Source organism: Longimonas halophila (assembly GCF_002554705.1).
In the GTDB taxonomy this organism is placed as follows: domain Bacteria; phylum Bacteroidota; class Rhodothermia; order Rhodothermales; family Salinibacteraceae; genus Longimonas; species Longimonas halophila.
In genome coordinates this window covers 57672-165702 of record NZ_PDEP01000010.1, presented here as the reverse complement: position 1 = coordinate 165702, position 108031 = coordinate 57672, and the positions used below count along the sequence as shown (strand labels likewise).

At 60.8% G+C, this 108031-nt stretch carries 91 protein-coding genes (1 of these 91 running past the window's edge); 34 read left to right on the top strand and 57 right to left on the bottom strand.

Annotated features, from left to right (window positions below; genetic code table 11):
* The 8 genes from CRI93_RS11435 to fsa all read right to left on the bottom strand — a co-directional run.
* A partial coding sequence (locus CRI93_RS11435; protein WP_217992532.1) for a LamG-like jellyroll fold domain-containing protein occupies positions 1-2353 on the bottom strand: 2353 nt, incomplete at its 3' end.
* Between the two features lie 262 nt (positions 2354-2615).
* Entirely contained in the window at positions 2616-5564 is a 2949-nt protein-coding gene (locus CRI93_RS11430; protein WP_245850487.1) for an FAD-binding and (Fe-S)-binding domain-containing protein, read from the bottom strand.
* Positions 5565-6104: 540 nt separating this feature from the next.
* Positions 6105-6530, bottom strand: a complete 426-nt coding sequence (locus CRI93_RS11425) for a hypothetical protein (RefSeq protein WP_098062771.1) — start codon at positions 6528-6530, stop codon at positions 6105-6107.
* 88 nt (positions 6531-6618) lie between these two features.
* Complete coding sequence (locus CRI93_RS11420; protein ID WP_098062770.1) at positions 6619-7128, bottom strand: DUF6174 domain-containing protein; 510 nt, start codon at positions 7126-7128, stop codon at positions 6619-6621.
* Positions 7129-7300: 172 nt separating this feature from the next.
* Entirely contained in the window at positions 7301-7972 is a 672-nt protein-coding gene (locus CRI93_RS15170; protein WP_141491683.1) for a DUF4145 domain-containing protein, read from the bottom strand.
* Positions 7973-8191: 219 nt separating this feature from the next.
* Positions 8192-8485 carry a hypothetical protein gene (locus CRI93_RS11415; RefSeq protein WP_098062769.1) on the bottom strand — a complete coding sequence of 98 codons (294 nt, stop codon included), beginning with the start codon at positions 8483-8485 and terminating at the stop codon, positions 8192-8194.
* Positions 8486-8694: 209 nt separating this feature from the next.
* Positions 8695-10095, bottom strand: a complete 1401-nt coding sequence (locus CRI93_RS11410) for an MBL fold metallo-hydrolase (RefSeq protein ID WP_098062768.1) — start codon at positions 10093-10095, stop codon at positions 8695-8697.
* A 107-nt stretch (positions 10096-10202) separates the two neighbouring features.
* Positions 10203-10868 carry a fructose-6-phosphate aldolase gene (gene fsa / locus CRI93_RS11405; RefSeq protein WP_098062767.1) on the bottom strand — a complete coding sequence of 222 codons (666 nt, stop codon included), beginning with the start codon at positions 10866-10868 and terminating at the stop codon, positions 10203-10205.
* A 460-nt stretch (positions 10869-11328) separates the two neighbouring features.
* Between fsa and murB the strand changes: the two genes are divergently transcribed.
* On the top strand, positions 11329-12357 hold the full coding sequence (murB, locus tag CRI93_RS11400) for a UDP-N-acetylmuramate dehydrogenase (protein WP_245850485.1): 1029 nt from the start codon (positions 11329-11331) through the stop codon (positions 12355-12357).
* A gap of 371 nt (positions 12358-12728) precedes the next feature.
* On the opposite strand, the gene rpmA is transcribed toward murB, so the two are convergent.
* Both rpmA and rplU read right to left on the bottom strand, forming a co-directional pair.
* Positions 12729-12989, bottom strand: coding sequence for a 50S ribosomal protein L27 (gene rpmA / locus CRI93_RS11395; protein ID WP_098062765.1), 261 nt, complete (start codon positions 12987-12989; stop codon positions 12729-12731).
* Between the two features lie 81 nt (positions 12990-13070).
* The gene (gene rplU, locus CRI93_RS11390; protein ID WP_098062764.1) at positions 13071-13391 is read right to left on the bottom strand and encodes a 50S ribosomal protein L21; all 321 of its coding nucleotides are present in this window, start codon (positions 13389-13391) and stop codon (positions 13071-13073) included.
* A gap of 127 nt (positions 13392-13518) precedes the next feature.
* Between rplU and CRI93_RS11385 the strand changes: the two genes are divergently transcribed.
* Positions 13519-14181: a fumarylacetoacetate hydrolase family protein gene (locus CRI93_RS11385; protein WP_098062763.1), complete on the top strand. Its 663-nt coding sequence runs from the start codon at positions 13519-13521 to the stop codon at positions 14179-14181.
* Between the two features lie 317 nt (positions 14182-14498).
* Here the strand turns inward: CRI93_RS11385 and uvrA are convergent, their stop codons facing one another.
* From uvrA to CRI93_RS11355, 6 genes are all read right to left on the bottom strand, one after another.
* Positions 14499-17471 (bottom strand): excinuclease ABC subunit UvrA, encoded by a 2973-nt coding sequence (gene uvrA, locus CRI93_RS11380; RefSeq protein ID WP_098062762.1) that lies wholly within the window; start codon positions 17469-17471, stop codon positions 14499-14501.
* A gap of 181 nt (positions 17472-17652) precedes the next feature.
* A complete protein-coding gene (locus tag CRI93_RS11375; RefSeq protein WP_098062761.1) occupies positions 17653-18945 on the bottom strand; it encodes an alkaline phosphatase family protein in 1293 nt (430 codons plus the stop codon).
* Between the two features lie 33 nt (positions 18946-18978).
* Positions 18979-19782 (bottom strand): hypothetical protein, encoded by an 804-nt coding sequence (locus CRI93_RS11370; protein ID WP_141491682.1) that lies wholly within the window; start codon positions 19780-19782, stop codon positions 18979-18981.
* A gap of 54 nt (positions 19783-19836) precedes the next feature.
* Positions 19837-20112, bottom strand: a complete 276-nt coding sequence (locus CRI93_RS11365; RefSeq protein WP_141491681.1) for a PLDc N-terminal domain-containing protein — start codon at positions 20110-20112, stop codon at positions 19837-19839.
* 113 nt (positions 20113-20225) lie between these two features.
* A complete protein-coding gene (gene hisG / locus CRI93_RS11360) occupies positions 20226-21077 on the bottom strand; it encodes an ATP phosphoribosyltransferase (protein WP_098062759.1) in 852 nt (283 codons plus the stop codon).
* A 56-nt stretch (positions 21078-21133) separates the two neighbouring features.
* Positions 21134-21397 carry a phosphoribosyl-ATP diphosphatase gene (locus CRI93_RS11355; protein WP_098062758.1) on the bottom strand — a complete coding sequence of 88 codons (264 nt, stop codon included), beginning with the start codon at positions 21395-21397 and terminating at the stop codon, positions 21134-21136.
* 555 nt (positions 21398-21952) lie between these two features.
* Here CRI93_RS11355 and CRI93_RS11350 point away from each other — a divergent pair.
* Both CRI93_RS11350 and CRI93_RS11345 read left to right on the top strand, forming a co-directional pair.
* Positions 21953-22561, top strand: a complete 609-nt coding sequence (locus CRI93_RS11350; RefSeq protein WP_098062757.1) for a biotin transporter BioY — start codon at positions 21953-21955, stop codon at positions 22559-22561.
* 110 nt (positions 22562-22671) lie between these two features.
* Positions 22672-23874: a tetratricopeptide repeat protein gene (locus tag CRI93_RS11345; protein WP_098062756.1), complete on the top strand. Its 1203-nt coding sequence runs from the start codon at positions 22672-22674 to the stop codon at positions 23872-23874.
* A 30-nt stretch (positions 23875-23904) separates the two neighbouring features.
* On the opposite strand, the gene CRI93_RS11340 is transcribed toward CRI93_RS11345, so the two are convergent.
* Positions 23905-24918 (bottom strand): YVTN family beta-propeller repeat protein, encoded by a 1014-nt coding sequence (locus CRI93_RS11340; RefSeq protein ID WP_098062755.1) that lies wholly within the window; start codon positions 24916-24918, stop codon positions 23905-23907.
* A gap of 150 nt (positions 24919-25068) precedes the next feature.
* Here CRI93_RS11340 and CRI93_RS11335 point away from each other — a divergent pair, with 150 nt between their 5' ends.
* The 5 genes from CRI93_RS11335 to CRI93_RS11315 all read left to right on the top strand — a co-directional run bounded on the left by CRI93_RS11335 (position 25069) and on the right by CRI93_RS11315 (position 27896).
* Entirely contained in the window at positions 25069-25797 is a 729-nt protein-coding gene (locus tag CRI93_RS11335; RefSeq protein ID WP_098062754.1) for a cytochrome c biogenesis protein, read from the top strand.
* A 62-nt stretch (positions 25798-25859) separates the two neighbouring features.
* Positions 25860-26126 carry a CcmD family protein gene (locus CRI93_RS11330; RefSeq protein ID WP_098062753.1) on the top strand — a complete coding sequence of 89 codons (267 nt, stop codon included), beginning with the start codon at positions 25860-25862 and terminating at the stop codon, positions 26124-26126.
* 46 nt (positions 26127-26172) lie between these two features.
* Positions 26173-26592 carry a cytochrome c maturation protein CcmE domain-containing protein gene (locus tag CRI93_RS11325; protein ID WP_098062752.1) on the top strand — a complete coding sequence of 140 codons (420 nt, stop codon included), beginning with the start codon at positions 26173-26175 and terminating at the stop codon, positions 26590-26592.
* A 50-nt stretch (positions 26593-26642) separates the two neighbouring features.
* Entirely contained in the window at positions 26643-26987 is a 345-nt protein-coding gene (locus CRI93_RS11320) for a DUF1499 domain-containing protein (protein WP_176521840.1), read from the top strand.
* 237 nt (positions 26988-27224) lie between these two features.
* Positions 27225-27896 carry a hypothetical protein gene (locus tag CRI93_RS11315; protein WP_098062750.1) on the top strand — a complete coding sequence of 224 codons (672 nt, stop codon included), beginning with the start codon at positions 27225-27227 and terminating at the stop codon, positions 27894-27896.
* Between the two features lie 12 nt (positions 27897-27908).
* Here CRI93_RS11315 and CRI93_RS11310 read toward each other — a convergent pair whose 3' ends face one another.
* Both CRI93_RS11310 and CRI93_RS15690 read right to left on the bottom strand, forming a co-directional pair.
* Complete coding sequence (locus CRI93_RS11310; protein ID WP_098062749.1) at positions 27909-28373, bottom strand: phage integrase N-terminal SAM-like domain-containing protein; 465 nt, start codon at positions 28371-28373, stop codon at positions 27909-27911.
* A gap of 205 nt (positions 28374-28578) precedes the next feature.
* Positions 28579-29835, bottom strand: coding sequence for an alpha/beta hydrolase domain-containing protein (locus CRI93_RS15690; protein WP_425436990.1), 1257 nt, complete (start codon positions 29833-29835; stop codon positions 28579-28581).
* Between the two features lie 1083 nt (positions 29836-30918).
* Here CRI93_RS15690 and CRI93_RS11300 point away from each other — a divergent pair.
* Together CRI93_RS11300 and CRI93_RS11295 are read left to right on the top strand one after the other, a co-directional pair.
* A complete protein-coding gene (locus CRI93_RS11300; protein WP_098062747.1) occupies positions 30919-31845 on the top strand; it encodes a ribonuclease Z in 927 nt (308 codons plus the stop codon).
* A 145-nt stretch (positions 31846-31990) separates the two neighbouring features.
* Entirely contained in the window at positions 31991-33991 is a 2001-nt protein-coding gene (locus CRI93_RS11295) for an ABC transporter ATP-binding protein (RefSeq protein ID WP_245850483.1), read from the top strand.
* 226 nt (positions 33992-34217) lie between these two features.
* Here CRI93_RS11295 and CRI93_RS11290 read toward each other — a convergent pair whose 3' ends face one another.
* The 5 genes from CRI93_RS11290 to CRI93_RS11270 all read right to left on the bottom strand — a co-directional run bounded on the left by CRI93_RS11290 (position 34218) and on the right by CRI93_RS11270 (position 39417).
* Entirely contained in the window at positions 34218-35168 is a 951-nt protein-coding gene (locus CRI93_RS11290; RefSeq protein ID WP_141491679.1) for a 6-bladed beta-propeller, read from the bottom strand.
* Positions 35169-35884: 716 nt separating this feature from the next.
* Complete coding sequence (locus tag CRI93_RS11285) at positions 35885-37024, bottom strand: DNA polymerase Y subunit UmuC family protein (RefSeq protein WP_098062745.1); 1140 nt, start codon at positions 37022-37024, stop codon at positions 35885-35887.
* A gap of 44 nt (positions 37025-37068) precedes the next feature.
* Positions 37069-37701, bottom strand: a complete 633-nt coding sequence (gene lexA, locus CRI93_RS11280) for a transcriptional repressor LexA (RefSeq protein WP_098062744.1) — start codon at positions 37699-37701, stop codon at positions 37069-37071.
* Between the two features lie 235 nt (positions 37702-37936).
* On the bottom strand, positions 37937-38368 hold the full coding sequence (locus CRI93_RS11275) for an acyl-CoA thioesterase (RefSeq protein WP_098062743.1): 432 nt from the start codon (positions 38366-38368) through the stop codon (positions 37937-37939).
* A gap of 245 nt (positions 38369-38613) precedes the next feature.
* Positions 38614-39417, bottom strand: coding sequence for a tetratricopeptide repeat protein (locus CRI93_RS11270; RefSeq protein WP_098062742.1), 804 nt, complete (start codon positions 39415-39417; stop codon positions 38614-38616).
* A gap of 137 nt (positions 39418-39554) precedes the next feature.
* On the opposite strand from CRI93_RS11270, the gene CRI93_RS11265 reads away from it, so the two are divergent.
* The 3 genes from CRI93_RS11265 (at position 39555) to CRI93_RS11255 (ending at position 41552) form a co-directional block, all read left to right on the top strand.
* The gene (locus CRI93_RS11265) at positions 39555-39845 is read left to right on the top strand and encodes a DUF2470 domain-containing protein (RefSeq protein ID WP_176521839.1); all 291 of its coding nucleotides are present in this window, start codon (positions 39555-39557) and stop codon (positions 39843-39845) included.
* A gap of 129 nt (positions 39846-39974) precedes the next feature.
* The gene (locus CRI93_RS11260) at positions 39975-40400 is read left to right on the top strand and encodes a hypothetical protein (protein WP_098062740.1); all 426 of its coding nucleotides are present in this window, start codon (positions 39975-39977) and stop codon (positions 40398-40400) included.
* A 171-nt stretch (positions 40401-40571) separates the two neighbouring features.
* Positions 40572-41552, top strand: a complete 981-nt coding sequence (locus CRI93_RS11255) for a glycoside hydrolase family 113 (RefSeq protein WP_098062739.1) — start codon at positions 40572-40574, stop codon at positions 41550-41552.
* Positions 41553-41562: 10 nt separating this feature from the next.
* Here CRI93_RS11255 and CRI93_RS11250 read toward each other — a convergent pair whose 3' ends face one another.
* Together CRI93_RS11250 and CRI93_RS11245 are read right to left on the bottom strand one after the other, a co-directional pair.
* Positions 41563-44028 carry a heme lyase CcmF/NrfE family subunit gene (locus CRI93_RS11250; RefSeq protein ID WP_098062738.1) on the bottom strand — a complete coding sequence of 822 codons (2466 nt, stop codon included), beginning with the start codon at positions 44026-44028 and terminating at the stop codon, positions 41563-41565.
* Positions 44029-44240: 212 nt separating this feature from the next.
* On the bottom strand, positions 44241-44819 hold the full coding sequence (locus CRI93_RS11245; RefSeq protein WP_098062737.1) for a DUF3177 family protein: 579 nt from the start codon (positions 44817-44819) through the stop codon (positions 44241-44243).
* Between the two features lie 164 nt (positions 44820-44983).
* Between CRI93_RS11245 and CRI93_RS11240 the strand changes: the two genes are divergently transcribed.
* The 6 genes from CRI93_RS11240 (at position 44984) to hpf (ending at position 51237) form a co-directional block, all read left to right on the top strand.
* Positions 44984-45481, top strand: coding sequence for a hypothetical protein (locus CRI93_RS11240; protein WP_098062736.1), 498 nt, complete (start codon positions 44984-44986; stop codon positions 45479-45481).
* 85 nt (positions 45482-45566) lie between these two features.
* The gene (gene rsmI / locus CRI93_RS11235) at positions 45567-46235 is read left to right on the top strand and encodes a 16S rRNA (cytidine(1402)-2'-O)-methyltransferase (RefSeq protein WP_098062735.1); all 669 of its coding nucleotides are present in this window, start codon (positions 45567-45569) and stop codon (positions 46233-46235) included.
* A gap of 180 nt (positions 46236-46415) precedes the next feature.
* Positions 46416-49349, top strand: a complete 2934-nt coding sequence (locus CRI93_RS11230; RefSeq protein ID WP_098062734.1) for a glycosyltransferase family 117 protein — start codon at positions 46416-46418, stop codon at positions 49347-49349.
* A gap of 300 nt (positions 49350-49649) precedes the next feature.
* Positions 49650-50033 carry a cold-shock protein gene (locus CRI93_RS15620; protein WP_342752109.1) on the top strand — a complete coding sequence of 128 codons (384 nt, stop codon included), beginning with the start codon at positions 49650-49652 and terminating at the stop codon, positions 50031-50033.
* Between the two features lie 32 nt (positions 50034-50065).
* Positions 50066-50524: an rRNA maturation RNase YbeY gene (gene ybeY, locus CRI93_RS11220; RefSeq protein ID WP_098062732.1), complete on the top strand. Its 459-nt coding sequence runs from the start codon at positions 50066-50068 to the stop codon at positions 50522-50524.
* Between the two features lie 398 nt (positions 50525-50922).
* Positions 50923-51237 carry a ribosome hibernation-promoting factor, HPF/YfiA family gene (gene hpf, locus CRI93_RS11215; protein WP_098062731.1) on the top strand — a complete coding sequence of 105 codons (315 nt, stop codon included), beginning with the start codon at positions 50923-50925 and terminating at the stop codon, positions 51235-51237.
* 152 nt (positions 51238-51389) lie between these two features.
* On the opposite strand, the gene metF is transcribed toward hpf, so the two are convergent.
* From metF to CRI93_RS11130, 17 genes are all read right to left on the bottom strand, one after another.
* A complete protein-coding gene (metF, locus tag CRI93_RS11210; protein WP_098062730.1) occupies positions 51390-52349 on the bottom strand; it encodes a methylenetetrahydrofolate reductase [NAD(P)H] in 960 nt (319 codons plus the stop codon).
* 179 nt (positions 52350-52528) lie between these two features.
* A complete protein-coding gene (locus CRI93_RS11205) occupies positions 52529-52834 on the bottom strand; it encodes a hypothetical protein (protein ID WP_245850479.1) in 306 nt (101 codons plus the stop codon).
* Between the two features lie 469 nt (positions 52835-53303).
* Positions 53304-53726 (bottom strand): cytochrome C oxidase subunit IV family protein, encoded by a 423-nt coding sequence (locus CRI93_RS11200; RefSeq protein ID WP_098062728.1) that lies wholly within the window; start codon positions 53724-53726, stop codon positions 53304-53306.
* Positions 53727-53820: 94 nt separating this feature from the next.
* The gene (locus CRI93_RS11195) at positions 53821-54522 is read right to left on the bottom strand and encodes a cytochrome c oxidase subunit 3 family protein (protein WP_098062727.1); all 702 of its coding nucleotides are present in this window, start codon (positions 54520-54522) and stop codon (positions 53821-53823) included.
* A 78-nt stretch (positions 54523-54600) separates the two neighbouring features.
* Positions 54601-56340 (bottom strand): cytochrome c oxidase subunit I, encoded by a 1740-nt coding sequence (ctaD, locus tag CRI93_RS11190; RefSeq protein ID WP_098062776.1) that lies wholly within the window; start codon positions 56338-56340, stop codon positions 54601-54603.
* Positions 56341-56437: 97 nt separating this feature from the next.
* Positions 56438-57385: a cytochrome c oxidase subunit II gene (gene coxB, locus CRI93_RS11185; protein ID WP_098062726.1), complete on the bottom strand. Its 948-nt coding sequence runs from the start codon at positions 57383-57385 to the stop codon at positions 56438-56440.
* Between the two features lie 112 nt (positions 57386-57497).
* Complete coding sequence (locus tag CRI93_RS11180) at positions 57498-58355, bottom strand: SCO family protein (RefSeq protein ID WP_176521838.1); 858 nt, start codon at positions 58353-58355, stop codon at positions 57498-57500.
* A 176-nt stretch (positions 58356-58531) separates the two neighbouring features.
* On the bottom strand, positions 58532-59305 hold the full coding sequence (locus CRI93_RS11175; RefSeq protein ID WP_098062725.1) for a hypothetical protein: 774 nt from the start codon (positions 59303-59305) through the stop codon (positions 58532-58534).
* Positions 59306-59359: 54 nt separating this feature from the next.
* Complete coding sequence (locus CRI93_RS11170) at positions 59360-60622, bottom strand: hypothetical protein (RefSeq protein WP_098062724.1); 1263 nt, start codon at positions 60620-60622, stop codon at positions 59360-59362.
* A 63-nt stretch (positions 60623-60685) separates the two neighbouring features.
* On the bottom strand, positions 60686-61324 hold the full coding sequence (locus tag CRI93_RS11165) for a c-type cytochrome (RefSeq protein WP_098062723.1): 639 nt from the start codon (positions 61322-61324) through the stop codon (positions 60686-60688).
* A gap of 46 nt (positions 61325-61370) precedes the next feature.
* Entirely contained in the window at positions 61371-61970 is a 600-nt protein-coding gene (locus tag CRI93_RS11160) for a DUF3341 domain-containing protein (RefSeq protein WP_098062722.1), read from the bottom strand.
* A gap of 48 nt (positions 61971-62018) precedes the next feature.
* A complete protein-coding gene (gene nrfD / locus CRI93_RS11155; protein WP_342752110.1) occupies positions 62019-63479 on the bottom strand; it encodes an NrfD/PsrC family molybdoenzyme membrane anchor subunit in 1461 nt (486 codons plus the stop codon).
* Between the two features lie 115 nt (positions 63480-63594).
* Positions 63595-66747 carry a 4Fe-4S dicluster domain-containing protein gene (locus CRI93_RS11150; RefSeq protein WP_098062720.1) on the bottom strand — a complete coding sequence of 1051 codons (3153 nt, stop codon included), beginning with the start codon at positions 66745-66747 and terminating at the stop codon, positions 63595-63597.
* A gap of 85 nt (positions 66748-66832) precedes the next feature.
* Positions 66833-67480: a cytochrome c3 family protein gene (locus tag CRI93_RS11145; protein ID WP_098062719.1), complete on the bottom strand. Its 648-nt coding sequence runs from the start codon at positions 67478-67480 to the stop codon at positions 66833-66835.
* Between the two features lie 449 nt (positions 67481-67929).
* Positions 67930-69093 carry an FHA domain-containing protein gene (locus CRI93_RS11140; RefSeq protein WP_098062718.1) on the bottom strand — a complete coding sequence of 388 codons (1164 nt, stop codon included), beginning with the start codon at positions 69091-69093 and terminating at the stop codon, positions 67930-67932.
* 132 nt (positions 69094-69225) lie between these two features.
* The gene (locus CRI93_RS11135) at positions 69226-70404 is read right to left on the bottom strand and encodes a T9SS type A sorting domain-containing protein (RefSeq protein WP_098062717.1); all 1179 of its coding nucleotides are present in this window, start codon (positions 70402-70404) and stop codon (positions 69226-69228) included.
* Between the two features lie 179 nt (positions 70405-70583).
* A complete protein-coding gene (locus tag CRI93_RS11130) occupies positions 70584-71978 on the bottom strand; it encodes an MATE family efflux transporter (RefSeq protein WP_098062716.1) in 1395 nt (464 codons plus the stop codon).
* 262 nt (positions 71979-72240) lie between these two features.
* Between CRI93_RS11130 and CRI93_RS11125 the strand changes: the two genes are divergently transcribed.
* Genes CRI93_RS11125 through CRI93_RS11105 form a run of 5 tightly spaced genes read left to right on the top strand, consistent with a single transcriptional unit; the run spans position 72241 to position 76561 of the window.
* Complete coding sequence (locus CRI93_RS11125) at positions 72241-73254, top strand: acetyl-CoA carboxylase carboxyltransferase subunit alpha (RefSeq protein ID WP_098062715.1); 1014 nt, start codon at positions 72241-72243, stop codon at positions 73252-73254.
* Positions 73255-73297: 43 nt separating this feature from the next.
* Positions 73298-73723 carry an acyl-CoA thioesterase gene (locus CRI93_RS11120; RefSeq protein ID WP_098062714.1) on the top strand — a complete coding sequence of 142 codons (426 nt, stop codon included), beginning with the start codon at positions 73298-73300 and terminating at the stop codon, positions 73721-73723.
* Positions 73724-73772: 49 nt separating this feature from the next.
* Positions 73773-74669, top strand: a complete 897-nt coding sequence (gene nadC, locus CRI93_RS11115; RefSeq protein WP_176521837.1) for a carboxylating nicotinate-nucleotide diphosphorylase — start codon at positions 73773-73775, stop codon at positions 74667-74669.
* Between the two features lie 52 nt (positions 74670-74721).
* Positions 74722-75372: a CBS and ACT domain-containing protein gene (locus CRI93_RS11110; protein WP_098062712.1), complete on the top strand. Its 651-nt coding sequence runs from the start codon at positions 74722-74724 to the stop codon at positions 75370-75372.
* A 52-nt stretch (positions 75373-75424) separates the two neighbouring features.
* Positions 75425-76561 (top strand): acetoin utilization protein AcuC, encoded by a 1137-nt coding sequence (locus CRI93_RS11105; protein WP_098062711.1) that lies wholly within the window; start codon positions 75425-75427, stop codon positions 76559-76561.
* A 6-nt stretch (positions 76562-76567) separates the two neighbouring features.
* Here CRI93_RS11105 and CRI93_RS11100 read toward each other — a convergent pair whose 3' ends face one another.
* The 3 genes from CRI93_RS11100 to CRI93_RS11085 all read right to left on the bottom strand — a co-directional run bounded on the left by CRI93_RS11100 (position 76568) and on the right by CRI93_RS11085 (position 82369).
* A complete protein-coding gene (locus CRI93_RS11100; protein ID WP_098062710.1) occupies positions 76568-76978 on the bottom strand; it encodes a hypothetical protein in 411 nt (136 codons plus the stop codon).
* An 814-nt stretch (positions 76979-77792) separates the two neighbouring features.
* The gene (locus tag CRI93_RS11090; RefSeq protein ID WP_141491678.1) at positions 77793-79430 is read right to left on the bottom strand and encodes a hypothetical protein; all 1638 of its coding nucleotides are present in this window, start codon (positions 79428-79430) and stop codon (positions 77793-77795) included.
* A 188-nt stretch (positions 79431-79618) separates the two neighbouring features.
* The gene (locus CRI93_RS11085) at positions 79619-82369 is read right to left on the bottom strand and encodes a TonB-dependent receptor (protein ID WP_098062707.1); all 2751 of its coding nucleotides are present in this window, start codon (positions 82367-82369) and stop codon (positions 79619-79621) included.
* Positions 82370-82706: 337 nt separating this feature from the next.
* On the opposite strand from CRI93_RS11085, the gene CRI93_RS11080 reads away from it, so the two are divergent.
* Positions 82707-83387 carry a hypothetical protein gene (locus tag CRI93_RS11080; RefSeq protein ID WP_141491677.1) on the top strand — a complete coding sequence of 227 codons (681 nt, stop codon included), beginning with the start codon at positions 82707-82709 and terminating at the stop codon, positions 83385-83387.
* 39 nt (positions 83388-83426) lie between these two features.
* On the opposite strand, the gene CRI93_RS11075 is transcribed toward CRI93_RS11080, so the two are convergent.
* Positions 83427-84404, bottom strand: a complete 978-nt coding sequence (locus CRI93_RS11075; protein ID WP_098062774.1) for a YpdA family putative bacillithiol disulfide reductase — start codon at positions 84402-84404, stop codon at positions 83427-83429.
* A gap of 298 nt (positions 84405-84702) precedes the next feature.
* Between CRI93_RS11075 and CRI93_RS11070 the strand changes: the two genes are divergently transcribed.
* Both CRI93_RS11070 and CRI93_RS11065 read left to right on the top strand, forming a co-directional pair.
* Positions 84703-85794 (top strand): alkene reductase, encoded by a 1092-nt coding sequence (locus CRI93_RS11070; RefSeq protein WP_098062705.1) that lies wholly within the window; start codon positions 84703-84705, stop codon positions 85792-85794.
* A gap of 243 nt (positions 85795-86037) precedes the next feature.
* Complete coding sequence (locus tag CRI93_RS11065) at positions 86038-86901, top strand: cyclase family protein (protein WP_098062704.1); 864 nt, start codon at positions 86038-86040, stop codon at positions 86899-86901.
* A gap of 386 nt (positions 86902-87287) precedes the next feature.
* Here CRI93_RS11065 and tadA read toward each other — a convergent pair whose 3' ends face one another.
* Both tadA and CRI93_RS11055 read right to left on the bottom strand, forming a co-directional pair.
* Complete coding sequence (tadA, locus tag CRI93_RS11060; protein ID WP_098062703.1) at positions 87288-87758, bottom strand: tRNA adenosine(34) deaminase TadA; 471 nt, start codon at positions 87756-87758, stop codon at positions 87288-87290.
* A 594-nt stretch (positions 87759-88352) separates the two neighbouring features.
* Entirely contained in the window at positions 88353-89630 is a 1278-nt protein-coding gene (locus tag CRI93_RS11055; protein WP_098062702.1) for an arginine deiminase, read from the bottom strand.
* Between the two features lie 194 nt (positions 89631-89824).
* Here CRI93_RS11055 and CRI93_RS11050 point away from each other — a divergent pair, with 194 nt between their 5' ends.
* Positions 89825-91930 carry a M28 family peptidase gene (locus tag CRI93_RS11050; RefSeq protein ID WP_098062701.1) on the top strand — a complete coding sequence of 702 codons (2106 nt, stop codon included), beginning with the start codon at positions 89825-89827 and terminating at the stop codon, positions 91928-91930.
* 58 nt (positions 91931-91988) lie between these two features.
* On the opposite strand, the gene truA is transcribed toward CRI93_RS11050, so the two are convergent.
* Both truA and CRI93_RS11040 read right to left on the bottom strand, forming a co-directional pair.
* Complete coding sequence (gene truA, locus CRI93_RS11045) at positions 91989-92729, bottom strand: tRNA pseudouridine(38-40) synthase TruA (RefSeq protein ID WP_098062700.1); 741 nt, start codon at positions 92727-92729, stop codon at positions 91989-91991.
* 137 nt (positions 92730-92866) lie between these two features.
* The gene (locus tag CRI93_RS11040; RefSeq protein ID WP_098062699.1) at positions 92867-94327 is read right to left on the bottom strand and encodes a peroxidase family protein; all 1461 of its coding nucleotides are present in this window, start codon (positions 94325-94327) and stop codon (positions 92867-92869) included.
* A gap of 267 nt (positions 94328-94594) precedes the next feature.
* On the opposite strand from CRI93_RS11040, the gene CRI93_RS11035 reads away from it, so the two are divergent.
* The 3 genes from CRI93_RS11035 (at position 94595) to CRI93_RS11025 (ending at position 97640) form a co-directional block, all read left to right on the top strand.
* On the top strand, positions 94595-95128 hold the full coding sequence (locus CRI93_RS11035; RefSeq protein WP_098062698.1) for a shikimate kinase: 534 nt from the start codon (positions 94595-94597) through the stop codon (positions 95126-95128).
* Positions 95129-95378: 250 nt separating this feature from the next.
* Positions 95379-96935, top strand: coding sequence for a sigma 54-interacting transcriptional regulator (locus tag CRI93_RS11030; RefSeq protein WP_098062697.1), 1557 nt, complete (start codon positions 95379-95381; stop codon positions 96933-96935).
* 147 nt (positions 96936-97082) lie between these two features.
* Positions 97083-97640 carry a hypothetical protein gene (locus CRI93_RS11025; RefSeq protein WP_098062696.1) on the top strand — a complete coding sequence of 186 codons (558 nt, stop codon included), beginning with the start codon at positions 97083-97085 and terminating at the stop codon, positions 97638-97640.
* Positions 97641-97806: 166 nt separating this feature from the next.
* Here the strand turns inward: CRI93_RS11025 and CRI93_RS11020 are convergent, their stop codons facing one another.
* The gene (locus CRI93_RS11020; protein ID WP_176521836.1) at positions 97807-99570 is read right to left on the bottom strand and encodes a L,D-transpeptidase family protein; all 1764 of its coding nucleotides are present in this window, start codon (positions 99568-99570) and stop codon (positions 97807-97809) included.
* 246 nt (positions 99571-99816) lie between these two features.
* Between CRI93_RS11020 and CRI93_RS11015 the strand changes: the two genes are divergently transcribed.
* On the top strand, positions 99817-100695 hold the full coding sequence (locus tag CRI93_RS11015; RefSeq protein WP_141491676.1) for a D-Ala-D-Ala carboxypeptidase family metallohydrolase: 879 nt from the start codon (positions 99817-99819) through the stop codon (positions 100693-100695).
* Between the two features lie 196 nt (positions 100696-100891).
* Here the strand turns inward: CRI93_RS11015 and CRI93_RS11010 are convergent, their stop codons facing one another.
* From CRI93_RS11010 to CRI93_RS10990, 5 genes are all read right to left on the bottom strand, one after another.
* Positions 100892-101389 (bottom strand): YiiD C-terminal domain-containing protein, encoded by a 498-nt coding sequence (locus tag CRI93_RS11010; RefSeq protein WP_098062693.1) that lies wholly within the window; start codon positions 101387-101389, stop codon positions 100892-100894.
* 56 nt (positions 101390-101445) lie between these two features.
* Positions 101446-102375: a hypothetical protein gene (locus CRI93_RS11005; protein ID WP_098062692.1), complete on the bottom strand. Its 930-nt coding sequence runs from the start codon at positions 102373-102375 to the stop codon at positions 101446-101448.
* 67 nt (positions 102376-102442) lie between these two features.
* Positions 102443-103021 carry a Uma2 family endonuclease gene (locus tag CRI93_RS11000; protein ID WP_098062691.1) on the bottom strand — a complete coding sequence of 193 codons (579 nt, stop codon included), beginning with the start codon at positions 103019-103021 and terminating at the stop codon, positions 102443-102445.
* 163 nt (positions 103022-103184) lie between these two features.
* Positions 103185-104921 carry an acyl-CoA dehydrogenase family protein gene (locus CRI93_RS10995; protein WP_176521835.1) on the bottom strand — a complete coding sequence of 579 codons (1737 nt, stop codon included), beginning with the start codon at positions 104919-104921 and terminating at the stop codon, positions 103185-103187.
* A gap of 252 nt (positions 104922-105173) precedes the next feature.
* Positions 105174-107633, bottom strand: coding sequence for a S49 family peptidase (locus CRI93_RS10990; protein ID WP_098062689.1), 2460 nt, complete (start codon positions 107631-107633; stop codon positions 105174-105176).
* A gap of 252 nt (positions 107634-107885) precedes the next feature.
* Between CRI93_RS10990 and CRI93_RS10985 the strand changes: the two genes are divergently transcribed.
* Positions 107886-108031, top strand: the 5' end (the start) of a protein-coding gene (locus tag CRI93_RS10985; protein WP_098062688.1) for a DUF6503 family protein. The gene runs 694 nt beyond the window's last position; the window shows 146 of its 840 coding nt (coding positions 1-146); it begins with the start codon at positions 107886-107888; its stop codon lies off the right edge, out of view.

Sequence of the window (108031 nt, the reverse complement as noted above, 5' to 3'; positions counted from 1 at the left end):
GCCGCACCTCGTCGATCTGTCCGGCAAGGAAGTCGCTTGGCGTGCTCGTGTCCCACTCCTGCCCGATCGAGAACCGCCCGCCGCTCACCGGGCGAACGCTCGTGGTAAAGGTGGCCTGCTCGGTGCCGTTTACGTAGAGGGTGCCGCTATCATCGGTCTCGATTACGACGGCCACGTGGTGCCACTGCTCCGGCGCAAATGTGTCGCTGCTGGACTGAAAGGTGATGTCGGGGTCGTAGTACTGAAACTGCCCGCTGTCGTAGAAGAGGATGTTCTTGTTGTCCTCAACGGCCCCGTTAAACGCAAGTACGGCGGGCCGGTCGGTGGTGCTGCCCACCCGTACCCATGCCTCCATGGTGAAGGCCTCGGCATCAGCCATCACCTCCGATGCGGTGTCGGCAGAAACGTAGTCGCCGTCCCCGTCCAGCGTCAGAGCCTGCCCACTGCCGTAGGGGGCCGGCAGCGACACCCACTCGGCAGTGTTGCGCTCCGGGTCGGTCAGGTCGCTTGCGCCCGATGGGACGGTGTATCCGCTCTGCAGGGTGGCCGTGGCGGGGAGCGTCGCTTCGAGTGCGCTCGTGCGCTCGACCTCTACCGTGAGTTGGGCTTCGCCGTCACCGGGGACCGAACCAATAGTCCAGGTGCCGCCGCTGAGCGTGCCCCTCCCGCTGGTCTTTGTGAGCGTTAACCCAACCGGGGGGCCCAGGTCCACCGCAACGCCCGTGGGGGCGGCATTGCCCCGGTTTGCGAGACGAAACGTGAGGCTCGTGGGGTCGTCTCCTGCCACCGCCGTCGGCGTGGCCGTGAGACGCAGGTCGACGGCGTCGATGGCCGCTTCGTAGGCCCCGAGCGTCACGGTCGCGGTCCCATCGCCATCGCCGTCCTGGATGCGGGCGTCGCCCCGGAGATCGGTGGTCACGTCTTCTGCAATCCCACCGGGCTCGAATGGCGTATTCGCGCCAGCGTCGACCACCGGGGATCCCGTACGTACCTGCAGCCCGTCATCGGCGGTGCCGAAGCGGCCATCAGGCCCGGCGGGATCGCCAGCATCCGCAAAGAGCGGGTCGGCGTCAAGGTTATTCCCGCCGTCGTCTGTGCCAGGAGGAAGCCCCCCTTCAATGAGCGTGTATGCGAGCGTCGGTTCCGGTCCGATTCCGATGTCGAAGATCTCCGGTCCGTTGCCTGAAGCAGTATTTCCCCACAGAATCGCGTTTGTAATCTGCGGCCCCCCCGTACTATTGATGCCGCTATCAATGTAGATCGCCCCACCCCGAAAAGCAGAGTTGCCCGTGAAGGTGGAGCCAATGATCTGTGGACTGCTCGTGCCCTCCCCGCGGCTAGTGTTGTAGATCCCCCCACCGTTTTCCCCTGCGGAGTTGCCCGTGAAGATCGCGTTTGTGATCTGTGGACTGCTCGTGCCATTGCTGCCATCGTTGTAGATCGCACCGCCGTCGAAGCCAGCAGAGTTACCCATGAAGGCCGCGTTCGTGATCTGTGGACTACTCGCGCCCCCCTGGCCATCGTTGTAGATCGCCCCGCCAAAGCCTGCGGAGTTGCCGGTGAACGTGGCGTTCGTGATCTGTGGACTGCTCACGCCCCCCCGGCCATCATTGTAGATCGCCCCACCGTCGCGGCCAGCGGAGTTGCCCGTGAAGGTCACCTCGGTAAGCGACGGGCTGCACGCGTTACCGCTGCCCACGCCATCGCAGAAAAGTCCTCCTCCAAGAGGATCGGGAGAACTGGCATTGGCGTTTCCCCCGGTAATGGTCACTCCATCCAGCACCGTGTCGGGCGTGATGTTGTCGTCGCTGTCATCGCCAAATCCTTCGCCCCCATTGAAAACAAGCACGTGGTAGGAGTTGTCGCCGCGCCCGCTGTCGGGAAGGCCGTCGCCGTCGCTGTCCGGTCCGTCATCGCCATCCAGATCACCGGAGAGGATGGTTTCGTTCACGCTCGGGTCGCGATCGCTTCGGCGGGTCTCCGTCCCCTCGAATCCGCCATAGATCTGGAGACCATCCTGGTCGCCGGTAATCTCAAACGTGGCGATGCGGGGGGCTGCATCGACTGGACTGCTGGGGATGTACGTGCCCGCCGCCATCCATATTTCATCGCTACCGGTAGCATTCGCCAGAGCATCTTGCAAGTTGGTGTAGGCGTCGGTCCACGAAGAGCCATCATCGTTGCCTGGGGCGTCGGCATCCACATAGATGATGTTGCCTGACTGCGCCTGCGCCCCAGGCGGACCGATGAGCAGTGCGCAGAGCACCGCTCCCATGAGCACGCAGGTGTGCAGGCGACGGACGGGCCGTCGAAAGAAAGGAAGCACGTTCGGATAGAGCGTGTCGGTTCGCATGACAAAATGGGGGTCACCAAGATAGCCTATTCAGTCGTGTCGCCCTAAACACTCGGACGAATACGTTCCTATGTTATCCAATCCAGCGGTCTTGTCCGTTATCTGAGCGTGTCAATCTGTTGCCTGAGCGTGTCAGATGACGTGCCAGCGCGCCAGTACGCTGCTGCAAGGGGTCACCACGTATCTGCGCAGCAGTAAGCAGCAGCGTGGCAAGGCTACAGGCCCGCTCTCGCTGTCGAACCAAAACCCAAACAGACCGCTCTTACCCACGCAGCGCCTCGTTTAAGAGCACGGCCGGATGCTGCGCGGTGCGCGGCGTTACGTCTTTGATCTGCGAGCGGCACGAAAAGCCCGGCGCGGCCACATGGGTGGATGCGGACGCGTTGCGCACGGTGGGCGCCAGGCGGCGCTCCGCCATCTGTTTCGAGATGTCGAGATGCTCGGCCTCGTAGCCAAACGAGCCCGCCATGCCGCAGCAGCTGGTGTCGAGTGTGTTCACGTTGTATCCCGCTGCCGACAGGATCGCTTCAGTATCTGAGGTGCCCACCAGCGCTTTCTGGTGGCAATGGCCGTGCAGAATCAGATCGTTGTGTTCAGGTGCCTGCCATTCGGATGCATCCAATTTGCCGCTGCGCAGCCGCTCTGCCACGAATCCCTCAAATGGATGCACCTGCTCGGCCAACTCCTTGGCGCGCAACTCACCCGGCAGCAGCGACAGAAACTCGTCGCTTAGCGTGTGGATGCAGCTCGGCTCCAGCCCCACAACCGGAATGTCCTGCTCCACATACGGGTAGAGCGCCTCCAGCGTGTTGAGCGCGGTGTGTTGTGCCTCAGTCACAAGCCCCTTCGACAGGAGCGGACGTCCGCAGCACGCGCCTTCGGGGGCCAGATGCACGCGGTGGCCAGTGCGCTGCAAGAACCGCACGGCAGCACGCACTACCTCGGGCGTGTGGTAGGCGTTGAAGGTATCCGCGAAGAACACGACTTCAGGCCCCTCGGGCGGATTCGCAGCCTCCAGATCCATCTGGAAGGCCGTCTCTCGCGCAAACGACGGCAGCTCGCGCTCGGCGCTGATACCCAGCATCCACTCGCCAACCTTGCGCATCCACTTCTGCTCGCCCGACCAGTTGATGGCCGTGGCCAGCGGCGTGCCTGCCAGCTTGCGCACAAATTCGGGCTGATGCGCAAACAGCCACGTGCGCCACGGCATGCGGTGCTCCTGCCAGTATTGATGCAGCCACTCAGTCTTGATCTTCGCCATATCGACGTTTGAGGGGCACTCGGTTTTGCAGGCCTTGCACTGGATGCACAGATCCATCACCTCGTACATGCGCTCGCTGGTAAGCGCGCCTTCGGGCAGATCGCCCGCCAGGGCCGAGCGCAGCGCGTTGGCGCGTCCGCGGGTGGAGTCTTCTTCCTCGCGCGTGGCCATGAAGCTGGGGCACATGGTGCCGTGGTCGCGTTTGCGGCAGGCGCCGTTGCCGTTGCATTTTTCCAGGAGATGCGAAAAGCCACCTTCGCTCTCAAAGTTCATCGCCGTGCGCAGTGGACGCGTGCTGTAGTCGGGTCCCATGCGGAGGTTCTCAGTCAGCGGCGGGGCATCCACCACCTTCCCCGGATTCAGCAGGCCCTCAGGGTCGAAGATGGATTTGATCTGCTGGTTAACGGCGTAGAGGTCGTCCCCCAGCATTTCGCGATTCAACGCGCCGCGTACGATGCCGTCGCCATGTTCAGAGGAGGTCACGCCGCCGTAGCGCTTCACCAGCTCCAGCGAGCCGTGGGCAATTGTATCCAGCTGCTCCAGTCCTTCGTCGGTCTTCGTGTTCACAAACGGACGCACATGCAGGCAGCCTGCCGAGGCATGGGCGTAGTAGGCCGCGCGCACATCCAACTCGTCAATCAGCGTGCTCAACTCATCAATGTAGGCGGGCAGATGCTCCACCGGCACCGAGGCATCTTCGATGAGCGCCCACGGCTTGTATTCGCCCTCCACGCCCATCACCAAGCCAAGCCCCTCCTTGCGGATGCTCCACACGTTGGCAATGGCGTCGTCGTGCTGGATGCGCTGGGCCGGCCCCCGAGCGTTGGTTTCGGGCAGCACCGCGTCGAGTTCGTCAAGTTTGCGGGCGAGGTCCTCTTTGGAGGCCCCGCCGTATTCCACAATCAGGACGCCGCCGGGCGTGCCGTCGATGAAGGTAAGGCGCTCGGCGTAGCCCGGCGTAGCCCGGATCCGCTCAATGGCCACGCCGTCGAAGAGCTCCACGGCGTCGGGATCGGTGTCGAGAATCGTGGTCACCGCTTCGAGGGCCTGCTGCCGCGTGTCGTACGATGCAATGCCGAGCACCGTCGTGTCGGGCTTCGCGACCAGGTCGATTGTGACTTCGGTCAGCACCGCAAGTGTGCCCTCGCTGCCTGCCATGAGCTGCGCCACGTTGCGCTCGTCCGTATCCAGCAGGTGCTCGATGCGGTAACCGTTGTTGCGGCGCCAGTGGTCGGACGTGTCGCGGCGGATGGTGTCGGCGTGCTGGCTGAGCAGCGCCTCAAGGCTCCGGTAGATGGTGCCCTCGCGGTCGTCCTGTCGCATTTTGCGCTGCCAGCCGCCATGCGAAAGCGGCTCGAACGTGACGGGCGTGCCGTCCGCCAGAAAACCTTTGGCGCGGCGCACATGGTGAATCATGTTGCCGTAGCGAATGGAGTGCGTGCCCGTGGAGTTGTTGGCGACCATCCCGCCGAGGGTAGCGCGACTGCTGCTGGCGGGGTCGGGCCCTACCATGAGGCCGCGCTCCGCTGCAGCCACGTTCAAATGGTCGAGCACCAGGCCCGGCTGCACGGTGGCCTGCTGGGCTGCGGGATCGAGATCGACAATCGCATCCAGGTGCCGCGTGAAGTCGAGCACCACGGCAGTGTTTACGCCCTGCCCGGCCAGCGACGACCCGCCCCCGCGTGGCAGCACGGGAATGCTGAGCGCGTGGGCCTCTTCGAGCGTCGCCTGCACATCCGCTACGGTTTTGGGGATGCAGACGGCCACCGGCTCCATCTGGTACATGCTGGCGTCGGTGGCGTAGAGCGCGCGCGACATCGCATCGGTGCGCAGGTCGCCTTGCAGGCGCGGACGCAGGTTCTCGGCCAGCGTAGCGCGCAGGTGATCGGTCATCGGGCGCGCCGCCGGACGGTCGACAGCGGTGGCATCGGTAGGAGCAGAAACGGCCATACAGGAGGCGGGGAAAGCGGCAAATGGCATCAAAACAGCAACATGAAATTAGACGGCTGCCTGCCCGTATGGATTCGCGTGCAGCTGACGCAGACCTGTGAACGTACCACACCAATTGTACGCGTCCAAGACGGGATGTCCACCAGAGCAGCACTGCTACAGGCTTGTCGGGATGCGTTGGGGCCGATCCATGCCCTACGTATCCTCCAAACTACTTATTCCGTGCATGCTCCATCAAGTGCTTTCATACGCTGCAAGCAGGTCTCCATCTCGACTGGTGCTATGGCAACGGTCATTCTTCACGTCGAACCGAGACGGCGACACGTGCAGTGCGCGCTCCGAACAGTTCCCGCCGAACGCCAAGGAGATGGTTCGGCTCCCGGCTTCGCCGTCCGCTCACCATGACAGGCTTCGTTGGGGAGATTGATTGCAGAGCAACCATCACAATGAGGGTGGGCAGAGCACTAAGCGTGATAAGAGAGTTCGTATTCGCTTATCTGTCTGGGTCCTGATTTAGGGCGCTGTGCCTGTGTTTTGGCATTACCCAAACTGCTGGGCTACCCGCTCGTGGGTGAGCACGTACACGACGCCTCCAGCTACCGCGGTCGTTACGGCGGTTGCCCCTACAACCAGCATGCCTTTGACGACAGGAGAGGGCGTCACCGCACGGCCAAATAGCGTCACGTCGAGGTTGGCGAGGTCTGAGACCATTGCGACTCCTGCGATGGGCATTCCGATGGCCACAACCGCAGCCAGCAGCAGTGCTCCCATGCGCGCCATGGTGTGCTGATTGAGCAGGCCATATCCTATCAGTGCGTACAGCAAAAAGCTGGCGTTCATGATGATGGTGTTTGGCGAGCTGTTCATCCATTCCAGTAGCGTATGAAGGGCGCTCAGTACCCCCAGCACCACAAATCCCCACCCAATTATGCGAATCCAGCGCCGCGCCGCGTCGTCGGTGGTCATAAGATGGTTGTAATCGGTTTCGAATACGTGTGCTGACAGGTTCGTTGTCGCTACACGGGATGCAACGGCGGAGTGCCCACGCGAATGCTCACTCGTCGGCCTCCAACCCCTCGGCTTCGTAGCTAAACGCGTCATCTTCGGCGTTGCGGTAGGGGTCGAACGATGCACGATGCGGATACCCAAGCTCGGCATCGAAAATGACATCGGCCTGGTCGTAGTCCAGCGCCTCGTGCAGTTCGTCAAACAGATCATCGACGGTTGGGAAGAAGTCGTGCTCGGCTTCGTCGAGGGGCTCTCCGGTTTCGCGGTTTACAACGGCGTGCACGGTATCCGCCCGTACCGTAATGGTGACCGGCGGCGGGCCGCCCCACGCGCTCCCGTACCGGTAGTCGTAGGTGTAATTGGAGAGATCGGCTTGATTCCACACAAACTGGTTGCTCCGTAGCGACTGACGGAGGCCCTCGTCTCCATCGTCGCCCAGAAGCGCGCAGGAGGAGGTCAGCACAGCAAGGGCAAGGCCGGCTGCAAGCAGCAGGAGTCCGCGCCGAGCACGGCCCCAGCACTCGAAGCGATTGGAGGTATCGGATGTGACATACATAGTTGGTGCTGTGGCTCTATGAAGTGAAGTGAATGTTTAGTCGCGACGGATTCAAAGTGTATGGATGAGCGATGTAAGTATCAACTTTTCGACGCAGCGCAGGTGGTTTTCGGACGGCGATGGAAAACGCGGAGAAGCGTTCTCGAAGCGATCAGCGTGTCACACCTGTAACTCATGTGGGGTGATCCACAAGCAACCGACTGATAAAGTTGATGGAATCAGTCACATCATCAGGCTCCACTTTATCCCCCTTTCCATGAGCTGCAAGGTTACGGACATCACCAACTGATTGCACCCGGCGCCAGACTGTTTGAGGATAGACATTATCCTTCAGCAGGTCGTTGTATTTTGATAGACTGCCTGATCCTTTGACGTTCAGCCCCTTGGCACTGCAAAGATTCCTGAGATGGTTTTCTAAAACACCACTTGCAAGAACCACAGCCGCCACATGATACCCTGACTTCTCAAGCTCTTTTGCCTGCTCAAGAAAGTCGTCATGCACGCTTGCCCGGAGACGACTTTCAATTGACTGCAGCAGTTCTGAATCAACTGCCTGCTTAAGTGCTGACAAACTGCCTAACATCGCTGGAATCGTGATCCCCTTTGACCATCCAGATGAGATGTTAGAATCCATGTCAGGCTTGGGAGCAGATTCAAAATATTCGCTGTCTCGACCAGCTATTCTTGATATAGCAGCGAGGGAAGCTGTCAGAAAGGAACGATGTTCAGATTCCGGCTTGGAGGACCTGACACCCGTCTTAGCAGAGTAGAAGGAATCATCGAGCTCTTTTCCCTTTTCGATTAGGGAATCAAGTTCTTCTATGACTTGACTTTTAACGTTCATTGATTTGCGGTATATGGGTATCTAAACCAAGTTCTGTCATTCTGAGGAGCATGGCGACGAAGAATCTCTTTCAATATGGGCACTACACCTGAGATAAGGAGATTTTTCGACTCCGCTCCGCTCAAAATGAAAATCCGTAGGTTGTAACTTGGGTTGTCTAATATAGTGGTTAAGCCTGCCATTTATGATCGCATCACTCCTTATCCTTCCCCAAATGCATTAGTCATCTTGTTCCAACTGACGATTGAACTCATAATAGCCCTCGATTGTCATCTCGTTACAGTATCTATCGCGCACCATTTCCAGAAACCTACTTCTAGCCTCTGGCGAGGCAATAATCAAGGCCTCATGTCCTGAACCGGCAGTCACCACAGTCTTATCGTTCGCCCCCTTTCCCGCAAAACGTCCGTAATTGCCGCCCGATTTGACCGCTTGCGCTAATTCCCATATTTCTTGGTAGCCTTGGGGTCCAGCGTCATCAAGCCATTCGTCGAAGTTCGTAGTTGCTGGCATGAAAGAAGATCTTTTGTGGAAAGACTTCGTGAGCAGACGCAGGTTTAATACTGCATGTAAGATAGATAACGTGTCTATTCACCACACAAAACATACCAAACCCATATCCCACACGCAACCCACACGCAAACATCCCCCAACCACAAAAAAGCCCCTGCCCCAAACGGGCAGAGGCCTGTGCAGTGTGCAATGGTGACACGTACCCCGTGCTACGCACCCAACTCAATGGGCACGCCGCCTTTGGGCTGGTGGACGGTAATCGTGTCGTCGATCTCGGCGATGTGCTCGGCCATCCAGGTGCGGGCCTCGGGTTCGCCGTGGACGAGCACGACTTCGCTCGGGTTCAGGCGCCGAACCACCTCCAGCAGCTCGTCGCGGTTGCTGTGTCCGGAGAAGCGGAAGTCGTCGACCAGGCAGCGGACGGGCTGTGGCCCCTGCTCGGGGTTAAGCACGACCTCGGTGCCGTTGCCGCTCTGCGCGGCCTCCAGCAGACGCGCCGAGGGCGAGCCTTCTTTCGAGTAGCCGACCATCAGAATCGCGTTGTCGGGGTCTTCGACCAGGCGACGCCCGATGCGATTCGACAGCGTGGGTTCGAACATCATACCGCTGCTAAGCACGTGGATGGCGGGTCCGTCGAGCGCTTCGGCGGTGCGCTTTTCGCCACGCGGCAAGCGCTTCTGGTCCACGCCAAAGACGCGGAAGTCCGAATCCACGCGGGGCGTGCTGGTGCGCGTCTGGTCGTAGAGATCCGCAATGGCGCGCATCGACCCGGCGGTGTAGATGGGCACCTCCGCATCAATCTTGCCCTCGCGCTTCAGGCGGTCGAGCACGGCCAGGGTTTCCTGGGCGCGGCCCATCACAAAGACGGGGATGAGCGCCGTGCCGCCGCGTTCGAGCGTGGTCTGCAGCGCCTCGGTGAACTTGGCCAGCTCCTTGTCGCGGTTGGTGGCCGCGGCCTCGGGATCGTTCCCAGCGGTCGATTCCAGGATGAGCACATCGGTGCTATCGGGGTAGTTCGCGCCCGGCAGAATCGACTGCGCGGTGAGCTTCGTATCGCTCGTGTAGAAGATGCGCGGGGCGTCGTCCTCTTCGCCCACCGTTAGCTCCACGCCCACGCCGCCCAGGATATGCCCGGCGGTGTAGAACTGAGCGGTAACCTCGGTATCGCCCTTCAGGCCCGTCACCTTAAACGGCTTCTGCAGGGGATGCGTCAGGTACAGATCGCTGAGCGGCTTCACCTCAGCCTCCGTAAAGATGGGATCGGCCTGGGTGCTGCCCTCGCGCACGCGGCGGGCCTGCAATCGGGCCGAGGCCGGGAGCAAAAACTCCAGCAGCCGCTTCGTAGCGTCCGTCATGTGCGTAATGATGTGCGGAAACTCGCGGTAGAGCACCGGCACCCCGCCCATGTGGTCGTGATGGGCGTGGGTCACGAAGGCGTGATCGACGAAGCGGTCGTCGGCGTTGTGGACGAGGTCGAAGCGGGGGAGCGAGGCGGCCCCATCTTTACGCGGATCCACCCCCGCATCCAACAACAGCCCGGTGCCGTCCAGGCCCAAGTAGTGACAACTGGCGGCGATGTCGTCGGTATCGCCAAGAGCAACAAATTCCATAAGCAAGCAGGAAGGTCCGATTCAACAAATAAACAGCACACAGGCTGCGCCGCTGCCCCGGATTGGCCCAGGGCAGCAGAGCACGCGCTCCACAGCACCCCAAGGCGTTACGCGGCCTCAGCGATTTCGTCCTGGTAGGCGTTCCAGTCGTCTAAGAAGCGCTGCAGGCCCCGATCCGTCAGCGGGTGCTCCAGCAGCTTCTGGATGGTGCCAAACGGAATCGTGGCCACATCGGCGCCGGCGAGCGCGGCTTCTTTCACGTGCATCGGGTGACGGATGGAAGCGGCCAGCACCTCCGTCTCGAAGCCGTAGTTGGCATAGATCTGTACGATCTCCTCAATCAGCTGCATGCCGTTGGAGGAGATGTCGTCAATGCGTCCAATGAACGGACTGATGTACGTAGCGCCCGCCTTGGCCGCCAGCAGCGCCTGCATCGGCGAGAAGCAAAGCGTACAGTTCGTGGGGATGCCCTCGTCCGAGAGCGCCCGAATCGCCTTAATGCCTTCGCGGATGAGCGGCACCTTCACGACCACGTTGTCGTGGAGCTGCGCCAACTCGTGCGCCTCCATCATAATGCCGTCGAAGTCCGTCGCCGTCACCTCTGCCGACACGTCGCCGTCCACGATGTTGCAGATCTCCTGCACGCGCTCGTGAAAGTCGATGTTGCCCTCCTTCTTCACGAGCGAAGGATTGGTCGTTACGCCATCGAGCACGCCCAGGTCGTTCGCCTCGCGGACTTCGTCAAGATTGGCCGTGTCAATAAAAAATTTCATAGGGGGTCAGAGTTCGTCAGATAGGTCGTACGAATATAGCAGTTCTATAATGAATAACCCCGTTTAGAGTTCGACTGTGGCTGCAGTCTGCCAAAGGTCAGGCGTCCGGTCTGGATCCTGAATCAAGTTCAGGATGACCAGAGTGGGGGCTCGGTGAAGTTGTGAGACCAATCACAGGACTTGGCACCGACGGTCCCCCGGCGATGCGATGAGGCAAAGGACGCTCCTGCGTCCGACTACTTGAGCCGACAGACGCGCCCATCTCTCCGTTCTATGTTAGAGGGATACGCAGGTCGGTGCCCGCAACCAAGCATCGGCACAACTCCGAGGGGCTGGTCGTATCCAATACGGCTTTGATCTCACAGGCCACTGTCTGCATGCTATCGCCGCAATCCCCCCAGCCCCAATGAGCGCGTTCCCGCCTCCGTATTGCCCCGAAGCCTCCTGTCTCGCCCCCCAAGTGCTCCAGCGAGCGGTCGACGCTCTCGCGCCGCACGCGGGCGATGCCCTGCAGCATAACGTGCCGCTCGCCCCCTATACCACGTTCAAGATCGGCGGCCCCGCCGACCTGTTCTGGGAAGTTACCTCGGCTGATGAGCTTGCCACCGCCCTGCAGGTCGCCCGCGACCTCGACATCCCGCATCATGTGCTGGGCACCGGCGCCAACCTCGTGGTGGGCGACCATGGCGTGCGCGGACTCGTTATTCGCAACGCCGCCCATCACCTTCGCATCAACAGAGAGACGCACCAGCTCTACGTAGAGAGCGGCGCCACCATGTACCCAGATGTTATCCATGCGGCGGTGGATGCGGGGCTGTCGGGTCTGGAGCACTACGTGGGCATCCCGTCGACGGTGGGCGGGGCACTCTGGCAGAACCTGCACTTCCTCTCGCCCGCTCCCGAGCGCGAACGCACCATGTTCATCGAAGAGGTGGTGCACGAAGCCGACATCCTCACCGAAGACGGCACGCGCCAGACCGTAGGCGTCGACTACTTCGACTACGGCTACGACTACTCCATCTTGCACGACCGCGACGACATTGTGCTGGCCACCACGTTCCAGCTCGAACCGGGCGACCCCGAACGCATGCGGCGCATCATGGAAGAGAACCTGGAGTGGCGTTCGCTCCGCCACCCGCCGCTCGACACCGAGCCGAGTGTAGGCTCCATCTTCAAGAAAATTGAGGGCGTAGGCGCGGGTCGCCTCATCGACGGGGCCGGACTCAAAGGCATGCGCATTGGCGGCGCGGAGGTGACGCATCGCCACGCCAACATCTTCGTGAACCGCGGCGGCGCCACCGCAGCCGATGTGTGTGCGCTCATCAGGCGTGTGCAGCAGACCGTTGAGGAGGAGACGGGCTACCATCTCGACACGGAAATCGACTTTGTCGGCGAGTTTGCCCCGCCGTCGAAGGCCGAGCCGCAGTTCATGCCGAAGCCCGAGGGCATCGTCACCGCTGCTGAGCGCGCGAAGATGGCCGCGGAGTGAGGCACAGGCCTACCCAACACCGCTAAGTCTCTTTTCCCGAGGGGAGAGTACGTGTTTAGCGGGGTTCAATCACCGCCCGGGACGTCCGCTTCGCTCCCAGTCCCGGGCTACAAGTCGCCAAGCACGTGCAGAGGAGAAGAACAAGATGAGGGGTAATTCTCGTCACCTGTGGCTCTTCCCTCTCTTCCTGTAATGCGCACTCGGGGCGTCTCGCGCCGGGTGGCGCTTCCCTTCTCCGACTACTGGCACGTTTGCGCCGTACCGTAGCGCGTATGCATATCTGGAAACGCTTTCGCATCCCCAAACACAGAACCGCCGCTCGGCACACGGCCAAGCGGCGGTACATGTCGTCGTCATGCCAAAAGAGCGCGTTACGCTTCTTCCGGCACAATGTGGACGTAGCGGCGGTTGCCACGGCTACGGGCAAACTGCACCGTGCCGGTTTCTTTGGCGAAGAGCGTATCGTCGCCACCGCGGCCTACGTTTTTGCCGGGGTGAAACTTTGTGCCGCGCTGCCGCACGATGATGCTACCGGCTTTCACGAATTCGCCGCCGTACGTTTTAACACCGAGATACTTGGGGTTGGAGTCGCGACCGTTTTTGGTCGAACCCATGCCTTTCTTGTGAGCCATACCTGCCTCTGTTGTCTATGCTACAAGCGAATGTGGAAGCTTGTGGACGCAGGCGCAAGAGAGCCGCCCGGCCCAGCGAGCCTACGCGGTGTGTACCGCTTCAATCTGAATCTTCGTGTATTGCTGACGGTGACCTCTTTTCACGCGGTACCGCTTGCGTCGTTTCTTCTTGAAGACGATCACTTTATCGCCCTTCACGTGCTCAAGCACTTTTGCTTCGACCGTAGCGCCGTCCACCGTGGGCGTACCCACCGTCACATCGCCGTCGGTATCCGACAGCAACAGCACGCGGTCGATGGTGAGGGTGTCGTCCGCCTCCGCATCTGCGTGGTACGGAACGTACACGGTGTCGTTTTCACGCACCTTGAATTGTTTGTCTTTCACGTCAACAATAGCGTACATAGGGATCTCTGCTTTGGAGCGCTGGATTGGGTACCACCGCGAGAGTGAACGATTTTGTGCAGAGGTTGACCACGGTCGTTTCCCCGCAAAGTTTCGCTGTTTTCCTATCATCTGATTCGTGTTTCTTATGAAGCTCTCTCTTCCGAACGGACGCCAACTCACGCCGGGTAAGCTGCTCTGCATTGGGCGCAACTACGCCAAGCATGCCGCTGAGATGAAAAGCGATGTGCCCGATCAGCCCATGGTCTTCCTGAAACCGTCGACGGCACTCATCGGAACGGGCGACGCCGTCCGCATCCCGCAGGCGTCGTCGGAGGTGCACCATGAGGTGGAGCTGGTGGTCGTGATTGGCACCGGCGGCAAGCACATCGCTGCCGAAGATGCGCTCGACCACGTGGCGGGCTACGCGATCGGACTCGACATGACCGCGCGCGACATCCAGGCGGGCGCTAAGGAGCGGCGGCATCCGTGGTCGGTGGCGAAGGGATTCGACACGTTCGCGCCGCTCGGCCCCATCGTGCCCGCTTCCGAGGTTGCCGATCCGCAGCAGCTCACGCTTGGCGTATCCGTTAACGGCGAGCAGCGCCAGCACGGCTCCACCGAGCACATGATCTTTTCGGTGGCGGAACTGATTGCGTACTGCTCATCGGTCTTCACGCTGGAGCCCGGCGATCTGATCTACACCGGCACGCCCGAGGGCGTGGATCCCGTCGAGGCGGGTGATGTGCTGGAGGCGACGTTCTCTGCCGGGCCTGGCCTTTCGGTACGGGTGGAGAAGGAGGAACGGTAAGGTCCGCCCCTCAGTCGCTTCGCGACAGCTCCCCTCTCCAGGGGAGCAAGGAGCTCTGCCTGAATCTGCACGAAACCGGAGAAAAGAGCGGACAACCTCTGTCGCATCGCTTATTCCGCATTGTCCCGCCCCGACTTCCACGCCAAAGTCATCCTGACGATGCCCTGCATCGGAAGGATCTCAATGCCATCCCGCAGCGGTGGTGCTTTCCTCCCAATCGGCTTCCTCGCCCCGCGCGTCTGGAGATCCCTCGGCTGCATGCCGACTCCTGTCGGTATGCGCTCGGGATGACAGGAGCGAGAAGCGAGCTGTGTGCACTACGCTGCCCCCTCCTCCACAAACGCGTTCAGATCCATCACCACGGCATCTTCGCGCTGGGCACGGGCCAGTTCTTCCTCAACATAGCGCGCCGTGTACGTATCCGCCTGGGCCAACTCTTCGGGCGGTCCCTCAAACACGATCTCGCCGCCGCGCTGTCCGCCTTCGGGGCCCAGATCAATGATGTGGTCCGCTTGCTTCACCACGTCCATGTTGTGCTCAATGACGACCACCGTGTTGCCGTTGCTCACCAGGGCACGCAGCACGTTCAAGAGGTGACGGATGTCCTCGAAGTGCATGCCAGTCGTGGGCTCGTCCAGGATGTAGAGCGTGTCGCCCGTGCCCGGACGCGACAGCTCTTTTGAGAGCTTCACGCGCTGTGCCTCGCCGCCACTGAGTGTGGTGGACTGCTGTCCCAGCCGGATGTAGCCCAGTCCCACCGCCTCCAGTGTGCGCAGCTTGCGCTGGATGCGCGGCAGGTTCTCGAACAAATCGAGCGCCTCGGTTACGGTCAGATCCAGCACATCCGCCATGGAGTGCCCTTTGTAGCGCACCTCCAGCGTCTCCTCGTTGTAGCGCTTGCCGTTGCATTCGTCGCAGGTCACCTTTACGTCAGGCAGGAAGTTCATCTCCAGCGTCACCGTGCCCGTGCCGCCGCACTTCTTGCAGCGTCCGCCTTTCGTGTTGAACGAGAAGCGGCTCTTCCCGTAGCCCCGAATCTCCGCCTCGGGCAGCTGCTGAAAGAGGTCGCGCAGGTAGTCCATCAGCTTGGTGTAGGTGGCCGGATTCGAACGCGGCGTGCGCCCAATCGGCTTCTGGTCGATCTCGATCACCTTGTCGATATGGTCGATGCCCTCAACGCTCTCATACGACAGCGGCACTGTCTTCGCGTTGTGATGGTGCCGCGACAGAATGGGATACAGCGTCTGGTTGATGAGCGTGGACTTGCCCGAGCCCGACACGCCGGTGATGCACGTAAATGTATTCAGGGGGATGCGCAGCGGATCGCCTTTCAGGTTGTGACCGGTCGCGCCCCGCAGGGTGAGCACATCGCCGGAGCCCGAGCGGCGCTCGCCGGGCACGCCAATCACCCGCTCACCCCGCAGATACGCCACCGTCACGCTGCCGGTGTACTCACCATTCACGACTACGTCATTGGTGCCAGACGTGCCATTGGTGGCCGTGCCGTTCTCGCTCGTATGCGTGAGCGTCTCGGGCGGACCCTCCGCCACCAGGTGGCCCCCTTTCTCGCCCGCGCCGGGTCCCAGATCGACCACGTAATCGGCAGCCTCGATCATCTCGCGGTCGTGCTCCACCACCAGCACCGAGTTGCCCAGATCGCGCAGCGCCTGCAGCGACCGGATGAGCCGCTCATTGTCGCGCGGATGCAGTCCAATCGAGGGTTCGTCGAGCACGTAGAGCACACCTGTAAGCTGCGTGCCCACCTGCGTAGCCAGGCGGATGCGCTGGCTTTCGCCGCCACTGAGCGAGCGCGCGGTGCGGTCGAGCGTCAGGTAGCCCACACCCACGTTCACCAGGAAGTCGAGCCGCTCGTGCACCTCCTTGATGATGGGGCGCGCAATCGTACGCTGCTGCTCGCTGTCGAACGAAAGCGTGTTCACGACCTCGCGCAGGCGCTCCAGATCCATATTTGCGAGGTCGCCAATCGTGTACTCGCCAATGCAGTACGAGCGCGCAATCTTGTTGAGGCGCGCCCCGCCGCAGGTCGGACACGTCGTCTCGCGCATAAACGACTCGGCCCAGCGCCGCTTCTTCGACGAATCAGTGTTGTCGTAGGCGTGCTGCACATGCTGCATGAGTCCGCCGTAGCGGTGCGTGTAGTTGACCGCGCGCCCCTTGTAGCGGTACTTGATGTCGAACTGCTCCTCGCCTGCGCCATGCAGAATCACATCGCGCTGCTCGTCGGAGAGGTCCTCAATGGGCGTGTCGAAGTCAAAGTCGTACGCCTCGGCCACCGCCTCCAGCTGACTGAAGATCCAGATGTCGCGGGGTTTACCCAGCGGCACGAGTCCGCCCTCGGCAATAGTTTTTGAGGGGTCGGGGATCATCAGGTCGGCGTCGAGGGTGTTCGTCACGCCGAGTCCATCGCAGTTTTGGCAGGCGCCGTAGGGGGTGTTGAACGAGAAGAGATTCGGCGACGGTTCGTCGTAAGACAGGCCCGTTTCGGGATCCACCAGGTGGCGGCTAAAGAGATGATCGCCTGCATCCACATCGGCCTCTGCATCCCCCTGAACATCGACCACATGTCCAATGAGCGTGCCCCCGCCCATATCGAGCGCAGTCTGCACGCTCTGCCCTACGCGCGGACGAATGCCGTCTTTGACGACGAGGCGATCAACCACGACCTCGATGTCGTGCGTTTCGTAGCGCTCCAGCTTCATGCCCTCCTCGTAGGTGCGCATGGTGCCATCCACGCGGAAGCGCTCGAAGCCCTGACTGGCCGTCTGCTCAAAGAGCTCGCGGTAATGGCCCTTCCGTCCTTTTACGACGGGCGCCAGGATCATAAGGCGCGTGCCTTCGGGGAAGCCCAGGATACCGTCGATGATCTCGTCATCGCTCTGCTTGCGCATCCGGTTGCCCGTCTCGTGCGAGTAGGCGGTGGCGGCGCGGGCGTAGAGCAGGCGTAGGAAGTCGTACACCTCGGTGACAGTGCCCACGGTGGAGCGCGGGTTGCCGCCCACGGTTTTCTGCTCGATGGAGATTACGGGAGAGAGCCCGTCGATGTGGTCCACGTCGGGGCGCTCCATCATCTCCAGGAACTGGCGCGCATAGGCGCTGAGGCTCTCCATGTAGCGGCGCTGGCCCTCCGCGTAGATGGTGTCGAAGGCGAGGCTCGACTTCCCCGACCCCGACAGGCCGGTGACGACCACAAGCTGGTTGCGCGGAATATCGACATCGACGCTTTGCAGGTTGTTCTCGCGCGCGCCACGAATCGTAATGTGTTGGGTCATGGGGAGTCAGACAGATGCAGAGCAACAGATGCACAGCCGTATTACACCCAGCACCCAGACGTGCGTTTCTGTTGATGCAGTGCCCCTACCACACGTAACGCGGGTGTTGCGGATGAAGGGATCAGACCGAACACAAAAACCTGACAGGTCTCCGAGACCTGTCAGGTCTATCAGTCGGAAGCTACTCCGCAGCCCGGAGCAGCCCACGTGCCGCCTGCAGCGAACCGTCGTGCGACGCCGGGTCCAAGTCAAGCAGATGCGTCATGAGCGGATACAGGTCCACAAAGTCGAGCGTCTCAACCTGTGTGTCCGCCTCAAAGGCCGGACCGTTCGCAATCAGGAGCGTCTGCATGTCGGGGGTCGACGGTACGTAGCCGTGCGTGGCGCCGCTGAGTCCGTCGGGATTGTCTTCGAGATATGACGTGGTGGTGAGCGACCATCCGGGATCGGCGATGGCAATGATTTCGGGGATGCGCGGATGATCACGAAAGTGCAGGTCCTCGGGCGTCTCGCTGCGGTGATAGGCGCTTACGTGGTCGAGCGCATCAAGCGTGTCGATGATCGGCTGCGGATCCACCCCGGCGCGCGGATTCATCATGCCGACGGGCGTGTAATCGACGATCTGCACGTCATCGAGATTGATGTGCTCGTCGACCACCACAGCGCGCTCCCGTGCCGTCTCCACCATGCCATGATCGCCCGTAATGAACAGGTTCACGTCCATGCCGCGCGCACTCAGTCCGTCGATTAGGCGCTGCACGTAGCCATCCACCGCTTGCATGGCCGTGGCGACCTCGTCGGATTCGGGACCGTGGCGATGCCCTTGCGTATCCACCGTGCTGAAGTAGAGCGTCAGAAACGAGGGGCGCTTGGCCTCGGGCAGGTCGAGCCAATCGAGCACCGTGTCCACGCGCTCGTTGCCGGGTACGCTACCGTCGTAGGCCGTCCAGTACGAAGGGCGCGTGCCATCAATTTCGGCTTCGGAGCCGGGCCAGAAATAAGTTGCCGCGCGCAAGCCCTGCTGCTCGGCTGTTACCCAGATGGGCTCGCCGTCGTCCCACCAGTCGCCGTTCGTCACCGCAGCTTCGTTGCTCATACTAAAAGAGGCATCCATCTCCGGATCGTACATGCTGTTCGCGACAATGCCATGGTTGCCCGGATGCAGACCCGTGACCAGCGTGTAGTGATTCGGGAAGGTCTTCGTCGGAAACGATGGCACAAACCGCTCTACAGAAGCTGATGCATTCCGCAGCGAGTCGAGCGTCGGCGCGTCGTGCAGCTCCAGGTAATCGTGGCGCAGCCCGTCGATGGAGAGCAGCAGCACCGGCACCTCGGCAGGGGCCTGCACCCGGTTGGGCGTAGCATCCGGCAGATCGCCCGGCTTCTCGCATCCCCCCAGCAGACCAACGCCAAGAAGAGAAAGCACGAGCACACTGATCCAGGCAGGCGGTTTGCTTGGTAAGCTGGTGTTCATAGGGTCTTGGGGATACAGGAGATACGTTGATGCTTATGGGGTGGCAGCAGCTTCAGAGGTGCAGTAGGCCGCGGTGGAGGATCGGTCTTTGAGGCGTACGGTTGCGCCGTCGGGCACCACAAATTCGCTGAACCCGACCGGCTGCTCGGGGCGGCCCCAGTCGTAGGTGTAGCCAAGCCCCGTAAACGGATAGCCGCCCGGCTGGTGTGAGGATGCAAACTGCGCCTCCAGCCACTCGGTGTGCTCCGGGGCCACGCGCACACGGCTCACCGGCTGCGGCGGCGTTGTTTGGCACTGGCGGTCGGTGGTTTCGGGATCGGGGCACGGACGAAACAGGTCCGCCTGCCGCACCCAGAGCGTCACGAACCGGGTGTACCCGGCATACGGCGGCAGGCCCAGGCGTTGCTCCAACCGGCGCGTGCGCCACGTGGGGGCCACATCCCGACAGAATTGCTGCACCGCCGGCGTGAGTGTGACCCACACGTCGCCGGTAAGCGTGAGCGTGTCGCCCTCAGGCAAAGACGTGCGGGCGCCCGGTAAGGGTGCGTCATCGGTCCAGGTCGTCACCTGCACCCAGCGCGTGCTGTCGCTATCGACCTGCCAGCGGAGGGTATCGTTGTGGGGTGCTACGGGTGTGAGCGTACGCACCACGGCGTTGGGGCCAAACTGCGCGGCCTCCCGAATGGCCCGCTCGTACGCCATAACCAGCAGACTGGAGTCGGCCCATGCAAGTCCGGGCGCATTTTGCATCGGAGCCTGCTCCGTCGTGCGGCATCCCCCCAGCCCGATACCGATAAGGAGCAGCGCGCTACACACAAGCGCAGTACGTATTGGCACGGAGACGTCGGAATGGGGGGCAGTGCGCAGGCAACTCATCCGAAGAAAAACCGATTAGCGTCCGAACAGAAGGTACAGAATCGCGCCAACGAGCGGCATAAAGATGATGACAACCGCCCAGATGATCTTGTTGACAGGACTGCGTCCGCGGTCGCCCAGTAGGTCAACGAGGGCCACAAGGGCGATCACGAGGACGATAAGGGAAAATATCCCGGTAATCCCCGAGGTGGCCTGTTCAAATAGATTGCGTCCGCATCCGCTGAGCACAAGAAGCAGCGGCATAAGCACGGCAAGCGGCATCCAACGGCGTAGGGCAAGACGAGAAGTCATAGCATCTCCAGATTAATGAGATAGAAGGCGGTGCGTCGTTTCCCATTCTACGAACGAGCGTGGAGAATTGATACAGCACATGTATGCCCCCCCCCGAAAGACGATGCCTCCTATCAAATCCGGCAGGTGCGAATGTCGGTGATAATGATACCTTTGGCCCCGATGTCGGTGAGATCGTCCATAATCTCGTTGACGCGCGACTGCTTCGCCATAGCCTTTACAGCCACCCAGCCGTCTTTGCTAAGCGGCGACACGGTGGGTGACTCAATGCCCGGCGTAATCGTGTGGGCGGCATCGAGCTTAGAAGTTGGCAGGTCGTACTCGACCATGATGTAGGAGCGCGCCATCAGAATGCCCTTGATGCGCTCCTGGAAGTGGCGGGCCGCCTCATGGTCGGCCACAGTGCCGTTTTGGGCAACGAGCATGGCCTGCGACGCGATGATCGGATCGCCAATCACTTTCAGTCCGGCCTCGTCGATGGTGCGTCCGGTCTGCACCACATCAGCAATGGCATCGGCCACGCCCAGTTGAATTGAGATCTCGACCGCACCGTCGAGCGGAACGACCGTCGCATCGATACCGCGCTGCTCCAGGTCGCGCTGCACCACGTTGACGTACGAGGTGGCAATGCGCGTGTCGGCGGTGAAGTCGTCGGGCGTGATGTCTTGCTCTTTGGGTACCGCATAGCAGAAGCGCGCCTTCCCAAACTCCAGCGGCATGACCTGCGTGACGTCGGCCCCACTGTCGTGCAGCAGGTCGAGCCCGGTTACGCCCAGGTCGATGATGCCCTTGCTCACGTAGGTCGCGATGTCGCGCGGACGCAAGAACACGAACTCCACGCCATGGTCGGTATCGCGCACCGAGAGTTCGCGTCCGCGCCGGCTGCAGTGGTATCCGGCCTCGCTCGCCAGGGTAGCAGCGCCTTCGGACAGGGCACCTTTGTTGGGAAGAGCAATCTGAAGCATAAAACAGGGAGAATAACGAAACAGAAATCAGCGAATCAGCGGGAGGAGAGGTGTCGCTACAGGTGACGGTACACGTCGTCGAGGTCCAGATCGCATGCCAGCATCATCACCTGCACATGGTAGAGCAACTGCGCGATCTCTTCGGCGGTGCGCTCGCGGCCTTCGTGCTCGGCGGCCATCCAGACTTCGCCTGCCTCTTCGAGCACTTTTTTGCCGATGGCATGCGGCCCCGCCTCCACGCGGGCCACGGTTCCCGAGTCGGGATCCGCGCGCTCAACTTTGGCAGACAGCTCGGTAAACAGCTCTTCGAAGCGCTTCATAGGCAAGGGGAAAGCAGGGGCATCAGCCAAAAAGTTCGTGCCGTTGTACTTCGCCGGTGGGCAGGCGTTGCATTATGCTACGATCATGATTGCGCTGCGCCTCGAATTTTCTGTTGGATGCAAAGGGGCGCTTCCCTCCGCCACCTTTCACAGCATTGATTTAGATGCGGCAAGCAGCGGCCGGGCAGAGCGTCCCGAAGGAACGGGGCAGCGCCCCTGCGTGGCCTGCGTCGCACGGCGGAGGGGCCCAAAGTGTCATGCCTGTAGTGCTATGCGACGAGGAGTTGATCTTTTGCTCACACAGGACGGTCTCTCTACTTTTCTTCTCGCTCGCTCGTCGCGAGGCTCTGCCTCGTGACGCTTGACCCGGAGGCTCTGCCCCGTAGTCTTACCGCTCTGCCTGATAGCCCTTATGGATTTTACAGGGCTTCTCCCACGCCACCTTTCACAGAATTGATGCAGATGCGGTTGGGCGACTGCTGGAAACTCTCGCGCATGTTTTGTATGCTGCATATCCCCTGTTCACCCTATGTTGCGTGCAACCCCTCGAATCGCATGAAAACGGACGTCCTTTCGCTCCAATCCTCCCGCGCGTCATGGCTCGACCGGCTGCGTGCCGACGACGCCTCGATGGCGCTGCAAGCCGCGGGCATTACGGGCTTTGCGCTGCTCACCGCCTTCGCTGCCGATGCCAATGTGCGCCTCTACCTGTGGGAGGTCCCCATCACGCTGCAGACTCTGATGGTGTACGCCAGCGGGCTCTTCCTGGGCGCACGCAACGGCATGCTCGCACAGCTGCTCTACGTGGCCCTCGGCATGTTCGTCCCCGTTTACGCGGGCGATGGCACCGGCATCGCGTATCTGCTGGGCCTGGCCTCGGGCGGATACATCCTGTCCTACCCAGTTGCGGCGTTTGTAACCGGGGCACTCACCCAGCGGTGGAATAGCCTTGTGGGCAGCACCCTGTCGATGCTGGTGGGCGCCGCGATTATCTTCACCGCGGGCGTAACGTGGCTGCACTACGTCGCCGACCACGCCACCTGGATGGAGTCGATCGACAAGGGCTTCCTGCGCTTCCTCTGGATCGACCTCGCCAAGATCGGTGTGCTCGGCGTGCTGTTTGGCGGCCTCCGCTTCATCACCAGCTCCGATACTGAGGCATAAAACCTGACGCATAAACCGCCCGGCCCGCTGCTCTGGCGCCGGAACTGCACGGTTTGACCTCTGGTTCGACCGTCTGCGTGCATTATGCCATGCAGACGGTCGGTTGTATTATGAGACCTTTTTTTGCTGGATGCGGCCTGCTTGTCCTTGCCACTATCCTTCTGCTCGGACTCCACCCGGTCCCGGCATCCGCCCAGGCACCTGCTGTATCCGAAAACGGCACCTCTATTCTTGATGACCCGTTCGTACGCGAGCAAGGGAAGCGCGGCCTTGATTCGCTCTACAACATGGCATTCGACGATGCCGAAATCATCTTCGACCGCATTGCTGCACGGTATCCGAACCACCCTGTAGGTCCCTTTCTGAACGGACTCAACGTGTGGTGGCGCATCTTGCCCGACCTGGAAAACACCGCCCACGACGACGAATTTTATCGTTACATGCAGGCTACCGTCGACCGTGCCGACGCACTGCTCGAACAGAACCCTGACCACTTCGATGCGCCGTTCTTCAAAGGCATTGCGCTGGCGCTGCAGGCCCGCCTGAAGTCGAATCGGGGCGAGTGGGTGGGCGCCATGCGGCGCGGACGTCGCGCTATTGGCTACGTGCGCGAGGCGCGCGATCAGGCCCCACACATCGAGGACTTCGCGTTTGGGCGCGGTATGTACGATTACTACGCGGCAATCATTCCCGAAGAGTACAGTGCCGCCCGCATGGTCATGTGGATGCTGCCCGAAGGTGACCGCGAAGGCGGCCTACAGATGATTCACCGCGCGGCAGAAGAAGGCTGGTACATCCAGTCCGAGGCCCGCTATTTTCTCGCACAGATCTATGCGCTCTACGAAGACGATTACCGCGAGGCGCAGAAGCACATGGCATGGCTGCGCGAGGCGCATCCGCACAACTCATACTTCCACGCCTATGCGGCGCGGCTCCACAGCCGACGCGGACACCTGCGCCAGGCCCGCGATGTATATGCCGAGGTTGCCGCGCGCCACGAAGCGGGATGGACGGGTTACAACACGCCTATTGCGCAAGAGGCCTACTTTCAGATGGCCCGCGAGCGGCTCATCCGGCGCGATTATGAGGCCGCCCTCCAGCACCTGGCACGCATCGAAGAGCTGAACGCAAACGACACGGTCGAAGATCGTAAATACGTGGCGCTGGGACGGCTCTATCAGGGTATGGTGTACGACGCCACCGACCGGCGCAACCAGGCCGTAAATCGCTATCGCATCGTGCTCAGCATGGACGACCACAGCAACAGCCACGAACGTGCTGAGCGCTATCTCGATGATCCGTATGGCTCGTAGCGCGGCGACCATGCCTTGCGTGGGCCATTGCTACTCCACAAACGCCATCCCGTCGGGCCCTGTGCCCAATGGCAGGGTATCGACCACGGTCTGCTCCTCCAGATCAATAACCGTCACACTTCCGCCGTTCATGTTGCCCACAAAGGCTTCGGTGCCATCGGGCGTAATTTGGATGCCCACGGGTGTATCGCCAGTCGGCAGCCGCGCCATCACCTCGCGTGTGGCCACATCCACGAGCGCCACCTCATTGGCTTGAGCACACGCCAGCAGCGCCGTGTCGCCGTTCGGAGTCATGTAGATGCGCAGCGGAAAGCCCTCGACCGTAAACGAATCGACCACCGCCAGCGTCTCGGAGTCGATAATCGATACGGTATCCTCAGCCCGGTTTGACACCCACACCTCGCGTCCATCGGGCGTCAGAGCGATCCCCTCGGCCCCCTCGCCCGTAGCGATGTGCGCATCCACATTGCCCGCTTCCCGGTTAAGCGCCGTGGCCGTGCCACTGCCGATGTTCGCCGTGTAGATGTGCGCGCCCCCCAGCGCCAGCATGTGCGTACCCTCCTGACCGGTGCTCAGTGTGCGCTTTACCGCACCGGTCTGCGGATCCAGTTCCAGCACCGCCTGCAGGCCCTCCGCCGTCACGTACACGGCGGTTCCGGCCGCATCCACCTGAATGCCGTGCGGACGGCTTCCGGGCTCCAACATGACCCGCTCGCGCTCAGTGTGCGTCTCCAGATCAATGATCGAGATGCTGCCTTCTCCCTCATAGTTAGCCACGTACGCCACTGGCTCAAAGGGATGCACCGCGACTTCATGCGGCCCGCGTCCCACCGCAATGCTGTCTTCTACGCTGCGGGTGGCACGGTCCACAAAGTAGAGCAGGTCGTCAGTCTTGTCGGCTATGAGTACCGTGCCGGTGTCGGCAGACGATGTATCAACGGTGGTGGTACTCGTGCTATCGGAGGGCGTAGACGCGTCGTTGGTGCAGGCGGTCATGCTCACGAGACTTGCGGTGAGCAGAACAAGAAGGAACCGGGGGATCATAGCAACGAGGACAGGTTCAGAAAAATGCAAAACATGGTGGTTACGTGCTTGCCGCCCCCTTTTGTCCTGAATTCACCGGCGCAATGGGAATACGCCCGTAACGGGGGCGTACCAAAACAACGTAGACTGCTCATTGCATTGTATCATCTTATGGCGACGCCTCCTGCTCTTATTGGCCGTCCCCCGCTGTACCGTGCCGTGCAGGGTGCGGTGTTTCTTACCATCAGCGTGGTCATTGTAGCCGGGTTCCTGCGCGATATTCCGCGCCTTAGCATCATTGAGGAGTCGGCGCGCAGCCTCTACTTCCATGTGCCCATGTGGTTTACGCTGATGGGCGCAACGCTCGTATCGGCCTACCACTCAATGCAGTATCTGCGCACAGGTAACGTGGTGCGCGACATTCGGGCCCGCGAGGCGGCGCGCCTGGCTATTGTGTTTGGCGTGCTGGGACTCATTACCGGCATGGTGTGGGCGCGTTTTACCTGGTACGAGGGCACCGGCAAGTGGTGGAACTGGGACCCCAAGCAGAGCATGGCCGCGGTGCTCATGCTCATCTACGCCGCCTACTTTGTGCTGCGCGATAGCATCGAGTCGGATGCCACGCGCGGGCGCCTGGCCGCCGTGTACAACCTGTTTGCGTTCGCCACGGTGCCCTTTCTGCTGTACATCTTACCGCGACAGATGACCAGCCTGCACCCCGGCGCCGAGGGCAGCCCCGCGCTCTCGCAAACTGACCTGGCACCCTCCATGCGGTGGATCTTCTACCCCTCAGTACTCGCGTTCCTCGGACTCTTCTGGATGCTGTACACACAGCGCGTCCGGCTGGCCGTCATCGCATGGCGCGAGCGGGCCTCGGGACTGCTCTCCTCCATTCGCTGAGCAGGCCCCTGCTCGCCGCCCCACACGCGCTCCTGTTCTCTCCTTGACCTGACCGCCCACGCATGACGATTCACGCCTTCGAGCCTCAGACGGATTCGACCGTAGCCGACTCGGCGGCCTACGACTCGGCGTGGGCCCAAACCACCACGCCCACGGCCCAGCCCGATGCGCTGGAGCGTGTCTTTACGGCGGACGGCAAAATCTACGTCGTTGTCGCCGTGCTCGTCATTGTGTGGGTCGGCATCATGACGTACATCTACCGCACCGACCAAAAAATCGATGCACTGGAACGCCGCCTCGATGATTCGCTTTCAGAAGGCGACGCCTAATGGTGGCTTTTCCCCTTGTTTGACTCTCTTTAACGCCCCCCTTGCCATGCGTCCTAAAAAGATTATCGGTTTTGCCCTCATGCTGGGCTTTGGTGCCTTGCTGTTCTTCAACTTTGGCAGCCAAGTCGGTGGCTACATGGGCTTTGCAGAAGCCGAAGCCAGCGGCGCCAAAGCGCACGTCGTAGGCACCTGGGTCGAAGACGCGCCCACGCACTACGACATTGAGCGCAACCAGTTTACCTTTCAGATGCGCGACGAAAACGGCACCGTTCGCACCGTCCACTACAACGACCCCAAACCCGCCAACTTCGAAGAAGCCGAGCAGCTTGTCATCGAAGGCTACCCCGGCGAAGACGGCTTCGTGGCCGACCACATTCTGGTGAAGTGCCCCTCCAAGTACAATGAGCAGCGCGGCCTGGGGGAGGACGCGCCCGCCGCGAACGCCTCGACCCCGCAAACCCCGTAACCCGCGCGTCTACGAAGGCGTCCGCCTCCCCTCAGGTCCCCCAAAACATCGTGCCTGCCGCCCCGCCTGTCCCTCCATGCCCCGACACGCCCAACTGCGAGCGCACCCAGCGCGCGTTCGAGGCATCGCCCAACCGGCTCTATCAAGCCGCCCAAGCGGCCCTGGCTGACTTGAATCCGGTGTCCTGCACTACCGATCCCAACGACCGCAGCGCACAGGCCGTCTATCGGGTGGCCCTTGTCTTTAAAGACGACGTACACATCGCGGTGCGTCCCGGCAAAAATGGCGGTAGCGTGCTTCACATCCGCAGCGCCAGCCGTGTTGGATACAGCGATCTGGGCGTCAACGAACGCCGCGTACGGCGCTTCTTTCGCGCACTGGCTCATCACTTTTAAGACACCTGCTCTCCCTGCTGGCGCACCAATTTCTGTTGAGGACATTCCTTGAGATCTCTCCTGAACCGTCTCCTCAGCGCTCATCGAGAGCCGCTATGTAAATCTGCGCATGTTGCGTTAGGAGGATACGAAGGCCCATACCTCACTGCGCACCTTTCCCAGCGTCATCAGTTGGCATCTCTTTCAACAATTATGTACTCTGCGTGTAGGTTCATATCATCCTAAGTAAAGATACCCATGCGCCGACGTCCACTCGCCATGCGCTTCCTCCTGACAGCTTGCCTCCTTGCGACCGGTCTTGCTCTCCTGCCCGCCTGCGGCCTCACTGGCTCCGAGTGCGGCCCGTTCGACACGCCCACAGCCCCCGTTGTCGACTTCGATTCGCAGGCCCTTGCCGCGACCCAAGATCCATCTGATGCGTGGCCCCGGCTGTCTCCCATCGAGGACGACACCCTCACCGAAGGCCACTTCGCGATCTACATGCAGGCGCTGGACGCCCGCCGTGCTACGCTCGGCCTGGATGCATCGGCGCGCCCCTCAACACCCGCGTCGTGGTCCCTCATTCCCACTGCGCATGCCTGTACGCCCCCGTCCATCGCAGCCATCGGCACCATATCCGACCTTCGCATCTACAGCAGCACGCCGCTCTTCGACGGCTACTCAACAGACGACAACCTGGCTTCCCTTTTTGACATCGCCGTACGCGACCTCGACGGCCCCGCACGCATCGCGCCATTGGAGACGTTCCTCAGCGGCCCCGCGGAGTTTGCCCGCGAGATTGCGCTCGTGCTCACCGAAACGCCCGACACCTCCGCCGAAGCGCAGTTCACCGTGGAGTATCGCCAAGACAGCGGCGAGCTGGAACGCTACACCTTTACCACCAACCCGGTTGTGATGCAGTCTGAGTAGTAGAGTGCATGGCTACGTTGGCCAGAGGGTCTGACGGGCCTCGGTGGCCTGCGGCGGGGCATCATGGGCCGTTTGCACCGTATACGACAGCTCACGCGGCAACGGACGATGCAGCACCCGCTCGTGAAAGAAACGAAGCGCGTCTTCGGCTTCAGCACAGGTATCCTGCGTCCCAACAAACGACAGAAACGCTGCCGCATGATTGGCATCCAGCCGGTACAACGGCTTCGAGTCGTAGAATCGCAGATAGCGGTCGATCCAATACATTGTGGCAGGCTCGCGGTGTAACGGACGCTGACTGACGCGGTGCAGCGCACGGGCCTGCCGCATGAGTGCCGCATGATGCTTGATCGTTGCTGTTACGGTGCGCAGCACCTGAGCCGCGCGCGAGGTACCTTGTGGTAGGGAATCGTCAATGACCATAAGATCGATGGAAAGCGGCGCTACGCCCGCCCGGATCCCTCCATCCAGCGGCATATCGCCCGCCCAAGAGAACACGAACGCAGAACTCCTGCGTTTGGCGTGAGGGATACGCAACATCCAACGTAGCCCAAATGCATCAGAACCTGGGCCACTTTTCGCATCGCTCAGTGTACACTCTTGGCTTCCCCAGCCATGTGCCGTTGGCGCATCGCTCAACGGCTCCATACCCTGCGCACACTGTCCCAAGAGGCCGATGCGTCTACTCGTGCCCTTCGTGCACCCACGTCCACACCTGCGCGGCCCGCTCCACGACCCGCTCACGATCATCGGGGAGCAGAAAGCCCTGCTCAATGAGTGCATCGGCGGCCTGCTGCACCTGGTCCTGGTACGCTGACCGGCTGTCGTAGAGCGTCTCAATGGACGGACGCGGATCGCCGGTAGCCTCTTTCTTGGCTTTTGTCGTGGGAAGCGGAACGTAGGTACCGTAGAAGTCGGTCATTTCGTTTTTGTTGGCGGGCGCATCTACGCGCAGGTTCCACGGCAGGTAAGTGGCCAACGGAGCGCGTACGCCTACGTTACGCACGCCGCCAACCTCATTGCCCAGGCTGTCGACCTGTGGCACGCGGCCCGGAAACGGACTGTCAAGGCGTGGCGGCTGCGCGGTAACGACTCCATCAGTGCGCCAGCGCGGGCCGTAGTCGGCACGATAGGCGGTGTGCATGACTTTCGGAAACGCAAGCCCTGGAATCGCCGGTGCGTCCACGGCCTCCACCGCTGCCAGCGTGCCCGTCTCAATGCGCGGATACTGGCTCTCGGGCGGCGCGGTCTCTTCATCTACCCATTCAACCATCCGCACAAGCAGCGCCCGGTAGTTCACGCTCTGGTCCAGCGGATTGCCACGATATACGGCAGGATCGGTCTCCTGCTGCATCTCTTCGGGCGGCGGAAACTGCCACGGGAAGTGCTGTGCACTCGCCAGATGATAGATGCGCTCGTTGGGATGAAGCGCCATATCGCGCGTGCCGTCGACCGTCGTGTGGATTAGCGATGCCGCCCGGCCCCAGTACTCGTACCCGGTGTTCACCTGAAACATCTTGGGGATGTGGTCGGCGTGGTGCGCGTGCGCCAATAGTCCATCGCTCTGCCACGTCCGCGGATCATGCTGGACCTGACTTGTAAAGGGAAAGATATCAGTCGGATAGAAGAACGCCGAGTAGCGATGGGCATCGCGCGAGGGCTGGGCAAACCGGTGGTTGAAGCTGCCGCGTCCGGCGCCCGCTGTAATCGCATAGATACCATCGTACGCCGGACGGCCCTGCTCATCCGTGTTGAAGCCCTGATAGAGGAAGTGCCGCAGGAAGCGCCCCGTCTGCGACACGCCCACCGCAATGCCGTGCTCCACCGGAAAGCGCGTGTCAGCATCGTACTTCGCGTGCGAAATCACATCGCGAATGGCGGCCAGCCCGAGCCCGACCACCGCCGGATCTTCGGCCCGGTACACCAGCTCATAGATCATCCCGGCTTCAAATCCTCCTTGCAGCGTAATGTGGGTGCTATCGGATACCGTGACGCCGTCGTCGGTGGTGCGAGCAAACTGCCAGCGCGCACGCGGAATGGTCTGGCGCGGCGCGTTGCGTCCGGTGCGCATGGTAAGCAGATTGTCGGGATGGTCGAAGTCCGCGGCGGGGTACGCCACATGGTCGCGGTGCGCCACACTGAGCGTCTGCACTGCCTCGTCAATCACCCAATCGCTCCGCACAAGCCCGCTGATGGCGCTCCCGTCGTGATGGCGGGCGCGGGGCACCTGCAGGCGCAGCCGCTCGTCGCCATCGCGCGGCACGTCCCACTGCCACCCGACCCAGATGACCGTGAGCCCCTGCCGCATCAACAGCGCATCGCCCCACGCCTCGGGATCGCTCGGATCGAGGCTTGACGTGGAGGCCCGGTTGAAGTAGCTGGGCGAGAACATGCCGCCTCGGTTGCTGACCTCCACCACGCCTACGCCGCGCCGCCTGTCGGAATCGACTGGCTGAAGCACCGCGAAGTTGGCCGTGGCTTCTACGAGGCCGTTTTCGTTGCGGGGCGCGCGCTGCAGATCCACAATGCGTGCGTTCATGGGATGCGCCGGGTCAATGCCAAAGGTGATGCATCCCTCTAACAGTTCATACGCGCCGTACGCCCCAAAGGCGCGCCCGTTGAGCACAACGGTCTCGGATTCGACCTCAACGCGAATGACCTCAGCGCGCACCTCGCCGCCTACAACAACGAGAAACGCAATAAACAGCGCGTACAGAAAGCGATGCATAGAGCAGGGGCGGGCAATTCGAAAGGATGAACAGCGTCAATATACGAAAAGACAACTCAAAAATAACGTGGGGACGCGTGCCGTGCCAAACCGCGTCTGCTGAACGCCAGGGAGATGGTTCGTTGGGGATGATTGCATGGGAACCATCAAAATGAGAATTGACAGAGCAGGAGATCTTCCTACAGAACCAAGATCAGACCACACACAGCCCGAACTCGCACTCGCGCACGGCATACCTTTCGCATCCCCCACGCTAATTGGCGTGCTCCTTCTGCTCTCCCTTCGTTTTCTGCCATGCCCACGTTTACTCCGCTCGGTACCGCCTCTGCTGTGCCGGCCCACGGACGCCATCTCTCAGCAGCGCTGCTTACACACCACGGACGCCATATCCTGTTCGACTGCGGCGAGGGCACGCAGTATCGCCTGCACGCTGTGGAGGCTTCGGCGGCACGCATCGATGTGATTGCGATTACGCATCTGCATGGCGACCACTGCTACGGGCTGCCGGGCCTGCTCTCGTCCATGGCATTGCAGCAGCGCACGGACCCGCTCGTGTGCATCGGTCCGCCCGGGCTAAAGGCATGGCTCGCGGCCACGCCCGGCACGGCCCCTGCTGATCTGCCGTTTGCGTGCACCGTCCGCGAGATGATACCGCCCCCGGCCTGCACGACCGTGTGGCGCGGACGCCATGCCTGGCTCGAAGCTCACGCCCTGGACCACCGCGTGCCCGTGATGGGCTATCGGTGGACCACCTACACCCGCACGGGGCCGCTGGATGTGGAGCGGGCCCGCGCGCTGGGCGTCTCGCATCCGCCGGACTTTGGACGCCTGAAGGAAGGCACGCCTGTAACGACCGACGACGGCACCCGCGTGCGGCCTGACGATGTGGTGGGGCCGCCGCAACCCGGCGTGTCGTGCGCATACATTACAGATACGCGTCCCGGCCCCGGCAGCCGTGCGCTGGCGCAGCGCGCGCACCTGGCGTATCATGACGCGACGTTTGGGTCCGAGCATGCGGCCCGTGCCACTGAGACGGGACACAGCACCGCCGCGCAGGCGGCGCAGATCGCCCGCAGATCCGGCACCCATCGCCTGCTCCTGGGGCATCTGAGCGCCCGATACGAAGACTGGTCCCAGCTCGAAGCCGAGGCCCGGCGCATCCACCCAAACACCGAGGGCGCCCGCGAAGGCCATGCGTATCCGATTGAACCTGCCGACTGAAACGCGGCTCCGGCATGCGTAACAGCGCTGTGATTGCCGTGTGGACGCGCAACCCTGTGTTGGAGACATGAGTTAAGGTTACGTTGCACACGCAAATGCTATTTGTGTGTTGCGCTTCATAGATCTGGAATTATTCTGCTGGCTTGTGGCTGCTTCTTCCACCAACAATACCAACGGCGCTGCGCGTAGCGATGCCGACGATGCCTCGCGCGAGGAGGCCAATCTGTCGGATGCCCGCGAAGCGTACAAGGGCGACGATGAAGACGACACCCCGAGCGGATTCGAGCAGATGGAGAGCCGTCTGGTGGGGCGCATTGGGACGTACCTGAAGCCGTACGCGGGCTGGGTGGCGCTGGCGCTGGGCATCACGTTTATCGCGTCGATGCTGGGTCCGCTGCGCCCTTTGCTCATTCAGTTGGCCATTGACCAGTATATTGTGGGAGGCAGTGCGGCGCCGGGCGGCCTGCAGGGCTGGATCGTGGCGCAAGCCGAGGCGCTGGGCACGTGGGGCGTAACCGGCTTGCAGGCGATTGTGCTCTTTCTGGTGGTGGCGCTCATGACCGAGGGCCTGTTTGCGTTCATCAAGAACTACATGACGCAGTGGATTGGCCAGCGCGCCATCTATGACCTGCGCACCACGGTCTTCGACTTTGTGCTGCGCCAGCCGCTGAAGTTCTTCGACCGCACGCCGGTGGGCCGCCTCATCACGCGCACCACCAGCGATGTGGAGGCGCTCAGCGACGTGCTCTCGTCGGGCGTGGTCGTGATTCTGGGCGATCTGTTCCGCCTTGTGTTCATCACGTACTTCATGTTCACGATCAACCCCACGCTGGCCATCGTGACGCTTACGGTGATGCCGCTCATGGTGTGGGTCACGTTCTGGTTTCGGAACCATGTGCGCACGCACTACCGCGAAACCCGCAAGCAGATCTCACGGCTTAACTCCTTCATTCAGGAGCACGTAACGGGCATCACCATCGTGCAGCTCTTTGGTCGCGAGAACGAGGAGATGCGCCGCTTCAAACAGATCAACAATGACCACCGCGACGCACAGATCCAGACCATCTTCTACTTTGCGATCTTCTGGCCGGCGGTGCAGATCATTGCCGATGTGGCTGTGGGCGCGGTGCTCTGGTTTGGCGGTCTGCAAGCGATGACGAGCTCGGCCCTCACGCTGGGTGTGCTCATTGCGTTCATCCAGTACGCGCGCCAGTTCTTCGAGCCGATTCGGGAGCTCTCGAATCAGTACAACACGCTGCAGCGCGCCATGGCGGGGGCTGAGCGCATCTTCGGGCTGCTCGACGACGATTATTCGCTTGAAGAGCCGGATACGCCGGTGAAGCTGGATGCGCTGAAGGGTCGCATTCGCTTCGAGAACGTGTGGTTCACCTATGAAGACCTCGACCGTGTGGACGATCCGGCCGCGCATGATCATGTCGAGTGGATTCTGAAGGATGTCTCGTTCACCATTGAGCCCGGCGAAACCGCCGCCCTCGTGGGCGCTACCGGCGCGGGCAAGTCCACCGTGATGAACGTGCTTCTGCGCTTCTACGACATTCAGCACGGGCGCATTCTGGTGGATGGCGTGGACATCCGCGACCTGCGCCTCCAAGACCTGCGCCGCCACATTGGGCTGGTGCTGCAAGACGTGTTCTTGTTCTCGGGCACCGTGGAGCGCAACCTGACGCTGGGCAACGACGACATCTCGGAGGAGGCCATCCGCGAGGCCGTGCGCATGGTGCAGGCGGATCGGTTCATCGACCAGCTCCCCGAGGGCTTCCAGCAAGACGTGAAGGAGCGCGGGGCCTCCCTCTCGCACGGGCAGCGTCAGCTGCTGGCATTTGTGCGTGCGCTGCTCTACCGCCCCGATGTGCTGGTGCTCGACGAGGCCACCTCCAGCGTAGACACCGAGACCGAGGCGCTCATCCAACGCGCGCTGGAGGCCCTCACCGAAGACCGCACCACGCTGGCAGTAGCGCACCGCCTCTCCACCATCCGCGACGCCGACCAGATTTTGGTGATGCACAAAGGCGAAATCCGCGAACGTGGCACACACGATGAACTGCTCCAGCTCGACGGCCTCTACCGCCGCCTCTACGATATGCAGTACCGCGAGCAGGAGCCTGCTGTGGCTGAGGCGCGATGAGTAGTAGGGCGCTTATGTGTTTAGCGACTTGCTCCAGATAGCCGGGGACGCAAGCGGTCCCCGGCTATGGATTTGACTCACATCGCGCCGCTCCATAGCCCGGGATCAGTATTCCGACGGCTGTCGGAAGAATATCCCGGGCGGCCATTGAACCGCGCTAAACAGATACCACGGCGCGCCGTGTCCCTACCCACGCATCTCTGCTCGCTTGTCGCCCACGACCGCCTCAGTACGTGTCGGGGACATAGTACTCGGTGAGCACGTAGTCGATATCTCCGGCCTCATTCGTTTGCGTCCGCAGTGTAAGGAAACCGCGATCGGTGGGTCCAAGAATGGGATCATCTGTTTCGAATGCTTCTTCAGAAAGCGAGAGCGACTGGCAGGCGTCCTGCTCTCCGTTCGCATCAAGGAGATGAACGTGTAGCCGACGCGTGTTCGTGACAACGTCTCCAACATCGAGCGTACCCCCGCCGGTCTGATCTTCAACAGCTTCCGAAAAAGAGCGCTCGTACTCCAGTACGCCATGCTGCAGCACAGCCAGGGTTACGCCTCCTCCTACAGCATGTATAGAAGAGAAGCGGCTGCTCTTAAATGCCTGCTCAGACGCCCCCAAGATATCGCTGTTGATATCTTCGAGACGCTGGTAATCCTGGACGGCATCGGTGTTAAATGCATTGTCGTTGATGTCTACGGTGGACGTTGCGCCCGTATCTGTGTTGTACACATGCATGATGGGCTCAGCAGGCGAGGCGTAGAGAAGCTGCTGCTGTGTCGCGTCGTATGCGATGGGACTGGATCCGTCGAGCAGACTCAGCGGAAAGTGTGCTCCAGAAGCCTGCCCAAGCTGTATGCTTGCGTTGCCCCGATCTTGTCGAGCATACGCAGCAATGTAATTCTCTCTGAGACCACCTCCGTGATAACCAAACAAGGTGTCTCCCTGAAGGGCAAAGTTCGAGAAGTTACGGCTTATACCGGTCCACTCCTGCAGCGCCTGTCCATCTTGATCAAAGGTTATGAGCTTGCGGTTGCCTCGATCCCAAACGGCCAGTCTCTCGTTGTTGAAGCGGAGAACGAGCGGCCCCTGATATTCGAACGGGCCCTGCCCCACCCGCCCGATGTCCTGGCGAAACTGCCCTTCTGAATTTAACAAAACAATGCCCGGGTCGGCCGTAGCCACGGCAATTCCGTGCGTTGGATGCATTGCAGCGCTCTCTATGTTGCCCAGGAGCTGCGTGTCCTGGTTCAACGTTACACTTCGGGTCTTCAGAAATGTATCCTCACACTGCCCGTATGCAGTGCCTGTGAATATGCACAGCACAAATACTGATAGAAGTAATGATTTCATTTGATTATTTACGCAAACTATTACAAAAAAACGGAGATGTTTTTACACCTCTCCGCTGTGCTAATGGTATGTACCTTGTTAATGCTTAACACCAGGTGAGCAAAGGACAGCCTTCTTCTCCTCCAGAAGCACACGTTACTTTGATCTGCGTCTCCGTTCCTAATGAGCCTTCTAATCCAACATCCCATCCCGCATCGCATAGATCTGCATCGTAGAACTGCGGATTTACAGAGAGTCCTGCAGAACGCATTTCACCAAGTGTAGAATTAATGCTGCACGGAGACTGTACACGAACTGTCTCATCTTGATCGGACGGGACAACTTCACCCACATCTGGGTACGCGAAGCCTACAAACATTAAGGAAGCAAATACTACTAATGCTGGAATTCCAAGCTTTAAGACTTTCATTTTGAAAGGTTTTTGTGACTAACAAAATTAACTTCACACTTATTATCTCTCTCTCTCTCTCTCTTCATTTTCAAATCTAAAACGTAACAATGACGTGACTGGTGTTTCCATTCTCGAAGCAAATGGATGTCCAGTGTCCCTACCCACGCACCTCGGCTCGCTCGTCGCCAACCACTTCGCTATGCTCTGGGAGCACGTCAGGCACGGTGTCGTCTGCAATAGAGGCTCGGGCCATCCGTGACGAAGCGGCCCGGCGCGGACGCAGGGTCTGCCGGAAGAATACGTCGGGATAGACTTCGGGGATGGCCAGCACCCCCAGCGCTACGCGCAGCGTCGCGACCTCCAGTCCGGGCTGCATGAGTGCGCGTAACAGTTCGTGGGCGACCGGCGACAGGGCGCTGCGGGTGCGCATGGGCGCATGCAGCAGGCGGCTGGCGCACAGCACCGCGCCCGAGCAGGCATCGACGACCCGCACGGTGATGCGCTGGCACGTCTTGGCGCCCAGTGCACTCACCGTCTGGCTGAGCAACCGCGCCAGCGCCGGCTGCACCTGCTCCCAGTAGACGGCGGGCGTGTCCCAGTGCAGCGCCCGACGCACCGTGTCGGGGGCGGTGTAGAGCGGCACCGGAGCCCGGTCCACACGCGACGGATGCAGCAGCCGGTGCAGCCGCTTCCCCTGCGTTCCAAACTCGGCCTGCAACCGCCGCCGTGACACGTCTTGCAGCGGCCCCAGCCGGTCGTATCCGGCGTCTTTCAGGTGCTCAATCATCGGCAGCGGATAGTCCAGGCGCAGCAGCTGTTCGATGCGCAGCTCGTGCACCAGTGCGGCGATGTCGCCGTGTGTAAGACGATGCAGCATACCGGGCTGTGCACATAGCGCACCGAGACGCGCTGCCGGACGGTCGGGAGCCCACGCGGCTTGCACGCCTGTTGCTTCCAAGAAATCGCTCAACGCCTCAGCATCCACCAGATCGAAATAGAGGAGCCCTGTATCCACCGGCTCAATACGCGGCGTGTAGGCATTCAGACGCTGCATCACGTCGACCCAAACGGCGGCCTCAGCGCGCGGGTTGCGTTCGCGTATGGAGACAGCGGTATCTTCGACTTCTGTGCGCATCATGCCAGATGTAACGCCTGCCTGCTGCGCGGCTGGGGTAGACGCCAGCACGCGGTCTTCGCTGACTACCGCAAGACCCGCCTCGGACGCTGTGTCGTGCTGCTCATCCAGATACTGGAGCGCCCACGCCGGGTAGTCGGGGATGTACAGGCAACCAATCATGCAAGTAGACCAGTTATGAGGAAAAGAGGAGCGCGCCATATGCCCTACACGCGGCGCATGTCGAGGACTGCCACCACCACGCCCTGAATGCGCACGCGCTCGGCGGGGTACTGTGTGGGCATGTAGGCGCTGTTTTGCGGAACGAGGTGTACGGTGTTATCCTCGAACCGAACGGTCTTGAGCGTGCCGCCGTCGCCATCCACCCACACGGCGCAGATGTCGCCGCTGGTGGCTTCTTGCGTGGAGCGCACCACCACGAGCGCGCCCTCGGCCAGTCCGGCATCGACCATCGAGTCGCCGTCCACGCGCAGGAAGTAGTCGCCCGGTTTCAGGGAAACCGGCACCAGGTCTTCCAGCCCCGCGACGGTGTCGAGGTGCTCGCCTGCCACATCCGACAGCGGCCCGGCGGGGATGCGCCCGAGCACCATCCAGGCATCGTCGACCAGGTGGCGCGCTTTGTCGGTGAGCGACAGATGCAGCGGACCGCGCGCCCCAGAGCGCTCGCGCACCAGGTAGCCTTTCTTTTCGATCCACCGTAATTGCTCGTAGGCGGTCGCGTGCGAGCTCCACCCAAAGTGATCAGCGATTTCGGTGCCCGTGGGCGGACGATCGTACGTTTCCATATGATCGGCAATAAACGTCACGATCTGCTCCTGACGCTTTGTGAGCGCGCTCATACGTTGCGGATGGAAGTCGGGGGAACGACGAACCTGTGCGGGGTGACATGCGCCTGGTGGGGCGCGCTGCAAACCACCGTCATTGGTTACGGTGGTATGATAGGAAGCAGCAGCGACGTATGCAAGTCCCTATTCACCAACGCCGCCTATGCTGCGCCTCCCCCAACAAAAAAAGCCCACCCCGTGGGCAGGCTTTGTTGCACTGCGGTGTACCCGATGGAACGTACAGAGTGGACTATGCGGGCAGCGCCTCGCGCATGGCATCGGGCAAAGCCACAGGACGGCCCGTGGCAAAGTCAATCCAAACGATGGAGGCCGAGCCCCGCGCCACGACGGTATCAGGCGCCGCTTCCGTGGTGATGCGGTAATACGTCTCGATGCTGGAGCGCCCCGGGACGCCGCTCAGCAGTTCCACGCGAACCGTTGCCGGATGCCGAAGCGGCTGCTTGAATGCGCAAGCCGTGTGAGCCACCACGGGTCCGACCTCGCCCTCCATCGAAGCGCCGGGCAACGTGCGCAGCCACTCGACCCGCGTTTGCTCAAAGTAGCGAAAAAACTTCGTGTTGTTGACGTGCCGAAACGCATCCATATCGCCCCAGCGCACGGGAAGGGTGGCGGTGTGCATGACAGCGGCGTCGTCGGGAATGGCGATGCGGGTACGCGGCATGGGCGCGAGGTCTTATGTGAGCAGAGTACGGGGGCGGTCTTTGGAGGCAGCAACTGTAACTACAGCATGCAGACGGGGCAGAGCCCCTGAACAGCCGCGTCACGAGGCGGAGCCTCGCGACGAGATAACCTACCGGTACCCGGAGACTGGGAGCTTCGCGGGCGCGTACGTCTCCAGCGGTAGTGGCAGGACCGAACGGAAGACCGTTCGGCTCAGGCAACGATGCAGGATACGTTCTCGTGCAGCTAATACAGCGACGTGTCGAACGCGCGGCGGTGGGCTTTTGTGGCGGGATGCTCTGGCCCGAGCAAGGTGAAGAGCGCCACGCACGCCTTACGAGCGCCATCGTCGTCGAGGTCGCGGTCGGTGCGTACAACGTCGATGAACTGGCTGAGGGCGTCGTCGAAGCAGGTGTCGCGCAGCGCCGCCAGCGCCTCCTGGTAGGTCGCTGCCGCCTCGGTATCGGGCAGATCGGGCGTGTCGGTGAGCAGGCGGCTGAGCGTCTGCACCGCCTCACGCTGCTGACGCAGATCGGGCGCGGCAATGTCGAGCGACTCGACCAGCGACGCGGCGCGCTCCGGATCCTCAAACACGATCGCCGTGCTCATCAGCAGGTTCGCCTCCGGCTCCGATGCGTCTTCTGCGACAATCGGCTCCAGCAACGCGATGGCATCGTCGCGGCGGCCCTCGTCGAGCGCGGTTCGGGCCTGGCCAATGGCTTTCTTCTCCGGCGTCGGCAGGTGCTCGTCGAGCCACTGATCAACCGCATGGCGCGGCAGCGCACCGGTAAACTCGGCCGCCACGGTGCCATCCACAAAGAGCTTGACCGCCGGAATGCCGCGTACGCCATACTGGCGCGCCACATTGTTGTGCTCGTCGACGTTGAGCTTCACAAGCGTCCAGTCGTCGCGCTCCGCATCCAGCTGTTCGAGCGTGGGCCCGAGCTGGCGGCACGGACCGCACCAGGGCGCCCAGAAGTCGACCAGTACCGGCGTGGTGCGGCTGGCTTCGATCACATCGGTTGCAAAATCGGTCGCCGTCGTCTCCATGTCAGGAATAGATTGATGAATCAGAACGCATACATTGCATGCACTTACGTACGACGCCAGCCGCCCCAATTTGCTTCATGCATCTGCGCGGTTTGGCAATTTCTCATCGTGCCCGCTCCCCATACGCCTGCCGATATATGTCGTTTTCCACCGCCGCACCCCGCATCATCAACCACATGAACGAGGACCACGCCGACGCGCTGCGGCTGTACGTGCGTGCGTTCTCAGATGCCGTGCCCAACGGCCCCGTACGCATGACCGGCATCGATGCCGATACGATGACGCTCCACCTCGCATCGTCCGATACGACCGTGCGCATCCCCTTTGACCCGCCCCTTGAGAGCGCCGATGACGCCCACACGCGCCTCGTGCAGATGGTTCAGGAGGCCCGGGCTACGCTTGACGATCACGACGCGTCTGCGTCATGATTCCCCACATCGTTGAACGCACAACGCGCCCCGGTGCAACTGCATGCTGCGTACGCCGTTACGCACCATGAAGGATGTGCAAACCAAACGCCCATCCCCCGAATCCTGCTTACTTTTTCTGCTGTGCTTATGTGGTCCTGGATTCACTCCCTTACCAGCGCTGGCATCCCCGACGTATCGCCCGCCTCGGCCCGAAAACGTGTTGAACGCGGTGCGGCCTATCTCGATGGCGTCGATCCGCACTGGTACCGCAGCGTCGATCCCGTTACGCTGGAGCTCTCCGACGGGTCGCACTGCGTACTCGGCCAGATGCACGGCGACTACCGCCTGGGGCTGGGCCGTGCGCATCTGCTCAACATGGGCTCCGGGCCCCGCGCCAGCCTCTCGCCCGTCGCCTATGGCTTTCAGGCGGCCGACACCGGCGATGCCGACATGGATGCCCACGACTACGATCTGCTCACGGCCGCCTGGGCCGAGGCCGTCCGCGCACGCCACGCCGCCGACACCGGCTCGCCCTTCGACGACCCCGCGCCTGCTCTCTCTACCCGTGCTTAACCCACCGGTTTGCTCGCTTTATCCGTTTCATGCTGGAGGATACGTGGGGTTGCCGCGCTGATTGGGGGGCTTCTGCTGACTGGAATTGGGGGGAGCGCCTGTACGCCATCGGGGTCGTCGAAGGTTGAGGACGCGCCCGCTCCGTCATCCGTCGCAGAACCATCAGTCGCCGTGCCCGATAGCGCCCGCCTCTGGGCCGTCACGCTCGATGCCCGAGAGCCGCCCACCGACGCCGACCTGGACCGCCTGGCGGCCCTTGGCACCACGCACCTCACGCTCATCCCGTTTGGCTTCCAGCGCACCGCCAATACGCCCCGCATCCGCCTGAATACCGATGCCGGATGGTACAGCGAAAGCGATCAGGGCATCCGCACGCTGGCTCAGATGGCGGACGACCGCGGTATGGGCCTCATCCTCAAACCGCATCTCTGGCTTGGCAGCTACAACACCGACGGCCAAGAACGCAACGCTATCGGGTTTGAGACCGAAGCCGAGTGGACCGAGTGGGAGGCCGCCTACACGCGCTTCCTGATGCATTACGCCCGCCTGGCCCGCGACGTAGCAGCCGATGTGCTGGTGGTAGGCACCGAACTGGCCCGCGCCGCCCACGAGCGCCCCGACTTCTGGCGCGCGCTCATCACAGAGGTGCGTAGCGTCTACCGTGGCGATCTGACCTACGCCGCCAACTGGTACGACGAGTACGAGACCATTCCATTTTGGAATGCGCTCGACTACATCGGCGTACAGGCGTACTTTCCGCTCTCTGATGCCAACGAGCCCTCTACCGAAGCCCTGATTCGCGGGTGGGATGCGCATGTCGACGCGCTCCAAGAAGTGGCCGCGCGCGCCGAGCGTCCGGTGCTGTTCACCGAGGCCGGATACCGAAGCGTACGCACCGCCGCCGCCAAGCCGTGGGTCTGGCCCGACCGCCATGCCGACGATCCCAGCAGCCATGCGCCCGAACTGCAGGCCCGGCTCTACGAGGCGCTGTTTACGCGGTTTAGCGAGGTGCCCTGGTTTGCAGGTATCGTGCTATGGAAGTGGCACCCGGCCCGCAACGCCGACCGTCCGCAGAGCTTTACCCCGCAAGGCAAGCCCGCCGAAGACGTGATCCGGCGGGGCTTTGCGCAGGAGCCCTTGGCGGACTCGTAACCGGCGCGAGCTATGCACGGTGGCGGATGTCTTGCACGCGCCGCACCAGCGCCACCACGAAGCCCATCGACAGCATGATGAAGCCGATCCACACCAGACTGATGAGCGGCTTCACCTGCGCCTGCACCACGACCCAGTCGTCGGGCATCACGTCGACGCCGTCAATGGCAAAGTTGGCGCGGCCCGAGTCCACATCCATCTTGGTAAAGGCCAGCCGGATCCCCCAGTCTTCGATCTGCGCCTCGATGTAGCGCTCAGTGCGCTGGTTGGTAATCATGTACACCGGCGTGAGGCGGCGCGTCTCATTCGTCTCCAGATCCGTCATCTCAATAATGGCTCCCACCGAGAGCTGCACATCATCGGCCACATCGGCGTTGGGCAGCTCCATGTCGAATCCCTTGAAGGCAATGGCATACGCATCGTTGCCAATGACCGTTGAGTCGCCCCGTGCCAGCTGAAACTCGCCGCCCGAGGCTTCCTCTTCGATGCCCGTTGCGGCACGCGGCGTGACGGACACGAACAGATCTTGCTCGAAGAACTTCTTCACCCCAGGATGCATGAACCACTGTCCGTCGTCGGACTCGTAGGCTTCGGGGCGCACCGTATAGCTGCGGTTTTGGCGGTCGGTGACGTCGAGGATGTACTCGTCGCGTCCGTAGTCGTTGGTGGTGCGGTCGCGGTAGGTAATCTCGTATCCATTCACGTCACGCGTCTCCCCGCGCGCCAGCACAAAGTTTTCGCGGGAGGCATCTTCGATGTCAGCGGTCGTCCGGATTTCGCCGAGCATAGGCAGGGCGCGGTCGAACGAGCTGGAGGCGACAATGCCCAGCATCATGATGGCAAATCCGATGTGCGTAACGGCGCCACCTGCCATCCGCGGATTGCCGCGGCCAATGCGCCACAGCACCATGCCGTTGCCAAAGAGCGAGAAGAACGATCCGAAGACCAGCATCAGCAGCAAGAGGGCATAGCCATAGGTATCCCAAAATACCCCGAGCCCCTCGGTGAAGCCCGCACTGGCAAACTCTTGCACCGGGGTGTCGGTGGGCAGAATGACCGTCTGCTGTGCAAACGGCGTAAGCATGAGCACCGCAATCGTCGCCACCGCAGCGGCGCTCAGAGGTTTCAGGATGACGCGGTTCAGATGCTGCACGCCCATCTTATTCCACCACATAAGCTGCCCGACGCCGGCCAAGAACACCAGTCCAAGCGCCAGCGGGAGCGTCCACCGATTGTAGAACTCAAGGGGTACGGTGGAGGGCTGCGACTGGAAGATGCGCCCAATGATGGGCGTGCTGGTTCCCAGAATGACGACGGCACTGATGGCAGCGAGCACCATGGCGCCCGAGAAGATCATGAACTCGCGCGACACGATACGCGGGGCGTTCTCCGGCTCGGGCAGTTCGTTGTATCGCCAGGCAAAGAGTCCCAGGCCCAGCACCGTCATGCCCACGATCCAAATGAGAAGCTGGTTGTAGAGCCCCAGATCCACAAACGAGTGCACCGACACGTCACCTAAGATGCCACTACGTGTTAGAAACGTAGAGTATACCACAAAGACGTAGGCCAGAATGCTAAGGATAAGCGCGGCCTTGTGGCTCGATCCGCTCTTCTTCTGCACGAGCATGGTATGCAGCGCCGCCACGCCGATGAGCCACGGCACCAGCGACGAGTTTTCGACCGGATCCCAGGCCCAGTATCCGCCAAACGAGAGCGTGACGTATGCCCAGTAGCCGCCCATGGCAATGCCAATGCCCAGCATGAGAATGGCAAAGATCGTCCACGGCATCGCCGGGCGCACCCACTGCGTGTACTTGCGTTTCCACAGCGCCGCAATGGCAAAGGCAAACGGTACCACCATTGTGGAAAAGCCCGAGAACAGCACCGGCGGGTGGATGGTCATCCAGGGATTTTGCAGCAGATCGTTGAGTCCCTGCCCGTCGGCCGGGATGAAGCCGGGATTGTCCTGAAAGATGGGCGCGGTCGGAAACTTCTCGCCCAGCGTCATGAACGGCGAAGCGCCGATAGGCAAGTCGCCCAGCTGCAGGCCCACGAGCATAGAGAGAAGCGCGGCCTGACAGAGGGCTACGACAGCCATTACAGGCGCTTCGTACCGGCGCTTCACGTAGCTAATCAGCAGTCCGCCGGTGCCACACATCATGAGCGCCCAGAGCAGGAACGAGCCTTCCTGACCGGCCCAGAACGCCGAGATCAGGTAACGAAGTGGCAGGTCGTTCGAGGTCTGCTGATACACGTAGGCGTACTGGTACTGGTGATTCAGCAGCAGGTACCAGAGGATGCCAGAGGCTACAAGCACCCCTGCCGACATAGCGCCCCACGACCAGCGTCCAGCGCGTGTCCAAAGACGACGTTCGCCTGCAGAAGTAGATTGAGCCGCCCAGAAAAACATGATTCCGGACAATGCACACACTACAAAGGCGCTGATGATAAACAGCTCTCCAACGGTACCAAGCATGAGTAGACGACCATCGAGAAAGGGGGAGGCTCGGCTTGGGTGATCCAAGGTGCAGCACGCCTTTCGGTTCCTGCTACACCACACTGGACCGAAGCTCCCGGTCCTGATTCATGTTAATTTGCGCGCAGGTCACTGCAAGCAGACCGGTACGGTGCACGACAGATGCGTAGGCGCCCCTCGAATTGAGAGGCCCTGCCCGTTTATCTATGGCTTCACGCACGCTCCGATGTCCGCTGGCGCAGCCGATACATCGTAGCCATGAGATACAGGCTGTATGCGCTAAGCGCCACCCAGGCCCAGCGCCCCAGCATCCACCAGTCGGCCCCTTCGTGAAAGAGCGACGCGTAGGCTTGTGGCGGGCCGTACCAGGCCTGGCACGACGCTGGGGCGTCCCCAGTAATAGCACAGCCAACCATCGGAATCATAGACACAGCACCCGCGACGGAATACACCACCACAAAGTACCACCACACACGGTACACGCGCGCCTGCCATGACGTAGGCTCCGGGAGCGGATGCTTCCAGGTGGCGCCAATATCGCCCCGCCACAGCACCAACGGCACAATGACGCGTGCCGCTACACTCGTCATAAACCCCATGGTCATTTCGGCAATCCACAGATATACGGTGATGCCCAACAGCGCGGCAGCCCGCCAGTAGGCCAGCATGCGCATGCGCACCGCCGGTACGCGCACCGAGGCCACCAACAATGCCAGGGGAAAGATAATGAGCGTGACGGTGGCAAACGCAAATTCAACATACGCCACGCGGTGCCAGTCCAACGAAGTCATACCATGTAGGGGTTAATGAGCGTGCACCCTGCATGGCATCCTGACCTGCGCGCTACTGTTCCGAACGCCCTGGACTTATCGAAACGCTCTGCAGTTTCGGTTCATTGTTTTGATTCGTAGGTTACCCCTGTTCGCTTGTTTAGACTGGCCTCCTTCTTTTGTCTATGCGCCTACAATCTGTATTTATTGGCGGCATCGTTGCAGGCGTGCTCAGCACGTCGTACCTTTCGCTGATCAATGTGCTGTGTTGCCTGGGTGTGATGCTCGGTGGAGGCACAGCCGCCTGGCACTACATCACCACAGCCGACCGCTCCATCGACCCGGTCGAGGGCGCGACTCTTGGGGCCGGCGCTGGCCTCGTTGGCTCGCTGCTTAGCACGCTCTTCGACTGGATCTTGCAGCCGTTGAATCTGGATGGCGAATCGGTCCTCCAATCCCTCATGGGGGTCGACATGCAGCAGATGGTGCAGGAACAACAGGGCCAAATGATGCAAGAGCCCAGTACGGGCCTGCTGATCGTGTCGATGATTATGGGGGCGGTCTTGCTTGCCGTGTTCGGGGCCATCGGAGGCGCAGTGGGAGCTTCGCTCTTTGGGGCCGACGATAGCGATGACCTGCCCACGCCCCCCGACCCACCATCGCGCACGGGCTCCGAATGGTAGCTCCGAACAGCAGCCTCAAAGCCGATACTCCAGTTTCCGCTGGACCGCTGGCCTCTTCGCATCCCTTACGCTTTGTCTGTCCTGCATGCTGTACCTTGTGCCTACTCCTATCGGCAACCTCGACGACATGACGTACCGGGCGGTCGATACGTTGAAACAGGTTGACCTTATTGCCTGTGAGGATACGCGCACCTCGGGCGTATTGCTGAATCACTACGCCATCGATACGCCCACCACCAGCTTCCACGCCCATAACGAACACGACAAAACGCCGCATCTGGTAAAGCGAATGCGCGTAGGGCACGACATTGCCCTCATTACCGATGCGGGCACGCCGGGCATCTCCGACCCGGGCTTCTACCTGGCTCGTGCCTGCCACGAAGCAAGCGTGCCCGTGTCGGCGCTTCCGGGAGCAACCGCCTTTGTACCGGCTCTTACCGCAAGCGGACTACCCTCCGATCGCTTTGTGTTTGAAGGGTTTTTGCCCCGTAAAAAGGGCCGCCAGACGCGTTTGGAAACGCTGTCGACCGAGCCGCGCACCCTCGTTCTTTATGAGTCGCCGTACCGGCTGGTGCGCACACTTGGCGACCTGGCCACGGCCCTGGGCACCGACCGCCAGGCCGCTGTGGCGCGCGAGATCACCAAAATGCACGAAGAGCTGCGCCGTGGCTCCCTAACGGAGCTGCGCTCCTACTATGAGAGCGAATCGAAGGTGCGAGGCGAGTGCGTCGTCATCGTCGACGGCGCGGCCTAACGAGATCTGCCGCAATCTTTGCCCGATTTGCATAACCTACGCATCCGATTCTCGCGCATCTGTTCGTTTGTTGGATCCGTGGCCTGTTGGCTGCATTGACGTGCATGTTGCACTTCCGCTCTTGCATCGCTCTGGAGCGGCCTCCGCTTTGTTCTGATTTCGTAGCTGCTGCCCTCCTGCATGAATTGGTCGCACCTCGACCGGTATCTTCCGGCTGCTCTTTTCGCCTTTGCGCTGATCCTGTATGCGCTCACCGTAGCCCCCACGGTCTCGTTCTGGGATCCGGGCGAACGGATCGCTGTGTCGAGCACGCTTCAGATTCCCCACCCGCCCGGGGCGCCCTTCTACATGCTGGTGGGCCGTCTCTTTTCGATGTTCGTGCCCGCCTCATATGTGGCGCTCTCCATGAACATGATCTCGGTGCTTGCCAGTGCCGCTGCGGTGACACTGACGTACCTCATCGTACTGCAGCTCATACGCGAGTGGCGCGGCCCGAAGTCAACATGGACGCCCAGTGTGCGCGTCACCGCCTATGTGGGTGGCCTCGTGGGCGCGCTCACGCTCGCAGTGTCGGACTCGTTCTGGTTTAACGCGGTGGAGGCCGAAACGTATGCGTTGTCGACCTTTTTCACCACGCTCTGCGTCTGGCTTACGCTAAAGTGGAGCGAGTACGCGCAAGCCGAAGACCGTGACCTGGCACGCGGCGTAAAGCACGTCCTGGGCTCCTCGTCGGAGCGGTGGCTGCTGGTGGTTGCCTACCTGTACGGGCTCGCTATTGGCATCCACCTGCTTAGCCTGCTCTCGCTCTTCTTTGTGGCGCTTATCGTGTTTTTCCAGCGCTACGATAATCCCGATTGGAGCGCAGGCACGCGGTTTCAGTATCTGGCGCTGGCTGGAGGCATCGCATCGGGCATCTTCTTTCTGCTGTATCCAGGCATTATTCAGGGCCTGCCGACGGTGCTGGAAGCCACCCAGGCCCCGTTCCTCGTGCTTACAATCATGGCCTCGCTGCTGGTCTATGGGCTCTACATCACCCATACCAAACGGATGCGCGTTGCCAACCTGCTCGTGCTCTATGTAGTACTCGGGCTCATTGGGTACTCCTCCTACTTCCTCATCCCCATTCGCAGCTCGATCAACCCGCCCATTGACCAGAACAACCCCTCATCGCTGGAGAACTTTGTCTCCTACATGTCGCGCGAGCAGTACGGCGACCGCCCGTTGCTCAGCGGGTCGACCTACAACGATGAAACCGGACGCGTGGAGCGCGATGCGGAGGCGCTGTTCCCCCGCCGCTGGTCGCCCAACCCACGCCACACGCAGGTCTACGACCGCTACAACTCCGATCTGGACTTCTTTCTGCGGTACCAGATTGGGCACATGTACACCCGGTACTTCTTGTGGAACTTTGCCGGGCGGGCTGCCGATACGCAAGACGCTCCTGCCGCCACAGGCATTTCCTTCCTCGATCCCGACATTGCTAACGAGGCCACGGTTGAGGAAGCCACACCCAGCGAGCGCGCCGGACGCAGCGTCTACTTTGCGCTTCCGCTCCTCCTGGGGCTCTTTGGTGCCTTTTACCACTTTACGTGGGACTGGCGTCGCGCCACAGCCGTGGCATTCCTGTTCTTCATTACGGGCATTGGGATCATCATCTACCTGAACCAGACGCCCATGCAGCCCCGCGAGCGCGACTACTCGTACGCGGGCAGCTTCTTTGCCTTCAGCATATGGGTCGGACTCGGGGCCACCGGCCTGCTCCATCTGCTCAAAGACAGCCTCTTCAGCACCTGGTCCAAATCGAAGCGATGGCTTGGGCTGGCCGCAGCAGGCGCACTCCTACTGGCTACCGTGCCGGGCTGGATGCTCTACCAAAACTATGACAGTCACGACCGGTCGGGGCGCTACCTGCCCAGCGACTATGCCTACAACATGCTTAACAGCGTAGCCCCCAATGCCATCCTGTTTACCAACGGCGACAACGATACCTTCCCGCTGTGGTACCTGCAAGAGGTCGAAGGCGTGCGCCGCGATGTGCGCGTGGTCAACCTCTCGCTTCTGAACACGCCGTGGTACATCAAGCAGCTCAAAAACCAGCAGGCTCACGAATCGGAGCCGCTTCCGTTTTCGTTTTCGGACGAACAGATCGAAGAGCTTCGCCCTCGCGCCTGGCGGGCCCAGCCGGTTTCGATTCCAGTAGATTCGGAAGCTGTCATCGAAAACGGTACGGTCGCCGACTCCGACTCGGCACGCGTATCCCGTCCGCTACAGTGGCAACTGGAGGGACGCCCCTTCGATGAGCGCAGCAATATGCTGCAGATTGCCGACCTCGCAGTCTTCGACCTCATTCGTAGCAACGCCGAGAACGACTGGTCACGCCCTGTCTACTTTGCCGTGACGGTGGCGCAGAGCGGGCGACTTAACCTGGACGATTACCTGCAACTTGAGGGCCAGGCCTATCGCATCGTTCCTGTGCAACACGACCAGCGCTTTGGGCGCGTGGTGCCCGACATCACCATCGACCGGATGCAGGACTTCCGCTTCCGCGGCCTTGCCGATCCCGATGTGTACTACGACGAAAATGCCCGCCGCATGGCCGATGGCTATCGCCTGTTCGTGACACATGCCGCCGAGCAATGGGCTTCCAGCGGACACGAAGAGGAGGCCCGCGCCTTTCTCGACGACTTTGTAGAGCAGGTTCCCTTTGGTACCATTGCCGGAAACCTGCAGAGCTACGTGCTTACGGCGCAGGCATATGAATCTATGGGTGCCACCGACCGCGTGGCTGAAATCATGACCGATATGGAGCCCATGGTCTTCCAGGAGCTGCAGCAGGCCAGCAGCACGCAAGACTTCCTCTTTGCCCTCCGGTTTGCGGGCTCGGTGCGCATGAGCTACCAGGAAGCCGACCGCCCCGATCGCGTAGAACAGTTCGATACGCGATTTGAGGAGCTGCGCCGCACGCTTCCGTACGACATTCCCGTCGACATCCTGCGCGACTACGGCCTCACCGACTCGGCATCGCCCGATCCCGAGGGGCTGCTTCCGGGCACCGGCGGCGACTCTGCGTCGGCCCCTGCCGTTCCCCCAGCAGGCGGCCCTCCACAGCCCTAACGGCTTATTCACGCCTGGGGGCCCCGCTTACGGCCTTTGCTTCAACATACAGGCCGTTCAAGGGGATGCTGGGGACTCTTGCGCGAGTACAACCTGCATTGAACGAATCGTGTGCCGTATATGTCGGCACACGGGCCATTCATGACACGGCCCCTCCGTCTCATTTCACGCCAGACTTGACAGAATGTATATCTAAGCTCTATATTCGCAGCGTGTGCATATTTGTTGTATTGCTGCGTTCTGCGGAGCCGTGTAAACGCTCTGCAGAAATCTGCAGCATACTTTGGCACACTCCACTATATGTGTCTTACGACGGACCGCTGCGTAATTATGGATAATATGGAGCAAAGCACTGTGAAATGGTTCGACGCCAAAAAGGGATATGGGTTTATTAACCATCCGGATGGCGGCGATGACGTATTTGTTCACTACTCACAAATTCAATCTGACGACGATTTCAAAACGCTACACACCGGACAGTCCGTTCGTTTCGAATTGAACGACGGCCCTAAGGGCTTGCATGCTGTCTCCGTGCACCCTGAGAGCGATGCAGCGGAGCACGACGACGCACCGCCCGTACCTGAGGACTCAGTATCTGGCGATGGCGAAGCGGCCTCCCCGCCTGCCTCAAGCAGCGTCTCGATTCCGCACGACGCCTCAACGCCTGCAGAGTCAGCGCTGTAGCCAAGTACGCTGGCATTTCGCGCTCCTCCTCTATGTCTGTCCCCCACATGATTTCCATCGAGCTTGCCCCAGAACTCGATACGCTCCCAGTCCCCATCGATGCGATAGACCGCCTGCTTACCCAAGTCATTGCAGAGCAGTCGGAGCAATCCGTCGAAGCTCTGAACGTGGTCTTCGGTACGCACACGCTTATTCGGTCCCTAAACGTGCAGTATCTCGACCACGACTACAACACCGATGTGCTCGCGTTCAACCTGAGCGAAACGCCCAAAGCGCTTGAGGGCGAAGTGTATGTAGATGTTGAGACAGCACGCGAGCGTCATGATGAGTTCGATACTTCAGTGAGTGCCGAAATCGCACGATACGCGGTGCACGGCGTCTTGCACCTGCTTGGTCATACCGATAAAACGGAGGACGGCCAAGCGGAAATGCGACGCTTAGAGGACCAGTACGTACAGGTCTTTACCAACGCAGCCGATACGCCTGCCTGATTCTGGAGCAGGGGGCTGCGAGAGAGGCTCCGTGCCTTCCTCAAGGCCCAACTCGCTACGATCTTTTGGCGCGCTCATCCTGCCAGATTGAGACGTGCTCTCCCCCCGCTCGAAGTGACCTGTAGGTCAGAGCCTTACACTCGGCAGATCTCGCACTGCGCTTTGTTTGACTGGTGGATGGCATTCTATGCTGTGCAACACTTTCACGAACTGCGCGTGTCCGATACGCACAGTCTCTGCCTGTTTGGCTCCTCATCTAAGAAGCGATAGGCGCCTAAAATACAGCGTGCTACGTAGAGCGTAATAGCCTTGGCAGAGGCGCCTTGGGGCTTTTCGCTTCTGGGCCCGAGAGGCGTACCTGCATTCGTCTGTTTGATTCCACAGCTGCGTTGTGCCTTATGAATCTCCAACTGACCACCCGCCACGTTACGGTATCGCCCCAGGTGCAGTCTCGCGTCGAGGAGCGCCTGCAAAAGCTTGAACGCTACTACGACGGCATTATCAATGCCGAGGTTATTCTGAGTAAGAACAACAGCCCGGCAGAAGAGAAAACCGTTGAGGCGCGCCTCGATGTCTATCAGAAGCGCTTAACAGCAACCGGCGAAGCCAGCACGCATGAGGATGCCGCCAAGAACTGCGCCGATCAGCTGCGTCGGCAGTTAGAGAAGTATAAAGCGCAACTGCGCCGCAAGGATAAAGATGCCCATCGGTAGGTTTCATCGATAGGTTTGTGCACGTATCCAACCCATGCCGAAGCGCCCGAGCAGCAGTTTCTGCTCGGGCGCTTTCTTCGTTGCAACCATGTTGAGGAGACAAGCAGATCCCTGCTTGTCTCCGAAAGCGTAACGCATGATCGTGTGTAGCGCTATGCCATCTCGCGGAGCGGTTCGACCACCTCTTTCACCGTTGTAGCACTCGACATGATGTAAAAGTGCAGGCAAGGCACATTGGCCGAGAGTAGCTCTTCTGACTGCTGCAACGCCCATTCGATACCCAGGTGCTTCACCTCTTCGTCCGAGTCCGCGGCTGCGATTTCGGCTGCCAGCGCCTCGGGGATGTCGGTGTGAAAGTGAGCGGGAAGGGACTGCAGATGCCGCTTGCGCGTGATGATTTTGATGCCCGGAATAATGGGAACGTCGATACCAACGCTCCGGCACTGCTCCACAAACTCGAAGTAGTACGCGTTGTCAAAAAACATCTGCGTGACCACGTAGTCGGCCCCTGCTTCAATCTTCTGCTTGAGCCGCATAATGTCCCACGCCATGTTCGGCGCCTGAAAGTGTTTTTCCGGGTAGCCCCCAACCCCAATGCAGAAGTTCGTAGGCTGCGCATCCATTAAGTCCTCCAGATACGCCCCCTGGTTCATATCCGTAATCTGGCTGACGAGGTCGACCGCATACTCGTTGCGCGAGCGGTCGGGCGAAAGATCTTTCTCAACGCCCTTGTCATCGCCCCGGATAGCGAGGACGTTATCGATCCCCAGGTAGTTCAGCTCGATGAGCGCATCTTCGGTCTCCTCGCGTGTGAACCCCTTACACAGAATATGCGGCACCGTGTCGATGCCGTATCGCGCTTCGATAGCCGCACACAATCCCAGCGTACCGGGACGCTTGCGCTTTACGCATCGCTTCCATGTGCCGTCGGGCATGGGTTTGTAGGAGACCTCTGCCGAGTGGCTTGTCACGTCAATAAACGGAGGCTCATAGGGCATAAGTTCTTCCACCACCCCGAGCATCTGCTCTGCCGATCCGCCTCGCTTAGGCGGTATAATTTCATAGGAGATAAGTGGATTGGATGCCCGGTCGAGATGTTCAGTGACTTTCATGCAAGCGGTATGGTTTGCAAAAAGGCGGAGGCAAGTCGGTCGTGTGCAGAGCCCATAGAGCACGGACAGCCTGCGGACCTGGTGTACACGGTTGCTGCGTAGTCGAAGTAAAAAGAAAAGCGGAGAGTATCTCGACGCGTTTTAACGCGCCCTCAGTCAGGGATCGCGTAAACATCACATCAGTTACGACGCAGCCACACGTTTTCGCGCCACGTGTCAGGAAACCCATCGGAACTGCCCCATGCATATCGGTAGTCGGGGGAAGACTTGCCAAGGTACTGGCTACGGCGCTGGTCCTCACGTATCTCGCGCACGCCCACGGGCACGCTTTTCTCTTTGCGGAGGCGCTGTTCACGCAGTACAACAGGGTCCCGATCAAACGCAACAGGCTGTTCTGGAAAATATAGGCGGTACGCAGTCGCCACAACCCATGTCAGCAAGAAGAAGAGAACCGGACCGACGAGGGTGATAAAGAGCACATGCATGGCAACGGCGAGATCGGCTGAGCACAACGGTTCGTTTACGAACGCCTACGTTCGTGGGGGCTGGATACATGGTTTGGGAACGCAAGTAGCACAGGCGTGGCCTACAAGCGCGCAGCACCTGCGGACGGAAAGTCAGTTCGCCTGTTAGACCGGGTAAGAGTAAGCAAACCGCCCATTGGGCGATCGCCCATGCTTCACCACAGACTACCCATCTGCTCGTCGGGATTGACCCTCAACTTGGCTTGTCTGCCCTCAGTCTATGCTACTGACTTTGTGCTTTACAAACCACACTACTATAGACGGACATAGGGGCGTGAAGATTCGACGCAAACCGGCAGGGTCTTCCACAATCCAAACGCTACATCAACATCGTTGCGTTTGGCGCAGCACGATGTATGGTGGGAGGTTACCGCTCCGTATCTACCCGTACACATTCCCCATTCCGGCTCTGCATGAAGGGTATGCCTCACTACTGCATATCGCTTGGCGCAACCTGAAGGTCTTCAGCATCTACATCCGACTCTTGTAGCTGCTCGTTCAGCCGTTCGCGCTCTTCAATCGTCAGGCGATCCACATTGTCCATATCACCTCGAAAGGCCGTGTCAAGCAACGTAAAGACCAGGAATATGGCTACGAAGAGCACGCCCACGCTAAAGGTAAGCATGTTGACGGGGTTGTCGTACTTCAAGGCCATAAAGATCATCACAACAAGCGTCGCCTTCGCGCTTGCCAGCCCAAGCGCCACCGGAATTTCGAACATACCCAAGTCGAAGGGCGAAAGTCCTACGGTAATCGCTGTGAGTGCGACCAACGCACCAAAGACCTTTAGCAGTGTGGGGATGGGAATGATGTGGTGGCCGTGAGCGGCGTGGTCGTCGGTGGCGTGGGCCATGGCGTTGTTCGATCTGTGAATCTGCAAGAGTTAACAGGGAGCACACAGGGCCCAATCGACCCAGTGTGCGACGCAAAACGGTGCGCAATTGCGCCTACACAAGGTAGAGCAGCGGAAAGAGGAAAATCCAGATGATGTCAACGATGTGCCAATAGAGCCCTGTAAGCTCCACAGGCGTGTACCACTCGTCGCTGAAGTCGCCCCGGTGGGCGCGCCAGGCCATCCAGCTAATGAGTCCCATCCCAATAACGACGTGTACGCCGTGAATCCCCGTCATCACAAAATAGATGCTGAAGAACTGCGGCACGTACGGTATGGCAGCCAGATACTCATATCCGCTCCCGGTGGGCGCGAAGGCTTCGCCGGGATAGATCCCATGCTCAAACTTGGCCATGTACTCGAAGTACTTGATCACCAAAAAGCCCCCCGCCAGTGCCAGTGTTGCCAGCAGACTGATGACCGTCTTCTTCCTGTCATTTTTCTGGATGAAGTGGATTGACAGCGCCACCGTCAGTGAAGACGTAAGCAGCACAATCGTATTTACCGAGCCCAGGACCCAGTCGAGTGTGCTACTTGCTTCAGCAAACGCTACCGGATTCCAGTTGCGGTACACCGCATACGCCACAAACAGCGCAGAGAACAGCAGAATCTCGGTAATCAGAAACAACCACATCCCCAGCTTTGCCGAGTCAAACTGCTGCTCTGACGAGACAAAGTGGTGCTGCAGATGCGATGGGTGATGGTCGTGTTCGGTTTCGACCGATTCGGTCGTGGCCGGGGCGGTTTCAGTCGACATGAGGACAGCTACGTAAATCGGGAAAACAGGGAAGCCGAGAGCGCACAGACGCTCCCAGCTTGCAGGGGTGCAGAGGCATTACGCGGAGGCATCTTCCTTTGGTGCCGAAGGCGCAGCTTCGGGCGGTGTGAGGCGACTTGCATCACTACCAGCGCCATCGCCACGGGCCTGACCGTCGCCGCTTCCCCCAAACACTTCGTCGGCCTTGTGGAAGTCGTATGGTCCCCGTGTAACGAGGGGCGTGCTCGTGAAGTTATGCGGATCAGGGATCGCAGCCACATTCGTCCACTCCAGCGTAGCAGCCGCCCACGGGTTTTGGGGCGCCTTCTTGCCATAAAAGAGCGAATGCAACGCGTACCCGAGCACCAGGAAGAGTCCGGATGCCAAGATAAAGGAGCCGATGGTTGAGATCATGTGCAGTTCAGCAAAGCGATCTACGTACTCGTAGTAGCGGCGCGGCATTCCCTGACTACCGAGGACCAACTGCGTGAAGAATGTCACATTGAAGCCGACAAAGACCAGGCCTGCGGCAATTTTGCCGAGTGTCTCGTTGTACATGCGGCCTGTAATCTTAGGCCACCAGTAGTGCATCCCCCCGAGCAAAGCAATCACCGAACCACCCATCATCACGTAGTGGAAGTGCCCCACCACGAAGTAGGTATCGTGCAGATGCACATCCACGCCGAGCACCCCCACCATGATACCTGTGAGTCCACCAATAGTGAACAAGAACAGGAAGCTCAAGGCGTAGAGCATCGGTGTTTGAAGCCACACTGAGCCTTTGTACATGGTGGCAATCCAGTTGAAGATCTTGATGCCTGACGGGATGCCAATCAGATACGTAATCAGCGAGAACACGATCGAGGAGATCGCCGACTGGCCGGATACGAACATGTGGTGGCCCCAGACCAGGAAGCCGAGCATCGCAATGGCGACCGATGACAGCGCAATGGCGCGGTACCCAAAGATGCGCTGGCGACTAAACGTAGCAATCAGCTCACTCAAGATGCCAAAAGCCGGCAGAATCATGATGTACACCGCCGGGTGCGAGTAGAACCAGAAGAAGTGTTGGAACAGAATCGGATCGCCCCCAAGCGCCGGGTCAAAGATACCGATCTGCAACGTCTGCTCCAAGATTAGCAGCAGCATCGTAATACCAACAACCGGTGTAGCCAGCACCTGCACGATGCTTGTGGCGTAGAGCCCCCACACAAACAGCGGCAGGCGGTTCCACGTCATGCCGGGTGCCCGCATCTTGTGGATCGTGACGATGAAGTTCAGCCCGGTAAATATGGATGCAAATCCCGAGACAAAAATGGCCCCCGTCATAAAGATCACCGCAGTGCCCTGCTGGGACGAATACGGCGTATAGAACGTCCACCCCGTCGACAACTCGCCGACAAGCAGGGCCGTGACGGTGAGCACGCCCCCCGCCATGTATACATACCAGCTGGCCAGGTTAAGCCGAGGAAAGGCTACATCCTTCGCTCCAATCTGCAGTGGGAGCACGAAGTTACCCAGAATGGCCGGGATCGACGGCACAATGAACAGAAAGACCATCATGATGCCGTGCATCGTGAAGGTCTGGTTGTACTGACTGGCCGACATAATGCTGAAGTCAGGCGACATCAGCTCCAGGCGCACCGCCATAGCCAACAGTCCAGCCACCAGGAAGACGACCGCAAGCGAGATCAGGTACATAATCCCGATCTTCTTGTGGTCTTTGGTCGTGAGCCACTCCCAGAGGCTGGTTTCGTGGTTCAGGTACGTACGCGGTTCGGCGTCGGTTTGTGATGCTGCGTGAGCTGCCGCTTCCATAATTAGGTCATGTTCGTCGATGTAAAGGGGGATCCGGAACGGCGCCGTGTAAAGCACCGGGGATTACGCATCGAAGCACTTGGAATGCCACTATCACCTATTCCTGCTCCTTGATGAACTCAACAAGCGCTGTTACGTCGCGCTCAGAGAGATGAGCAAACGACGGCATGATGCCCGAGCCATAGCCTTCAACAACTTTGGCATCGGGTTCGATGATAGATTCACGGAGGTAGTTGTCATCCGCTTCAACGGAGCCCGCATCGGCAAACGCGCGCTCGCTCTCGTATAGCCCCTGAAACGTGGGACCTGCCATCGCCGATCCGTCGAGGCTGTGGCACCCCTGGCATCCGTTGCGCTGATACTGCAGTTCGCCCAATTCAACAAGTGAGAGATCATCTTCGTTGATGCCTGCTTCAGCGACCCACTCGTCAAACTCGTCTGCAGGGAGCACATTGACTTCTCCTAACATTTGGGAGTGCCCAACACCACAATACTCGGTGCAAAAGAGCTCATATGTGCCCGGCTCGGTAGCCTCAAACCAGACCGAGGTGTAGCGGTTGGGCAGCACGTCTTGCTTTACCCGAAACTGCGGCAGAAAGAAGCTGTGCAGCACATCGCCTTCGCGGCTGCTGAGACGAATTTGCACCGGGCGGTCCGCAGGTAGATAGAGCTCATCGGTCGTCTGCGCCCCTTCTGGATACTCAAAGTTCCATCCATATGAGTAGGCTTGCCCCTGAATCTCATACGCATTCGGCGGGGCCGTCTGTAGCGTCACGAAGGTCTGAAATCCCCACGTAAAGACCAGCAGCACCAGAATGGTTGGCACCACGATCCAGGAAATTTCCAGGAGGCGGCTTTCTTCCACGGGTTCGGGACGGTCGTTGGGATCGCGGCGGCGATACTTGTAAGCCAAGTAGATCATTGCAGCGACCACGCCAACGAAAATAATGGCGCTGGCCCAGTATACGAAGTAGAAAAGGCCATCGACCTCGGCAGCTACCGTCGAGGCAGCTTCGGGAAGCCAGAATGTGCCGGAGTCATTCATGATTGGAAAGACACTGATTGCATAAGAGGGAAGGTATGCCCTGGCTGTCTCGATGCCCGAGACACCAGGACCTTGTAGCATGCGCTTCGTATTCGTTGTGGAAACACACAGGCTACGTCTCAGACGGCATCGAAAACCGCCCTTCTAATTGGTCGTCTACATGCTCATTTTCGCGGCGCCAGAATACATACAACATGCCACCAAGCACAAGCACTGTAAGCACCGAAGCCGCTTTCATCAGGTTGAACGCGTCCGCCGTGTAAGTATTGGCGTCAGGATCAAACTGAAAGCAGTACAACATCACCAAGTCAACGGGCGAGCCTACTTGACCGTCGGACGCCTCAACAAGCGCCTGACGCGTATCGCTCTGGGGCATTTGCATCCCGTGGATATACTGCGACACCATGCCGTCTCCACTCAAGAACACGTAGGTCGTGGGATGCGCAAACTCTTGCTTCGACTCGATCCATCGCAGGTTAAACCCGACGGCATCTGTTAATGCATCAATGTTCTCAGCATCACCTGTCAAAAAATGCCAGCCGTCGGCAGCGTTGGGACGCCCCAACTGGTCCAGGTAGCGCTCGCGCTGGGCCGCTGCTTGCTCAAACGACTCGCGCGGGTTGAAGCTGATCGTAAGCACCGTGTACTCGTCACCGGGCGTCCACTCCAGGCTGCCAATTGTCTTCGTAACGCCGTTCAGCAGCAGCCCACACAGCATGGGACAGTCGTGATACACAAGGTTCAGCAGCACTGGACGCTCGCCGTCAAAGTATTGGCCGAGCGTGACCTCTTGACCGGTGTGGTCGGTGAAGGTAAGGTCGTGCGGTACGGTGTCGCCGTGCTTGCGATCAATTCCCACGCCTTCGTACTCATCGCGATGCTGACCCGTGCGCTGGGCATGCGCTGTGTCTAAGGCACCGCTCACGAATAAAAGGGCTACCAACACGCCGAACAGCACAGAGCGACGCATAGGCATGAGCATGGCAGTTTAGGTGCAGTGCAAATAGACTGTTGGAGGCACACATACGAGCCCGTTACGCCCAGGTTGCACAGCCCAAATCAGCTTCACTACAGTATCATAGCCCGCCTTCGCACTCTCTCGCTCCCGGTGTTCTAACAGCTTATTACTGAACGCAATGCTCCGAGCTACTGCCCGTTTTCTTCGGAGGAATCTCCCGCTTCCTGTGCGTTATATTCTTCAACAACCAGATCTATAGCACGGTCGATGGGGATGCGATAGGTTCCACTTTCTGGATCCACCGCCTCGTATTCCGAAATCTGGCGTTGGCCTTCTGCATTGGTTTCTGCAGCAACGGGTTCTTGCGCACTAACGGCTCTGTCGCGAACCTCTTGCTGCGTTACGTTAGTCCAGGCAAAGAGTACGACCACTGCTACACTGATAACCACAATAATCGAGATTGCAATTCCTGCAATCTGCCCAGTTGCAATTCCTTCTTCGGCAACGCCGACCTCCTTCTCTCGCTCAAAGCGAGCATCGGGCGCCACCATCCGGGCGGGCACATCATCTTTAGCTGCGCGCACCAACTCAAACGCAGGCCCCATGTCTTCTTTCTGTTCAGGGAGCCCTCCATATGCTTCGGCAGCCTCGGCATCGGCCGCAACGAAACTCTCCACGCGCTGGGTTTCGCTTACGCGCTCTCCCGATACCGAGAGCACGCGCCAGAAGAACGTCTGCTCGTCCGTTGGGAAAAAATCCGCAACGCGCACCGAGGTATGCGTATCGACGTCTTCTTCCAGCACGATCGTATCGAAGCGTGCCGACTCGGCCACCTGCAGGATGTAGCGCTCGGCCTCGTCGACCGGCTCCCAGGAGAACTGGACCTCCGTGCCGTCGACAACGTCGGCTTCGCACGGAGCGAGCAACGTAGGTGAACGAAGATCAGACGACGACTCACTCATAGTAAGAAAACGAATCAGCTGGAATAATAGGAAAGTACCCTGTGCGTGGGGTCGCTACACGTTTTCAAAGTGCATCGACTCTTGCAGGTACGGGTGCCGATGGGGGACGAGTGCGTGGCGACTCAACCGGTAGATCGCGGCGCCCATGAACAGACCGAGCAGACCCAGCCACGTTGTAAAGTCAACCCAGTGGAAGCCGCCATCCGTAAAGAGGTTAGGCATTACGTTCCAATGCAGGTCGAACCAGTGCATCCCAAAGAGCCACACGGCAAGGATGCCAAGCACAACAGGGATGCGCTTCGTAATCTGTGGAAGCAGCAGCAAAAACGGTACGGCAAAGTGAAAGAGGATAAGCATAGCACTGTGCCACTCCCACGCATGCTCTAAGCGATGGCGATAGAAAATCGTGACTTCGGGGATCCCTGCGTACCAGATGAGCAGGTACTGGCTGAAAGCAATGTACGCCCAGAAGACCGTGAACCCGAACAGGTATTTGCCCAGGTCGTGGTAATGCTCGGGCGTGATGGTGTCGGTGAGCATTCCGCTACGTTGCAGACTGGTGCCAATGATCACCATCGTTGCAAGGAGCGCAAGCATGGCTCCTGCAAACAGGTAGATGCCAAAGATGGTGGAGTACCAGTGCGCATCGGTCGACATGATGATATCGTAGCTCGCGAACGCCACCGTGATTGCGGTCAGGGGGAGCCCCCAGGCGCTGGTGGAGCGCAGCTTCGACATGATTTCTGGATCGCCGGTCACGTCTTGTGTTACCGAGAGCGTGTAGAGCCGATAGGAGAGCACCGACCAGATCACGAAGTAGAGCCCCATCCGAATCCCCCAGAACGGCGTATTCAGGTAGGGCGCTTTGCCTGCGATGAGCACATCATACTTGGGGCCCCCCTCGATGTAGAGTTCAGGATTCGTCCATTTGTAGAGATCATCCATCCCGAAAAGCACGGGGATAAATAGCACCGCAAGCATCGGGAAGCCCCACAGTAACGACTCGTTGATCCTGTTTACGACAATACTCCACCCCGCCTTTGTTAAATGATTAAAGAACAGGAAGAAGAGCGCCCCGATGCTGATGGTGAGACAGAACGTCCACCCGATGAGGTACGAGACGTAGAAGCGCGACGGGTCTACGAGCCAGCCCAGTGCGCTAATAGCCAAGAGGGCCAGCCCAAGCGCCACAGGAACGAGCCAACTGCGCCGGTCGCCCGTAAACGTAAAGGCGTCAGGCGCCGAATCCGCGGTAGGCCGCAGCGGGTCAATCAGCCACGTAAGTAGAGAAGAGGAGCGCGATTCGGTATCAGACATAGCGTAACAGTCGAAGGTTCAGCGGGAGAAGCCGCGATCTATGCGAAACGGCGAGCCAGGCGCTCACTCAACCGTGATGTTGGCGCTTTGGCCTTGTTCAATCTCGACGAGGGCGCTTTCCGGCAGGTCGCCCTCGCTGGCGTTTTGGCTCCGCTGCAGGGCCCGAATGTACGTCACGATGGCCCAGCGGTCGCGTACGGCAATTTGTGAGGCGTAGCCCGGCATGCTGCGAATGCCATTGGTAATCACATCGTAGAAGTGCCCATCGGGCTCCTCATTGCGCAGACGGTCGGCATGGAAGGTAGGTGCTGGCGTATAACCATAGTCACCGGTCATGATGATGCCCTGCCCGTCGCCTGCAAGTCCATGACAGACCGAACAGTAGATATCGTATCGTTCTTTGCCACGCTGTACAACCGCCTCTGAAACGCTAATGGGAGTGGTTTCAACCAGCACTCCGTCATCGGTGCGGCCGGTGTAGAGCGCGTTGTTCTCACGAAGCAGTCCGCGTGCCACCGTGCCCGAGACCGGCTTACGCATGGCCGCATTGTCGGCAAAGAAGGGATTTTCTTCTTGCGCATCATACCGCTCCTGAAAGTCCATATCTTGATTGAGGTGGACCGGCGGGTCCTCCGACTCCATGCCTCGGCATCCGGTAAGCACCAGGGCCAGGGCGGCGAAGGTAAGTAGTAGGTAACGCATGCTACTGTGCAAATTAGGATCAGCCGTGAGGGTGGGACGCAAGGAGTTACGCATCGACTGCTTCGTCCTCATAGATAAGTTCGACATGCTCAGCGCCCAGGTCACGCAAGAACGCAGCAGTCTCTTCGCGGTCGAACTGCGCATCACCAGCGGCAATGTGGATAAAGAAGCTGTCGTCGGTGGCGCGGCTAAAGCGCTCGGAATAGAACAGCGGGTTGTACGGACGCGGCAGCCCGTTCAGTGCCAGCATAGAGCCTACCGTAGCCAGCGCAGCTACGACAATGGTGAGCTCGAACATGATGGGCACAGACGGCTCAATCGAGAAGAATGGCTTCCCGCTGATGTTGATCGGGTAGTCGACCGCGCCCATCCACCACATCATGAGCGCCCCGCCCAGGCATCCGGTCAGCCCCCCTGCAAAGGTGAAGAAGCCGACCTTGGAATTGCCCAGCCCCATCGCTTCATCCATGCCGTGCACGGGAAACGGGGAGTGGGTGTCGAACTGGCGGTATCCGGCTTCGCGTGTTTCTTCGGCGGCATGGAGGAGCGCACCGGGATGCGGAAACTCGGCGAGCATTCCGTAGGCCCCATCACTGGCCCCTTCGAAGATGCCCATCGACGCCTTAATTTCCTGAATCAGTGTCATGGTCTGCAAGAGTTCGTTGTCAGTAGAGCAGGAGGCCTCTGTGCGCGGTTATGCGGCGCTGCTGTTCTCATCGTCGTCGGAGAGCGGCGTGCTTTGGCTTCCGCCCCGGTAGCTCTGATACCCTTGCGAGGGCTTGATGTAGGGCACATCCCGACCACGCGTGGAAGCAACCTGCCCGTCGCCCTCGTAGTGATGCGGGTCGGACTCGGGGAGTGCGGTCTTCACCTCGGCCATCGCTACGATGGGAATGAAGCGGAGGAACAGGAGGAAGAGCGTAAAGAAGAGCCCGAACGTACCGACGAATGTGAGCACGTCAACCATGGTGGGTGTGTAGTACCCCCAGGAGCTGGGCAGGAAGTCGCGGTGCAGCGACGTGATCGTAATCACGAAGCGCTCAAACCACATTCCGATGTTCACAAAGATGGAGAGCGTGAACATAACCGGAATCGACCGGCGCAGCTTTTTAAACCAGAAGAGCTGGGGAGTCACCAGGTTACAGGTCATCATAATCCAGTAGGCCCATGCATACGGACCAAAGGCACGATTCAGGAAGGCGTACTGCTCGTACTCCAGCCCCGAATACCAGGCCATGAAGAACTCCGTGATGTAGGCAAAGCCCACGATCGTGCCTGTCACCAGAATGATGACATTCATTTTCTCAAGGTGGTCGATCGTGATCAGATTCTCCAGGCTGTAGATCTTACGCGTAATGACGAGCAGCGTGACTACCATCGCAAAGCCTGAGAAGATGGCTCCCGCCACAAAATACGGAGGGAAGATCGTAGTATGCCAGCCGGGCAAGATAGAGACTGCAAAGTCGAACGAGACCACGGAGTGCACGGAGAGGACAAGCGGGGTAGCAAGTCCGGCAAGCAGCAAGTATGCTTTTTCGTAATTACGCCAGTGGCGGTTTGCGCCGGTCCATCCAAGCGAAAGGAAGCCCAGAATCCGCTTACGGAAGAAGCCTTTAGCGCGGTCGCGGAAGGTAGCCAGATCGGGCACCATGCCCACGTACCAGAAGATGAGCGATACGAGGAAATAGCTCGACACCGCGAATACGTCCCACAACAGCGGACTCTTAAACTGCGGCCACATTTCCATCTGGTTTGGGATGGGCAGGGTCCAGTAGATCGCCCATACGCGTCCCACATGGAATGTAGGAAAGATGAGTGCACAGATCACAGCGAAGATGGTCATCGCCTCCGCTGCGCGGTTGATGGAGGTGCGCCACTGCTGCCGGAAGAGGAAGAGAATGGCTGAAATCAGCGTTCCGGCGTGGCCAATCCCCACCCAGAACACAAAGTTTACAATCGGCCAGCCCCAGGCCACGGGTTGGTTATTGCCCCACACACCCACGCCGTTGTACACCTGATACGCCAGCATAGCCAGCAGCAGCACCGCGCCGCTGGATGCGACGGCAAATGCGGCGAACCATGCTTTGGGTGTCTTGCGCTCAGCATGGTACGACACCAGTTCAGTGATGTCGTTGAACGTGAGCCCGCCCTTCACGAGCCGGGGCCGCTCGTGGAAGTTGTCGTGGCCGTTGGGCCCCTCGCTATGTTCGGTACGATTGTCCACGGGGTTTCTACGCTTGATTCAACAGGGTGAGCGTGGAGGCCGGAGGCTACGCCGCGTCGGCGGATGCTTCAGCCGATTCCAGACGCGGATTCGGATTCCGGACGCGCCCAAGGTAGGACAGACGCGGTTTCGTGTTCAGGTAGTCGAGCATCTCGTAGCGACGCGGGTTTTCGCGCTTCGCCACCAGTTCGCTTTCAGGATCGTTCAGATCGCCAAAGGTGATCGCGTTGGTCGGGCAGGCTTGCTGGCAGGCCGTCTGCACTTCGTCGGTTTGCAGCGGACGGTCTTCGTTGCGCGCCTGGCGCTGTGATCCGCGCACACGGTGGATGCAGAACGTGCACTTCTCCATGACGCCGCGCGAGCGTACTGTCACGTTGGGGTTCTGCGCCATCTGCACCTGGTCGGGCAGCGTGCCCACCCAGTTGTAGTAGTTGAAGCGCCGCACTTTGTACGGGCAGTTGTTCGAGCAGTAGCGCGTGCCGATGCAGCGGTTGTAGACCATCTGGTTGGTGCCATCGGGCGAGTGCACGGTTGCGGCAACCGGGCAGACCGATTCGCAGGGTGCATTCTCGCAGTGATGGCACGTAACCGGCTGCGTGACCATGTCTGGACTCTCATCGTCTGGATCCTCACTCACGTAGTAGCGATCCATCCGCATCCAGTACATGTGCCGGCCATTGCCGACCTCTTCTTTACCCACCACCTGCACGTTGTTTTCGCTCGTGCAGGCCACCACACAGGCGTTGCAGCCCATGCACGTGTTTAGGTCGATGACCATGCCCCACTGGTTGTCATAGTACGGGCTGTCTTTCATCGCGGGCTGCTCAGAGGGGTGGTTATCCTCCCACAGCTCGGGGTAATCTTCATACGAGTCTTCGGGCCCCGGAACGGGCTGCCCCATCTCCTTGATTTCGCCGGGCTCTTCGCGAAACTCGTCTAACGTTGACCAGCGGGCCAGTGGACGTCCTTCCATGGAGCCATGCTCCTGAGTAGACACAATCTTGTAGCCGCTTCCTACTCGTGTCACAGACGCCCCAGTGGTAATGCGCCCGTTGTTGGAGCGAAGGGGGGCCACATTGGTGCCTACAGGCTCGTAGGGCGTTCCGTCGTCTTCGATTCCCCCCGCAAGCGGCCCATCGCCGTAGATGTCGGTATAGTCGTCGGTATTCCAGAACGGCGTTTGGCGCCTGGATCGGCGGGTTACGAGCGCCCGTCCGTATCCCATTGTCAGCCCAATAGAGCCATCGGGGAAACCGGGCTGAATCCATGCGGGAAGCGTCACGGAGGTGCCGTTGGCCGCAATCTCTACCTCGTCCGCACGGAAGACGCCTGCGTCATAGGTCACCTCTACGCCGAGCTCCTCGGCTGTTGCCGGGCTCATGAGCGCCACGTTATCCCACACAATCTTGGTGATGGGGTCCGGCAGCTCTTGCATCCAGGCGTTGTTCGAAAAGCGCCCATCAAGCAGGGTTGGGTCCAGGCGCGTCACGACCTCGTACCCATCTTCGCTGTACGTGTCGATGGATTCGGGGAGCGAAACGGATTCGGGGGTGGTCGTAGCATACTGGCTGTCGGCAAGATAGCCGTCGTGCAGCGTGCGGCGCCACGTGTCTTCAAAGTTCTGATCGATCTGCCCCCGCCACACCTCGCGCACCAGGTCGTACCCGGCGGTGTCGGTGCCGGTGGCAAGTGCGTTGACAACCTCAGGGAGTGAATGGGCGTCTTCGTACAGCGGGTCGATGAGCGGCTGGATGATCGACAGCGTGCCATCGTACGTACGTCCGTCGCCCCATGCCTCCAGGTAATGGGCCTCTGGCACGTGCCAATTCGCCGCACGAGCGGTTTCGTCGACATGCTGGCTTACGTGCACCGTGGTGGGCACCTGGCGCATTGCCTCTTCAAAGCCGAGTTCGGCAGGTGCGCTGTACACCGGGTTTACGTCGAGCATAAGGAGCATGTCGACACTGCGGCTGCTCATCGCCTCAACCAAGTCGGACAGCGCTTCGCTCTGGAGCGAGGGGGCCTCGTTTTCGGTATCGAAGAATGTCACCACCTCGCCGAGGCTGCCCAACTGCTCATTGATGGCCATGGCCAGCGCGTGCACAGCCGGTGGCTGCGTTTCGCCTGCCAGCACCACACTCTGCGGACCCGCATTCTGGAGGTCCTCGGCAATTGCATCAACATACGTCTGTTCCTGCTGGGAAAGCGTGCCAGTGGGCGCCACGTCAACGCCAAGAGCCGATGCAAGGGCAGTGGCCAGATGCGAAATGCGGCGCGCCTGCATGCGAAGCCGGTTATCGGCAATGCCACCCGTCGTGGTGTACGAACTCTCAACAGCATACAACCGGCTCATGTCGTCGCTCGGATCGCTTACAGTGCGGTGCTCTGCAAACGTGGCCGTGTTGTGCAAGAAGTTGGGGGCGGTGCCGTCAAGGAAGTCAGCATCCAGGCTCACGATGACATCCGCGGCGCCAAAGTCATAGGCCGGGCGCAGCGCGGTGCCAAAGGCTTGCTGCATGCCTTGCGCGACGGGGTCGTCGCCCTCTGCAGCATAGGAGATCCATTGTACGTCTGCAAAACGGCTTTCGAGGCGCTCGCGCATCGCCTGCATGGTCGGCGACGACGTTGGCGGGGCCATCACAGCAACGGACTGTCCTTCAGCGTCATCGCCAAGCGACTGACAGAAACGCATGAAGTCACCCCACGACGCAGCACTTCCATCTTGGCGCACCCGGCTGGAGCGGTCGGGGTCATACAGGTTCAGCACCGAGGCGGGCTCGTACGGGCTCACCCCGCCTCCGCTGTACGGATGCTCAGAGTTGCCCTCGGCTTTGGTCGGGCGCCCATCGTTGCTTTTCACCAGCAGTGGACGCACCAGCCCCCGGAAGGGCATGGCCGTGGCATATTCGTGCGGTACGCCCGGAATAACCTCTTCGGGATTGCGCGCATAGGGCAAAATCTTTTCGACTGGGCGGCGGCATGCGGTCAGCCCGCCCATGGCCATAGCCGCGCCCATCAACTGCAGGAACTGACGCCGCGAGGCTCCACTGGGCGGCTGGCTGGTGCCATCCTGAAACTCGTCTTCAGTCGACGTGCCTGCAGGCGCCTCCATCTGCGCTGGGCTCCGCCAGAAGTGCGGCCCCGACGCTCCGTCGCCAGACAGGTCTTCAGAATCGTTTATAACGTCAAGCTCGATCATGAAAATCGATGGGTCAAACCATTTGTAAACACAGAGGGTAGCCTGAGTGCGCAGCGCGGTGCACCACAGTGCGCACTGCTGCTCCTTAGTAGTGGCAGGCCGAACAGTTCGTGGGCGGACGAATGCCTTCACGGCGCACCTTCTCAAGGTTGCGATCCACAAAATCGGCAGGCTGCACATAGCCCATGGTGGTCACCTCGTCGGTGGGACGCAGGTACAACTCGGGCTGCCGGTGGCATTCGAGGCACCAGCCCATCGAGAGCGGCTCAGACTGCGCCACGACTTCCATTTGATCGATGCGACCATGACACGTCTCGCAGCCGACTCCTGCATCAACATGCGAGGCGTGGCTGAAGCGGGCATAGTCGGGCAGATGATGCACTTTCACCCACTGGATGGGGACATCGTCGGCCCAGCTCTCGCGCACGGGCGCCAGCTTCGGGGATTCGGTCTTGATCTGATTGTGGCAGTTCATACACGTCTGCGTGGCGGGCACGTTGGAGTGCGACGCCTCTTCCACCCAGTTGTGGCAATAGCGGCAGTCCATGTCCAGTTGCCCGGCATGAAACTCGTGGCTGAACTCAACCGGCTGCTCAGGGCGGTACCCCACGTCCGTAAACTCGGGCGAAAAGTAGTACCACACTAAGAACACTGCAATCACGAACCCAAAAGCTGATGCCCCCAGCGTGAGCAAGGGAAGTAGATTCGCTTTTTTTGGAAATATCTGTGCCATAACTACGGTATAAGCAAAGGACTACCGGAGCGCTACGGTGTGTGCTTTCTCCTTCGTTGTCTCAATCTCACAAAAACACGAGAAGCGAGCACATGCCGATTGTACGTATGCAGTTTGACGATACAACAACGAGGTGCTCTTTGCGGATGGGAAAGAGCCGAGCCGTGTGCGCCAAATGGATCTCCAACATACAGCTTAACTTATCCGCACGCCAACCCCCCTGTTGAACTTTCACCAAACTTAACCCGATTTCGGGTGGGATTCAAAATAAGCTGCATGCAAGTGTTATACGTCGCTTCTATGCTTGATACAGCCATCTCTGCCTAATGATCATTGCGCCACGATTCATTCTGGCCTCGGTTTGGCAGTACGTGGGATACGTCCATAGCCGCTGGAACCATCCGCGCTGAGATGCCCCTTGCCTTTGCACGTCTTTTCGTTGCTGTATGCTACGAGGTTGGCTCTCCTGGTCTCGGTATGGAGTGATCTGCCTGCTCCGCAGCTTCAGGCATAAGGCGTGCTGGGACTGATGCATGCATGTGCTCCTGATACGCCTCCAGCAAGGCGGGGCGGAAGAGTTTGGCCTCGATGTCTTCCCAGTCGCTGTGGTAGAGCTTGCGCCACCGTCGCTCCAACCGCTCCCAGCTAACCCCTGTATCGCCCCCACCAAAGACACGCGTAAATACACCTGTTTTGCTTGGGTCGGGCAAGGATTCATGTGGGCTGATGTGACGCAGCAGGGCCTTTCCGCCCGTTTTGATACTTGACTGATAGCTTTGCAGCATGGCTCTATGATGAGCAACGACATGCTGCAGCGCCGTACAGAGCCGGTCCAGCGATGCGGACTCATCGTTGGCCTGCAGAGCGGCTTCCACCTCCGCAGTAGTGGGCTCCTCGAGCAGGGGGCGCTCGGCAGCGGGAGGCACTTCGTCAAGGTGAACCCACAAGGCCGCAGGTAGCGCCAGTATGTCGCGCAAGGTTGCCGGAAGTGCACCCCACGCCTCCGACCTGCTGGAGACGTTATCTATTTCGGGCATTCCATCTTCCGACAGCCGGGCCAGCGTAACCAGCGCGTCTGTGGCGGACTCGGGGAAAGTTGCTATGCGCTTTTTGATCTCGTCGTGCCTGTCGTGGCTCGTGTCACGATTGCCGCTGTTGCCAGACGAGATGTGCGACGCAAGGCGTACCAGGCTTCGCTCAATCACGTCGAAGAGAGCCTTAGGATCGTCAGGTAGGCGTTCTGTTGCACTGGCATCTTCTGCATCAGAGTGCGGCGCCGCCTCGGTATTGCGGGTGGCAGCGGTGACAGGAATCAGCGGCATGTACGAGAGCATGCTGTCGCCCATGTGCACTGAAGCCCCTGGAGATAGAACGACAGGTGCTTCGGGCCCTACCTGCTCGTCCTCCACAAACGTAGCGTTTTTGCTATCGCGGTCGTGGAGTTGATGGTGACCTGTCGGCATCTGCTCGATTACTGCATGGGCTTTGCTTACTTTCGGGTCGCGCACCACCACATCGTTCGAGGGCGCTCGGCCCACGGTTACGTGGTCTTGATCAAAGAGCATGCGCACTGGCGGCTCGTCTCGAACCGTAAGGGTAAGTCGAAAGGCCATAGGCCGTTGGATTCAGAGGCAAGGGTCACCTGAAACAGACACATGCCAGAGAGGGCACGGTCTGCGCGTCATGTAAGATACGGAAGCGGTGCCAAGAAGCAAACTGCGGCGAATCAAGGGGACGGGAGCCTGCTACCGTACGACGACGACACGACACGTAGCCGTGAACGTATCCCCCTTAACGCGCAAGAAGTACACCCCACTGGGCCGCCGACTGGCATCTACGCGGATGGGCACCGGCGTATTGGAGCGAAGGCGTCCCTCAAACACCTGCTCAAGCCGACGGCCGGTGACGTCGTAGAGCACCACGCGCACCGTTTGCGAGGTGGCAACGGAGAGGCGTGTGGCAAGGAGGCCCTGCGTCGGGTTCGGGGCGGGGGCGTCAAGAGCGTATGCTCCTTCAACGGATACGACCACCTCAACCGGGCTGGAAAGCGTAGCTCCGCCATCGGCATCAATCTGGCGGAGACGGAAGGCGTGGCGCCCGACCCCGAGCGGTTCAGTCTGAAAGCGATAGGATTGCGGTGCGCTGGTTGTGCCAACTCCCGGTACCATATCAATGGCGTGCCAGTTGGGAGGCGGCGGGGTGCCCATCTGAGTAGGCTCGGGCGGCGCATGCTGCACTTCGAATCCACTGTTGTTGGTTTCGGTGGCGGTGGTCCACGCCAGATACACACAGCTGTTCTGCTGCGTCGCGGTAAACGAGGTCATCTCCACCGGTAGCGCCTGTGCGGTGGCCGAAAGGAACGCCGGGGTTGGCAGCGTCGACTGCGCTACGCCGTCAACCTGTGCCAGCGCGGCCCGGGTGAGGCCCAGATCCTCGGCGCGGTCAATGAAAACGGCTACGTCGCCCGCGGCATCGGGGCTAAGCGAGGCGGTTACGAAAAACGTGGTGGGACTGTTAGCAAGAGGCAGATCTAATGCATCAAACAAAATCGAAGGCGCAAATGTGTTGGTGGATGCGACAGCCGTGGCAGTTCCTGCATCAAACACATCGGTGGAGGCCGTCCACAGCGTTACACCGGTGATGCCTTCAGCATCTACCGCATCGAACCCAAGCGTGAGGGCGCTGAGCAGTGCGCCGTTGGCTGAGGAGAGGGTGGAGAGCGAGAAGCGTCCAATCGGATTGTCGACGGTACCAGGTACTGGAACCGGAGGCGTGTAGTCGCTGCCGCCTGAAGCAGCCCCGCGTCCGCTGAGGAGCGCAATCCCCAAGTCGGTGCGCTCAACGTACTGAAACGCATTCGTATCCGCAAAAAAGAGTGAGCGCAGCGTCGTTGGCTGTGGGAAGACGAAACGCAGTGCCTTCATGCTGGGCAAAGGCAGCAGGCGAGGGGGGTGGTATCAGGGAGCGCATAGGCAGAGCCTTGACGGGAGGCAAAAACGGACAATGAATGCCCCAGGGTACGCTTTTTCCAGATGGAACGCAATAACTGATTCGTTTTACTGCGAATCGACGGACTACGTAGAAGCCGTCTCTTTCCCGAAAGCTATGCCGAAGGCGGCGCGGTGGGAGCCGCGATGTCGCGCGTCTTTACAGCGTGCTCTACGTTCTGGTGGAAGCGCAGCGTCAGCCAGATGGAGGCGGCCACCAGGCCCAGCACCAGCCCCCACCACAGCCCATGCGCCCCCGCATCCCCCTGAACGCCAAACACGTAGCCGCTGGTAAGACCAATCCCCCAATACGTCAGAAATGCAATGACCATGGGGATGCGCGTGTCTTTGAGTCCGTGCAGCGCGCTGCCGGCGGCCACCTGCACGCCGTCGAACACCTGAAAGACCGCCGCGATGAGCAGCAACGAGGCCGCAAGCGGGGCTACAGCCTGGTTTTCCGGCAGAGTAGGATCGATAAAGAACGCGACGATGGCATCCGGAAAGAGCCAGAAGAGCGTGGCTGACACCGTCATGGTGGCCGTGGCGCAGCCCATCGCGGTAAATCCTGCCCGGCGCGCCCCCGCCGCATCGTTGCGTCCGGCGGCCTGTCCCACGCGCACCGACCCGGCAATGCCGATGCCCAGCGGCACCATGAACGCAAGCGAGGCACACTGCAGCGCAATCTGATGCGCCGCCAGCACCTCACTCCCCAGCACGCCCGCCATGAGCGCAGTCATGGTAAAGAGCCCCGCCTCCACCCCGCGCGCAATGCCGATGGGTCCACCAATATACAGCAGCTCCTTAAAGTAGGCCTGATCGGGCGTACGCAGCGCAGCAAAGATTGCATACTCCGAAAACGGCGGCACACGGTACACAAAGAGGGCCAGTAGCCCGAAGATCGACCAGAACACCGCTACGCTGGCCCATCCGGTGCCCACAATGCCGAGCGCAGGCAACGGCCCCCAGCCGTACATGAGCAGTCCGTTCGCTACAATGTTCACAACCACACCGCAGAAGGCAATGACGGTGACCGGAAACGGATGCCCGAGCGCTTCCACAAACCCGCGCATCCCCACAAACCAGAGGGCAGGCACGATGCCCCACAGCATGACGTGCAGATACGTCATGGCCGCACGCACGGTAGCGGGCTCTTGCCCGGCCCACAGCAGCGCGGGTTCTACAGTCCACAGCACCACCATCGCCACCGCCCCCAGCACCGTGCCCAGCCAGAGCGCCTGCCGCACGCTGCGCACAATGGGCATGCGCTCCCCGGCACCATGGGCCTGCGCCACCATCGGGTTTACGGCCTGCAACACCCCCGAGGTGACAATGAATAGAAAGAAAAACACCGAGTTGCCCAGCGCCACCGCTGCGAGTTCCTCCGCGCCCAGGCGGCCCACCATCACGGTATCCACAAAGCCCAGCGAGGCAAGTGCCATCTGCGCGGCGACGACCGGACCCGCGAGTTTGAGGGTGGGGCGCACGTCTCGAAAGGTCGTCCAACCGGGCATGGGCAGCGGGCGGTAGCATTAGAGCGTAGGATGCAAATACGGCTTTTTGGTACGACGCCTCGTTCGGCAAGATGCACCAGGACCACCCATGGGACCGGAAGCACAGCCTCGAATCCGCCAAAATACAGCCAAATTACAGCTACATCGCACCAATCCGTGCTACGAACCGCACCGGCCCGTTGCCTTTTACGCATCCAACCCGCATGTTGCAATGCTGCACTGCTACTTCTGCATCCGTTGTTGCTGACAAACTCGCCCCGCCATGGCCGACGACACCTACCTCCTCGATTTTGAGAAGCCGCTGTATGAGCTGGAGCAGAAGCTCGATGAGATGCGGACCCTCAATCAGGATCACGCCGAAGACCTTTCTGCCGAAATCGAGGCGCTGGAGGAGCGCGTCGAGCAGTTGCGCGTCTCGATCTACCGCAACCTTACGCGCTGGCAACGGGTGCAGATTGCCCGCCATCCGCAGCGCCCGTACACACTTGACCACATCGAAGCGCTGACCGAAAACTTCGTGGAGCTGCATGGCGACCGCCGCTTTGGCGACGACCGCGCCATTGTAGGCGGGTTTGCACAGTTTCAGGGCGCGCAGTACGGCCATCGCGACCGCACGGTCATGATTATGGGCCACCAGAAGGGGCGCGACACCAAAGAGCGCAAGTTTCGCCGCTTCGGCATGCCCAACCCCGAGGGCTATCGCAAGGCCGAACGCCTCATGAAGATGGCCGCCAAGTTCAACAAGCCGGTCGTTACCCTGCTCGACACGCCCGGCGCCTACCCCGGCATGGAGGCCGAAGAACGCGGCCAGGCCGAGGCCATTGCCCGCAATCTCTTCGAGATGGCACGCCTGCCCGTGCCCATCATCGTCGTTGTGATTGGCGAAGGCGCCTCCGGCGGCGCACTCGGACTCGGTGTGGGCGACCGCGTGCTCATGCTCGAAAATGCCTGGTACTCGGTCATCGCTCCCGAAAGCTGCTCGCAGATTCTGTGGCGCTCGTGGGACTATAAAGAAGACGCCGCCCGCGCCCTTAAGCTCACCGCCACCGACCTCGTCGATGTAAACGTGATCGACGAAATCGTCCCCGAACCCGTCGGTGGAGCCCATCGCGACCCAAAGGCCACCTTCAACGCCGTCGGCAATGCCATCGGGGCCGCGCTCAACACGCTCAGCGACCGGCCCACCGACACCTTGCTCGATGACCGCTTGGCGCGCTTCGACCGCATCGGCGCATACGACCAGCGCACCGCAGCCGAGTCGCCTGTAGGCTCATAACGGATCTCTCGTACCCGCTGCATTGTCCCCTGCACATCTTGTTATGGAGACTCCGGCCTACACGTATTCCCACGCGCATCGCGTGCGTTACCGCGAGTGCGACCCCATGAGTGTGGTCTACCACACGCACTACCTCGACTACTTCGAGATGGCCCGTACCGAGGCCATGCGCGATCTGGGACTGGCCTACCGCACCCTCGAAGACGACGGCATCATCATGCCCGTCATTAAGGTGTCGGTACAGTATCACGCCCCCGCCTACTACGACAACCTGCTCGCCATTGACGCCCGCTTCGGCCAGATGCCCACCGTACGCATCCCCATTGACTACGTAGTGCGGCGCCCGTCCGATGACACACGCATCGCCACCGGGCACACCACGCTTTGTTTTATGGATGCGAAGGAGCGGCGCCCCATTCGGCTGCCGGAGCGGGTCCGCGAGGCATTTGCCCCGGTGCTGGCTTCTTAACCAGCGGTGCGGCTCTTCGCCCGTTCCTCCAACCTACGCGATGTCCGCCATGTCCACGCTGCCGCCCTACCTCTCCGAGGCCGACCTCGACGCGCTCCTCGCCCGCGCCTGGACCGAAGACATCGGCCGTGGCGACATCACCACCGCCGCCACCGTGCCTGCTCAAACCCAGGGCCAGGCCACCATCACGGCCAAAGCATCTGGCGTGGTGGCCGGACTCTACGTGGCGGCTCACGTCTTTCGGCATGCCGGCGCTCCCACCTCCATCCGCTGGCACGTTTCCGACGGCACCCGCGTAGAGCCCGGCACGACCGTCGGCACCCTGCGAGGCAACGCCGCTGCGCTGCTCACCGCCGAGCGCCTCGCCCTCAACCTGATGCAGCGCATGAGCGGCATTGCCACTGCCACGGCCCGTATGGTCGAGGCCGCACGTCCGCACGCGCCCGACATTCTCGACACCCGCAAAACCGCGCCCGGACTCCGCGCCCTCGACAAGTGGGCCGTACACCTGGGCGGCGGCACGAATCACCGTATCGGACTCTACGACCTGTTTCTGATTAAAGACAATCACATCGCTGCGGCCGGAGGCATTGCCGAAGCGCTCGATGCCGCCCAGCGCTACCGCGACACGCACAACACCGATCTCGGCATCGAACTGGAGGTGCGCACCCTCGACGAACTCGACGCGGCCCTGGCCCACGGTGGCCCCGACATCCTGCTGCTCGACAACATGACCCACGTCATGAGCGACGGCACCGTTGACGTCTCAATGCTCCAGACCGCCGTCGACCGCGTGGACGGACAGTGCCGCACCGAAGCCTCCGGCAACGTCACCCTCCGCACCGTGACCCCCATCGCCGCCACCGGCGTTGATGCGATCTCCTCCGGCGCGCTCACCCACTCAGTTACGGCGCTGGATCTGTCGATGGGGCTGGAGCTGTTGTAGTCTGGGGTCGCTTTCTTCCTTGCTTCTTGCTCACGCATCCCCAACCGCTGCTATGCTCATTCAAGACATCATGCACCACCCGGTGGTTACCATTCAGGCCACGGCGCCGGTTCACGAGGCGTTTGCGCAGATGCACGAGCACACAATCCGGCATCTGCCCGTGGTCGATGCCAAGGATACGCTCGTGGGCATCGTGACCGATCGCGACATTCGGTATGCCACGAGCGCGCTCACCGACAAGCCCGTGGCACGCAACGACGCCGTACACACCGTCATGTCCAAGCCGCCCATCACGGCAGGGCCACGCGATCCGGTAGAAGATGCCGCCCGTACGCTTCGGCAGGAACGCATCGGGGCGCTTCCGGTGGTTGAGGGGGATGCGCTGGTGGGCATCATCACCGGCACCGATCTGCTGGATGCGGTGCTGCGCCTGACCGGATTGGAGAAGCCGGGCAGCCGCCTGGCGGTGGCCTTGCCCGATGAGCCGGGGCAGCTCGCCGCGCTCACCGCCCGCGTGGCCGACGAAGGGCTCGACATCCACTCGGTGCTCAGCTACTACGAACCCTCAGAGGGAGACAAACCGGCATCGCATCTGAACGTCATTCTGCGCATCGACACGATGAACGTGCGTCCGTTGGCTGCGGCCCTGCGCGAGGAGGGCTTTCAGGTGCGGTGGCCGCTCGACAAGCCCACGGGCACGTGACTGTGCCCTGCGTGCCCTGCCGCCATCCCTCCGCATCCCACCCGCGCTGCGCATGTCTACCCCGCCCCTTCTCTTCGACGACGCCTACCTGTCGTACTTCTTTGGCCCGGAGCATCCCTTTAGCCCCGTACGGCAACGCATGCTGTGCAGCCTGCTGGAGGCGCTTCCACTAACAGCCGAGTTCACTGCGCCTCCAGCCGCCACCCGCCAGGATGTGTGCACCGTGCATGACGCGGCGTTTGTGGATGCAGTGGCCCGCTGCTCCACCGGCGACCTGCCCGCAAACGTGCGCGACTTCGGCCTCAACACCGCTGACGTGCCCACCTTCGACGACATGGACGCGGCGGCTCGGGCGCTCTGTGGCGGCACGCTGCACGGCGCGCGCCTGATTGCGCAGGGCACAGCCGACCGCGTGCTGCAACTGGGCGGCGGGCTACACCACGCCCACCGGCGCAAAGCCTCGGGCTTCTGCGTCTACAACGACCTATCGATGGCCATCCGGGCGCTGCGTGATGAAGGGATGCGCGTGGCGTACATCGACATTGACGTGCATCATGGCGATGGCGTGCAGCACATCCACGAAACCGATCCGGGCGTGCTCACGCTGAGTCTGCACGAGTCGGGGCGCTACCTCTTTCCGGGCACGGGACACGTCCACGAAATAGGAAAGGGCGCGGGGGAGGGCAGCACGCTGAACATCCCCCTGGAGCCGTTTACGGAGGACGACAGCTACCTGGAGACGTTTGAGCGCGTGGTGCCGTTTGCTATCGAGCGCTACGCACCGGATGTGCTGGTGGTGCAGTGCGGCGCCGATGCGCATTTTAGCGATCCGCTCGCCGACTTGCTCCTCACCACCCACGCCTACGACGCAATGTTCACGCAGCTTCTGGACCTGGCGGAGGCACACACCGAGGGGCGCGCGCTCTTTACGCTCGGCGGCGGCTACCAGCCCGACGCGACCGTGCGTATCTGGACGCTGCTGGCCCATCATGTGCTGGAGGCGGAGCGTCCGACCGACCTCCCTGCCGACTGGCTCGACCGCTGGTCCGACGAGGGCGAGGCCGCCCTTACGCCCACCCTGCACGACGAACCCCGCACCTTCGACATCGAGCGCCGCGATTCGATTGAGGCGCAGAACCGGCAGGTCAGCAAACGCGCTCTGGAGCGCATTGCGCCGCTGTGGTATTGAGCAGAACTACGTTTCGTCCGATCCGCTCTCGCCAACGGCTTTCCCAGCGTAGTACCCACCGCCCGCATAGACCGCTATGCGGATGAGCTCAAGCGCAATGTCTCGCTCGCCCATCCACACGAGTAGGCCTAAAAATATGAGAACGACCACAGCGAGTCCAGTGCCGTATCGTTGGTTCTGCGTGTGAAGCGCTCGCTGATGGCTTCTTTGGTTTTCGCGATCTTTGATTTGAGCTTGTATGGAAGCGGTTGCCTGCTCCTTATTGAACTCAATTTCTTTCTCTCGAACATCTAACTCTTTACGCTGGACTTCGGTTTGTTCACGTTGAGAGGCAATAATAGCCTGAACGGTTTCTTCATTGAGTGATGTAGACTGTTCATCACTATTCTCATCTGCCGGTGAGGATGCGTCTTCCATGCCTATAATGCGATATGTGGATGCTTAGAACCTGTTTTGATTTCTTATTTTGGGCTCCGAGCGGCTTCGCTGGGCTGGGGCCGAAGGTCATGCCCCTGGTGCAAATTGCCCCTAATCTCGGCCCGTAGCCCCGGCTACGAACCTCGGTTGGAGTCCAATTTTCGCCTCAGCGGCCCTCGCTCTCGCCGTCAAACCAAAACCCAAACAGGTCCTTAGGATATCTGCTTGGGACGGAATTGGGGCCGCTCGTACTCTACTTCGACGTACCCAAAGTGATTATCATCAAGTTGAGGTGGAACAAACGTTGACGAGCGGATAACTTCGGCCTTTTCTTGAGCCAGTGTGATGAACTCTTCTGGGCGGAGGCGTTCACGACGTACGGAAAATGTTTGTATCTCTGCCTGATCTGTGCTGTGCTCTACAGTATCTCTCATAGTGTAATATTTTGCCAGCATGTAGATTGAGTATGCAATTGAGAGGTGAAAGAAATCTTCTGTGGGCTTCTATGTTTCCCTGAACCAACTCCTTCGACATCGAGCGCCGCGATTCGATCGAGGCGCAGAACCGGCAGGTCAGCAAACGCGCCCTGGAGCGCATTGCGCCGCTGTGGTACTGATTCTGGGGCATTGTCCCTGTACCCGGTTCAATATTCGCGAGTGGCTCTGTGTTGGATGTAGGGACACGGCGCGCCGTATCCCTACGGGTGGGTGTGGCTCCCCCAACAACAAAAATGCCCGCTGCGCCGGGTCGTGGCACAGCGGGCAGACTTGTTCAACACCGCAGCGCGTTGTTCACTCGCCGCAGTGTGTGGGCACTACTCCAGTTCGCCAGTGCGGCTCAGGAGCGTCCAGCCGTCGGCCCAGTTGGTGGTGCCAAAGGCGCCGTGGTAATCAACTGACTGGTAGGTCCCGTTTACGCCGGGTCGGTCAAACTCGCTGGGTTCTGCCGGGGCGGTCGTGGCTTCGCCCGCAGCAAGCGGGTTAAACGATTGGATGAGCCCCCCGCTGTCACGGTTGATGCTCGTGATCGGCAGTTCGGTGCCGAACAGGTTGCCTTCCTCGCGTAGGTAATCAGCCAGATTGGTACGGAAGTCTTCGCCACCGTCGCCATCGCCCGTAAGCTGGATGATGTCTTCGAAGGTGGTGGCTTCCGGATCGAAGTCCGGGCCGATATTCCACCACAGATTGCTTTCGTAGCGGAGATCACCGTCTGACCAGCGCTCGCGGCTATCCTCACCTGAGGCTAAGTCTTCAATCTGCAGCCCCGCGTTCAAGCGTCCGTCCATGAATACGGATCCGAAGTACGACGTGGCGTTGTTATCGCGGTGGATGATGAAGGGATCGTTTCCGTCGCCTGCAACGTCTGCATCCGCAAGCTCGGGGCCAATGCCAATATACGTCGCATTGGCCACACGCACATCGGCGAAGGGGGTGCCGGCTTCGGGATCGGTGCCACCGTCTTGCTCGGCAATACGACCGGCTTCGTCGCCCGCTTGTACCGCGAGCCAGAACTGGTTGCTCCCGCGGTAGCCTTCGTCCATGTCGAAGGAGTCATCGGAGGCCCAGGCCGCAATCATGTGACGCTGGTTCACGGTTCCGCCGAACCACTCAAAGCCGTCGTCGTCGCTGGCGTAGGACTCGACATATTCGATGGTTGAGCCGTTACCCACGCCGCCGAGCGTAAGGCCCTGAATCTCGTCGCCGTTGCCAAGCTGCGTGCCGGTGTGGCGAATGGACACGAAGCGGAAGACGCCAATGTCATGGTCGTCGTTGTCTCCGCCATAAAGCGTGCGCTCATCGCCCGGTACGCCCTCAATATTGGTTTCGCCCGGTGTCGAGTTCAGCCCGGCATCGCCCAGCAGAATCACACCGCCCCACTCGCCACGGGTGTCACGCCCAAGGCCGATATCGTCGGCTGGAGCCGTGTTCGGGGTTACAGGGTCAGCTTCGGCAGTGAAGATGATCGGATCGGCCTGGGCCGGATCGTCACTTCCGGGATTGCCATCCGCAAAAATCTGCGCGTCCCGCGTCACAATGAGCGCCGCTGCGTTCTCGCCCGATCCAGCTACGCCTTTGATGATTGTGCCGGGCTCAATGTTAAGCGTCTGGTTTTCGAGCACGAAGACAAAGTTGTCAAGCTTGTAGACGTTGTCATTCGTCCACGTCACTTCGTTGACCTCGTCGCCGTCTTCGTTGACGTATCCAATGCCGAGATCGTCTTCGTCATCTGATACCGTGATTTCGGTAACGCCGTTCGTTTCGGTGGTGTCGTAGGTGGCTACGGTGAACGGCTCAGGATCTTCGCCAGGAGGCGTTACAACCCCGTCGTCATCATCGTCATCGCATCCGGCAAGCACGAGCATGAAGACCAGTGCAGTCACGCTCAAGATTCGGTACCACGCCGTCTGCCCGGTCTGGGACGGCTGTTTCGATGTTGTTGAGAATAAGGTCATAGGTGCAGACTTCGGAATGAATACGCAGAACTATGAGGAGGCGGTCTGTTTTTGTTTTGGTAACATACCGCCTTGAACCACCGAAGGGACGCGCCGCAATGGCTGCGTCCCTTCATTAGGTGGATGCTTATGGCCTGGCGCATGCATCGTAGCGCACCCGCCAGGTACGAGGTACAGGAGAGCGCATGTCAGAGTCCGTATGACACGCCGACCGACACGGTGCGCCCCAGTGGATTGCGGTCGTTGACAAAGGTGGTGCCACGGAAGGATTGCGACGTGACGTACTCAGCATCCAGTACGTTTTTGACAGATGCCTTCAGTGTGATGCCGTGCATGAGCGCCTGCGAGGCCGTCACGTCGAGCGTGCCGCGGGCCTCTTCGAAGATGTCGAGGCCGTTGCGCGTTACCGTATCAAGGCGCTCGCCAAACCGGTTGTAGAGGACATTCAGGCTCGTTCCGCTGTCGGGATTTTCGTAGCTTACGTTCAGGTTGACGAGATACGGCGACTGGCCCTGCAGCTGGCGCGTGGTGCTGGGGTTGTCGTCGAAGGCGCGGATTGCGTCGAGCTCTTCTTCGCTGCGGTCGACCTGTGACTGGATGAGCGACACGTTGGCGCCCACTTGCACGTATCGCAGCCACGAGGCCAGGCGATCGAGCTGGGTGCGCGCTTCTACTTCGAGGCCGTACACCGTGGCGCTCGACTTATTCAGGTACTCCACTACCACATCCGACCCAGCTGCCAGCGGATCGACCGTACGCTCGATGGGATCGGTAAACGACTTGTAGAATCCGCCCACGGAGAGCAGTTCGCCGCCGCGCATGAACCACTCCCACCGCAGATCCAGATTGTGAATGCGCGTGCGAGTGAGATCGGGATTGCCTATTTCGACGTAATCGCCGACAAAGTTGAACGAGTTAAAGGGCGCGAACTCGCGGAACGACGGGCGCGCCAGGGTGCGTCCGTAGGCCGCCCTTAGGTTCATATCGGGCTGCACTTCCCACACGAGATTGGCAGAGGGGAGCAGATCTGTCGTCTGAAACTCGCCCGTTCGGCTGTTGTCCACCGTCGCGATAGACATGTCTGTGTGCTCCACGCGCACCCCGCCGATGAACTCCAGGGTTTCAACACCCGGCACCGGCACCTCGGCCATCGCGAACCCGGCATACACGTCCTGCTCGCCATCGTAATTGCCCGTTGGCTGCGTACGGTTGAGTACGTAGGTTCCAAATTGGTTGCGTCCCCGTTCGTCTCTGCCAATGAGACCGGCCTGTTCGTTGATGTAGGCATTGGGATTGCCTCGAAAGCGTGCTTCGTCACTCAGATGCTCGAACCGTTGTTCACGAAACGTGCGCGAACGAAGCGTGAGTTGGCCGCCCGACTTGATCTGCGCCTCGCCGACAGGAAGCGTAAGCGTGAGCTTGGCCGACTGATTGTCTTCGGTCAGGTCGCGGAAGAAACGTGTGGGAGCGCGGTAGATAGAGCGGGAGATGCCAAAGGTGGTATCAGCCCCGGCAGTCGAGAATTGATTGGAGAAGAAGCGGTAGTCGGGCTCGTCGCGCGTGGTTTCAGCAAGGGACGCCGACCACTCGGCCCGCAGTCCCTCATCGCCAAACTGATGCGTCCCCCGCAGTTGGCCCGACCGCACCGAACGCTCGGTCGTGCGCAGCGCACGCGTCTGAAACACCTGATCGCCGCTCAGGTCGCGGGGCAGTGCCCCAGACTCAATGCGCGCCTCCTCTTCGGTTCCGGTGTTGTACAGCAAGCGTGCCCCGATCTCATGCTGCGGAGTGATCTGAAACGCGGCTGCTACAAATCCGCTCCAGAGCGTCTCTTCTACGCCTTTCTGTGTGGTAAAGTCGGCCGTTGGGTTCAGAGTCTCGGAGGCCACACCCACCTGCTGAAACCGCGCAGTGGTGCCGCCCGAAAAGCCGTCGAACGAGCGATCGTACGAGAATGAGCCAATGACGCCCAGCGCCCGCCCGTTGAGCACCTCGAATTGATTGCCGGCGGCAATTTCGATGCTTTGGTTCCCGACAACAGATTCTTCGGCTGGTACAATGGGAGTGGCAAACGCACGCGTGGCTGCGTTGAGTCGGTCTGCTGCAGCGTCGTCGTTAAACGCTTGGCCCAGGGTCGAGGGCAGATCGCCCTGTGCAGCATCGGGCACCGAGTTGAGCCCTCCGGTCGGACGCATCACATCGCCGCCAAGCCCGACTTCAGTGTTGAAAGAGGACGAGATGGAAGCACTGAAGAAAAACTGGTCGGGCAGCGCTTTCGTCGCAATATCAATCGATCCGCCCGTAAAGTTACCCGCCCGGTCAGGGGTGAAGGTTTTTGTAGCGACGATGTTGTCGATGATGTTCGACGGGAAGAGATCCAGCGCTACGCTGTTTCCATCCGGATCGGAACTGGGCAGGTCCGTGCCATTGAGTTGCGTATCTACGTAGCGCCCTTGCAGCCCGCGCATGTTTACGTACTTGCCTTCGAGCACCGATGCGCCCGTCACCTTGCTCATGGCATCGGCAGCATTGCCCGCGCCCGAGCGGCCAATGGCCTCGGCGCTGATGGCATCGCTCACGCCCGAGGCACGCTGGCGCTGGCGCAGCAGCCCCGCCTCGGAGTCACGCGCCGCCTGGGCGGTCACAGTCACTTCGTTGAGCGTACTGGTTTCGGAGGTGAGATCAATGTCGAGGCGGGTCGTCTCTCGGGCCTCCACCGAAACGCCTTCAACGATTTTTGCCTGATAGCCGGTGTAGGAGAATCGTACGTCGTATTCGCCTGGATCCAGGTTGGCGAGGCGATAGCGGCCTTCCAGATCGGCCGCCGTGCCCTGCGTCGTGCCCACAATAGCGACTGTAGCTCCAATCAGGGGATCGCCCTGCTCAGCATCCACCACCACGCCAGCAATGGTACCGGTTTGGGCGGATGCAATGGGCATCCCTGCGCCTCCAAGAAGTGCAAACGTTACAGCGAGCGTTGTAACCAGATACCGCACAGTACATCGGGACTTACGAGGTAAAGCAAGAATGCATCATGGCTGCGCGTGGCAGCCCTGTTCTGATGCATCGCATAACGTAAGGGCGCAATGTTACCTCAGGATTGCTTCTGCGTAGCGCTTGTGTTACGATCGGCGTGCGCAACACCCAATGTGACGACCCGGGCCGTGCAGGCGGCTATGTGAACCCCTGGGGATGTCCTTCTTGCTCTGCCCGACCGATTTGCAATACGTTGTCCCCGATACGCTCGCACCAACCGCACCAAGTTGCTCTCCCGATATGCGTTCTTCTTGTTTCTGGATGTGCGTTGTGGCCGGGCTGCTGCTTGTTGGATACACGACTGCTGCAGCTTCTCCCGTATCGTCCCGCAGCGCGCCCCCATCCGTAGCCGACACGACGAACTACCCGCCACCGCCGGATGGCAACGACCATGAGTGTGCCGACAGTATAGCGGGCTGTATCGTGGGCGCGGCGCTCTATGCTGTGTTTGCCCCCGCCTTCAACGCGCTCTTTTCGGATGTACGCATCGCGGCCGCCGGCGGATCGGCCGCCGCGCTGAGCCTGCGTGTGGGACGCACCCTGCGCTACGACTCGGGCGCAGGTCCGGCGGTCTTTCCGTATGCAGCGGTGGGCATCCGCTCGCAACAGCTCGCTCAGCCCGACCCTGCGCTCCGCACCGAACGCGTATTTTTGGAAACGACCGTCGGCCTCCGCTCGCCCGTGCACACCTGGACCTCAGGCGGCGCGGACTGGCTTCAGCGCATTCGTCTGGATGCTGAGGCGCAGTGGCTGCACCGCGGTAGCACGCACGACCACCTGTGGCTCGAAGCCGCTCCCGGACTCATGACTTCCACTGGCTCCTCCACCCGACTGGTACTGGCGCCCACGCTCTCCGTCGCCCTCGCCGGACCGCGACAGGGCCTGGTGCGCCCCGGACTGAGTCTGGGTGTGCATTGGTAGGGAAGGCCCTCCGTCGACAGGTCACAACTGGCGTATCCTTCACGCCGCCACCGCCAGCCGCTCAGCGATGTGGTCCATCACCTTCTCGGCGTGGAAGCGTCCGTTTTCGATGAACCAGCGGCTCGTGTCGCAGCCGCCGCAGATGGTGCCCGCCAGGTAGAGCCCCTCGCGATTCGTCTCGAACGTCTCGCCCTCTTCGTCGTGCACCGGCGTGCGGGCCGCGTCGTTGCGGATCGCCACGCCCATCGTCTCCAGGAGCGCGTAGTTCGGCTTGTAGCCAATCAGCGGAAGCACAAAGTCGTTGGCGATGGTCACCGGCCCCTCAGGCGTATCCATCTCGACCGTGTCGTCGGTGATGGCCGTCACCTCACTCTCAAAGTACGCCGTGATCGAGCCTTCTTTGATGCGATTCTCCAGGTCGGGCTTAATCCAGTACTTTACGCCCTCGTCGATGGCATCGTCGCGGATGATCATCGTCACGTTGGCGTCGCTGCGGTGGCAGGCCAGCGCGGCTTTGGCGGCGGAGTTGCCTGCGCCCACAATCGCCACGTCTTGCAGCGCGTACGGGTACGGCTCCTTGAAGTAGTGGCTCACTTTGTCGAGCTCCTCGCCCGGCACGCCCAGCCGGTTGGGGATGTCGTAAAACCCGGTGGCCACCACCACGTTGCGCGTGCGGTGCGTGCCCTGTTCGGTAACGACCGTGTAGTCCTGCGGCGTGCCCTCCAGATCGGTGACGCGCTCGTACAGGCGAATGTCCAGCTCCTCGGCTACCGCTACGCGCCGGTAGTAATCGAGCGCATCCTCGCGGCGAGGCTTGTAGTCGCGCGTGGCAAAGGGGTAGCCGCCAATCTCCAGCGGACGCGGCGTGGAGAAGAACTCCATGCGCGTGGGGTAGCCAATAAACGAGTTGCAGAGCGCCCCTTTGTCAATGATGCGCGCCGAAAGGCCGCGCCGCTTCGCTTCGATTCCGCACGCCAGTCCCACCGGACCCGCGCCAATAATCACTACATCCTGCATATCGGACATGCGTATAAATGAGCACCTTGACAACAACCTGTACCGATGAGGTTAAAGCCCACGGGTGAGCGTGCAGTTTCACGCTTGCAGACTTCGTTGCGATCGGGCACTATGCTGCGTATCCCCCCAAAAGAATATGTTTAAACACAGAGTTTTGTAATTCAACACTGTTTTCAGGGGAATACGACAGGCTGTAAGATTGTTGAAACGGGTACGCAAGCGTGGCACTTCTGCCTATCGGTGCCGGTTCGTGCGGTTGATTTGTAGGTTTATCTTCTCACCAACGCCCATCGCAGCTATGAAGCTTCTTTCCTCGTACGACCTGGGCCCGCTGGCGCTGCCCAACCGCGTGATTATGGCGCCCATGACGCGCAACCGCGCCGCCGGTGATTCGGGCACGGTGCCCACCGATATGATGGCGACCTATTATACGCAGCGCGCCTCGGCGGGGCTTATCATCACCGAAGCCACGCAGGTCACGCCGCTCGGACAGGGCTATCCGAACACGCCGGGCATCCACAGCGAGGAGCAGATTGCAGCCTGGCGGCACATCACCGACGCGGTGCACGAGTCCGACGGACGCATCTTCAGTCAGCTGTGGCATGTGGGCCGCATCTCGCACGGGTCGTACCACGACGGCGCCAAGCCGGTGGCCCCCTCAGCGATTGCAGCAGACGGCGAGGCGATGACGGCCTCGTTCGAGATGGAGCCGTTCCCCACCCCGCGCGCCCTCTCGACCGATGAGGTCCGTGAGGTGGTGCAGCAGTACCGCCACGGCGCGGCCTCGGCCAAAGAAGCCGGCTTCGACGGGGTAGAGATCCACGCCGCCAATGGCTACCTGATTGATCAGTTCATTCAGAGCGGCACCAACAAGCGCACCGACCGCTACGGCGGCACGCTCGCCGACCGCCTGCGCTTTCTGCGCGAGGTGACCGAGGCCGTCTTGCAGGTGTGGGATGCCGACCGCGTGGGCGTGCGCCTTTCGCCTGGCGGCACCTTCAACGACATGCACGACGACGACACGATCCAGACGTTTGGCCGCGCGGGCGAGGTGCTGAGCGAGTACGACCTGGCCTACCTGCACACGGTAGAGACGGAACTGCCTACCGGCGAGACCGCCTCGGCCCTGATGCGCGAAGCCTACGACGGCACGCACATCATCTGCGGCGGCTACGAGCGCGAATCCGGTGAAGAGGCTCTGCAAGCCGACCGCGCCGACCTGATTGCGTATGCGCGCCTCTTCCTGGCGAACCCGGATCTGCCGGAGCGCTTCGCTCAGGATGCCCCGCTCAACGAATGGGACGAAAGCACCTTCTACGGCGGCGATGCCGAAGGCTACATCGACTACCCGACGCTGGACCAAGTCGAGGAACAGAAAGCCGCGGCGTAACACGCTTCGGTTTGGCTCTGCCAGCACACGCTGAACAGCACAACGCGCCTCGATCCATGCAGGGTCGGGGCGTTTTTTTGTTGGGCGGTGTAGGGACACGGCGCGCCGTGTCCCTACGGAGATTGGCAGCATGCCCAAGCGCAGATCGCCATCCTTCCTTCCTTCCTGCTTGCAATCCACCGCCGCGTTGTTCATCTTGGCTTCACTGCCACAGATTTCACTACACACGTGTTGCGCTTTACCATGCCGCGCTTGCTCCCCTCCGTTGTTCTCGCTTCCGTACTGCTGATCACACTCACAGCATGCAAGGCCCCGTCGCCCAACGCCGATGCACCCGAAGCGTCTGATTCCGACACGACCGCTGTTGCCTTCCCCGATGGCGAACTGGTCGACCTCTCGCATTCCTTTAACGCCGAAAGCATCTACTGGCCCACCGCGACCCAGGAGTTTGAGCTGACGGAAGAGTTCGTGGGCGAGACCAACGGCTACTTTTACAGTTCGTACGTCTTTACCGGCGCTGAGCACGGCGGCACGCACATGGACGCGCCGTTTCACTTCGCTGAAAGCGCCGAGGCCGCCGAGGAGCAGTTCACCGTCGAGGAGATCCCCGTAGATCGGCTTATCGGTCCGGCTGTCGTAATCGATGTGCGCGAGCAGGCTACCAACGACCGCCTCTATCAAGTGCAGGTGGCCGATTTCGAGGCATGGGAGGCCGAGCACGGTCGCATTCCCGACGGCGCCATGGTGCTCTTGAATACGGGCTCGGCGCAGTTCTACCCCGACCGCGAGGCGTACATGGGCACCGACGAACGCGGCGAGGAGGCCCTGCCCGACCTGGAGTTTCCGGGCTTGCATCCCAATGCTGCGGAGTGGCTGGTCGCGAACCGATCCATTCAGGCCATTGGGCTGGATACACCCAGCATCGACTACGGGCCGTCGGAGGACTTTGCCGCGCACCGGATTCTCTTTCCGGAGAACATTGCCGTCTTCGAGAACCTCACCAACCTGAACGACCTGCCTGCTACGGGTGCGCACCTCATGGCGCTGCCCATGAAGATTGAAGGCGCGGGCGGCGCGCCGCTTCGGGCCGTGGCGGTGCTGCCGTAGTAGGAGCACAGCGTGTGACTTTTTGAGATGGCAGCGGTTCAATGATAAGTGATTGTCATGTAGGCTACATCATCGTAGTCTGTCCCAACCCCCTCTGTCTGCCGACATCTCCCCCTTGGAAAAGGGGGAGAAACCCGAAGGGAGAGGGGGTTCGAACAAAACGAGAGTTCGGTGTCCCTTAGCTTTATCACTTAGCGTCTACCCACTACCTTTGAGATTAATCCCAGGACCTGTCACCGACGGTCCCCCGTCGGTGCATGGGGCGGAAGACGCTCCTGCGTCCGACCCGCGTAGGGGCACGGGCGCGCCATGTCCCTACGGAATGGCAGCACGCCCAGACGCAGACCGCCATCCCTCCACCCTTCCATCCCTCCATTTCACCACATCTACCCCCGTTTCGCGCGGAAAAACGCCCGTAGCATGCTGGAGGCGCGGTCGGATTCGAGTCCGCCAACAACCTCAATCTGGTGATTCAGGCGCTCATCTTGCCCGATGCGGAAGAGCGTATCCACCGCGCCCGCTTTTTCGTCGTAGGCGCCGAACACCAGACGCTTCAGACGGGCATGCACCAGCGCCCCGGCGCACATCGGGCAGGGTTCGAGGGTGACGTACAGCGTGCAGTCGTGCAGAAATTTGCGTCCGAGCGTGTCGCAGGCCGCCGTCACCGCCATGATCTCAGCGTGCGCCGTGGGGTCGCCCAGTTGCTCGACCAGGTTGTGCCCGCGCCCCACCACGCGCCCGTCGTGGACGATCACCGCGCCCACGGGCACCTCGTCGGCGTCGAAGGCGCGCTCGGCCTCGCGAAAGGCCTTCTGCATCCACGTGCGGTCGGCGTCAAGGAGCGAAGACAGGGCCATGGGGATGCGTGCTTTATTCGATACGGCGTGCCGACAATGCAAACGTCCAACGGGGGACCGTTGGATGCTGCGAAGTTTCTATTCCGAGAGCAATCGCCTGGCATCCGACGACATGGTTCGTCCTCCGCTCAAGACGACAGAATGCTGCGATGATTTCCGTTTGTACACAGAGCCTTTCGCATCCCACAGCTTCAGAGTCTGTTTGGGTTTGGGTTTGCAGGCGAGAGCGAGCAGCAATGTGGCGAAAATTGGACCGCGATGGAGGTTCGTAGCCGGGGCTACGGGTCGAGATCGGGGGCAATTTGCAGCCCATTGAAGCCGCTCGCAGCCCAAAGTAAAAACTAAACCACCACCGACTGAAAGTCGGTGGGTTTGATGGCCGACTGAAAGTCGGCTGAAGCTTATTCTCGAACCAAACTGCCCACCCCGCACTCTTTTGCTCAGGCAATTTGCCAACTCCGTAGTGCCTGGAGAAAGGCGGTCTCTACGCAAGACCGCCTTTCCCGAAAAGCGATGCTGAAAGCGGCTCGTCTGAAAGACGAGGGTTTGGGACCAACTTTTTTGGAAATCAAAACAGGCTCTCAACCTTACCCTCTACATATCATGAATCGACGTGCGGGCCAGGGGCAGCGTCATGCAGCGGGGGCCGCCGCGTCCGCGTGAGAGTTCGGTGCCGGCCAGTTGAATGGCCAGCTTCTCATCCCCCGGTGTGAACGTGCTGTCCTGGTAGTATGACAGGAAGTTCTCGGCGGACACCACGCGGTATCCGTGGTTGCGCAGCTCCTCGAACGTGCGGCGGTTGCGTTCATATCCCACAATAACGCCCGGCGCTACCGCAAACACATTCGCGCCGTCGGTCCACTGCTCGCGCTCCTGGTTGATGCGATCCGGCCCCCCGCACGGAATGAACGTGAGGTCGCGGTCGATTAAGTCGTTCAGCACGTCACACAGGTTCGGACGCATATCGGTGATGAACTGGCCCGGCTCGCTGCCCTCGGTAAGATGCACCGCGTAGCCGTAGCTCGGGTCGTCGACCAGTGGCGGGAAGGCCACGCACTCGTTTGGCGAGGCAAACGTAAACACCGTATCCAGATGCATGGTGGAGCGGCGCTTCGGCAGATCCACCGCCAGCACGTGCTCAATGGGCGTGTGCTCAAACACCTGATGCGCAATCGCCATGATCGCGCCAAACGACGTACGCTCGGAGTGCCCAATGAGCAGCACATCGGGCGCGGCCATGAGCAGGTCGCCGCCCTCGAACGTGACGCCCTCCGGCAATGTGATGACGCGGTCTTTCACATCGTTAAAGAACCGGTGGTGGTGCAGCAGCACCTGCATGATGATACTCTCGCGCGAGCGCGCTGCCGTGGCGGCATGGCTAATCACAATGCGGTCGTGCACCACCGCCGCCAAGTCGCGCGTAAACATAAGGTTCGGCAGCGGTGGCAGCCGCAGCGGCAGTGGCGACTCTCCGGTGAGCGCCAGGCTATGCAGTTCGCTCGGAGCCAGCTGCTTCAGCTCATGCCGCACCGCCTGGATGTTCGTCTCCGGCATCACACGACAGAGCCGGTCGATGAAATCCGCCCGCGCATCCTCCTGCTGAAATACATCCAGCAGCAGCTCGCTCACCTGCAAGACCGCCCCCGGCGCATCCACCACCTTCTCGAAGAGCGTGCACATGAGCAAGTGCTCATCGCGGGCATTGCCCAGAAACAGAATGTCGTCGAAGAGCAGGTCCAGGCGATTGTCCGGCGCCACCAGTTCCATCTCGTGGCCCGGCGTGTGCACCAGTACCTGTTCGAGCGGCATCGATTCGGTATCGACCTGGAAGGTGGCCGACTCAGGACGCGGCGGAGCGACGGTATCGGGCATAAAACATGGTACCTATTAATCGAAAAACGGGCGTGATGGAAGCGCTTTGCATCTATGCGGTTTCGTGCGCAACGCGCCTGCATACACCATACGAACCAGCGCACGCAAAGGTTAGCCGTGCTCTATTTGAGTTTGATGGAAACGAAAGCGATACTGCACATCCGCCACCCGCTCTGTCTCTTGCCCTCTTGCCTATGCGTTCCTGGATTCTCTGTCTCGTTTGTGCCGTGCTCCTGCTCGCTGCCGAGCCCCATCCGGTCTCCGGACAGGCACTGACCGGCTTTACCCCCGACCGTGCCGCCACGCAGCAACAGTGTGAAGCCCAATTCCTCGATGCGCCCTCGTCCGACGGCTTCCGCGCCCACCTCGAAGCCCTCACCGCCGATCCGCACCCCGCCGGTACCGAGGCCAACGACGAGGTCGGCATGTACATCGGTCGGCAGATGGAGGCCGCCGGGTTCCAGGTGGACCGCTACCCGTACGATCTCTACATGCCCAATCCCGAGGAGGCTTCTGCCTCTGTCGCACTCGTTACGCCGCAGCGCATGCCGTTGGGTATTCAGGAAGACATTCTGGAGGATGACCGCTTTTCGGATCACCCCGCCCTTGGCCCCGGATGGAACGCGTACGCGGCCTCGGGCACCGTCACCGCCGAGATCGTCTACGCCAACTACGGGCGGCGTGCGGACTTTCAGCAGCTCGATGAGATGGGCATCGACCTGTCGGGCAAAATCGTGATTGCGCGCTACGGTGGCAACTTTCGCGGCTACAAAGCCAAGTACGCCGAAGAATATGGCGCAGCCGGACTCATCATGTACACCGATCCCGCAGACAGCGGCTACACGCAGGGCCTCACCTATCCCGAGGGACGTTATGTGCACGAGAGCGGCATCCAGCGCGGCTCCATCCTGACTCCGCTGGGCGGCGACCCGCTCACGCCCGATGGCCCCGCCCTCCCGCTCGACGACCCCAACAGTCCCGAGCGCCTTGACCCCGCCGAGGCCGACCTGCCCCGCATCCCCGTAGCGCCGCTCTCGTACCGCTCCGCCCGCGAAATCCTCTCGCGCATGCAGGGCGATGCGGTGCCCGGCGGCTGGCAGGGCGGCTTGCCGTTCACCTACCGCGTGACTGGCGGCGCAGCGCTCACCGTAGAGCTGTCGGTGGAGCAGCCGAAAGACATCACCCGCGCCACCAACGTCGTGGGCGTGCTCGAAGGCACCACGCATCCCGACGAATGGATCATCCTCGGGTCGCACTTCGACGCCTGGGCCTTTGGCGCCACCGATCCGAATAGCGGCACGGCCTCGCTGCTCACCCTGGCCGACGCGCTCGGATCGCTCGATAGCGACTGCGCCCCACGCCGCAGCATCCTGATTGCCCACTGGGATGCCGAGGAGTACGGCATCCTGGGCTCGCTGGAGTGGGTGCGTCAACTCAAGGAGCAGTTGGATGCCGGGGGCGTCACCTACATCAACGCGGATGGTGCCGCGACGGGGCTCCGCTTTAGTGGGGCGGCCTCACCGCTCATGAAGCAGCCGATCCTCAATGCCGCCCGCTCCGTTCCGCATCCCAACGACGATGCCGACACGGTGTACGACCACCTCGCTACGCGTCATGACGCCGCCGACGATGCCCTCGGCAACCTGGGCGGCGGCTCCGACCACGTGGGCTTCGTGACGCACATCGGCGTGCCGTCGGCATCGCTCTCCATGTCGGGCAACACACCCATCTACCACTCCAACTACGACTCCTTCGCCTGGTACGAGCGCTTCGGTGATCCCTCGTTTCAGAGCGGAGCCACCCTCGCCCAGGTCGACGGCCTGCTGGCGCTGCGCTTTGCTAATGCCGACGTGCTGCCCTACGACGTGGAGCGCTACGCGCAGGACACGCACGCCCACCTCGACGCCCTCGAAGAGATTGCCACCGAACGCGACATCGATTTCGACCCGGCCCCGCTCCGCACCCTGGCCGACGAGATGGCGGCTGCAGCCGCGGCCTTCACGGAAGCGCGCGATGCGTACGTAGAGTCCGGACGTTCGGCCTCCCCCGAGCTCAACCAGGCGCTGCTTCAGCTCAGCCGCGCCCTCATGGATGCCGACGGCTTGCAATCGGGCGGACTGCACCGCTCGCTCTACGTCTCGCCCGATCCCTTCAGCGGATACGCGTCGTGGATGCTACCGGGCCTGCGCTACGAACTGGAAACCGACGCCTCCGACCTAAACGCGTGGTTGGATCGCTACGAACAGGCGTTTGCGGATCTGGTCGACCGCATCGACGCAGTCACGACGCAATTGCAGTAGAGACGTCCCACTGGGGCGTCTCTACTGCTGCAACCCAGTGAGACGTCTCTACTACGGTTTATGCCTCGTACTCCACCCGCTCCAGCACCAGCCCCTCGGGCGGCATGGCGGGTCCGGCTTCGCGGCGGTCTTTGGTTGCTAACACGCGCGGCAGATCATCGACCGGACGCCGCCCTTGCCCAATATCGAGCAGCGTGCCTACAATAGCGCGCACCATGCCGTGCAGGAAGCGCGAGCCCTCAATCTCAAAGCGCCAGTCGCCACGGTCACTCTCCGGCACCCACTGCGCGTGCCGGATGGTGCACACGCGGTTCTCCGTCTCCGACTGCACCAGGCAGAACGCACCGAAGTGCTGTTCACCCAGCAGGTCGGGCGTAGCCTGCTGTATGGCGTCGAAGTCGGGCACCGGGCGCACGTGGGTGCGGATGTGTCGCTCCAGCGCGCGCGGCTGCGTGCACAGATAGTAGTGGTAGCGTCGCCAGCGAGCATCGTAGCGGGCATGGAAGTCCGCGTGCGTACGCTCCACCTGTCGCACGGCAATGCCCGGCGGGGTGAGCGCATTCAGGCTGCGGCGCAGGCGATACGGATCGGTGCCGTCGGGCACATCGACATGGGCCACCTGACCGCGCGCGTGGACGCCGGCATCGGTGCGACCGGAGCCGGTCAGGCGCGGCGCAGGATCGAGCACTGTATCGAGCGCCTCCTCCAGTGCGCCCTGCACCGTGGGCACCTCCGGCTGCACCTGCCACCCATGAAAGTTGGTACCGTCGTATTCGATGCAGAGGCGCAGGCGCGGCATAGCGTTGGACACAAGTGCGGAGACCATCACGCAGAATCAATCGGATGCTGCCTGTAGCCCTCATTCCCCCAGGCGTTCCGCACCATGGCGGCCCCTCTTCGTATCCAACGCCTTATCGCCGTGCTTCCCCATCAGCGCTATGCCATGGCCGGATCGGGCTGCGGCACCTCGTACGTCAGCATCTGGCCCAGCGTGGCCACGCCGACCCCGTCGCTGGGATGCCAGCTCCGGTTTTGCGCCAGGTAGGATCGCCCGTCGAGCTCCAAGAGCCCAATCAGCGTCTCGGCGACAATCCGGGCACCAACGGGGCCAAGGCCCTCGCGCTCCTCGAACAGTCCCGGCTCGGTTTCTCGCCCAATGCGCTCTGCTTCCACCAGCAGGTAGAACCACAGCGGGGTACCCGAGCGCAGGTCGATATCTGACCCTGCCATGTTCTGCGCGGCAGTCGATACATTGTCGATCTCGTCGCTGGGGCGCTCCATAGCGCGCGCTATCTGCTCGCCACTGGGCAGCAAGAATGCTTGACCGCGCAACAGATTACGCGTGGCCAGCGACGCCTCAGCCGGCGGCTGGATGAACGGAAGATCCAGCAAGTCGGGCGCGAGTTTGCTATCGAGTTTCTCGGCCATCTGCACATTACGATCAGCCGAGGTCGCTGCCAGCTCGTACCAGTCCACCACGGCAGCGGGGCTGCTGAGCGGACTAAACCCATGCCCCAGTGTGGGCCCAAACACGTGGTGCGTGGGATTTGAGCGCTGAATGTGGATGCGCTGGGGTATCATCGAGTGGCCAAACCGGTACGCCGCTACTGAAAACTCGATGGGAATGAACGGGACGTCGGTGTCGGAGCAGAAGAACCGCCGTCCGTTGCCCAGAATGTCAGCGACCACCGCACGCCCGCACATCGCAGGCAGAAAGTCCTCGACGACCGTCCACTGGTAGTGCCAAGTCGTAAGGCGCCGGGCGGCTTCGTAGAGTTCGTGTCCGGTGAGCGCTTCGCCGTTCTGGGCGCCCCCGTGTAGCGTATCGACGACGTGATTGTGAAACCGCAGCATGGCCAGATGCATCTGCGAGATGATGCGGTTCTCGTCGTTACGCGGGTCGCCAATGAGCGCCGTACCGTGCGCGGTGCGCGACAGATCGGCAGCGGCCAGATCATCGGGCTGCGGTGCGCCGTCGACCTGCGCCGCCGTGCCATCGGCTCCAGTCAGAAGCTTCACGCCGCCAAACTCGCCCGAGCCGTGGTACAGGTGCGGGCTGGCCTCGGGGCCGCCCCCGTACACCGAATCCAAATCGAGCGTGGGCGTGCGCACATTGGGCGTCTCGGCCTCGTCGTTCACCTCGGCGAGGCTCGACGTTACATCGAGCGTGATATCGTGGTCGATGAACTGGCCAAAGAACACCGTTCCTACCGGTACCGAGTTGGTGCGGTCGGATGCGCTCCCGCCATCCATCGGCCCACCGGGCCGCCCGATCTGCTGCAACTGATCGGGACGCATGTACAGCGGGGGCAGGTTAAACAGCCGACCGAAGCGATCGCCCCGTGCGCCCTGGTGTCCGTAGCGGCAAAATGCATGAATGCCTTTCAGGCTTGTCATTCCATGATGATGCGGCATAACAATCTCCTCGTGTTGTGAATTGTATCGGAGTGCGAAAGCGACGCGTCACGCCACTGCAAAGGCGCCCACAATACGGGAGGAGACCGCTCGATATAGACGAACGCAGTCGCTACAGGTATTTCATAGCCACTGCTTTTCAGAAATGCGACACGCCTACAACCCCCTTACGCCAACTGTATCCTAAACTCTGAAGCAAACCCACCGTAAAGAGCGGCGTCACTTCGCTTTATTCTATCTCACCCAGGTATGAGCATCATGCGCATCTACCTTACCGGTTTTATGGGAAGCGGCAAGTCGACCATCGGTAAGCTACTTGCTACCGATCTGGGATGGCCCTTTGTGGATACAGATGCCTGGATCGAGGAGCAGGTTGGGATGCGCATCCCCCAGTATTTTGCGCAGGAGGGCGAAGCGGCGTTTCGGAAGCGAGAGGCCGATGCGCTAATTGCTACAGCAACCCATCGCCACGCTGTAGTCGCCACCGGTGGCGGTATGCTGGTCGACCCCGACCGCATGCAGCATGCACAGCAGTTGGGTACGGTCGTATATCTATGCGTAGATGCAGAGACACTCTACCACCGCCTGGCCCCCGACGCCGCCCACCGCCCGCTCCTATGGAGCAACGATGGCACACCGCTTGAGGGAACTGCACTGCACAACCATATTGCCCGCCTGCTAAACCGCCGCCGAGCCGCTTACGAGCAGGCCCCCTTCCACGTTGATGCCGACTCATCTCCTAAAGCCGTTGTGCAGCGCGTTCGACGTCTGCTTGCCAGCTAACCATGTCTGGTCAAGTGCTCTCTCACCTCCGTCCGTATGCCACCTGTCTTTCTATACCTAAAAGTTACACTTTTACCTATTGCGGTAACTTTTTACACATCTCGCAAATTTTACGGGGTAGATAGATAAGCATCTGATATTTTGATCGCTTATACTTAGTATTGAATAAATTCGACACCGAGGCTAACTGCACCACGTTTGCAGGCCGACGCCGGGTGCCGTGCAGTTCTTCCAAGACTTACTGCTTTCTATGCTTTCCCATGTGCTTCTTGTTGGCACGAACACCACCTATACCACCCTGCTGCGCTACCGGCTGGAAACGACGCTCTCGGTCGAGCTCAAGCAGGTTGATACTGGACGCGAAGCACTCAGCGCCATCAACAAAGCAACTACCCTCGTAGTAGTGGCGCCCACCCTGCCCGACGGTGACGGCCTGCAGCTGATTGCCTCGATGCGTGCAGGCTGGAACGATGTGCCTATCCTACTGATGGTGCATCCAGAGGAAACAGAAGTCGCTCACGAAGCCCTCGCGCACGGGGCAACCGATGTCGTGGTGGCGGGCCGTACCGACCTCGACCGTATGGAATGGTGGATTGGTCAGTCGCGGAGCAATACGACGACGGTAGCGCCTCCGGTAGCGCCCCCGAGCAGCCTTGCCCTTGTCGGTGATAGCCTTGCTATTCGGCGTACGCGTTCCCACCTCCGACATGCCCAGCAAACCGATACCCCAGTGCTGTTTTGGGCCGAGTCGGGACTGGAGCCGGAGGCGTGGGCCCGGCGCCTGCATGAAGGCAGTCCTCGTGCTAATGCCCCCTTTGTTGCATTCGATGGGGCCGTGCTCTCTGATCAGGCCGTTTCTGATTCGCTCTTCGGTACGGCCGACACGCCGGGCGCTTGTACTCGTGCTGAAGCAGGCACGCTGTTTATCGATAACGTAAGCCTGCTGCCTCCTGACGTGCAGCGCACGCTCTGTACCCTGGCCCAAACGGGCATCCTCCCTGCCCATGCGGGACGTACCGAAGCACCGTTTCCTGCTCGCCTCGTGTTTAGCACCTTCCATTCCCCCAAGGAGCTGGCCAATAACGCCTCATTTTCCACGGATCTCTACGATCTGATTGCACAGCATGTCATCTCTTTGCCTGCCCTGCGCACCCGCACCGAGGATCTGCTGCTGATCGCCCAACAGCTTCTGCGCGACAAAACCCGCTCGGCACCGGGCGATCCTATCTCGTTTTCCGTTCCGGCGATGAAGTACCTTATGGAATACGACTGGCCGGGTAACTATCGCGAACTCGAATCGGCCATTGATCGCGGACTACGTACCGCTCACGGATTCGAACTTACCGTAGCCGACCTTTTCCCCCATGAGGACGACGAGAATCTACCGGAGAATGCTCCTGCAATGCCTGTAGGCGCTTCTGATCATACGCCACCTACGACGGACTCCGCCCCGTCAGAGAAACAGCCTCCAATGTCTTCTACAGACAAGGAGCACGAAAGCGACGCGCCCTCCGACGCCCCCTCACGTTCCCTGTTCGATCTGCAGGCGCTCACGGTGTCTGCAGTCGATTCGCCACCGCCTGACACTCCCCCCAAGACGCGGCGCAAAACCCCACTTGAGCGTGTTGCCGTTCGCGCACCTGATGCGATCATACCAATGGGAGAGTTGCAAATTCTTGCAATCGAGCACGCGCTGGATGTGTGTGAGGGTGACATTAAACAGGCGGCTCGGGCACTTGGCATTCCTCCTGCCACCATTTCGCATGTAGCCAGCCATCTGACTTCAGATAGGACCACCCCGCCTTGATTCCTGATGCCTTCTGCTCACATTTTGCTGCATTGATGGCTGTTGATTTTGTGGAATGCGATAACTACTATGGTTTCAAGTCGTATTGATTTGTGCATCATTCCTTCGTTTTCTATGTATTCCTTTCTACAGAGATGGACTCTTAGGTTGCTGCTTCCTGCTCTGCTCATTCCGCTCGCAGGCTGTGCCACAAGCAGCGACATCTCGACCTCATATAATGCTAACGAGAACCAGACACTTTTCGAAACCGACCCCATTCGCATTACGCGCGGCGGCAGCGGACTTGGCTCTTCGGGCGAGCAAATTATCTACATAAAGGGCCAAGCCGAGTGCCAGGGGCAAAACTGTACCCCCAATTCTGTACGTATTTTGCTCTCCAGCGCCACCCGCAACGTAAGCTGGCTCGACTACGATAACGTCACGATTTCCACGGATAGCTGGAGCCGCACGTGGAATAACGTGTCGACACGCGAGGACCCGGAGCTTGTGGGCATCGGCGAGTTTATGCGCCTGACCATGCCGATCGACGAGTTTCGCCAGTTGCTACGAAGCCGTGGAATGTCGATCCAGATCGGCAGTACCGACATCAACCTGTCGTTCAACCAGATGCGTCCCCTTCGCGAGATGATGGTGGCGATGAGCCCCGATCAGTACGATAGTACGGATGATGTAGCGAACAGCGAAAACGAGGATGATGTCGTGTAATGCTCTGTTACACCTGCATATTGTGGTGTGGAGTTACTTCGCACTGAAGTATCTCACCCCCCATTTTCTGTCATGTTGGGCGCCCTGACCGGAGGGAAGAAGTGCTTTCAGAGTGCAAGTGAAGGGCCTACAAGGCCCGAAGCGCGTCGAAACATCTCCTCGTTGTTCAGAGCCTGTTTTGATTTCTTACTCTGGGCTCTGAGCGGCTCACCGAGCTCCAGGACGATGCCCCTTCGTTATCAAGCGCATGCCCAACCGCTTTGTCCCGGTCATACACATCGTTGCGAAAGTGCACCACGCCATCAGCGTCGGCCCAGGCGGTGCTGTAGAGCAAATGTACCGGCACCCGCTCGGGCAGCACAACGGTCGCCTCCTCGGTACGCTGGGCATTGCGGTCAATGCGTGCGCGGTCCCATCCCGGAACGTCACTGAGTAGGTACTCTGCCAGCTCCAACGGATGCTCCAGGCGGATGCATCCCGAGCTAAATCCGCGCTCAGCCTGCGCAAAGGTACTGCGGGTGGGGGTGTCGTGCAGATAGACATTATGTGGGTTTGGAAACATGAACTTGACGCGGCCCAACGCATTGGCTGGGCTGGGATTCTGACGCAGCCGGTACGGAAATGTGCGTTCCGAAAGTTCACCCCAGTTAATAGCAAGCGGATCGAGCGGCTGCGCCTGTGCGCTCCAGCTGTCGAACACCTGAAATCCTTGGCGCGTAACCAGCGACGGATCGCGCTGAAACTCGGGCAGTTTGTCACGGGTGGCGATGCTGTTCGGCACGTGCCAGTATGGACTCAGCACCAGGTATGAAATGGCATCCGAAAAGACGGGCGTTTGGCGATACGGGCGGCCCACCACAACTCGCATGTTGAGCACCGGTTCGTCATCTTCAACCACTTCCAGCTCAAACGCTGCAATGTTTACGCGTACATGCCGCGCGCCCAGGTCGGTGGGCAGCCACCGCCAGCGCTCCAGGTTGACGCGTACTTGCTCGGCGCGCGCCTCCGCTGATACGTTCAGGGCTCGTAAGGTAGCAGGCCCAACCACCCCATCGGGGGTCAGTCCGTGGCGCTCCTGAAACACCACGACGGCCTCATGCAGGTGGTCATCGAAATATGCATCCGTAGTGTCGGGATTCGTAGTGTCGGGAACGGGAGCGTCGGTTATCGCCAAGCGTGAGCGCAACTGAGCTACGCGCTCGCCCTGATCTTCCTGCTTCAGGCTTGGTCCCGCGTCGATAGGCGTCCAGCCGCCCTCCTCCGCATACCCGCGATACGTACGCAGCGCCTCGACCAATGTACTGTATCCCGGATCGTCCGGGCGTAGCGTGTCGAGTGCGCTGTGCACGCGCTGCTGTTTGGTCGCAATGGCGTCCAGCACAGCAACCAGATCGGCGCGGCGCGGCTGGATATTCCAGGAAGGCGCAAGCTCCTCCGGATCCACCCGCCCCGTTAGCAGGTGCATGCCGTACAGCAGAAATGCCTCTGTCGCCTGAATTTCCAGATCCACGAGCAGTGCCTGTCGCCGGTCCGCGTCCTCTTCGGTGCGTAGTTCAGCCAACGTCGATTGCAGCGCTTCAACGTGGTAGTCAGCAGGCGAAAGCCCCTCCCGGTCCGCACGCCGAAGCGCATTCCGCAGGCTGTGCACCCGCATACGCGGCCCGCGCTCGGTGACCCACACGGGTACAAAGTCGTGGTTGGCATAGTACGCGGTTAGCGTAGCCGCTGTGTGGATGGGATCCTCTGCAGCGTCGAGTTGCGCGGCCGAACTGTGCTGAAGCACCTCGGTGCGAGCGCGAAGCGCATCGCGGAAGTTGGAGGGAGCCGCCTCGTCAGACGGCTGGGCATGAAGCCCTCCTATGCCCAGCGGGGCCAATCCCAAAAACCCCCCTACAATTCCGACCGCTATGATGTAACGCGCTGTGTGCATACTGTTTACTTCTCGATTGAGGGATGCAAATGTACTATTGAATATACGAACGAGCATGCTTTCGTGTCCATCGCGTCGCGCACGTAAACGGAACCGAAGGTATGTCTACGGGGTGAAGCAGAAGCCCCCTTCTTTCACTCATCTGTCCGCAATACGGTGCATCAGACGCGTTCCATTTGGATCTTTCTTGTCGGGATTGTCTGGGTCTTTGGAGGCGTATTGCCCCTCCCTGCTTCCCCAACGGTTGTGCAACCAACTGATCCCGCATCCCCCTTCACGGTCCGCTTCGGCGACCACGCCATCAGCGCCTCCATCATGGCCGTGACTGTTATGCCTGGCGACACGGTACCTGTTTCGGTTGAAGGACGCGACGCCTCGTCCTCCTACCGCATTGAGACACCTGCCGACACCACCACATGGAGCCCTGGCGATGCGCCGTGGTCGTTCATCGCGCCCGATGTCCCGGGCCTGTATCCACTTGTCGTGCATGGGGCCAACGATGCCTCCATACAACTTCAGGTGTTTGTGCTGGAGCCGTGGGACCACGACGGTACGCACCTCGATGGCTACCGCATCGGACGCTACGAATCGGAGCCGCGCCGTGGACTGGAGACGTATGAGCGGCCCGAGGGCTTCATTCGGGTCACCGAAGAGACGCGCACAACACAGGTAGCTCCGCACTTCCGCCTGGAGCAATTTCTGTGCAAACAGACTGATGCCCTTCCGCAATTTGTGCTGCTTGACACCCGCCTGTTGCAGCTTCTGGAGGACGTGCTCGCCACCGTGCGCGAACGGGGCCACGACATCCCAACGCTGTACATCATGAGCGGATTTCGCACCCCGCATTACAACCGTGCCATTGGCAACACCAGCACCTACAGCCGCCACCTGTATGGCGATGCAGCCGATATCTTTGTGGATGCCACCGGCAATGCCCGCATGGATGACCTGACCGGCACCGGACGCGTCACCGAGGCCGATGCTGAACTCCTGGCTGATATCGTAGATGCAGTGAAAGCCGAAAACGGCGAGGCGTACGTGGGCGGCATGGGCGTGTATGGATCGGCACCGCACCGGGGTCCATTTGTGCATGTGGATCTGCGGGGCCAGCGCGCTCGCTGGTAACGCGGCTTCCTAAATGACGGCATGTGCAGGTTTCTTTCCTTCTTTGTTAATCGCCTTTCGGTAGAATACGCGGCCCTGACATCCCCCATTCCCTCACGTTGTTCGGGCGTTTCCCCCTTCGCGAAGGGGGAAATGTCGCGCAGCGACAAAGGGGGATGCGCGCCCCGAAAGGAAAATGGAAAACCCGCACACTACGTTAAATGGGCAGATCCAGCCGCTCGGCGGGCAGCCAGGCCCACTGCGCAGTGGCCTGCACCACCGTAGTGTCGTCCATCATAAGATCTATCGGCACATCCACCCGTCCAATGGGGCGATTCTGCAAGCGTGAGCGCGTCTCGGTATCGAGCGTAGCGGTAGCTGTAATGGATGCAGAAGCCGGGCGCTGGAAGTCCACATTTAGCGTGCGCACCACGGGCACACTCTCGTCCGAGATATTCAGCGCCACCACCAGCCCCGACGCCGTCTCCGCAAGCAATGCCAGCGCCGCCGCATGGATGGTGCCGATGTGATTCGCCACGCGCCGCTCAGCCTGCAACTGCACCGTTACCGCCTCTTGCGTGTACGTGTGGATGCGCAGCCCGGCGGTATCTACAAACGGAATCGCATCGCCAATGGCTTGCGTGAGGCCCTCAGGGCGCAGGTCGTCGGGGCACGGCGCAAAGCGGCGGGCAATGGCGGGAAAGGGATTAGCCATAGCAGAAAACAGGAAGGAAACCAAATAGGAAAAGAGAACCGGGTAACGAGCCCGAACTACGCACGCTTTCGGCGATGCGTTCGGGGCTGGGCTGATGACGAAGACGAATCTAACTCGTCTTGTTCGCCCCAGTCGAGCTCAGCAGATGTCTCCGTGAATGAGGCGTCCTCCGGCACCTCCTCATGCACTTCTTCTTCGTCTTGTTCGGATTCCGCATGCAGGTACGCAACACGCTCCATCGCCTTATCGATGCGCTGCTTCGTGGTCTCAATCTCGTTGCGATGCGCATGGTAAGAGTACGCCACAGCGCCTCCGCCTCCCACCAACAACCCAAGGGGCACCAGGAAGAGCGCCAGCGGGAGCCCGTTGACTGCAAACACCACGCTTGTCACAATCGCAGCGAGTAGAAAAGCGCCCCCCACACCGGGCCCCTCCCACAGACGCGACGCGGGCATCTGGTACGTCATGGAAATACGCGTATCATCCCCCTTGGGCTTGACCTCGACATGTACCGGACTGCGCGTTTTATTGTCCGTCAGGTTCAGTCCTTCAAGCATGGTGTACCACGTGTCATCGGCCAGCAACGCCTGGTAGTCGAAGCCAGACGACGTAAACGCCTTCCACTCGCGAATGGGCCCAATCGTCTCGGCCTGTCCGCGTGTGTTGAACACGGAGCGCAGCGTGTCAATGGCATAGCCCCATGTGGTGTCGTCCATACGTCCAGGAAGCACACGCTCGGCATGTACCGTCGCTGGCATGCCATAGAACCGCTCGATCCCTGTCGGCGGCTTCTGGGGCACACGGCCTTGCTCAATATCGCGCGCGGCGGCTTCAATGTGAGACGGTGCAATGCCTGACTCACTGCCAATGGCTTTCAACTCGTCCAGGGTCAACCCGTGGCGTGGGGACGTTGCATCTGTTGCTTCCTGCCGCTCGGTGGCGCGACGAAAGATCGCCTGGATTTCCTGCTCTGAGTAATGCCGCATAAGTGGTTCTGCGTTATTGTTTGCTGGATGCGCGCACGTCTTGCTATGCCGCGAACGGTCCGCCTCCCTAAAAAAGATTCGCCACATCGACCTCGAAGCCGTTGATAACGGTAGAGGCTACTGCCCCCGCCTTCACCACACGCGCATGCTGCGTGAACCCGGCATCGGTGTTTGTGTGCACCTCCACCGCCTGCGACTCCGGGTCGAGCGTCCAGTACTCGCGTACGCCGTATTGCTCATACAGCCGCTTCTTGATCCCCACATCGCGGTGTGCGGTGGATGGTGACAAGATCTCGGCAATGAGATCAGGAGCGCCTTCAATCCGCTGTTCGCCGATAATCTCACGCTGCGCACTGGAAATATACACCAGATCGGGCTGTACGGTGGTATCTTCTGCAAGCATTACATCCATTGGAGCCGCAACGACGGTGCCACTTCCGTGGGCCTCGACATAACGAAACAGTGCGGTGGACAAACGAAGCGATACCTGCTGGTGCTGAAATGTGGGCAAAGGCGCCATGACGAGGGATCCAGCAATCAGTTCGTAGGGCGCACTTTCCGGCAACTCGGCATAGTCGGCATACGTGTAGCGCTCCTTCTCGGGAATGGGTAGCGTCGCAACATCGAGCGTTTGCGAGGACGGCATAGCAGCGTGGGGCCGGGGAATCCAGTTCGACAGGCATTCATACGCGACTGCGCGCTTCGGTGTCCGCAGATTAGCTTATGCGAGTTCAAACACAACAGCCCAAAGGGCGGGAGGCCCCTCCAGGCTGCGTGTGATTTGTTGTATTCAGCATGTCCCGAATGCATCAGAGGGCCGCCTTCTGCGATCCCGTATCGATGGGGGCCTCGCTCTGGAAAAGCGACTGCCGGTTGAAGTCTTTCGCCAGCATGTAGCCGTCGTAGTGCGCGCGGCGGGCAATGTGATTGATGCCTTTTGCTGTAAAGTACTCGGCTACGGCAATGGGGCGGCGCCCCTCGTCTTGAATGGCCCACTGCGCATGGCGAATGAGCAGCGCGGCCTCCAGCGCGTGGGCAATGGTGTACGCAAAGCGCCGGGCCCCGGCCTCCAGCGCCTTCTCGCCCCGATGTTCAAGCGTATCCGCAAGCCACTGCACCGCCGCCTTAAATGCGTCTTGCGCCTGTTTCATGGCGTGCTGAAGCGCGGGCGTATCGACCGCATCGGCACAGCGTTTGATTTCATTGTGCACCGCCTCCAGGCGCCCATCGCGGCGCAGCGTACGCAGGGCAATGAGCGACATCACGTTGGTGGTCCCCTCCCACAGCGGCAATGCAAACGCATCCCGCAAGAGCGCAGGGATGCCGGTTTCCTCCACGTATCCCGAGCCGCCGAAGGCTTCGATGACCTCGGTGCTTACCTCCACGGCCTGGCGCCCGGTGATGAGCTTTGCCAGCGGCGAGAGCGCTCGCAACAAGTGCTGCTCTTCGTTGCTCAGCGCGTCGTTCTCCTCCTTGCCAATGAGCTCCACAAACCGAAACGTGAGGTGGAATGCGCCCTCGAACGTGGCTTGCACATCGGCCAGGGTGTCGTAGTGCAGCGGCTTCTCGATGATGGGCGTGCCGAAGGCTTTGCGCTTGCGGGCATAGTCGCGAGCCAGCGCCAGGCCCCGCCGCATGCTGCTCACAGCAATGAGCGCGTTCCACATGCGAGCGCGGTCCACCATCGGCGTAAGATGCCGCGTGCCGTTTTGAAGCTCAGTGACTGGATACGCCACGGCTCCGTCGAGCGTGACCTCGGACACGGGAAGCTTCTTCGCGCCCATGCTTTCCTTGAGGCGGTTTACGCGGATGCCATCAGCAGGCGACTCGTCATGATTGTCGCGAATCGGCAGGTAGAAGAGCGACAGCCCCGCCCGGCCCTGGTCGTTAGTGGATTCGGGACGTGCCAGCACAATCGCCATGTTGGCAGCGGTCGAGGAGGTGAACCATTTGTGTCCGTACAGGCGCCACTCGCCGTCTTCGTAGCGTGCCTCGGTATCTACCTTGCTCAGGTCGGTGCCGCCGGACTGCTCGGTGCGCCACTGGCCGCTCGTCCAGAATGTGTCGGGGGTGCGGCTTAGCAAGTGCGGCACCACCTCGTCGATGAGCGGCTCATTGCCCGAACGCAGGAGTGTAGCAATGGAGCCGTCGGTGGTAGCCAGCAGGAAGCCCATCATGTCAGAGGCGGGTAGCAGCAAGTACGCCAGCGCGCCCTGATGCACGCGGCTCAGCGCGCCGTTCTCCCGCTCGTAGGCGGTAGAAATGACACCATGCTCAGCGACCATCGGCAGTACGCGCTGCCATACGTCCGTGAGCTCAATCTGGTCAATGCGATCGCCGGTTGGATCCCACTGCACCAGCCGGGGCGTGTTGGGGCGGTCTTGGAGCTGCAGGTCGTACAACTCGCCGCCGGTCTTTTCGCCCAGCGCCTGCAGGTCAGGCTTGATCGCCGCGTACATCTCGGGCGGACACATCCGCTTGAGGTAGCTGCGCAGCACGCGGTCGGTGTCGAATTGGTTGCCAAGATCGGCCAGTTTGCGCGACATAGTGGGTACGTACATCCATGAATAAAATACAGGAGACACGCTGCGGTGTAGGTCATGACCTACATGCAGCGCACCACGGTACAATACGGCAAATCTGATTCCAGCGATGCACGCTCCTGTGGGGGAAACTACCACCCGTCGTGTAAGCGTCTGTCCGTGAACGAACCAGACGCTGCAAAAACCCACACGTCCTTCAAGGTCCGTTCAACAGTTGTTCAATGGACGGAAGCGACACCTCTCCGTATCTCTCCGTTAAGGACGCGGGGCAGGGGCCCAGCCGGGCGGCAATATCACTAACGGATGCGGCTGGTGCGTGGCCATGGTGCGCACAAAGTCGCGGACCGGGTCGTACGTCTCGGGAGCACGGTCGCGGTCGGATACGAGGGCACGAATCGGAGCCGGAATCAAGGTCTCAAATCCGAAGAACCCGCTGATGGCGTTGACCTCCTGCACCTGCACCCAGTCGCGGTCCAGTTCGGCAGCGGTGCGCGCGGCCTCAATAGCGGCCGGCAATCCGCCCATCGTATCAACCAGGCCGCGCTCCTGCGCCGCCGTGCCCGTCCACACCCGGCCTTCAGCCACCGTGCGTACGGAATCGACATCCAGCGAGCGGCCCTCGGCCACACCAGACACGAATTCGTCGTAGAGCGCTTCGATCTGAGCTTCGGTGCGGTCGCGCTCGGCCTTGGTCATGTCGCGGGCGGGCAGCTCTACGCCCAGAAGCGGCACGTTGTATCCGGTGGTCAGATCGGCCCGCTCGCCGCGCTGCACCACATCGTAGTCGAACCCGGCGCGCTCGCTGAAGCCGTCGTCATAGATCCATCCGGCCACAACGCCAATCGAGCCCGTGAGCGTGGTGGGCGCCGCAAAGATTTCGTCGCCGTACATCGACACCCAGTATCCGCCCGAACCCGCCACCTGGCCCTGACTGATGATGACGGGCATGTCTTCCGATGCTTCGCGCAGCGCTTCGGCCACGAGATCGGCTGCGAGCGGGTCGCCGCCCGGCGAATCCACCCGAAAGACGATGGCTTTTACATCGTCGCGGTCGGCGGTGCTGCGGATGGTTTCGGCCAGTTCCTTGGCTTTCATCCCGCTGTCGATGGACGTGCCGCCAATGCCGTACACCAGCGCAATGGTGGGCGGCGCGCTCCACGCATCTGAAGCCGCGTGCAGCTCGTTCAGTGCATCCACCGAGAGCGCCGAGGTAGAGCCGCCCACATGCGTGTCGAGCAGATCGTCGAGATCGCTCCAGCGCCCGGTGCCGTCAATGAGTCCGGCGGACTCGGCGTCGGTGGCCCAGAGCAGGGTTTGATCGTTGACGATGGAATCAAACGTGGCGTTATCAAGACCGCGAGACGCCATCACGTCGGTGCGCACGGTTTCGTAGAAGGCATCGATGTAGGCTTGCCGCTGTTCGCGCTCGGCATCGGAGAAGTCGGTGCGGTCGAGCGCTTCGAGGGCGGACTTGTGCGAGAAGAGGCGCCAGTCATCCACCGCAATGCCAATTTTGTCGAGCGTGCCCGCCAGGAACGTCTGGCTGGAGGCGTAGCCGTCGAGCGTAAGGCGCCCCACCGGATCCATAATGACATGATCGGCCACGCTGGCGATGTGATACGTGTTCATCCCGGCGTAATCGATGTACACGAGCACGGTGGTGCCCGCAGCCTGCGCCTCCTGCAGCGCCTGGCGCAGCTCCCACGCCAGCGCCGGTTGAATGCGCAGCCCCGACAGATTCAGCGCGAGCGTCTGCACGCGCTCTGAAGCTCCGGCTCGCTCGATGGTGCGCAGCGCCTCGTAGAAGCGGCCCACGCCATCTTGTGTCCACGCCTGCACCTGACTCTGCTGGTAGCTTAGCGTACCGCCCAGCTCAAGCACTACATGCTTCCCCCCGCGCTGCACTGCCTCGCTGATGGCACTGGGCTGCGCTCCGCCCAGGCGTATGCCGTAGGCGCTGGAGGCGTACGCTTGCGACGGATTAAACCGCGCCTGACTCTGCACGCCCGCCCGGTCCAGGTTCACGCGGAGTCCCAGGCTGAAGGCTTCGCTTTCAAAGTAGCGGCCTACCGCCTCTACGCCCGGCACCACTTGGATGGCTCCGCCCACGCTCCAGGGCGCATCACGCAGCGCATCTCCCTGAAACACAGCCATGTCGCCAAATACCGTAAGCCGTGAGGTGCCCAAGGGACGAACGCCGACTTCGCCCACCCATTCGCGGTCATCGGTCTCCAGCCCAATGTTGTAGGTCAGCCCCACCGACAGGTAGCGGCTCGGACGGGCAATCGCGCCGGTCGTGAGGCGATTCACGCGTCCGAAGGCCCGTTTGTCGCCTGCAAAGCCCTGGTACGCAATGCCGGTGGCAAAGCGCTTGGTACCGCCCGCCAGCCCCACGTGGTAGCCCGTGCTTCGGAATCCGCCCCGCTCCACACGCGAAACCGCCCCGCTGAGTCCGCCCACCGACGAGAATACCCCGATATCGCTCACATCGCCGTGATCACGGCCATCGGTGGACCATTGCAGCTGGAGAGTGTTGGGCTGCAGCGCCGGGAGCGCCGGGTTCGCAAACCCGCTGAGTCCCTCGCCCACCGCCGAGGGCGGCGACGAAAGCAAATCATATTGCGAGTAATACGACGCCATGCGCTGTGCGTGCACCGACGCGGAGAGAAGCATACAGCACAGGCCCAGGACAATCAGCGAAACGAGTTGACGCATAGCAGTAGAAACGAAAGAGATTAAAGGGAGATACGAAGAGCTCTATCAAAGTGCAGAGGCGATGCCAAGACGAAGGCTCGTGCCCCACCCAGCATGTAGTCTTCGTACGCCTCAGGTTGCACCGGTGTTACAGCATACCGCCAGCGCGCACCGGATACTGCATCCTTGCAGACGCACTTGTGTAACACCTATGCCACGCGCTATACGTACGCCATTGATGATCCATCTGCTCTCCCCAATCCTCAACCGTCTATGATGCGCCTTCTTAGCTGGATCCCGCTCCTGCTCGCTCTGATCGTGCTCCCAGCCTGCACCGCCGACGCCCCCGAATCCAACGAACCAGACGCCGCCCAGACCGAACGCCCCGATGCTCCCGCAGCGCTGCACGACGCCTGGGC

Coding starts and splice junctions, on each gene's coding strand:
- CRI93_RS11430 (WP_245850487.1), bottom strand. CDS start 5,564: ATGGCCGTTTCTGCTCCTACCGATGCCACCGCTGTCGACCGTCCGGCG.
- CRI93_RS11425 (WP_098062771.1), bottom strand. CDS start 6,530: ATGACCACCGACGACGCGGCGCGGCGCTGGATTCGCATAATTGGGTGG.
- CRI93_RS11420 (WP_098062770.1), bottom strand. CDS start 7,128: ATGTATGTCACATCCGATACCTCCAATCGCTTCGAGTGCTGGGGCCGT.
- CRI93_RS15170 (WP_141491683.1), bottom strand. CDS start 7,972: ATGAACGTTAAAAGTCAAGTCATAGAAGAACTTGATTCCCTAATCGAA.
- CRI93_RS11415 (WP_098062769.1), bottom strand. CDS start 8,485: ATGCCAGCAACTACGAACTTCGACGAATGGCTTGATGACGCTGGACCC.
- CRI93_RS11410 (WP_098062768.1), bottom strand. CDS start 10,095: ATGGAATTTGTTGCTCTTGGCGATACCGACGACATCGCCGCCAGTTGT.
- fsa (WP_098062767.1), bottom strand. CDS start 10,868: ATGAAATTTTTTATTGACACGGCCAATCTTGACGAAGTCCGCGAGGCG.
- rpmA (WP_098062765.1), bottom strand. CDS start 12,989: ATGGCTCACAAGAAAGGCATGGGTTCGACCAAAAACGGTCGCGACTCC.
- rplU (WP_098062764.1), bottom strand. CDS start 13,391: ATGTACGCTATTGTTGACGTGAAAGACAAACAATTCAAGGTGCGTGAA.
- CRI93_RS11385 (WP_098062763.1), top strand. CDS start 13,519: ATGAAGCTCTCTCTTCCGAACGGACGCCAACTCACGCCGGGTAAGCTG.
- uvrA (WP_098062762.1), bottom strand. CDS start 17,471: ATGACCCAACACATTACGATTCGTGGCGCGCGCGAGAACAACCTGCAA.
- CRI93_RS11375 (WP_098062761.1), bottom strand. CDS start 18,945: ATGAACACCAGCTTACCAAGCAAACCGCCTGCCTGGATCAGTGTGCTC.
- CRI93_RS11365 (WP_141491681.1), bottom strand. CDS start 20,112: ATGACTTCTCGTCTTGCCCTACGCCGTTGGATGCCGCTTGCCGTGCTT.
- hisG (WP_098062759.1), bottom strand. CDS start 21,077: ATGCTTCAGATTGCTCTTCCCAACAAAGGTGCCCTGTCCGAAGGCGCT.
- CRI93_RS11355 (WP_098062758.1), bottom strand. CDS start 21,397: ATGAAGCGCTTCGAAGAGCTGTTTACCGAGCTGTCTGCCAAAGTTGAG.
- CRI93_RS11350 (WP_098062757.1), top strand. CDS start 21,953: ATGAAAACGGACGTCCTTTCGCTCCAATCCTCCCGCGCGTCATGGCTC.
- CRI93_RS11345 (WP_098062756.1), top strand. CDS start 22,672: ATGAGACCTTTTTTTGCTGGATGCGGCCTGCTTGTCCTTGCCACTATC.
- CRI93_RS11340 (WP_098062755.1), bottom strand. CDS start 24,918: ATGATCCCCCGGTTCCTTCTTGTTCTGCTCACCGCAAGTCTCGTGAGC.
- CRI93_RS11335 (WP_098062754.1), top strand. CDS start 25,069: ATGGCGACGCCTCCTGCTCTTATTGGCCGTCCCCCGCTGTACCGTGCC.
- CRI93_RS11330 (WP_098062753.1), top strand. CDS start 25,860: ATGACGATTCACGCCTTCGAGCCTCAGACGGATTCGACCGTAGCCGAC.
- CRI93_RS11325 (WP_098062752.1), top strand. CDS start 26,173: ATGCGTCCTAAAAAGATTATCGGTTTTGCCCTCATGCTGGGCTTTGGT.
- CRI93_RS11315 (WP_098062750.1), top strand. CDS start 27,225: ATGCGCCGACGTCCACTCGCCATGCGCTTCCTCCTGACAGCTTGCCTC.
- CRI93_RS11310 (WP_098062749.1), bottom strand. CDS start 28,373: ATGCCGCTGGATGGAGGGATCCGGGCGGGCGTAGCGCCGCTTTCCATC.
- CRI93_RS15690 (WP_425436990.1), bottom strand. CDS start 29,835: ATGATCTATGAGCTGGTGTACCGGGCCGAAGATCCGGCGGTGGTCGGG.
- CRI93_RS11300 (WP_098062747.1), top strand. CDS start 30,919: ATGCCCACGTTTACTCCGCTCGGTACCGCCTCTGCTGTGCCGGCCCAC.
- CRI93_RS11285 (WP_098062745.1), bottom strand. CDS start 37,024: ATGATTGGTTGCCTGTACATCCCCGACTACCCGGCGTGGGCGCTCCAG.
- lexA (WP_098062744.1), bottom strand. CDS start 37,701: ATGAGCGCGCTCACAAAGCGTCAGGAGCAGATCGTGACGTTTATTGCC.
- CRI93_RS11275 (WP_098062743.1), bottom strand. CDS start 38,368: ATGCCGCGTACCCGCATCGCCATTCCCGACGACGCCGCTGTCATGCAC.
- CRI93_RS11270 (WP_098062742.1), bottom strand. CDS start 39,417: ATGGAGACGACGGCGACCGATTTTGCAACCGATGTGATCGAAGCCAGC.
- CRI93_RS11265 (WP_176521839.1), top strand. CDS start 39,555: ATGTCGTTTTCCACCGCCGCACCCCGCATCATCAACCACATGAACGAG.
- CRI93_RS11260 (WP_098062740.1), top strand. CDS start 39,975: ATGTGGTCCTGGATTCACTCCCTTACCAGCGCTGGCATCCCCGACGTA.
- CRI93_RS11250 (WP_098062738.1), bottom strand. CDS start 44,028: ATGCTTGGTACCGTTGGAGAGCTGTTTATCATCAGCGCCTTTGTAGTG.
- CRI93_RS11245 (WP_098062737.1), bottom strand. CDS start 44,819: ATGACTTCGTTGGACTGGCACCGCGTGGCGTATGTTGAATTTGCGTTT.
- CRI93_RS11240 (WP_098062736.1), top strand. CDS start 44,984: ATGCGCCTACAATCTGTATTTATTGGCGGCATCGTTGCAGGCGTGCTC.
- rsmI (WP_098062735.1), top strand. CDS start 45,567: ATGCTGTACCTTGTGCCTACTCCTATCGGCAACCTCGACGACATGACG.
- CRI93_RS11230 (WP_098062734.1), top strand. CDS start 46,416: ATGAATTGGTCGCACCTCGACCGGTATCTTCCGGCTGCTCTTTTCGCC.
- CRI93_RS15620 (WP_342752109.1), top strand. CDS start 49,650: ATGTGTCTTACGACGGACCGCTGCGTAATTATGGATAATATGGAGCAA.
- ybeY (WP_098062732.1), top strand. CDS start 50,066: ATGTCTGTCCCCCACATGATTTCCATCGAGCTTGCCCCAGAACTCGAT.
- hpf (WP_098062731.1), top strand. CDS start 50,923: ATGAATCTCCAACTGACCACCCGCCACGTTACGGTATCGCCCCAGGTG.
- metF (WP_098062730.1), bottom strand. CDS start 52,349: ATGAAAGTCACTGAACATCTCGACCGGGCATCCAATCCACTTATCTCC.
- CRI93_RS11205 (WP_245850479.1), bottom strand. CDS start 52,834: ATGCATGTGCTCTTTATCACCCTCGTCGGTCCGGTTCTCTTCTTCTTG.
- CRI93_RS11200 (WP_098062728.1), bottom strand. CDS start 53,726: ATGGCCCACGCCACCGACGACCACGCCGCTCACGGCCACCACATCATT.
- CRI93_RS11195 (WP_098062727.1), bottom strand. CDS start 54,522: ATGTCGACTGAAACCGCCCCGGCCACGACCGAATCGGTCGAAACCGAA.
- ctaD (WP_098062776.1), bottom strand. CDS start 56,340: ATGGAAGCGGCAGCTCACGCAGCATCACAAACCGACGCCGAACCGCGT.
- coxB (WP_098062726.1), bottom strand. CDS start 57,385: ATGAATGACTCCGGCACATTCTGGCTTCCCGAAGCTGCCTCGACGGTA.
- CRI93_RS11180 (WP_176521838.1), bottom strand. CDS start 58,355: ATGCGTCGCTCTGTGCTGTTCGGCGTGTTGGTAGCCCTTTTATTCGTG.
- CRI93_RS11175 (WP_098062725.1), bottom strand. CDS start 59,305: ATGAGTGAGTCGTCGTCTGATCTTCGTTCACCTACGTTGCTCGCTCCG.
- CRI93_RS11170 (WP_098062724.1), bottom strand. CDS start 60,622: ATGTCTGATACCGAATCGCGCTCCTCTTCTCTACTTACGTGGCTGATT.
- CRI93_RS11165 (WP_098062723.1), bottom strand. CDS start 61,324: ATGCGTTACCTACTACTTACCTTCGCCGCCCTGGCCCTGGTGCTTACC.
- CRI93_RS11160 (WP_098062722.1), bottom strand. CDS start 61,970: ATGACACTGATTCAGGAAATTAAGGCGTCGATGGGCATCTTCGAAGGG.
- CRI93_RS11150 (WP_098062720.1), bottom strand. CDS start 66,747: ATGATCGAGCTTGACGTTATAAACGATTCTGAAGACCTGTCTGGCGAC.
- CRI93_RS11145 (WP_098062719.1), bottom strand. CDS start 67,480: ATGGCACAGATATTTCCAAAAAAAGCGAATCTACTTCCCTTGCTCACG.
- CRI93_RS11140 (WP_098062718.1), bottom strand. CDS start 69,093: ATGGCCTTTCGACTTACCCTTACGGTTCGAGACGAGCCGCCAGTGCGC.
- CRI93_RS11135 (WP_098062717.1), bottom strand. CDS start 70,404: ATGAAGGCACTGCGTTTCGTCTTCCCACAGCCAACGACGCTGCGCTCA.
- CRI93_RS11130 (WP_098062716.1), bottom strand. CDS start 71,978: ATGCCCGGTTGGACGACCTTTCGAGACGTGCGCCCCACCCTCAAACTC.
- CRI93_RS11125 (WP_098062715.1), top strand. CDS start 72,241: ATGGCCGACGACACCTACCTCCTCGATTTTGAGAAGCCGCTGTATGAG.
- CRI93_RS11120 (WP_098062714.1), top strand. CDS start 73,298: ATGGAGACTCCGGCCTACACGTATTCCCACGCGCATCGCGTGCGTTAC.
- nadC (WP_176521837.1), top strand. CDS start 73,773: ATGTCCACGCTGCCGCCCTACCTCTCCGAGGCCGACCTCGACGCGCTC.
- CRI93_RS11110 (WP_098062712.1), top strand. CDS start 74,722: ATGCTCATTCAAGACATCATGCACCACCCGGTGGTTACCATTCAGGCC.
- CRI93_RS11105 (WP_098062711.1), top strand. CDS start 75,425: ATGTCTACCCCGCCCCTTCTCTTCGACGACGCCTACCTGTCGTACTTC.
- CRI93_RS11100 (WP_098062710.1), bottom strand. CDS start 76,978: ATGGAAGACGCATCCTCACCGGCAGATGAGAATAGTGATGAACAGTCT.
- CRI93_RS11090 (WP_141491678.1), bottom strand. CDS start 79,430: ATGACCTTATTCTCAACAACATCGAAACAGCCGTCCCAGACCGGGCAG.
- CRI93_RS11085 (WP_098062707.1), bottom strand. CDS start 82,369: ATGCCCATTGCATCCGCCCAAACCGGTACCATTGCTGGCGTGGTGGTG.
- CRI93_RS11080 (WP_141491677.1), top strand. CDS start 82,707: ATGCGTTCTTCTTGTTTCTGGATGTGCGTTGTGGCCGGGCTGCTGCTT.
- CRI93_RS11075 (WP_098062774.1), bottom strand. CDS start 84,404: ATGCAGGATGTAGTGATTATTGGCGCGGGTCCGGTGGGACTGGCGTGC.
- CRI93_RS11070 (WP_098062705.1), top strand. CDS start 84,703: ATGAAGCTTCTTTCCTCGTACGACCTGGGCCCGCTGGCGCTGCCCAAC.
- CRI93_RS11065 (WP_098062704.1), top strand. CDS start 86,038: ATGCCGCGCTTGCTCCCCTCCGTTGTTCTCGCTTCCGTACTGCTGATC.
- tadA (WP_098062703.1), bottom strand. CDS start 87,758: ATGGCCCTGTCTTCGCTCCTTGACGCCGACCGCACGTGGATGCAGAAG.
- CRI93_RS11055 (WP_098062702.1), bottom strand. CDS start 89,630: ATGCCCGATACCGTCGCTCCGCCGCGTCCTGAGTCGGCCACCTTCCAG.
- CRI93_RS11050 (WP_098062701.1), top strand. CDS start 89,825: ATGCGTTCCTGGATTCTCTGTCTCGTTTGTGCCGTGCTCCTGCTCGCT.
- truA (WP_098062700.1), bottom strand. CDS start 92,729: ATGCCGCGCCTGCGCCTCTGCATCGAATACGACGGTACCAACTTTCAT.
- CRI93_RS11040 (WP_098062699.1), bottom strand. CDS start 94,327: ATGACAAGCCTGAAAGGCATTCATGCATTTTGCCGCTACGGACACCAG.
- CRI93_RS11035 (WP_098062698.1), top strand. CDS start 94,595: ATGAGCATCATGCGCATCTACCTTACCGGTTTTATGGGAAGCGGCAAG.
- CRI93_RS11030 (WP_098062697.1), top strand. CDS start 95,379: ATGCTTTCCCATGTGCTTCTTGTTGGCACGAACACCACCTATACCACC.
- CRI93_RS11020 (WP_176521836.1), bottom strand. CDS start 99,570: ATGCACACAGCGCGTTACATCATAGCGGTCGGAATTGTAGGGGGGTTT.
- CRI93_RS11010 (WP_098062693.1), bottom strand. CDS start 101,389: ATGGCTAATCCCTTTCCCGCCATTGCCCGCCGCTTTGCGCCGTGCCCC.
- CRI93_RS11005 (WP_098062692.1), bottom strand. CDS start 102,375: ATGCGGCATTACTCAGAGCAGGAAATCCAGGCGATCTTTCGTCGCGCC.
- CRI93_RS11000 (WP_098062691.1), bottom strand. CDS start 103,021: ATGCCGTCCTCGCAAACGCTCGATGTTGCGACGCTACCCATTCCCGAG.
- CRI93_RS10995 (WP_176521835.1), bottom strand. CDS start 104,921: ATGTCGCGCAAACTGGCCGATCTTGGCAACCAATTCGACACCGACCGC.
- CRI93_RS10990 (WP_098062689.1), bottom strand. CDS start 107,633: ATGCGTCAACTCGTTTCGCTGATTGTCCTGGGCCTGTGCTGTATGCTT.